Origin of the sequence: Wolbachia endosymbiont (group A) of Limnophora tigrina (genome assembly GCF_964263225.1) — a bacterium.
In the GTDB taxonomy this organism is placed as follows: domain Bacteria; phylum Pseudomonadota; class Alphaproteobacteria; order Rickettsiales; family Anaplasmataceae; genus Wolbachia.
On record NZ_OZ181654.1, the window covers coordinates 1 to 115,343 of the forward strand.

At 34.4% G+C, this 115,343-nt stretch carries 102 protein-coding genes, 1 tRNA gene, 1 other RNA gene and 11 pseudogenes (1 of these 115 running past the window's edge); 47 read left to right on the forward strand and 68 right to left on the reverse strand.

Translation table 11 applies throughout. The annotated features are described in order from the left end of the window. From ACE38P_RS00005 to ACE38P_RS00090, 18 genes and pseudogenes are all read right to left on the reverse strand, one after another. A partial coding sequence (locus ACE38P_RS00005) for a hypothetical protein (protein ID WP_374699274.1) occupies nt 1-446 on the reverse strand: 446 nt, incomplete at its 3' end. Between the two features lie 20 nt (nt 447-466). Next, nucleotides 467-1,672: a phage tail protein gene (locus ACE38P_RS00010; RefSeq protein ID WP_374699813.1), complete on the reverse strand. Its 1,206-nt coding sequence runs from the start codon at nt 1,670-1,672 to the stop codon at nt 467-469. Between the two features lie 6 nt (nt 1,673-1,678). Then, nucleotides 1,679-2,476, reverse strand: coding sequence for a baseplate J/gp47 family protein (locus ACE38P_RS00015; RefSeq protein WP_374699275.1), 798 nt, complete (start codon nt 2,474-2,476; stop codon nt 1,679-1,681). A gap of 9 nt (nt 2,477-2,485) precedes the next feature. After that, the gene (locus ACE38P_RS00020) at nt 2,486-2,821 is read right to left on the reverse strand and encodes a GPW/gp25 family protein (RefSeq protein ID WP_264687695.1); all 336 of its coding nucleotides are present in this window, start codon (nt 2,819-2,821) and stop codon (nt 2,486-2,488) included. A 5-nt stretch (nt 2,822-2,826) separates the two neighbouring features. After that, nucleotides 2,827-3,081 (reverse strand): PAAR domain-containing protein, encoded by a 255-nt coding sequence (locus tag ACE38P_RS00025; RefSeq protein WP_374699276.1) that lies wholly within the window; start codon nt 3,079-3,081, stop codon nt 2,827-2,829. Between the two features lie 8 nt (nt 3,082-3,089). After that, entirely contained in the window at nt 3,090-3,545 is a 456-nt protein-coding gene (locus ACE38P_RS00030; RefSeq protein ID WP_065094332.1) for a phage baseplate assembly protein V, read from the reverse strand. Further along, complete coding sequence (locus ACE38P_RS00035) at nt 3,532-4,005, reverse strand: hypothetical protein (protein WP_374699277.1); 474 nt, start codon at nt 4,003-4,005, stop codon at nt 3,532-3,534. Before ACE38P_RS00035 ends, ACE38P_RS00030 begins: the two co-directional genes overlap by 14 nt. Continuing rightward, entirely contained in the window at nt 3,986-4,474 is a 489-nt protein-coding gene (locus tag ACE38P_RS00040; protein WP_264377374.1) for a phage tail protein, read from the reverse strand. Before ACE38P_RS00040 ends, ACE38P_RS00035 begins: the two co-directional genes overlap by 20 nt. Continuing rightward, on the reverse strand, nt 4,467-4,787 hold the full coding sequence (locus ACE38P_RS00045) for a hypothetical protein (protein WP_374699278.1): 321 nt from the start codon (nt 4,785-4,787) through the stop codon (nt 4,467-4,469). Before ACE38P_RS00045 ends, ACE38P_RS00040 begins: the two co-directional genes overlap by 8 nt. Before the next feature lie 83 nt (nt 4,788-4,870). Then, a complete protein-coding gene (locus ACE38P_RS00050) occupies nt 4,871-5,875 on the reverse strand; it encodes a major capsid protein (RefSeq protein ID WP_374699279.1) in 1,005 nt (334 codons plus the stop codon). A 43-nt stretch (nt 5,876-5,918) separates the two neighbouring features. After that, the gene (locus ACE38P_RS00055) at nt 5,919-6,290 is read right to left on the reverse strand and encodes a head decoration protein (protein ID WP_164224825.1); all 372 of its coding nucleotides are present in this window, start codon (nt 6,288-6,290) and stop codon (nt 5,919-5,921) included. After that, complete coding sequence (locus tag ACE38P_RS00060; RefSeq protein ID WP_374699814.1) at nt 6,283-7,368, reverse strand: S49 family peptidase; 1,086 nt, start codon at nt 7,366-7,368, stop codon at nt 6,283-6,285. Before ACE38P_RS00060 ends, ACE38P_RS00055 begins: the two co-directional genes overlap by 8 nt. Continuing rightward, nucleotides 7,368-8,773, reverse strand: a pseudogene (locus ACE38P_RS00065) (phage portal protein). The gene ACE38P_RS00060 and the pseudogene ACE38P_RS00065 overlap by 1 nt, the downstream one beginning before the upstream one ends. Beyond that, nucleotides 8,774-8,998: a gpW family head-tail joining protein gene (locus ACE38P_RS00070; RefSeq protein ID WP_174516715.1), complete on the reverse strand. Its 225-nt coding sequence runs from the start codon at nt 8,996-8,998 to the stop codon at nt 8,774-8,776. It lies immediately after the preceding pseudogene. Continuing rightward, a complete protein-coding gene (locus ACE38P_RS00075) occupies nt 8,988-10,829 on the reverse strand; it encodes a phage terminase large subunit family protein (RefSeq protein WP_374699280.1) in 1,842 nt (613 codons plus the stop codon). The genes ACE38P_RS00070 and ACE38P_RS00075 overlap by 11 nt, the downstream gene beginning before the upstream one ends. Further along, a complete protein-coding gene (locus tag ACE38P_RS00080; protein ID WP_374699281.1) occupies nt 10,826-12,295 on the reverse strand; it encodes an ankyrin repeat domain-containing protein in 1,470 nt (489 codons plus the stop codon). Before ACE38P_RS00080 ends, ACE38P_RS00075 begins: the two co-directional genes overlap by 4 nt. A gap of 18 nt (nt 12,296-12,313) precedes the next feature. After that, the gene (locus ACE38P_RS00085; RefSeq protein ID WP_374699815.1) at nt 12,314-12,787 is read right to left on the reverse strand and encodes a hypothetical protein; all 474 of its coding nucleotides are present in this window, start codon (nt 12,785-12,787) and stop codon (nt 12,314-12,316) included. A 129-nt stretch (nt 12,788-12,916) separates the two neighbouring features. Further along, nucleotides 12,917-13,387: a Holliday junction resolvase gene (locus tag ACE38P_RS00090; protein WP_264376793.1), complete on the reverse strand. Its 471-nt coding sequence runs from the start codon at nt 13,385-13,387 to the stop codon at nt 12,917-12,919. Nucleotides 13,388-14,275: 888 nt separating this feature from the next. On the opposite strand from ACE38P_RS00090, the gene ACE38P_RS00095 reads away from it, so the two are divergent. From ACE38P_RS00095 to ACE38P_RS00125, 7 genes are read left to right on the forward strand one after another with little or no spacing between them, the layout of a single operon-like run. Continuing rightward, entirely contained in the window at nt 14,276-14,767 is a 492-nt protein-coding gene (locus ACE38P_RS00095; RefSeq protein WP_374699282.1) for an RNA polymerase sigma factor, read from the forward strand. A gap of 49 nt (nt 14,768-14,816) precedes the next feature. After that, nucleotides 14,817-15,614 (forward strand): ATP-binding protein, encoded by a 798-nt coding sequence (locus tag ACE38P_RS00100; RefSeq protein WP_374699283.1) that lies wholly within the window; start codon nt 14,817-14,819, stop codon nt 15,612-15,614. A 23-nt stretch (nt 15,615-15,637) separates the two neighbouring features. Continuing rightward, entirely contained in the window at nt 15,638-16,126 is a 489-nt protein-coding gene (locus tag ACE38P_RS00105) for a hypothetical protein (RefSeq protein ID WP_374699284.1), read from the forward strand. After that, nucleotides 16,123-17,349, forward strand: a complete 1,227-nt coding sequence (locus tag ACE38P_RS00110) for an AAA family ATPase (RefSeq protein WP_374699285.1) — start codon at nt 16,123-16,125, stop codon at nt 17,347-17,349. The genes ACE38P_RS00105 and ACE38P_RS00110 overlap by 4 nt, the downstream gene beginning before the upstream one ends. A gap of 22 nt (nt 17,350-17,371) precedes the next feature. Beyond that, a complete protein-coding gene (locus ACE38P_RS00115; RefSeq protein ID WP_374699835.1) occupies nt 17,372-17,533 on the forward strand; it encodes a hypothetical protein in 162 nt (53 codons plus the stop codon). Between the two features lie 32 nt (nt 17,534-17,565). Further along, the gene (gene tnpC / locus ACE38P_RS00120) at nt 17,566-18,948 is read left to right on the forward strand and encodes an IS66 family transposase (protein ID WP_374699286.1); all 1,383 of its coding nucleotides are present in this window, start codon (nt 17,566-17,568) and stop codon (nt 18,946-18,948) included. Then, a complete protein-coding gene (locus tag ACE38P_RS00125) occupies nt 18,894-20,879 on the forward strand; it encodes an AAA family ATPase (RefSeq protein WP_374699287.1) in 1,986 nt (661 codons plus the stop codon). The genes tnpC and ACE38P_RS00125 overlap by 55 nt, the downstream gene beginning before the upstream one ends. 12 nt (nt 20,880-20,891) lie before the next feature. Here ACE38P_RS00125 and ACE38P_RS00130 read toward each other — a convergent pair whose 3' ends face one another. Continuing rightward, on the reverse strand, nt 20,892-22,001 hold the full coding sequence (locus ACE38P_RS00130) for a hypothetical protein (RefSeq protein ID WP_374699288.1): 1,110 nt from the start codon (nt 21,999-22,001) through the stop codon (nt 20,892-20,894). Next, nucleotides 21,967-23,163, reverse strand: a complete 1,197-nt coding sequence (locus ACE38P_RS00135) for a hypothetical protein (RefSeq protein WP_374699289.1) — start codon at nt 23,161-23,163, stop codon at nt 21,967-21,969. Before ACE38P_RS00135 ends, ACE38P_RS00130 begins: the two co-directional genes overlap by 35 nt. A gap of 342 nt (nt 23,164-23,505) precedes the next feature. On the opposite strand from ACE38P_RS00135, the gene ACE38P_RS00140 reads away from it, so the two are divergent. Further along, nucleotides 23,506-25,218 (forward strand): recombinase family protein, encoded by a 1,713-nt coding sequence (locus ACE38P_RS00140; protein ID WP_374699290.1) that lies wholly within the window; start codon nt 23,506-23,508, stop codon nt 25,216-25,218. Here the strand turns inward: ACE38P_RS00140 and ACE38P_RS00145 are convergent. Both ACE38P_RS00145 and ACE38P_RS00150 read right to left on the reverse strand, forming a co-directional pair. Further along, nucleotides 25,147-27,057 (reverse strand): ankyrin repeat domain-containing protein, encoded by a 1,911-nt coding sequence (locus tag ACE38P_RS00145; RefSeq protein WP_374699291.1) that lies wholly within the window; start codon nt 27,055-27,057, stop codon nt 25,147-25,149. The genes ACE38P_RS00140 and ACE38P_RS00145 overlap by 72 nt on opposite strands. A gap of 78 nt (nt 27,058-27,135) precedes the next feature. Beyond that, on the reverse strand, nt 27,136-28,290 hold the full coding sequence (locus tag ACE38P_RS00150) for a Bcr/CflA family efflux MFS transporter (RefSeq protein ID WP_264375474.1): 1,155 nt from the start codon (nt 28,288-28,290) through the stop codon (nt 27,136-27,138). A gap of 149 nt (nt 28,291-28,439) precedes the next feature. Between ACE38P_RS00150 and ubiE the strand changes: the two genes are divergently transcribed. Further along, on the forward strand, nt 28,440-29,138 hold the full coding sequence (gene ubiE / locus ACE38P_RS00155) for a bifunctional demethylmenaquinone methyltransferase/2-methoxy-6-polyprenyl-1,4-benzoquinol methylase UbiE (RefSeq protein WP_264375475.1): 699 nt from the start codon (nt 28,440-28,442) through the stop codon (nt 29,136-29,138). Nucleotides 29,139-29,320: 182 nt separating this feature from the next. Continuing rightward, a complete protein-coding gene (locus ACE38P_RS00160) occupies nt 29,321-31,021 on the forward strand; it encodes an ABC transporter ATP-binding protein (protein WP_374699292.1) in 1,701 nt (566 codons plus the stop codon). 653 nt (nt 31,022-31,674) lie between these two features. On the opposite strand, the pseudogene ACE38P_RS00165 reads toward ACE38P_RS00160, so the two are convergent. Next, nucleotides 31,675-31,773 (reverse strand): annotated as a pseudogene (locus ACE38P_RS00165) (IS630 family transposase); the annotation flags it as partial. Between the two features lie 61 nt (nt 31,774-31,834). Here ACE38P_RS00165 and ACE38P_RS00170 point away from each other — a divergent pair. Beyond that, complete coding sequence (locus ACE38P_RS00170; RefSeq protein ID WP_374699293.1) at nt 31,835-33,292, forward strand: IS4 family transposase; 1,458 nt, start codon at nt 31,835-31,837, stop codon at nt 33,290-33,292. An 8-nt stretch (nt 33,293-33,300) separates the two neighbouring features. Here ACE38P_RS00170 and ACE38P_RS00175 read toward each other — a convergent pair. Then, a pseudogene (locus ACE38P_RS00175) lies at nt 33,301-34,021 on the reverse strand (IS630 family transposase); the annotation flags it as partial. A gap of 178 nt (nt 34,022-34,199) precedes the next feature. On the opposite strand from ACE38P_RS00175, the gene ACE38P_RS00180 reads away from it, so the two are divergent. From ACE38P_RS00180 to argS, 3 genes are all read left to right on the forward strand, one after another. After that, complete coding sequence (locus ACE38P_RS00180) at nt 34,200-34,583, forward strand: hypothetical protein (RefSeq protein WP_374699294.1); 384 nt, start codon at nt 34,200-34,202, stop codon at nt 34,581-34,583. 259 nt (nt 34,584-34,842) lie between these two features. Beyond that, nucleotides 34,843-35,427: a hypothetical protein gene (locus ACE38P_RS00185; RefSeq protein ID WP_374699295.1), complete on the forward strand. Its 585-nt coding sequence runs from the start codon at nt 34,843-34,845 to the stop codon at nt 35,425-35,427. 179 nt (nt 35,428-35,606) lie between these two features. Then, complete coding sequence (argS, locus tag ACE38P_RS00190; protein WP_374699296.1) at nt 35,607-37,313, forward strand: arginine--tRNA ligase; 1,707 nt, start codon at nt 35,607-35,609, stop codon at nt 37,311-37,313. A 62-nt stretch (nt 37,314-37,375) separates the two neighbouring features. Here argS and ccmA read toward each other — a convergent pair whose 3' ends face one another. After that, nucleotides 37,376-37,999, reverse strand: a complete 624-nt coding sequence (gene ccmA / locus ACE38P_RS00195) for a heme ABC exporter ATP-binding protein CcmA (protein WP_064085635.1) — start codon at nt 37,997-37,999, stop codon at nt 37,376-37,378. A gap of 347 nt (nt 38,000-38,346) precedes the next feature. Further along, nucleotides 38,347-38,778 carry a hypothetical protein gene (locus ACE38P_RS00200; protein WP_064085636.1) on the reverse strand — a complete coding sequence of 144 codons (432 nt, stop codon included), beginning with the start codon at nt 38,776-38,778 and terminating at the stop codon, nt 38,347-38,349. 435 nt (nt 38,779-39,213) lie between these two features. Between ACE38P_RS00200 and ACE38P_RS00205 the strand changes: the two genes are divergently transcribed. Further along, nucleotides 39,214-41,475 (forward strand): hypothetical protein, encoded by a 2,262-nt coding sequence (locus ACE38P_RS00205; RefSeq protein ID WP_374699297.1) that lies wholly within the window; start codon nt 39,214-39,216, stop codon nt 41,473-41,475. A 416-nt stretch (nt 41,476-41,891) separates the two neighbouring features. Here the strand turns inward: ACE38P_RS00205 and ACE38P_RS00210 are convergent. Next, nucleotides 41,892-42,059: pseudogene (locus ACE38P_RS00210) on the reverse strand (IS630 family transposase); the annotation flags it as partial. Nucleotides 42,060-42,065: 6 nt separating this feature from the next. Further along, nucleotides 42,066-43,523, reverse strand: coding sequence for an IS4 family transposase (locus ACE38P_RS00215; RefSeq protein WP_374699293.1), 1,458 nt, complete (start codon nt 43,521-43,523; stop codon nt 42,066-42,068). A 523-nt stretch (nt 43,524-44,046) separates the two neighbouring features. Here ACE38P_RS00215 and ACE38P_RS00220 point away from each other — a divergent pair. The 5 genes from ACE38P_RS00220 to ACE38P_RS00240 all read left to right on the forward strand — a co-directional run bounded on the left by ACE38P_RS00220 (nt 44,047) and on the right by ACE38P_RS00240 (nt 47,013). Then, on the forward strand, nt 44,047-44,340 hold the full coding sequence (locus tag ACE38P_RS00220; RefSeq protein ID WP_063631247.1) for a hypothetical protein: 294 nt from the start codon (nt 44,047-44,049) through the stop codon (nt 44,338-44,340). A 102-nt stretch (nt 44,341-44,442) separates the two neighbouring features. Then, nucleotides 44,443-44,973 (forward strand): head-tail connector protein, encoded by a 531-nt coding sequence (locus ACE38P_RS00225; protein ID WP_007302801.1) that lies wholly within the window; start codon nt 44,443-44,445, stop codon nt 44,971-44,973. Between the two features lie 481 nt (nt 44,974-45,454). After that, nucleotides 45,455-45,856, forward strand: a complete 402-nt coding sequence (locus tag ACE38P_RS00230; protein ID WP_374699298.1) for a DUF3168 domain-containing protein — start codon at nt 45,455-45,457, stop codon at nt 45,854-45,856. Continuing rightward, nucleotides 45,831-46,220 carry a phage tail tube protein gene (locus tag ACE38P_RS00235; protein WP_007302803.1) on the forward strand — a complete coding sequence of 130 codons (390 nt, stop codon included), beginning with the start codon at nt 45,831-45,833 and terminating at the stop codon, nt 46,218-46,220. Before ACE38P_RS00230 ends, ACE38P_RS00235 begins: the two co-directional genes overlap by 26 nt. Nucleotides 46,221-46,278: 58 nt before the next feature. Beyond that, a complete protein-coding gene (locus tag ACE38P_RS00240) occupies nt 46,279-47,013 on the forward strand; it encodes a hypothetical protein (protein WP_214303365.1) in 735 nt (244 codons plus the stop codon). A gap of 52 nt (nt 47,014-47,065) precedes the next feature. On the opposite strand, the gene ACE38P_RS00245 is transcribed toward ACE38P_RS00240, so the two are convergent. The 3 genes from ACE38P_RS00245 to ACE38P_RS00255 form a co-directional block, all read right to left on the reverse strand. Beyond that, nucleotides 47,066-47,440 (reverse strand): holo-[acyl-carrier-protein] synthase, encoded by a 375-nt coding sequence (locus tag ACE38P_RS00245; RefSeq protein ID WP_007302804.1) that lies wholly within the window; start codon nt 47,438-47,440, stop codon nt 47,066-47,068. After that, nucleotides 47,437-48,696 carry a proline--tRNA ligase gene (gene proS, locus ACE38P_RS00250; RefSeq protein WP_374699299.1) on the reverse strand — a complete coding sequence of 420 codons (1,260 nt, stop codon included), beginning with the start codon at nt 48,694-48,696 and terminating at the stop codon, nt 47,437-47,439. The genes ACE38P_RS00245 and proS overlap by 4 nt, the downstream gene beginning before the upstream one ends. A 74-nt stretch (nt 48,697-48,770) precedes the next feature. Next, nucleotides 48,771-50,639, reverse strand: a complete 1,869-nt coding sequence (locus tag ACE38P_RS00255) for a WH2 domain-containing protein (RefSeq protein ID WP_374699300.1) — start codon at nt 50,637-50,639, stop codon at nt 48,771-48,773. A gap of 319 nt (nt 50,640-50,958) precedes the next feature. Here ACE38P_RS00255 and ACE38P_RS00260 point away from each other — a divergent pair, with 319 nt between their 5' ends. Together ACE38P_RS00260 and dxr are read left to right on the forward strand one after the other, a co-directional pair. Next, the gene (locus tag ACE38P_RS00260) at nt 50,959-51,453 is read left to right on the forward strand and encodes a hypothetical protein (RefSeq protein WP_010406678.1); all 495 of its coding nucleotides are present in this window, start codon (nt 50,959-50,961) and stop codon (nt 51,451-51,453) included. 27 nt (nt 51,454-51,480) lie between these two features. Further along, on the forward strand, nt 51,481-52,659 hold the full coding sequence (dxr, locus tag ACE38P_RS00265; protein WP_374699301.1) for a 1-deoxy-D-xylulose-5-phosphate reductoisomerase: 1,179 nt from the start codon (nt 51,481-51,483) through the stop codon (nt 52,657-52,659). A gap of 295 nt (nt 52,660-52,954) precedes the next feature. On the opposite strand, the gene ACE38P_RS00270 is transcribed toward dxr, so the two are convergent. The 9 genes from ACE38P_RS00270 to ACE38P_RS00310 form a co-directional block, all read right to left on the reverse strand. Continuing rightward, a complete protein-coding gene (locus ACE38P_RS00270) occupies nt 52,955-53,812 on the reverse strand; it encodes an ankyrin repeat domain-containing protein (protein ID WP_374699302.1) in 858 nt (285 codons plus the stop codon). Between the two features lie 68 nt (nt 53,813-53,880). Continuing rightward, the gene (gene pstB, locus ACE38P_RS00275; protein WP_010401422.1) at nt 53,881-54,639 is read right to left on the reverse strand and encodes a phosphate ABC transporter ATP-binding protein PstB; all 759 of its coding nucleotides are present in this window, start codon (nt 54,637-54,639) and stop codon (nt 53,881-53,883) included. Further along, nucleotides 54,636-55,430: a 4-hydroxy-tetrahydrodipicolinate reductase gene (gene dapB, locus ACE38P_RS00280; protein ID WP_264374698.1), complete on the reverse strand. Its 795-nt coding sequence runs from the start codon at nt 55,428-55,430 to the stop codon at nt 54,636-54,638. The genes pstB and dapB overlap by 4 nt, the downstream gene beginning before the upstream one ends. A 219-nt stretch (nt 55,431-55,649) precedes the next feature. Then, nucleotides 55,650-55,775, reverse strand: coding sequence for a hypothetical protein (locus ACE38P_RS00285; RefSeq protein WP_264375619.1), 126 nt, complete (start codon nt 55,773-55,775; stop codon nt 55,650-55,652). 64 nt (nt 55,776-55,839) lie between these two features. Next, nucleotides 55,840-56,037: a hypothetical protein gene (locus ACE38P_RS00290; protein ID WP_149168885.1), complete on the reverse strand. Its 198-nt coding sequence runs from the start codon at nt 56,035-56,037 to the stop codon at nt 55,840-55,842. A 141-nt stretch (nt 56,038-56,178) separates the two neighbouring features. Beyond that, a complete protein-coding gene (locus ACE38P_RS00295; protein ID WP_374699303.1) occupies nt 56,179-56,991 on the reverse strand; it encodes a hypothetical protein in 813 nt (270 codons plus the stop codon). 143 nt (nt 56,992-57,134) lie between these two features. Further along, nucleotides 57,135-58,463 (reverse strand): hypothetical protein, encoded by a 1,329-nt coding sequence (locus ACE38P_RS00300; protein ID WP_374699304.1) that lies wholly within the window; start codon nt 58,461-58,463, stop codon nt 57,135-57,137. 131 nt (nt 58,464-58,594) lie between these two features. Beyond that, a complete protein-coding gene (locus tag ACE38P_RS00305) occupies nt 58,595-59,182 on the reverse strand; it encodes a hypothetical protein (protein WP_374699305.1) in 588 nt (195 codons plus the stop codon). A gap of 75 nt (nt 59,183-59,257) precedes the next feature. Further along, a complete protein-coding gene (locus ACE38P_RS00310; protein WP_374699306.1) occupies nt 59,258-60,421 on the reverse strand; it encodes a phage major capsid protein in 1,164 nt (387 codons plus the stop codon). A 176-nt stretch (nt 60,422-60,597) separates the two neighbouring features. Here ACE38P_RS00310 and ACE38P_RS00315 point away from each other — a divergent pair, with 176 nt between their 5' ends. Next, a complete protein-coding gene (locus ACE38P_RS00315; protein WP_374699307.1) occupies nt 60,598-60,789 on the forward strand; it encodes a hypothetical protein in 192 nt (63 codons plus the stop codon). A 523-nt stretch (nt 60,790-61,312) separates the two neighbouring features. On the opposite strand, the gene pyrF is transcribed toward ACE38P_RS00315, so the two are convergent. The 4 genes from pyrF to ACE38P_RS00335 all read right to left on the reverse strand — a co-directional run bounded on the left by pyrF (nt 61,313) and on the right by ACE38P_RS00335 (nt 68,018). Beyond that, a complete protein-coding gene (gene pyrF / locus ACE38P_RS00320; RefSeq protein WP_374699308.1) occupies nt 61,313-61,993 on the reverse strand; it encodes an orotidine-5'-phosphate decarboxylase in 681 nt (226 codons plus the stop codon). A gap of 36 nt (nt 61,994-62,029) precedes the next feature. Then, a complete protein-coding gene (locus tag ACE38P_RS00325) occupies nt 62,030-63,190 on the reverse strand; it encodes a hypothetical protein (RefSeq protein WP_374699816.1) in 1,161 nt (386 codons plus the stop codon). A gap of 137 nt (nt 63,191-63,327) precedes the next feature. Further along, nucleotides 63,328-65,412, reverse strand: a complete 2,085-nt coding sequence (locus tag ACE38P_RS00330) for a hypothetical protein (protein ID WP_374699309.1) — start codon at nt 65,410-65,412, stop codon at nt 63,328-63,330. A gap of 41 nt (nt 65,413-65,453) precedes the next feature. Next, nucleotides 65,454-68,018 (reverse strand): valine--tRNA ligase, encoded by a 2,565-nt coding sequence (locus ACE38P_RS00335; RefSeq protein WP_374699310.1) that lies wholly within the window; start codon nt 68,016-68,018, stop codon nt 65,454-65,456. Nucleotides 68,019-68,222: 204 nt separating this feature from the next. Here ACE38P_RS00335 and tnpA point away from each other — a divergent pair, with 204 nt between their 5' ends. Beyond that, nucleotides 68,223-68,474 (forward strand): IS200/IS605 family transposase, encoded by a 252-nt coding sequence (gene tnpA, locus ACE38P_RS00340; RefSeq protein WP_264375610.1) that lies wholly within the window; start codon nt 68,223-68,225, stop codon nt 68,472-68,474. Between the two features lie 203 nt (nt 68,475-68,677). After that, on the forward strand, nt 68,678-69,331 hold the full coding sequence (locus ACE38P_RS00345) for a hypothetical protein (RefSeq protein WP_264730738.1): 654 nt from the start codon (nt 68,678-68,680) through the stop codon (nt 69,329-69,331). Nucleotides 69,332-69,448: 117 nt separating this feature from the next. Here ACE38P_RS00345 and ACE38P_RS00350 read toward each other — a convergent pair. Further along, nucleotides 69,449-70,664 (reverse strand): annotated as a pseudogene (locus tag ACE38P_RS00350) (cbb3-type cytochrome c oxidase subunit I). On the opposite strand from ACE38P_RS00350, the gene ACE38P_RS00355 reads away from it, so the two are divergent. The 4 genes from ACE38P_RS00355 (at nt 70,612) to ACE38P_RS00370 (ending at nt 74,470) form a co-directional block, all read left to right on the forward strand. Beyond that, nucleotides 70,612-70,752, forward strand: coding sequence for a hypothetical protein (locus ACE38P_RS00355; protein WP_237398596.1), 141 nt, complete (start codon nt 70,612-70,614; stop codon nt 70,750-70,752). The pseudogene ACE38P_RS00350 and the gene ACE38P_RS00355 overlap by 53 nt on opposite strands. Before the next feature lie 313 nt (nt 70,753-71,065). Beyond that, complete coding sequence (locus ACE38P_RS00360; RefSeq protein WP_264687145.1) at nt 71,066-72,175, forward strand: PQQ-binding-like beta-propeller repeat protein; 1,110 nt, start codon at nt 71,066-71,068, stop codon at nt 72,173-72,175. Beyond that, nucleotides 72,168-73,547, forward strand: a complete 1,380-nt coding sequence (gene lpdA, locus ACE38P_RS00365; protein ID WP_010401379.1) for a dihydrolipoyl dehydrogenase — start codon at nt 72,168-72,170, stop codon at nt 73,545-73,547. Before ACE38P_RS00360 ends, lpdA begins: the two co-directional genes overlap by 8 nt. A gap of 2 nt (nt 73,548-73,549) precedes the next feature. Beyond that, nucleotides 73,550-74,470 (forward strand): tyrosine recombinase XerC, encoded by a 921-nt coding sequence (locus ACE38P_RS00370; protein WP_026092663.1) that lies wholly within the window; start codon nt 73,550-73,552, stop codon nt 74,468-74,470. 213 nt (nt 74,471-74,683) lie between these two features. Here the strand turns inward: ACE38P_RS00370 and gatB are convergent, their stop codons facing one another. Continuing rightward, a complete protein-coding gene (gatB, locus tag ACE38P_RS00375) occupies nt 74,684-76,114 on the reverse strand; it encodes an Asp-tRNA(Asn)/Glu-tRNA(Gln) amidotransferase subunit GatB (protein ID WP_280143182.1) in 1,431 nt (476 codons plus the stop codon). Nucleotides 76,115-76,319: 205 nt separating this feature from the next. Further along, the gene (pdhA, locus tag ACE38P_RS00380) at nt 76,320-77,300 is read right to left on the reverse strand and encodes a pyruvate dehydrogenase (acetyl-transferring) E1 component subunit alpha (RefSeq protein ID WP_010401363.1); all 981 of its coding nucleotides are present in this window, start codon (nt 77,298-77,300) and stop codon (nt 76,320-76,322) included. A 65-nt stretch (nt 77,301-77,365) separates the two neighbouring features. On the opposite strand from pdhA, the gene hemJ reads away from it, so the two are divergent. The 7 genes from hemJ to ACE38P_RS00415 all read left to right on the forward strand — a co-directional run bounded on the left by hemJ (nt 77,366) and on the right by ACE38P_RS00415 (nt 86,778). Further along, nucleotides 77,366-77,794 carry a protoporphyrinogen oxidase HemJ gene (gene hemJ, locus ACE38P_RS00385; protein WP_374699311.1) on the forward strand — a complete coding sequence of 143 codons (429 nt, stop codon included), beginning with the start codon at nt 77,366-77,368 and terminating at the stop codon, nt 77,792-77,794. Between the two features lie 154 nt (nt 77,795-77,948). Beyond that, complete coding sequence (locus tag ACE38P_RS00390; protein ID WP_374699312.1) at nt 77,949-79,460, forward strand: HlyD family type I secretion periplasmic adaptor subunit; 1,512 nt, start codon at nt 77,949-77,951, stop codon at nt 79,458-79,460. Between the two features lie 556 nt (nt 79,461-80,016). Beyond that, nucleotides 80,017-80,781: a cytochrome c oxidase subunit II gene (gene coxB, locus ACE38P_RS00395; protein WP_374699313.1), complete on the forward strand. Its 765-nt coding sequence runs from the start codon at nt 80,017-80,019 to the stop codon at nt 80,779-80,781. Nucleotides 80,782-80,796: 15 nt separating this feature from the next. Then, complete coding sequence (gene ctaD / locus ACE38P_RS00400; RefSeq protein ID WP_374699314.1) at nt 80,797-82,347, forward strand: cytochrome c oxidase subunit I; 1,551 nt, start codon at nt 80,797-80,799, stop codon at nt 82,345-82,347. A 1-nt stretch (nt 82,348) separates the two neighbouring features. Then, nucleotides 82,349-83,236 (forward strand): heme o synthase, encoded by an 888-nt coding sequence (locus tag ACE38P_RS00405; RefSeq protein WP_374699315.1) that lies wholly within the window; start codon nt 82,349-82,351, stop codon nt 83,234-83,236. Between the two features lie 175 nt (nt 83,237-83,411). Then, complete coding sequence (gene rnhA / locus ACE38P_RS00410; RefSeq protein WP_010401349.1) at nt 83,412-83,849, forward strand: ribonuclease HI; 438 nt, start codon at nt 83,412-83,414, stop codon at nt 83,847-83,849. After that, nucleotides 83,842-86,778, forward strand: coding sequence for an AsmA-like C-terminal domain-containing protein (locus ACE38P_RS00415; protein WP_353281763.1), 2,937 nt, complete (start codon nt 83,842-83,844; stop codon nt 86,776-86,778). Before rnhA ends, ACE38P_RS00415 begins: the two co-directional genes overlap by 8 nt. Before the next feature lie 30 nt (nt 86,779-86,808). Here the strand turns inward: ACE38P_RS00415 and ACE38P_RS00420 are convergent, their stop codons facing one another. The 6 genes from ACE38P_RS00420 to ACE38P_RS00445 all read right to left on the reverse strand — a co-directional run bounded on the left by ACE38P_RS00420 (nt 86,809) and on the right by ACE38P_RS00445 (nt 91,174). Next, nucleotides 86,809-87,222, reverse strand: coding sequence for a YqaA family protein (locus tag ACE38P_RS00420; RefSeq protein ID WP_012481730.1), 414 nt, complete (start codon nt 87,220-87,222; stop codon nt 86,809-86,811). Further along, nucleotides 87,191-88,585, reverse strand: coding sequence for a cysteine--tRNA ligase (gene cysS / locus ACE38P_RS00425; RefSeq protein WP_064085935.1), 1,395 nt, complete (start codon nt 88,583-88,585; stop codon nt 87,191-87,193). Before cysS ends, ACE38P_RS00420 begins: the two co-directional genes overlap by 32 nt. Next, nucleotides 88,578-89,234, reverse strand: coding sequence for an exopolysaccharide biosynthesis protein (locus ACE38P_RS00430; protein ID WP_007302767.1), 657 nt, complete (start codon nt 89,232-89,234; stop codon nt 88,578-88,580). The genes cysS and ACE38P_RS00430 overlap by 8 nt, the downstream gene beginning before the upstream one ends. A 114-nt stretch (nt 89,235-89,348) precedes the next feature. Then, entirely contained in the window at nt 89,349-90,002 is a 654-nt protein-coding gene (locus ACE38P_RS00435; protein WP_007302768.1) for an exopolysaccharide biosynthesis protein, read from the reverse strand. A gap of 126 nt (nt 90,003-90,128) precedes the next feature. Continuing rightward, nucleotides 90,129-90,296, reverse strand: a complete 168-nt coding sequence (locus ACE38P_RS00440) for a twin-arginine translocase TatA/TatE family subunit (protein ID WP_006013840.1) — start codon at nt 90,294-90,296, stop codon at nt 90,129-90,131. A gap of 140 nt (nt 90,297-90,436) precedes the next feature. After that, entirely contained in the window at nt 90,437-91,174 is a 738-nt protein-coding gene (locus tag ACE38P_RS00445; protein WP_007302769.1) for an ABC transporter ATP-binding protein, read from the reverse strand. A gap of 151 nt (nt 91,175-91,325) precedes the next feature. Between ACE38P_RS00445 and ACE38P_RS00450 the strand changes: the two genes are divergently transcribed. After that, nucleotides 91,326-91,399 (forward strand) — tRNA-Arg (locus tag ACE38P_RS00450). 109 nt (nt 91,400-91,508) lie between these two features. On the opposite strand, the gene ACE38P_RS00455 is transcribed toward ACE38P_RS00450, so the two are convergent. Next, entirely contained in the window at nt 91,509-93,308 is a 1,800-nt protein-coding gene (locus tag ACE38P_RS00455) for an ankyrin repeat domain-containing protein (RefSeq protein ID WP_374699316.1), read from the reverse strand. Between the two features lie 119 nt (nt 93,309-93,427). Between ACE38P_RS00455 and glpX the strand changes: the two genes are divergently transcribed. The 5 genes and pseudogenes from glpX to ACE38P_RS00480 all read left to right on the forward strand — a co-directional run bounded on the left by glpX (nt 93,428) and on the right by ACE38P_RS00480 (nt 98,575). Beyond that, nucleotides 93,428-94,351: a class II fructose-bisphosphatase gene (gene glpX, locus ACE38P_RS00460; protein WP_374699817.1), complete on the forward strand. Its 924-nt coding sequence runs from the start codon at nt 93,428-93,430 to the stop codon at nt 94,349-94,351. Between the two features lie 204 nt (nt 94,352-94,555). Continuing rightward, nucleotides 94,556-95,405, forward strand: a pseudogene (locus ACE38P_RS00465) (IS630 family transposase); the annotation flags it as partial. Between the two features lie 60 nt (nt 95,406-95,465). After that, nucleotides 95,466-96,923 carry an IS4 family transposase gene (locus ACE38P_RS00470; protein ID WP_374699293.1) on the forward strand — a complete coding sequence of 486 codons (1,458 nt, stop codon included), beginning with the start codon at nt 95,466-95,468 and terminating at the stop codon, nt 96,921-96,923. Nucleotides 96,924-96,929: 6 nt separating this feature from the next. After that, nucleotides 96,930-97,097, forward strand: a pseudogene (locus tag ACE38P_RS00475) (IS630 family transposase); the annotation flags it as partial. A 41-nt stretch (nt 97,098-97,138) separates the two neighbouring features. Then, nucleotides 97,139-98,575 carry a hypothetical protein gene (locus ACE38P_RS00480; RefSeq protein ID WP_374699317.1) on the forward strand — a complete coding sequence of 479 codons (1,437 nt, stop codon included), beginning with the start codon at nt 97,139-97,141 and terminating at the stop codon, nt 98,573-98,575. 7 nt (nt 98,576-98,582) lie between these two features. Here ACE38P_RS00480 and ychF read toward each other — a convergent pair whose 3' ends face one another. Next, nucleotides 98,583-99,677 (reverse strand): redox-regulated ATPase YchF, encoded by a 1,095-nt coding sequence (gene ychF / locus ACE38P_RS00485; RefSeq protein WP_374699318.1) that lies wholly within the window; start codon nt 99,675-99,677, stop codon nt 98,583-98,585. Nucleotides 99,678-99,795: 118 nt separating this feature from the next. Here ychF and ACE38P_RS00490 point away from each other — a divergent pair, with 118 nt between their 5' ends. After that, the gene (locus tag ACE38P_RS00490) at nt 99,796-100,977 is read left to right on the forward strand and encodes a hypothetical protein (protein ID WP_264704412.1); all 1,182 of its coding nucleotides are present in this window, start codon (nt 99,796-99,798) and stop codon (nt 100,975-100,977) included. A gap of 395 nt (nt 100,978-101,372) precedes the next feature. Here the strand turns inward: ACE38P_RS00490 and ACE38P_RS00495 are convergent, their stop codons facing one another. Continuing rightward, complete coding sequence (locus tag ACE38P_RS00495) at nt 101,373-102,149, reverse strand: enoyl-ACP reductase (protein ID WP_010406361.1); 777 nt, start codon at nt 102,147-102,149, stop codon at nt 101,373-101,375. A 291-nt stretch (nt 102,150-102,440) separates the two neighbouring features. On the opposite strand from ACE38P_RS00495, the pseudogene ACE38P_RS00500 reads away from it, so the two are divergent. After that, nucleotides 102,441-103,078, forward strand: a pseudogene (locus tag ACE38P_RS00500) (IS6 family transposase). Nucleotides 103,079-103,290: 212 nt separating this feature from the next. Here the strand turns inward: ACE38P_RS00500 and ACE38P_RS00505 are convergent. From ACE38P_RS00505 to ACE38P_RS00560, 11 genes and pseudogenes are all read right to left on the reverse strand, one after another. Next, nucleotides 103,291-103,719 carry a ClpXP protease specificity-enhancing factor SspB gene (locus ACE38P_RS00505; RefSeq protein ID WP_374699319.1) on the reverse strand — a complete coding sequence of 143 codons (429 nt, stop codon included), beginning with the start codon at nt 103,717-103,719 and terminating at the stop codon, nt 103,291-103,293. A 14-nt stretch (nt 103,720-103,733) separates the two neighbouring features. Further along, nucleotides 103,734-104,073: a transfer-messenger RNA gene (gene ssrA, locus ACE38P_RS00510) on the reverse strand. Nucleotides 104,074-104,520: 447 nt separating this feature from the next. Further along, complete coding sequence (gene cgtA / locus ACE38P_RS00515) at nt 104,521-105,534, reverse strand: Obg family GTPase CgtA (RefSeq protein ID WP_374699320.1); 1,014 nt, start codon at nt 105,532-105,534, stop codon at nt 104,521-104,523. Beyond that, on the reverse strand, nt 105,522-106,796 hold the full coding sequence (gene eno / locus ACE38P_RS00520; RefSeq protein WP_374699321.1) for a phosphopyruvate hydratase: 1,275 nt from the start codon (nt 106,794-106,796) through the stop codon (nt 105,522-105,524). Before eno ends, cgtA begins: the two co-directional genes overlap by 13 nt. A gap of 335 nt (nt 106,797-107,131) precedes the next feature. Beyond that, nucleotides 107,132-107,716, reverse strand: a pseudogene (locus tag ACE38P_RS00530) (glutamate ligase domain-containing protein); the annotation flags it as partial. Between the two features lie 201 nt (nt 107,717-107,917). Further along, nucleotides 107,918-108,100 (reverse strand): annotated as a pseudogene (locus ACE38P_RS00535) (zinc ribbon domain-containing protein); the annotation flags it as partial. A 39-nt stretch (nt 108,101-108,139) separates the two neighbouring features. Continuing rightward, the gene (locus ACE38P_RS00540; RefSeq protein WP_039833846.1) at nt 108,140-108,751 is read right to left on the reverse strand and encodes an SURF1 family protein; all 612 of its coding nucleotides are present in this window, start codon (nt 108,749-108,751) and stop codon (nt 108,140-108,142) included. 1 nt (nt 108,752) lies between these two features. After that, nucleotides 108,753-109,229: a bacterioferritin gene (gene bfr / locus ACE38P_RS00545; protein WP_007302660.1), complete on the reverse strand. Its 477-nt coding sequence runs from the start codon at nt 109,227-109,229 to the stop codon at nt 108,753-108,755. Between the two features lie 53 nt (nt 109,230-109,282). Continuing rightward, entirely contained in the window at nt 109,283-109,756 is a 474-nt protein-coding gene (locus tag ACE38P_RS00550; protein WP_064085312.1) for an RDD family protein, read from the reverse strand. Next, nucleotides 109,756-110,397, reverse strand: a complete 642-nt coding sequence (locus ACE38P_RS00555; protein ID WP_010401658.1) for an HAD family hydrolase — start codon at nt 110,395-110,397, stop codon at nt 109,756-109,758. Before ACE38P_RS00555 ends, ACE38P_RS00550 begins: the two co-directional genes overlap by 1 nt. A gap of 167 nt (nt 110,398-110,564) precedes the next feature. Next, nucleotides 110,565-111,206: pseudogene (locus ACE38P_RS00560) on the reverse strand (IS6 family transposase). A 53-nt stretch (nt 111,207-111,259) separates the two neighbouring features. Between ACE38P_RS00560 and ACE38P_RS00565 the strand changes: the two are divergent. Next, nucleotides 111,260-112,216: a Mur ligase domain-containing protein gene (locus ACE38P_RS00565; protein WP_374699323.1), complete on the forward strand. Its 957-nt coding sequence runs from the start codon at nt 111,260-111,262 to the stop codon at nt 112,214-112,216. A gap of 256 nt (nt 112,217-112,472) precedes the next feature. Here ACE38P_RS00565 and ACE38P_RS00570 read toward each other — a convergent pair whose 3' ends face one another. After that, on the reverse strand, nt 112,473-113,633 hold the full coding sequence (locus ACE38P_RS00570) for a multidrug effflux MFS transporter (RefSeq protein ID WP_374699324.1): 1,161 nt from the start codon (nt 113,631-113,633) through the stop codon (nt 112,473-112,475). Between the two features lie 16 nt (nt 113,634-113,649). On the opposite strand from ACE38P_RS00570, the gene ACE38P_RS00575 reads away from it, so the two are divergent. Together ACE38P_RS00575 and ACE38P_RS00580 are read left to right on the forward strand one after the other, a co-directional pair. Continuing rightward, nucleotides 113,650-114,171 (forward strand): GNAT family N-acetyltransferase, encoded by a 522-nt coding sequence (locus ACE38P_RS00575; RefSeq protein ID WP_374699325.1) that lies wholly within the window; start codon nt 113,650-113,652, stop codon nt 114,169-114,171. Between the two features lie 292 nt (nt 114,172-114,463). Next, a protein-coding gene (locus tag ACE38P_RS00580) for an AEC family transporter (RefSeq protein WP_064125222.1) crosses the window boundary here: on the forward strand, nt 114,464-115,343 show its 5' portion. Its footprint extends 50 nt past the window's final position; the window shows 880 of its 930 coding nt (coding positions 1-880); it begins with the start codon at nt 114,464-114,466; its stop codon lies off the right edge, out of view.

Consider the following 115,343-nt stretch of genomic DNA (forward strand, 5'->3'; position numbering starts at 1 on the left):
ACATCAGAAGGCTTAAACCTTCCAGATGGAGTTACAAGTTCTCCATTCTCATCACCAGTGCAAAAGAGCACCTCATCAACAACACGACGTCCAACTTCCTTTAGCAATTGTGTAGAAGTAATAAGTTCCGGTGGTGTTCCTTGAGTATACCCTATAGTGATTACGCTATCTGCTATAATTGCACTATTTTTCACACGTTCAATCGTACCTTCGCTGCTGTCAACTGTGTAATCTATGCTTGACTGATAGATTGTTTGCCCTGTATAAACTTTTACATCTTTAATAGTGTGGTGATCTAAGGTTATTTTTCCGTCAGCTGCAAAAGTTTTTTCAACTTTATAGCTGCTTTCCCAAGTAGAATCTCCAGATCCCCAAGCAAGATGTATAGCTTGTTCCTTAATACTTGCAGCAATAGCTGCTCTACCTGATTGTGTAAGTATTGACATATACGATTATGCGATTGATATTATATATATACAAGATTCATAGAAAAAACGTCCAATTTTCTTGCAATAATAGGCTCAAAATTTTTCCAAGGGCGATTTAAGTGGCGATGTTCATGCCAAGTGACTATACCTGGGTAAAATGTTGTTACGTAATTTTCTAGCTCATGAATAGGGTCTTTCTGTTTTAAATCTGAGTCATTTTGATAATCAACATGATATTCTCTTAAACTAGACTCTATTATTCTTTGATCAGTAAAATTCTTCGCTTCATAGTAATAAGATATACTAAATCGCTCTAAAATTGATGTGCGTTGAAAATTCCAAATCTGCTCAGAGAGTTTATCTTCACTTAAGTAAAATGTACGCTCTATTTCTTCATAAGCAGTTGATGCAAAACAAGCATTTATATCCCCTAAGTTCCAACTACCTGACAATACTATCAACGCTTTAGCAAACTTAATTTCTGGCAACAAACTCTGTGGTAGAGGATATAGTGCTTTTAAGTTATACCACTGATGACTTCTTTCATATATACCGTTGTAATTCTTCGTGTGAGGCTCTGTTTCTGATAATATTGCGACATCTAACCTATATAAATCATTACTGTAGCTTCTATCATAATGTGATCTAAAAGTGCCAAATTTAAATCTTGGATTTCCTATTTTCAGTTCAAATGAGTTTTTTCTTCCAAACGATAACACTGGCCCTTCTTTTGCTATTTTTATACCTGAGTAATCTGAAAGAAGATCTCCAAAAATACTTTCATCTAATATAAACCGCTGAGCATTGTAATAGTCATTGAATATTCGCATTAATCGAGATCTTGCCGGTGCAGAAAGTTTTGCCAAAGCAATTACACTATCGACAAAAAAATCATTAGGAACATCAGTGATGCCAATTTGAAATTCAGCAAAATGCTCTCCTGGTGGTTCTTCTTGAATAGTAATATTATCAATGTTTGCCCACTTAAGTGCCATCTTCAGTGACTCTGGTGTACCGCGCAAACGTTGAAATTTTATTCCGTTTTCCTTAGCTAAGCTATAATCTACTTTATGCTCTGGTAGTTGGGATAAAATTTCTTCTAGGCCATACTCAGCTACTAGCCACGGTAACATTTCTGTCTTAGGATTAAATTTAAATCCCCGTAGAGATTTTGTATCAAGAGAATAATTAATTACATCTGTAAGTATTTGCTCTTGCTTTAATGAATTTGGAGGAAGTATCACCATTGTTTACCTAACTTTCAAACCACGTAAAGTAACGCATTCATTATCTTGCACGATGATGTCTTCTATCGGCTCTGTAAGCTCTATATTCTGCACAACTTCTGCAAAGAGATGGGCAATAATCCATGATCTGGTAACATTCCACCCTAAACCTTTAGTAGACTCAAAATCTTTGACAAATTGTTCTTTTGCAGCTTCAATCACATCTCTTGATGCAGTAGGATAAATATGCACTTTAGCATGAATAGTAATTGGAATAATACTACAGCCAATAACTGTAAGCGTATCTGTTAATACACGAATATCATCACGAACAACGTGACTTCTGACGACCTTTAGCAATTCTTCCGAAGGTACACCATCATTTTCTGTGGAAAGTATTGAAATCTGTACACTTCCTGGTATCGGCGATACCACTTGTGCATCTTTTACTCTTGTGTCAGCAGACAACGCATGATAGCGATAATGCTCTTTACTCCCTGCTGTTGACCAACCAACAATTTTGGCTTTTACCCGCTTCCTTAAGGATTCATCATTCTCTGACTCCTTTCTCAGCACACCATAAAATTCAGCCAAGTGATCAAGGTCATTACCTCTTGCAAAAGCAAGTAAATTTGCCTGTGCTGCATCATTAATCCTTTGCCTAAGCAAAAGTTCACGCCAGGCTGCTACTTCCAAGATCTTCATTGCTGGATCACTTTCAGTTAACGCAGAAAAATTTGCATTCCGACGCACTAATTCTTCTTTCATTCGCGAAAAGATTTCCTCAAATTTTAATGTTTCAACAATATTTGGTGTTTTCATTCTACTGCCTTATACTATAATACCATCAAGGCGGATCAGCTTTCCATTTGGCAGATAGATTCCCTCTAAAATGAGAGTTACTTTACCTTCTTTTATTTCTGTTATTTGTACACGTTTAAGCTTAAATCGACGCTCCCACTTTTCTAATGCTTCTGCAACTGCTGCATAAAGTTCTTGTGCAAAACCAGGTACAATTGGATGATCAATCAGCTCAAATAACCTTGATCCGTAATCTCGGCGCATAACACGAGTGCCAATTGGCGTAGTTAAAATATCAACTATTGATTGTTTTAAATGCTCTATACCACTTATTGTTTTACCAGTTTCAGAACTCATACCACGCATATTATTTACCCTGCAAAAACGTTATCACTCCCTTCTTCTGCTATTGCTACACAGGAAATTAGGTCACCAGTACGAGCAATGGCTTTGCCATTTACAAACACTGCTTTCGACCCTTGTGTCATTACTTTTCCTTCACTAAAATTATCTCCTTGCCTACAGACAGGTCTTCCGTTTATAAATACATCTCTGCTTCCACTTATACAAAAATGCAGCAACGCTCCTTCACAGTGATCTCCTAGGCGTATAACTGATTTATTCATTCCTTTCCCTAATTTAGATTTACTCTTTTTGCTTTTAGTTTTATTTCGCTCTTTGTTATCTCTACACTTGATTCCCCAACATTCAGTGTTATCTTGTCTACTACTTCAATCTCTAAATGATGTTTCTCTTTATCATACGTAAATCTTGTCCCATCTTGAAATTTTACACTATTTACTTCCTTTTTATTCTCTGGAGGAGGGTATTTTTCCTGATATATTGCCGGTAACACCACCCCCAAAGACAATTCTCCCAATGGTGATAATACTATTACCTGTTCATCAATATTTGGTGGTGACCAACTTTCAGCTCTATTTGTTATCCATGGAAGAAAATCTGTTACAAGTTCACCTATTTTAACTTTTACTTTAGCTTTTTCATAATCTATTTTTTCGACAATGCCTATACGGACAATGTTGGCCAATTTCCTCCGCAATTCTGAAATTGCAAAATTACTTTCCAACATTCACATCGATTAAACGAGGTTTTATTTTACTCACTTCCCAAATCGATCGCCCTACATGCAATTCGTGCGCCCAGTCTACCATCCACACTAAATATGCATCGAGCTCTGGCCTAAAATCATCTCCTCCTCCTGATATAAATTCTCCTGGTGAAACATTTTTCACGTTCCAAGTATTTTTATTTACTACTCTGGCAACCTCAGCAGCTAATGATCTGACAATAATAGAGGCATTTTCTATTGTGCTATCGATCACTATTCGTGCCTCAAATTTTGCTCTCAGCGCTAGCTCCTCTGTTCCTGGATCTTTTCCTTGCTCTAGACTTGACAATTCTATAAATACCGCTGGAGCTGCTAACTCTTTCCTTATTGCTGGATAAACCTCACAAGTTTGAATTGCTGGTATCTCTGCCTTTAGCGTATTACAGATTGCCTCATGTAAATTAGTCCAAAATGCCGTCATAAAATAACTTATGTGTAAAATATTTTTCAAATATCCTTTCAACTTCATAATTAACAAGATTTTCTATTATCCTTGAAGCCTCAGGTTCAAGTGGTAGTTTAACCTCCTGTATCGGTAGTGCTGTTCTTCCTACACGTTTAAAAATACCACGATAGCCTCTTGGCATCGTTGCCATAAATGCATCATTAAATGCTGTTCTTATTTTTGCTTGTTTTATATTTATATCATACAGATATGCTCTAATTAAAACCTTCAAAGTGCTTTTCCTTGCCTTGATAATTCTTAGTCTTTTTCTAATTACTTTTAGCCTAATTTGCTTTTCTTCACTGATTTCTCGGACAGCCTGAGATTTTAACCATAATGCCGTTTTGTTTAGCGCTCTTACCGCTGCCAATTCTATTTTGGCTTTGTTAGCATCAATGTTGTGAATAATTCTCTCAATATTTTCATTAACCTCAATGTTAAACATCATTCTCTCCAAGTACTGTACATTTTATATTCCATACTATTCCTGAATTATCTCGCAGTGGTGGAGAATATACTTTATATTTACGACCATCAATAACAAAAATATCTCCCACCATTGGCCTCAGTACATCAAAAACATTTACCTCAAGAAAAAGCATCTCTCCCACAAATTGTCCTTCACCAATCTCGTATAATTTATCTGGCTGTTGCTTTAGTACTTGTACCATATATGACTTATCCTTTGATTCATACAAAGCTACTTTTCCTAAATGAGCAAAACAATCTTTAAATAATCTCTTAATATTCTCTTGCACATTTCTCCGCTATATACTAACATTTATATGCTAAGAAGAGGTAAAGCATTCTTCTGCCTCACACCGCTTTATATTTGCTCTACCTATGTTGCAACGATCTTGACTAGTATTGCTGGACGGTGGCACATTGGCAGAGGGTTTGACTGCGTATGCAAATCAGTCCCTCTATCAAATCTTCTTGGCTCTTGTTTTGCATAGAGTGGCTGTCCAAGAGTATTCACTGTTTCATTAAAATCTGCTGGTGCAAAATATGTTGTAAATGTGCTTGCTGTTCCTACTGGAAAACAGTGCCCCGTATCCCTTTCTATAAATCTTCTCACGGTTCCTTCAGGATCAGTTGCTTGTCCTCTATATTCCTCAAACGTTATTCCACAGAACGTAAATCCTGACCTCATATCATTTCTTAGCGCTGCTCCTTCTTGCCATCTCTCATATGCTTCTTTCACTTTAGCATGAGAAGTAAGTGCATCAAAAAACTCAGGGCTTACTAAAGCATGAATTCCTGTCATATATTCACCACTTAAGTTGTCCTCAATATGCCGCAATACTTCCAAACATTTTCTCTTTACATCTGTTGTTGCTGTTCCCAGGGCAAAATTTACTACTTTTGGCGTGATTTCAAATTCGTTGTACAGATTTAATAATTCTGACCCGTCAGCATCTAAAATTATTCCTTTCAGCGCTCCCATTCGCAAATGCTCTAATGTTATTGCATGTTTGTTCCTCATCAATTGCAAATGATCGGTTATTACATCTGCCAGCGCTTTAAGTTCACTCTCTGATCCAAATGCCCTTATTCCTTGCACTTCTTCTGGCAGTACTACATCATCATGTGGAATATGTGGAATCGTAAATGTTCTTACTTTTCTTTTTCCTCTTTTTCCTACTGTTGCTGGTGCTCCTGGTATTTGTGTTGGTAATAAACTTAATACTCCGTTGTGTTCTTCTATGGTAATATGTCTAAATCTTACTGACCTACTTGGAAATAAATTTAAATTTTCAACCCGTCCATAATTTATCGGCAATATATTCATCGCATTAGTTAGTGCCGTCATACTAAATGCTGTATTTGTAAATGGATTTTGCATTTTTTCTTTTCCCCCTTTGTGTTTTTTATTGTTTAATATAGCTTTAGACTGCTTTACGGATAATGATCCCTCGTGTTTCAAGTTGCTTTATTGCTGCATTTTTCTGCTCTTCAGTGATATTTGCTGGCCATACAACTGCATGATCTGCTAGCATTGCACCGCGAGCAATAATTACTCCTTTAGCATTTTCCTTTGCGTTTACATCACTTGAAATTACTCCTATTGCCGTTTGTGTGCCATCGGTTGCTGTTAGATTTAAGACCCTAATAAAACCATCTTCAGTCTTTTTAGCAACTACTGCACCAAGCTTGAGATTCTGTCCTTTGGCAACAGTTATTTGATCTCGTGAATATAAATTTGATGCTTCATATTTTAGAAGATCACCAAGGTTATTTTGTTCTGTTATACTACTCATTTTGCTTTTCTCCTTTTGTTATATATTTTAAATGCCTACGACTTTTCGCTACCTGCATCATCAACTCTTCTCCTGAATTCTGTGGTATTGTACTTATTATCTCTGTCTTCTTTGTTCTTTCTGCAAGTAATTCCATTAAAACTTCCCTTGCTTGCTCAACACTTACACTCTGCTCAATAAATTCTCCTATTTTCTCTGGCATCTTTGATATATTACATAAACGTATTAATTCAAGAACTTCAGTACGATACTTAGTTAAATTATTAGTTTCTTCTTTTAGGTCAGTTATAGTTTGTTCGTTCATAGTAATACTCCTGTTTTTATTAATATATTTAAACTCTGAAAGAATTGTCATTCCGTCTGCAAGGCCTATTTCTACTGCTTTCTCCCCAAAATATAGCCCTGCCTCTGTTGATCGAATCTTTTCAATTGAAAGACCTCTGTTCCTTGCTATTAGCTGCAAAAACATTTCATATAGTCGATCTACTTCTTTTTGTAAGCTTTCCAGACTTTCAGACGTCATTGGCTCATGTGGGTTTAAATCATTCTTTCGACTACCAGCAAAGATTGTGGTGTACTTAATACCTTGCTTTTCATCAAATCTACTTTGATCTATATGACTTGCTATTACTCCAATACTGCCAACACCAGAAGTTCTGCTCACAAATACCTTTTCAGCGCTAGAAGCTATAGCGTACGCTGCAGAATATGCATCATCATTTGCTATTGCCACAATTCTCTTTTTTGCTCTTGATTCGTAAATAAAATCAGCCAGGTCAAATATACCGTTTACCTCTCCTCCTGGGCTATCTATTTCCAGTATAATTGTCTCTATGCTACTATCTGCTAATGCTTGTGTAATTTGTACTTCTATTTGCTCATATGATGTCATCCCGAGCATTTCATCAAACGCACCTGGTTTTTTAGTCAAGATTCCATGAATTGGTATAATTGCAGTTCTTTCTACGTTACTTTTGATGGAGTGCTTTATGTTTTTAAACGTGGGATGTTTTTGATTGTTCAATAACAATAGCTCAAAACTTCTTGGCTCAAGCATTAATGGTTTTCCTAAGAGCATCATAATCCTTTACAATCAGAGTCAAACATTAAGTTGAGACTATTTGCACGCTTTTGATCTTCTGCTATTTCCTGGTCAATTTCTTCTACATCATAACCCATTTCTGATACTACTTCCGATCGACTCTTAAATCCATTTCTTACTGCCATTTGCTGTGCTTGCTGATCTTTCAGTGGATCCACCCAATCAAATCCCTGTGGTATCCATTTTACTTCTTCTTTCGCTGCTTTTACTACTTTTTCATCTATACTCAGTTCTCCACAAAGCACTGCTAATTCTAGCCATCTATTCCAAATAGGTCTACAAAACTGGAACACTATCACGTTATGCTGTAACATTGCGCACCTTCTGCGAAACTCTATCAACCCTGCCCGAATGGATGAATAATTAACGCTTGTTAAATCTCCTGTTAGCTGCTCATATGTTATTCCTGTGCCTATTGCTATTGCCCTCAGTTGCTGTCTCATGAATGCTTCATAACTTCCTCCAACATCAGACGGCTCTGAAAATTTTATGTCCTCTCCTGGGTCTAAAGCTGCATTGTTCCTGGCTCTAAACCTGATAATGCTACTCCTTGCTCATTCGCTTCACCTTCTCCTAAAATATTTGCCTCAGGATCAAGTCTTGTAATAAACCCTGCAAACATTGCTGCTGTCTTTTTTCTCACTAATTCTGCATCATCGTATTGATCAAGCTCATAAAGTTTCAGAAGTATACTCGAAAGCCATGGCTCCCCTCTAATTTGCCCAGGTCTTAATGGTCTATAGATATGTAAAACATCGTTTGCTGGTACTCTCACTGACTCTCCAAACGAACCTTCTCCTGGATGTTCTCTAAATAAGTAATATGCCTCTCTTTGCCCAAGCTTGTTAAACTCAATCCCGTTTCTTATTACATTACCATTTCCTAAAGTTTGATTTGTTTTATTATCTAAATGTTCAGACTCAAGTACTTGCAGTTGTAATGGCACAGAAAATCTATCTTCCAGCTTTCTCGTTCTTAAACGTACAAAACATTCTCCTCCCTCTATCATACTTCTGCATACTAGAGCTTGTAATCCATAAAAATCACTTACTCCGTTACTATCTGCTTCATCTGTCCATTTTAGCCATAATTCTTGCACTTTCTTTCGAAATTCTGCATTCTTTGCTTTTGATTGCGGTTTTATTCCTGTTCCAATAGAGTTACTTACTATTGTATCAATGATATTTGCTGCATATGGATTTTTTCTCACCATATCACGTGATCTACTACGTAAAGTTTCAAGGCTTTGAGACAGCAAATTGTTTATACTTCCTAACTCTGGTTGAAAGTGAAAAAATCTTCTTCCTGAGCCTGCTGCATCCCACGCTGAGCTTTTTATCTTTGGTTTGTTAAATAATTGCTTGAAGGTTTTTAGCAGCATTTATAAAATTCCTTTACTCGTTGAAAAAACAATTTTCCTCTTTGGCCTCATGCCTGCAACTTTTAACCCCGCTTTTATTCGTTGCCTGAGCTCCAATAAATCCTTTATTTGAACTTCCCCGTACCTCACAACATGGTCACCATATGCAATTGAGACAACTCTTTCTCCGCTTTGCAGTTTTTGAATTGCTTTCTCAACTTGAGTTAAATATTTTTCACTGTACATTTTGATTACCAAGCCACTTACTCTGTCTTACTTTTTTAGGCTTTTTGCTTTCCATTTTTCCACTTAAACTATTCCATTTACTCTCTGGCCATCTGTCTATTCCCAGTGCTATCGATGCAGCTCTTGCGTAAATTCGGCAATCTAGTACTTCATTTCTTTCTCTTACCTTTTGCCACTCTTGTTTGGTGTATCCTTTTACTACCTTGCTGACTAATTGCTCTGCCGTTAGCTGCTTAAAATATTCAGGTGCATACTCAGGAAAATGACAGTATCCTGCTGGCACTTTTTCTTTTTCCCCGTTTTTTAAAACATTAAGTAGCTGAAAAAGCTCTGACTTTAATATCGATACTCCTACTGGCCACAGCTTTATTCCTCTCTTTAGCTTTTGACCACCAACTGTTATATCTACTCTACTTGGGCTGCTAAGTGGTACTAGTGCTTTATTTACACCTTTTACTGCCATTACTCTTCCAGAGCCTTGATGACCTCTTACCCAATTGTATACTTCTTGTGTCGCATACCCAGCATCAACCGCCATCATACTTATCATATATTCAAGACCATTTTCACCAATAAAATGATGATTTAAGAGCTCAGAGAGTTTTCTCCATACTTCTCCACCCCCAGTATCTCCTTCAAATACTTGGTAGTCTATTGACCAACTTTCACGGCTTTTTCCCCAGGCTACAACTTCTACTTCTAAACAATCTTTTTGGACATCAACACCTGCTGTGAGAACTACTTCGCCTTTTGGTACTGTACCAATCTGAAAAAATTCTCTCCTGTTAAATAATTGCTTCCAGTCTGGTACTTCTCCTTTATCTACCCAAGTTTCTCCTAAAGTGGTATTTATCCAAACTTTTAGTAATTGTTCACTCTCTTTTGCATGGAGAAAATCCTCTACTGCTTGTTGCCAACTATACCAGCCTACTGGACTATACAAACTCGATAAATGAAACCCTTTTTTTTCACCTTTTATTGGATTGGTAGGCCTCCACTCTCCTCTAGCTAGCATCTCTGTTTTTTGATGATTTTCTATTTTGCCGTTACACTCTATACACACATAGTGCGCTGTATTTGGATTTTTATCTTTCCACTTTATTTGTGGCCATTTCAGCACCTGATAGTGATCACAATGTGGACAAGGTACAAAAAAGTATCGTTTATCTGAACTCTCAAACTCTCTCTCTATTCTGCTTATTCCGTGAACCGTTGGCGTTGAAACCAAGAATATTTTTCGCCGCGTAAATGTATTAGTTCGAGCAATGCTGAGCAAAACTGGATCTCCTTCTCCTCCTGAATCCCCTGGATACGCATCTACTTCATCAAGAAAAAGATATTTTACCGGCATAGATCTCAGTCCTACACTGCTGTTTGCTCCAGTTATTACTACTATTCCACCTGGAAATTCCTTACTTTGCACAGTATTCCCTGAATCTCTTGACCTTGGGTCTTTTACTTTATTTTTTAAACATGGCGTACTTTCAATCAGTGGCGCAAATCTTCCCTTTGACCAACGCTTTCCCATTTCGACTGTTGGCTGCACAACTAACATTGGACCTGGTGTTTGATCGATAATATAGCCAATCCAATTGTTACCTGCTTCTGTTCCCCCAATCTGCGCTCCTTTCATGAATACTACTTTTTCTGCTGGTGAGGACGGAGAAAGTGAATCCATGATTTCTTTTAAATAAGGAGTTCTTTCCGTTCTCCATTTCCCTGGCTCTGATGCTGCAGTTGCTGCTAAAACTCGATACTCATTCGCCCACTCTGATACTTTAAGCTGGGGATCTGGTCTTAAACCTTCAGAAAAAGCTCTAGCGTATATCATTGTCTGCATCTACTCATAACTGGTTCTATCTCGACATCATTAACAATAGAACTACACTCCTCCATCTCCATAAACATCTTTTTCTGAAATTCCTTTTCTATATATCTTTTGCTCATCTCACTTATCATTATTGCTATAACAAGAGCAAATATCCCTGTTATTGTTGCAAAAATGATTGCACTGCTTATTGTTGTTGCTGTTAAACCTATATATGCTGCCATTGCTACTGCACTTACTGAGGTAAAAACACAGATCACATTGTTGTATTTTCTTACTTTTGCATCTCTATGTTCTATACACCTATAATAAACTGGTACAGACTTGCCTATCTCGTCTGGTAATTTGATGCTCTTTTCTTTAAATAAAGTTTTTAGCAACTCTAAATTATTTGACTTGATTGCTAAGTGCAGAACAGGTGTATAATTTGCTCCTTTTTTCAGCAATAACTTTACTACATGTAAATGCCCTTTTTCCGCAGCAAGGTAAATCGGTGATAAACCTTTATTATTTACAATATCAATATCGATTTCTTCTTTTAAAATTGTATCTACAATCTCAATTTCTCCTCTTTGTGCAGCTAAATGTAGTAGACTACTCTTTTCAGAACCGTATTTATTACTTATCAAAGCCTTCTTTATCTCAGGTTTAGCGTAATCAAATGGTGTCTTGCCGCTATCGTCTTTTACCAGAGGGTCTATATCTTCTCGCGTTAGTAAAACCTCTATTGTTTTAAGTCTTTCAGCGTAATGTAGTGGCGTTTTATTTTCGTAATCTTGTAAATTGACTTGAGCATTAGGCTCCTTTATTAAGCATTTGAGGATATCAAGACATAAGTCTCTTTCATCGTAATTAGTATTACTTACAGCTATATGCACAGGTGATAATTTCATCGAGTTTTGTCCTACACGTGCGCTATTTACATCTGCTCCTAGCTCCAGTAATAACTTTACTATCTCCAATTTTTTGTTGTTAACTGCATAGTGCATTGGTGTCTGATTTCGTGCATCAAAAACCTCGATTTCAGCTTTTCCTTCTCTTATCAAAATCTTTACAACTTCTGCATGTCCTATCCCTGCTGCTAGATGTAATGGCGTATGATGCAAAGCATTTCGTACATTAACGTCAATACCTTTTCCTATCAAATATCTCACTGCATTAACTTCACCTATCATTGCAGCTAAATGAAGTAAGCTATCTTGTTCTGACCCGTACTTGTTATTAATTAGCGCTTGTAATATTTCTGCTTTTTTCCCTTCTTTGGCGTAATCAAGAGATGTTTTACCTTCATTATCTTCCACAAAAGGATTAATATTCTTCTTCGTGAGTAACAAATCCACCATGCTTAATTCATCAAATTCTATAGCGCAATGTAGTGGGGTTTTTCCGTTTAACCCTCTGACATTAACATCTAATCCAGGTTGATTGATTAAACACTTTATTAACTCTAAACTTAAGTTATCAGCCATTTTGTATTCAAAATCTTTTTATATTTTAAATTTAGCGTTAGATAATTCTTCAAGTGAGTTTGTAATCTCTTCAGTTAGCGCCATATGAATCTTTTCAGTCTCACTCAGTGATGCAAGCAGCGCTGAAACTCTATTTGGAATATTAAGCAAATTATTACGGACAACTCTTGCTACATTAAATGCTTCAGTTTTTACCTCTTCAATTGACACAAATTTGCCTACTTCAGCTTTCACTTTAGCTTCCAAAAGTTTACCACGCTCCGTTTCATTTTTTATTCGCGTTTTTAGCAATATCGTTGAAAGTTTTTCTCCATTCTCTTTTCTTCTCAGTGGTTGACTTGGATCACGAACAGCTTTCAGAGCTTCATTTGCTTGCTCTCGGTCAATGAGTCCATCTTCCAGTTCAACAATTCCTTTCTTCGCTAAAGAACAAACATATTGCCTCGAAAACCCTTTTTCTCTTGCCCATTCTGCTTGAGTAATTCTCACCATTTTTCTCCTTTTTTGGCACTGATCAGCTATAACTGCACAAGTAGTCAACATTTAAAATATCTCTGACGCTAAAGAAGGCCTGGGGTTGGGACCACCAAACCCTCCATTCTGGCCGAAAGGACCCACTTTTTATGATATTTTTAATACACTAAAATCTTTACTAAAATTCATAACATAGAACATTAAAGCTAAAGAATCTGCTTCATTATCATCTGTTGGACAAAAACCCTTTTCCTGTACTGCCTCAATGACATCAGCTTTACTTGCATTGCCTTTGCCTGTTATAAAGCGTTTGATAGTTTTCACAGATACACCTTTGTATGGCACATGATGTTCTTCACACCAAGCAGAAAGGTGTGCTAAAAACCCTCCATAGATATGTGCAGCATCAGTTCCTAAGTGTCTTCTCACTTCTTCAAAGTACACAACTTCAATACCTGGAAATTTATACTTAAGTGCATTAAGCCAATTACGAAAATTTAAAAACTGCATTCCACCACCACTAAACCTGCTAACATGAAAACTCTTACTTCCACTTTGTACTATTCCATCATGTAAAATAGTCCAACCAGTTTGTTTACCAAGATCTAGTGTGAGCATTTCCTTTCAATTGCTGAGTACATATATATACAAGATTTGAAAAAATTACGTCCAAAAAATCTTTAATTTTCGAAATTTAACAACTAACATGAAAACTCTTTTACAGCAGTTTGTTTGCCAAATCTTTCAATTGCTGAGTACATATATATACAAGATTTGAAAAATTTTCGTCCAAAAAATCTTCAATTTTTGAAAAATTTTTTATAATTAACTCTTTCTTGAAGATGTTTATTTAAAAACCTTACTTACCCTAAACATGATTTTTCTACTTTCAGAGGTTCTTTTATTATTCTAATCTGATATTTTATATGTTTTTATATATGTGTATATTTTTATATATGTATTATATATATATATTATATATAAGGGTTTCAGGAAGCTAGAATCCTCCATATTGGCGGACTTCAGATATGCCGTTCCTAGGAACGGTTTTAGGAACGCATGGTGAAAACCCGCCATACAGGCTAGTTTTAGATTCCTGATTCCTAATTCCTGATTTAGGAATCCAGTAATTAGGAACGGAACTTAAGGTTATAGAGAGCATACTTTTCAACTATTTTCCTCTTAAAAATTTAAGCTATTCTTTTAATAGCGAAATCCACATTTTTAGCTCTTTAGGTGATATTGAATTTCAAAATATGAAATTCTTATATATTTTTAATATAACTTTAGGAAGCCTGAGCTACCCATTCTTTGAAATCCATTCAAAATAGGTTCTAAAAACCTGAACTGTATTATTTTAAATTGCACCGGTATTATTCTCAAAAAAAAATAACAGAATATCAATAGATTAAAAATCGCATCAGTATTATTTATTTTTGCTCCTGTCCTACATAAGGGCATTAATAACTCCCATCCTTAAAGCATTAATTTGTTTTAGGGAAAATCATGAAATTAAAAAATATAGCTATAATTGTTAAAAACGTAAAATACCAAGCCTATAGACTAAAACTTGCCAAGTGCTTTATTGATGAGAATAACGAAGACCTTGAGCAAGAACTCTTCTGTGAAATTTGGCCATGCCTTGATCAGTATGATGAAGATAAAAGTAGCTTTAACACCTTTGTAGCAAGATTAACTGAAAATAAAGCTATTAACCTGTTAAAGAAACAGCGATGTGCAAAACGTGACATCAATAACTATATTAGCACTGATGTAACAGAGCTACTTGAGAGTGAAATAACAAAACGCATTGATGTAGACTATATGATCTCGGTTTTACCAAAGGAATGGCAAAATATATGTGAGCAACTTAAGTTTTTCAACTTACATGAAGTTGCCAAAATGAACAACGTTTCAAGAACCACTTTAAACAATATTATCAAGAAGATACGTGCCAAACTTTTTCCTATTTACTACGCAGGTAAAAAGAAAAATTGAACAAAATTTTTGCCTTTCTTGTATATATACATCGTAGCATGGATAAATAATGATTCTTAAAATTTTGAATAATAATGAAAGATTGCAAACAATATCAAGTGTAAAGATGGTCATCTTTGGTCCTTATGGTATTGGTAAAACAAGTCTCCTAAAGACTATAGATGAACCAACACTTTGCCTTGATTTTGAAGCAGGGCTTCTTGCCGTTCAAGACTGGCAAGGAGATTCAATAAGTGTTCGCACTTGGAATGAAGCTAGAGATATTGCTTGTCTTATAGGCGGTTCTAATCCTGCATTAAAATCTGATCAAGCATACAGCCAAAGACACTATGAACATGTATCTAGTAAGTACAAAGATCTTTTCTCTGAGTTTTCTAAATACCGATGCATCTTTGTAGATAGCATAACCGTTGCTTCACGTTTATGTCTGTTATGGGCAAAAATGCAACCTGAAGCTTTTTCTGAGAGATCAGGAAAACAGGATATGAGAGCTGCCTATGGATTACTTGCTCAAGAAATGATGGCTTGGCTCAATCAATTTCAACATATCAGAGATAAGGACATCATTATAGTTGGCACTTTAGGTCAATATCTCGATGACTTCAATCGTCCAGTTTGGCTACCTCAATGCGAAGGAACTAAAACTGCTAGTGAAATTCCTGGGATAGTTGACGAAGTAATCAGTATGGTTGGAATCAAGAAAGATGATGGAACGGAGAAGCGCTCTTTTGTTTGCCACACTTTAAACCCTTGGGGATACCCAGCTAAAGACCGTAGTGGACGCCTGAGTATGGTTGAAGAACCGCATTTAGGCAAGCTGCTTACAAAGATTAAAAGCAAGTTTTAAAATTTAAACATGGAGAGTGATATATGTTACAAAACCTATTAACTGATTTTAACACTGTAAAACCGCAAAGTAGATTGATACCAAAAGGTACAATAGTAAAGGTAAAAATGACAATCAAGCCTGGAGGTTATGAGCATTGGTTTACTAAAAGCCCCACTACCGGTAGCATTTATTTAAATACAGAATTTACCGTTATTGAAGGTTTATATGAAAAGCACAAGATTTACCAAATAATTGGTATTAAAAGTAATAAAGCAGAAGATACTTGGGGAGAAATGGGTCGCTCTATGCTTCGCAGTATCTTGGAATCGGCACGCGACATTCATCCACATGACAATTCAGAAAGTGCAATCCTTGCTCGTAAGCTAAATTCAGTTGCAGAGTTAAATGGTTTAGAATTTACAGTAAAAGTAGGCGTTACAACTGATGAATATGGAGAAAAGAACAAAATTGCTTCAATAGTTACTCCGGAATACCGTAAAAATTATGAAATTGACAAGGTACCATTTTGAAGTACGACGAGGAAAAGCTTTGGTCTGCTGTCATTACTAGAGCTATTCAGGATGCAGTAGGAAAAAACCAAAAGCTGAAAGAAGAAGCAATTAATTGGCTGAATTCAAAATCTTTTGAAACTGTTTGTGAGCTAGCTAATCTCAACTTTAAACGTATGAAAAATATGTATGGGAGTTTTATGTCTCAAAAGCAAGAAAAGATAAAAGCATTATTAATTGATAATATCAAAGAGTGTGTTTCTTACCTACTTCCAAGTGGTGAATTTTACCGAGAAAAAACTTATATTGGAAACTTAAATGGAAATACAATTACGGTTAAAATAGTAGGTAAGGAAGCTGGTGATTGGCGTAATTTTACTGAAGGGACTAGCGGTGATATCATTGATCTTTGGGTTTTAATTAAAGGTGATATAGATTCTGCTAGGAAGTGGCTAAATAAGAAATCAAAGAGTGGAGAAAAAAGGGAGGAAAAGAGAGAAGAAAAAATATTTTCTGTAAAGCAGTACTTGAGTGATCAATCACCAATACCAGAAGACATAATAGCTCCACGAATTCTCACTCCAGGTGGTCTTTTAGTCATTGGTGGTACTCCAAAGGTTGGTAAAAGTTATTTTCTTCTCTCTTTGCTTGCACATCTTGCGGCCGGAATGTCGTTTCTTAAGATGAAGTCAGCAAGACCGCTAAAGATAATTTATCTGCAAAATGAGATGGAGTACAATTACATCAGGGAACGCATACAACAAATCATAACTAATCAAAGGCTGCCAAATCTAGCAGAAGAAAACTTGATTGTTACTACAAAAATGAGATTAACTTTAAATGATGAAGGTATAGAGAGAATGAAAGATATCATAGGAGAAAAATTTAAAACAATAGACCTTATCGTCTTGGATTCCCTTGACTATGAAAATATATTTTCCGGCCTGCAAAGTAGAATAGAAAAACTACGTTCTGTAATTAATCCTATGGCTGGAATAATTATTACACGTCATACCAGAAAAGTATCCACAGCTACATTAGCAAAGAATCCATTTCAAGCTTTAATTGGTGCTAATGCTTTAAGAAGCTTCTATACATCTGGTATTGTAATGTTTCAACCAAATAAACGTGCAAATGTTTTGCAAGTAGTATATGAGCTAAGAAACGGTAAATCAATACCAGTAAAATTCATTAGCAGGGTAAATGGGCGTTGGCAGAACTCTAAAGTTATAGCTACGGCTTAATTTATCCGCAAAAACGGACAGTATGGTAGAGCTAAAAACTCAGCTTTTACAAAACATTAGATCTTGTCTTTTTCACCTACTACCAAGAGGGACATTTCGTGGTGATAAGTTTTATGTAGGTGATGTACAGGGTAACAGTGTCCGTTCAGCAGAGCGGCAAAATAAGGTAGACAAAGCAAGATAATAAAGATAATCATAGGGTAAATATGAGGTAATATGGTAAACCTTTTAGAACTCTGCAAAAATTTACAGCAAAAAATAGAAAAGTTAGAAGCAAAAATAGAAAGATTGGAAAGAGAGAATGAAAGTTTAAAAGCAGAGCATGAGGCTTTAAAGATAGAGAACGCTGAATTAAAGGAAAGGCTAGGTTTAAATTCAAAAAACTCATCAATTCCCAATTCAAAAGAATTATACAAAATGAAAAAGGAAAAGCCAAAAAGCGAAAGAAAGATTGGTGGTCAAGTTGGGCATAAGGGTAATTATCGTGCTAAAATGGAAGCAGATGAGGTGATAAAGATAGAGTTGTCACCTACTTGCGAATGCGGAGGGAAGATTGCAATATGCGAAAAACCTTATATTCATCAGAAAGTAGATCTTCCGGAGATTAAGGCTTATGTAATGGAATATCAGTTGGAACATGGCCGTTGTCAGAGATGCGGAAAAAGAAGAAGTAGCAAGTTACCAGAGGGTGTTACGCCAGATACATTTGGCCCAAGGGTTAAGTCAGTAGTTGCAGCACTCAGTGGGTTTTATAAAAATTCAAAGCGCGAAGTAGCTAGCATCATAAATGATATCTTCAATTTGAACATAAGCGTCGGTAGCATATCAAATAGTGAACATAGAGTTGCTTCAAAATGCAAAAAAATGTATGAGCAGATCGAACAAGAGATAAGTAGGAGTAAAGTTCTACATATTGATGAAACGAGCCATTATAACAAAGGTAAACTCGCTTGGTGTTGGATGTTTGCAAGCAATACGGCAAGTTTTGTGAAGTTGACAGAGTCAAGGGGAATGAAAGTTTTAAAAAATAGTGTATGCTGCAATCGTAATAGCTTGGTAGTAACCGACAGATATGCAGCATACAACTACTTTGCTGATGAAAGAAGGCAAATCTGTTGGGCACACTTAGCAAGGGATTTTGAAAGATTAGCGCATAGTTGGAAATTTGAAGTTAAAGTTCTGGGCTGTTACTTGAGAAATGTAGCCACTGAGTTATTTGCACTGAAAAAAGCTTTACTAAAAAATGAGATAGATGTTTCAAGATTTATTAGACGTGCCAAGAAATTGCGAAAACGTACAAGGTATTATTTGAAGGAAATATCTCGCTTACCTGAAGCAATTGGAGCGTCTCGAGTTGCAAAGAATATTTTGAAATCTGAAAGAATGATGTGGAAATTTTTAGATGACCCAGAAAATACTCCGCTGACAAATAATCACGCTGAACGGCAAATACGGCATTATGTCGTTTATCGCAAAAATTCATATTTTACACAATCAGAACGAGGAAACTCATTCCTTGAGCAAATAATTTCGTTATACTTAACATGGAAACAGAGGAGGCTAAACCCTTTTCACAATCTTCTATCTATCGTTTCTTAAACCACTCTGCTGAACGGATACAGGGTAACAAGGGCAAAAGCACTGTAATAGAGTTAACAGGTGAAAGAGCAGGATTATGGAAAGATTTTGCAACAGGAGAAGGTGGTGACATTATTGACCTTTGGGCAACGGTACATGGGAAGAATGCCAGAATGGAATTTCCTGAAGTAATGGCTTCAATAACTGAATGGCTTGGCATCAAAGAAAAAAATAATATTAGAGATCTAGAACAATACCTGACTTGTAGTTGGAACTACTACGATGAAAATAACCAAGTAATCGTAATAGTCTACCGTTATGATCCTCCTTTAGAGAAAAAACAGTTTAAACCATTTGATGTTAAAAAGCAAAGATTCAAAGAGCCAGAGATAAGGCCACTCTACAACATTCCAGGTATTTTAAAGTCCGATAAAGTTGTTCTTGTAGAAGGAGAAAAATGCGCAGAAGCACTTATAGAGAAAGGAATTACAGCTACAACTGCGATGTTTGGAGCAAATGCGCCTATTGATAGAACAGATTGGACTCCGCTTAAAGGTAAACATGTTATCATTTGGCCAGACAATGATGAAGCAGGTAATAAATATGCTAAAAACGCTGAAAAGAAACTTTTAGAACTTGGTGTTGCATCACTTGCTACGCTTAAGATTCCATCGGATAAACCAAGGAGTTGGGATGCTGCTGATTGTGTGTTAGAGGGAATAAATGTTTCGGAATTTATTGAAAAAAACTCAAGAAAAATAATTATTAAACCACCACTTGATATTTTCAGCTGGAGTGTAGAGCGTTTTGTAGGTCCAGTACCAAAGCAAAGATTCTTGGTTGAAGGATTATTTCCTTTGGGTGTAACCTCTATTTTGGCTGCAATGGGAGATACAGGCAAAGGTATGCTTCTTCTTGACCTAGCCCTCAAGGTTGCAGGTAGCATAGATCAGGTATGCGGATTTGGCCAACTTGTTACTGAACACGGATCTGTTGTGGTATTTTCTGCGGAAGATGATACAAATGAAATACATCGTCGCTTAGAACGACTCGATCCAAAATGCGAGAGATTAAAATATAAAGATAGGCTATTTATTGTACCATTACCAAACATAGGAAGATCTTTTACCATACTTAAGAATGTTCGTGGTAAAGTCGTAGAAATATCTCCAGAATTTGAGTCGGTAATGAAGCAGCTGAGGAGAATAAAGGACTTAAAGCTCATTATATTTGATCCCCTTGCTTCTTTCATTCATGCAGATTTAAATGCTGATCCAGCAGTAGGGGATTATCTCATGTGTTTATTATCTGATTTAGCATGTAGCACTGGGGCTTCAATAATTACTGCACATCATATGAGGAAATTAAAGGGAGAAAAACCTATATCAACTGTAGAGCAAGCACGGGATGCTATTCGAGGTACTTCTGCTCTCGTAAATGGAGTTAGGTGTTCTTTTGCTTTTTGGCCTGTTGAGGATATGACTAAACCAATGATTTTTAGGTCAATTGGAAAAATCCCCAGACAAAATACCTTATTTTATGGAGCTGTTGTTAAAGCAAATGGCCTGGCTGATCGTACTGTACGTACTTATCTGAGAAATGAAGAAACAGGGCTATTAGAAGACATCACTGAACAATTAAAAGCTCAAAATACTAGTGATAAGGATCTTAAAATATATCTTATTGATTCAATTGCGCGAGCTGCTATTTCAGGACATCCATTTACTCATACAGGAAGTGCAGGAATACATAAACAACGACATAGACTACCTGAAGTTTTTCATAGTATGGGAAGGGATAGACTAGAGCGTATAGTTCAAGAGCTTTTACAAGCAAAGCAAATAGTTAAAGGAATGGCTAATGGTTCAAAAGAGGATAAATGGCTTGATGTAAAAACAGGACCATTTGCACGTGGAGTGGGAAAATTTACTCATGGAGCTGAAAATCTTTAAAATCAGGAAACTCTATTTTTTTATAGTCAAAGTAAAAGGGTTAACCCGATAACCATGTGATGATCTTTGCCAACCAAGTGTTTGTATTACATCGTTACGTTCAATACTTAATCCTAATTCCTTAGCCAATGTAGCTTTGATCATTTTTTGCATCTTATTTAATGGTCTTCTGATTTGATGTTCTAAATCTGCTTCTAACCCAAGTCCCAAGAGTTTTTCTAACTGATTAATATTGAGAAGTGTATGTTTTTCAGGTGGTAACTCTTTCTCGCAGTCATGTAAAAATTGCCTAAATAATATTCGAAAAATATTAAGACATGATGCAGCTTTTTTATTTATAACTTCAATACTATTAACATATACCATACCTTTAACTACTTGTAACTCCAAAAGCTTTGTTGGTACAATTGGTTCAACACGTTTAAGCGAAATATACGAAGCTGGTAAAACTTGCAAAGAAGTATTTTCTACTACCTCTGGTACTCCCTTTTTAGCTGCTTCTTGAAATATCTCAGTTAAAGTCTTATACTGACAAAACAGTTCTACTATTGGCACTACATATAGGCTCAATAATAGATTCGGTATATCTTTTTTTAGAGTAATGAGAACTGTCGGATGGACTCTAAGTTTATCTATAGTTAGAAATATTGCATCAGTACAAAAATCAAGGATTATTAGATTTACAATACGACCTTGATTACAAATATAATAAACTCCTTTTTCCACTTTTTCCCACATAAGTCTTGAATCATTCAACTTTGTTTCAAACCAGTCTACGATTCTCTCTGTATTTAAGTATATGGATAAGAGATGAAATCTCTGTTTTTTATAAGTATTAGGCAAAATATGACGAGAGCAGTTTTCACAAATAGCGTCATCACATGCTTCATCAAAGTCTGGATCGATGAAAATCTCATTACTACAACTTGGATCAACTACATTTGGCCAATCAAGATAATCTTCTTCACGAGAGCAAACAATATAATACCTTTCTTGCATTTTTATCAATCCAAGATCGAATAAGTATCTTGCTGCTTTAATGTGATTTTGACTTGGATTAACCCAAGAACTATTTGAACTTAAAAGATCAGCAATTTGCTCGTGAAAGAATTTTAAGGCCATAGGATTGTTCCATATGTTTCTTTAGCTCCTCTCTTTCTTTTTTATTGAGCGGATGCTCTGAATAATAAATTTCCCCACTTGATTTGAAAGAAAATGTTACCTTTTTATTTTGGAACATTACTTTAGCTGATTGAATAAACTGTAGTATATTGCCAACAGATGGCTTTAAAATATGTAACTCTGGTGCAATAGGATCATACGGCTTTACACTTAAAGTAAGATATGTATTACTATTTTTAAAATAATCTGACTTAAAATTTAACTCAAATATACAAATGTGAGGGTCAGAACCCTCTATACATGCTTGAAGAAATTTGTGCACTTGTAGTGGAAAGTTCTTATCTTGTATGTTTACAAAAGTACATTCGCAGTCAAAATACCCACTTACAATGCTATTTGCTATTTCCACAGCTTTATTAGTATTTTTAGCACAGAGATTAACCTGTGTACCATCGAGGGAAAAATCTAAAATCATCCACTCAGGTTTATGACCATGAACAACTTTGTTTGAATTAAGCAGTAAATCTATGTCACTTTCTCGCCGTACAAACATATATATTCGATCTTGGTGATGGAAAAAATCCTGCAATTGGTTATCATTCCTAAGTATCTGCTCTACGGCTTCTGGTGACATAAATTCCTTAAATGAAGTGTTTATTTGTCTTGGTGATTTCTGTAGAGCAAATGATACGAAACCTTTCTTTTGCACTTTATCAAAGTGATAAACAGATTTTAAAAGTTTACAATTTATGTGAAATAGTAAAAACAATAAGGATCTTTTATCATACTTAGTATTATTTTTTATCAGGTACGATCTCATTAATTCCTGAGTGAGAGCAAATCTTGCTACTTCACTGACTGTAGCCTCAAGTTTCGTACGATCAAAGTAGCTAATGAGATAATAGTTAAAAAGAGAGTCAGAGTAACTGGTAAGTATCTTGCGTTTTTGCTGAGTGGATCTATGATCATAACCTCCATCCTGAAAAAGCTCCCCATTCAAATAACTTTTAAAGCAATGCTGAAAAATGATGCTCAGTTGTTTACCAGAAAGGGAATCTAACCAAGATTGACGTACATTAGAATCCTGAAAACGATCTAGTAAAAGGTTAACAGGAACTTCTAAGTCGCTTTCCCAGAATTCATAACTTGGATGAACATTCATAATAGATTAAATAAGCTATATTATACATACCATGACAATTCAAGCAAAGATTTTTTGGACATAATTTTTTCAAATATTGTATATTTAATTAGGGAGAATTTGTGTGAACTAGATAGCTTCCTTAAATAAGGTATGCATTGGTTTAGTTTAAAATGGTAAACGTTTTCTTTTAGCTGGTGATAAGAATTCTCCCAACCTATCAGAAAATTCACAGGAAGAAAAACATGCAAAAAGGGGAATTAACTATTAATTGCCGTTATGAACCTCACAGGTTAGCGGGTACATATTTGGCAAATGCTTATGAACAATTATTGAAATGTAGAACTAAGGAGGTAGAAGAAAATGACAATGGTAAGCTTGTATGCAAGAGTTTCATCAAGACAACAGGCACAGGAGAATACGATAGAGAGTCAGATTGTAGAATTGGAGCGTCGCATTAGTAGTGATGAACATGAGTTATTAGATGAGCACAGGTTTGTTGATAATGGCTACAGTGGATCAAACTTAGAACGTCCTGGCTTAGAGAGTTTACGTGATAGAGTAGCAGAAGGTAAGATTGATAAGATATACATTCATTCACCTGATCGGTTATCACGTAAATCTGCATACCAAGCGCTCTTACTCGAAGAGTTTAGAAAAGCAGGGTCAGAGGTTATTTTCTTAAATCATAAATTTGAGGATAATCCAGAATCTAATATGTTTTTAGGGATTCAAGGATTAGTAGCAGAGTATGAACGTGCAAAAATTATGGAACGTAATCGCAGAGGAAAACTTCATGCAGCTAAAACTGGCCGTATAAGCGTAATGAGTAATGCACCTTATGGTTATCGCTACATAGCAAAACATGTAGGTGAAGGAAGTGCTCAGTTTGAAATTAATCAAGAAGAAGCAGATGTAGTGCACAAAATATTTAATTGGGTTGGTCAAGAAAGAGTAAGCATCAATGAAGTTGTACGTAGACTTAGTGAGATACCGGTAATAACACAAACAGGAAAAGAACGTTGGAAAAGAAGTACTATCTGGAAAATGTTAAGAAATCCTGCTTATATAGGACGAGCAGCGTATGGTAAAACTAAAGCATGCTCGAGGCCGCAGGTAAGGAAATCAAAAAAAGGAACTTGTGGTAAACTTAAAAATGGTCATTTTAGTAATGATAAAGAGAACTGGGTTTACGTTCCAGTGCCAAGAATAATCAATGATAATTTATTTGATTTAGTGCAAGTACAGCTAACTGAAAATAGACAAAGGGCAAGAGCCCGAGAAAGAAAAGAAACGTTTTTGTTGCGAAGTTTAACAGTATGTCAGCGTTGCCAATATACTTATTGTGGTGCATATAGTAGAAATAAGCGGTATTCTTACTACCGTTGTTCTGGCTGCAGATTTAATGGCAACAGAGTATGTGACAATAAAGCAATACGTACTGATGTACTTGATACAGTTATATGGGAAGAAGTTAAGAGTATATTAAAAGAGCCAGATAGGATTGCAAATGAATATCAACGTAGATTGTCAGAGAACAAAAAACCTCTACATAATCAAACACGTGAAAAGCAAGAAAGTAAGCTAAGGTTAAGTATAAAAAAATTTATTGATAGCTATGCCAAAGGGTTTATAAGCCAAGAAGAATTTGAGCCAAGAATTACAACAATGAAACAGCATTTGAAAGAAATTGAAGAAGAGAAAGAAAGAACACTCGATCAAAAAAAATTACAACAAGAATTGAGCCTTGTTACAGATAGCTTGAAAACCTTTTCCTCAAGCATCGAATCAAAACTTGATCTAGTAGATTGGCAGACTAAACAAAATATTATTAGAATGTTAATTCATCAAATTGAAATCAACCACAACCACTTATACATAGTATTTCGCATAAAAAGTCTTGCAAATTTTGATCAAAATGGGCATAATAGAATTATGCAATGTTGTACTAGTTGTACAGACACTGGGATGACACCCTTCCTTGTAGAGATCTCTTGCGTTATCCTACTCATCTATTCTCGTTGCATCGTAATCGCAATTACTACTCTCTCCTTCGCATCTAGCATCGGTTTGTGATGTAGATTTGTCAGTGTCAGACCCAAACAACCATGAAAAAAACCCACCAAAAAATGATGCAATTAAAGAAAAGGGCTTCATAATTATATTAAGCAAATTATCAAAAAAAGAGCTGTCAATAGAATGTCCATTATCAGCAGCTTCAATTTTTACATCACTTTCTTTTTTTGCACTGATCTCCTTTTGTTCTTGTAAACTTGGTTGGACATTACCTTCTTGTCCAGCATCTTCCTCTTGACCTACTTCATTATCTTTTGATGCTATACTGTCATCAATTTTTTTGGGGGGTTTTAGTAATAGAGTTTTTATTTCTTCTGTGCTAGCTAAATCTAAAGGAGTCTTTCCATATTTATCTTGTGCATTAACATTTGCTTCTGCGTTTATTAGAGCTTCTACTATCTCTTTTCTATCATAGTTTGCAGCCCAATGTAAAGGAGTCCTCTTATCCTTATCTACTGCGTTAACATTTACTTCTGCGTTTATTAGAGCTTTTACTATCTCTTTTCTACCATATCCTGCAGCCCAATGTAAAGGAGTCCTCTCATCCTTATCTACTGCATTAACATTTGCCTTCATTTCTATTAGAATATCGACCATCTTTTCACGGCTCCACGATACATTAGGTAATGTATTCCAGTTGTTTTTTTCAATTACCAGGTGTAAAGGAGTCTTTCCATCTATATTTTGTAAATTAACATTGATACTTTCTACTTTCAGTAGATCGTCCAATTCAGGTATCTCCATCGCTTTCTTTTTTAAAAAAAAATGCAAAGGAGTCTCTTTATTTTTATCTGTTAGATTAACATTGATGCCTTTTTTGTTCAGTAGAGTGTAGAATTTATCTGTATCTATATCTAGGTCTATTTTTTGAAGAATTAAATGTAAAGGGGTTTCTCCTGCATTATTTTGTGCATTAACGTCTGCTCCTTTATCAAGTAGAAATTCTACTATCCTTTCTGTATCTTTATATCTACTTTTAGCAGCAAAATGCAGAGGAGTCTCTTCAAATTCATTTTTTACATCAACCTTTGCTCCTTTGCTGAGTAGAAATTCTACTACGTCTTTATGTCCATATTTAGCAGCAAAATGTAAAGGGGTGCTTAGATCATCACTTTGTGCATCAACCTTTGCTCCTTTACTGAATAGAAATTCTACTACACCTTTATGTCCATTTTGAGCAGCCAAATGTAGAGGAGTCTCTTCAAATTCATTTTTTGCATCAATTTTTGCTCCTTTGCTGAGTAGAAATTCCACTACGTCTTTATGTCCATTTTGAGCAGATAAGTGTAGAGGGGTCTCTTCAAATTTATTTTCTGCGTTAACCTGTACTTTTTCTTCTCTATTTAACAGATTTTCTACATCATCAATATTACCGCTTTTAGCAGCTTCAAGCAATTTGTCATTGGCATCTTTTATGCTTTGTAATAGATTTTTTATTTCTTCTGTCTTAGCTAAATCTAAAGGAGTCTGTCCTTTATCATTTTTTGTATTAACATTTGCTTCTTTCTTTAATAGGTCTTCTACTGCTTTCAAGTCGCCAAGTCTGGCAGCCAGATGTAGAGAAACCTTACAATGCTCAGCTTTTACTTCTTCGTATTTATTTAACACGTGGCGTTCTCGAGAAGAGTCATAAGCAATAAAATCTGCTCCATTATCTAATAGAACTTTTGCTATATCAGAATGATTATTTTTAACAGCCCAATATAGAGAATTACCTTGAGATCCATCATATGCATTAACATCAGCTTCTTCAATTATTAGGCGCTTTGCTTCATTAAGATCACCTCTTTTAGCAGCATCAAGTAAAGCAGCATCTATATCTCTGATTAAATAATCCATTTAACACTTCTCTATAAAATTGCATTACTATAGTAAGGTAATTAATAATTCATGAAATCTGGGTTGTAGAAATAATGATTATCCTTCGTGTTTTTCAGTATATTTAAGTAAACTATATATAAGAATTGCAATTATAGAACATACAACTGTTAATAGTAAATTTGGTAAAATGCCATAAGAAAAGAATTTTCCTACTATGTATATTCCAATAGCCCCAAACATCATATTGCAAAATGAGAGAACTGCACTACCAAGCCCTATACTTTTGACCGTTTCTAAAGCAGAAGTTACGTTATTGCTGATTACGAGTGCAAGCCCTATATTGCTCGGAATCCAAAGAACTTGAAGAATAAGTACGTTCAATTTGTTCATGAAATAAAAATATACCAATAAACCATCAGATATTATTGGTAATACCAAACCTATGATTAGCATCTTGCTCACTCCTATTTTTGGTACGTACCTTCTGTTAATTAAAGTTCCAATTATGTAAAATATAACTATGATTGATATAAGATAGCCAAAATATTGTACTTTAACGCCCATTGATTCAAATATGAATGGATAGTTAGCAATATATGCCCAAAGCCAAATGAAAGTTAATCCATGAATGGCTGAAAACCCAAGAAAACGATAATTCCTGAATATTGATATATATTGCTTGAAGATATTGATGGCTATGTTGGTTTGATTTTTATTTACAGTGAGCGTTTCTTGCAGCTTCAAGTAAATAAAAATGAGCATAACAATTGCTGCAAATGATATGATAAAAAACAAAAATTTCCAACTATATCCATGTGAAATCATATAACTGCCTATTACTGGAGCTATTCCAGGTGAAAGCGCTACTACCATATTTAACTTTGAGATTACTCTTGAGTATTCACTACCTGAGTACATATCTCTGATTGCTGCATATCCGACAACGCCTGCAACACCAGCTCCAGCTCCTTGTATAAACCGGATTAATATTAAAAGTATAATATTATCAGCTATGCAACATACAATACTTGCCAAAGTAAAAATTGTCATACCAATCAGCATTATTAGGCGCCTACCATAATAGTCTGACAGTGGGCCATAAATTAATCCAGATATTGCAACTCCTACTAAATTTAAACTGATCGTAAGCTGCGCTATATTACCTTTCACCTTAAAATAGTTGGCAATACTTGGCAATGCAACTGAGTATAAGTCTGTTGCCATATCAACAACTGCTACAGATAATATCATAATAAGAGAGATGATATTTTGTGAAAAAGCTGTCGACACTAATGATTTACTGGATTAAATATGTTTAATTGTAGTATATTTTTCTCATTAGTATATTAATTTAACTGCTAAAGTTTAAAATAATTATGTAAGCAATCTCTATATAAAATATGGATAAATCACAACTAGTTAAAGAGGTTTTCGATTCTGTAGCAAATTGCTACGACATCATGAATGATATAATGAGTCTTGGAATGCACAGGCTATGGAAAGAGAAGATGGTAAGTAGTGTGCATTTTAAAAAGAACTCCAAGGTTTTGGATATTGCTGGAGGAACCGGAGATATAGCTATAAGAATAGCAAGAGGTGAACCAAGTGCTCAAGTTACAGTATGTGATATAAATCAAAACATGCTGGACAAAGGGCGTGATAAAGCAATAAATTCAAATCAGCTAAATTTCAATTGGGTATGTGCAAATGCAGAGAGCTTACCATTTGAAGATTCTGAATTTGATTATTATACAGTAGCTTTTGGTATTCGAAACTTTTCTGACCGTAAAAAGGCTTTAAGTGAAGCATATAGGGTATTGAAGCAAAATGGACAATTTGTCTGCTTGGAATTTGCCCCTATGCATTATCAAAATGAGATATTCACCAAATTTTATGACTTATACTCATTTAAAGTAATTCCTAAAATTGGTAGCATAGTTGCTAAAGATAAGGGTTCTTATGAATATTTAGTGAAAAGCATCAGAGAATTTCCAACTCAAACTAATTTTAAAATGGAAATTGAAGAGATAGGCTTTAAGAATGTTGAGTTCTATAATATGAGCTATGGAATAGTAGCATTACATATTGGAACAAAATGAATATTAAACTCTGGTCTATTCAGTAGTTTTTTTTGCTAACTTTCTGTAATTTCGCAGCGTTTTTCCTTCAGTAGAAATCAAGCTAAAGTTTCTTGAACGTATTGCTCTAACGAAGTACACTGTAAACTAATATTGTAACTTTTTCCTGAAGCTAAAATCTATATAATTAACTTAAAAATAAAATGCGATCTAACATTAAGCAGTTATTTTATTATATAAAACCTAATCTACATTATTTTACCGTAGCTTTTATTGCAGTTCTATTTTCAGCTTTAACGATTCTTCTTTTTGGTAGGGGCTTAAGCAACATAATTGATTCTGGCGCAGAGCATAACTTTACTACCAAGCTCGTAGTTTCAATACTGATAGTTTTAGGCATTTCTTTCACTGCATTTATTCGGTTATATTTCATTGGCGTTGGCAGCGAAAAAGTTATCGCAAGAATCAGATACGACTTATATAGCAGTATCACTGACTTGCAACCAAGTTTCTTTGAAAACACAGGCGTACAAGATGTTATCTCAGCACTCATTACTGATACCTCTGCGCTGCAATCAATAATAAATAGCAGCCTACTCACCATATTGCGAAATTTTGTAATATTAATTGGCAGTGTTGCCATGTTATTATATACAAATCTACATTTAACCGCATATGCAGCTGCAATAATACCCATACTGCTCATTATCATGACTTCACTTGGAAAAAAAGTTCGCAATTATGCACGCTTTGCTCAGGATAAATTAAGTGAGCTTGCATCATTTAGTGAGGAAAATTTTAGATCTATAGTAACCATTAAATCATTTGTACTAGAAGAAAATGAAAAAATTCGTTTTCAGAAACATCTAAACTCAGTATCAAAATCATACGTAAAATTAGTACTCTTGCGTGCTATTTTAGTAACTCTAGTTATCACGTGTGTGATAGGTTCGCTAGTTATTTTGCTTTTTTTTGGAATAAAAGAAGTCTTAAGTAATAATATGACCATTGGAGAACTCTCCTCATTTGTGTTTTATTCAGCGCTTGCGGCAGGAGCTATAAATAATTTGAGCGATAACGTCAGTGACCTACAACGAGGTCTTGGAATTGTAGAGCGTTTGTTTGAGTTTACGAACATGAAAAGCTCTATAGTAAATGGCGAAAATCCTATAAGAATTAATAGTATTCAAAAAGAAATTGCGTTTAACGATGTAACATTTTTTTATGCTGATAAGCCAGCATTAAATAACGTATCATTTTCTATAGAGGCAGGCCAATCAGTATCAATTGTTGGACCATCTGGCAGTGGCAAGAGCACCATTTTAAAGCTTCTGCTCCGTTTTCACGATCCAAGTGAAGGCAGTATTACTATCGATGGACAGAATATTAAGACAATTGCGCTAAATGATCTAAGATCGCTGTTTGGCTTAGTACCACAAGATCACATGATATTTTCTTGCTCAATAATGGAAAATATACTATACGGCAAACCGTGTGCTGAATATGAGGAAGTCAGGCAAGCAGCTATCAGCGCTTATGCGATGGAATTTATTGATAATCTGCCTGATAAATTTGATACATTTGTAGGAAAAAGAGGACTAAAGCTTTCCGAAGGACAAAAGCAACGTATTATAATAGCAAGAGCAATACTGAAAAATCCTCAGGTTTTAATACTGGATGAAGCAACCTCTGCTCTTGATTATAAAAGTGAGAACCTAGTGCAAAAAGCACTTAGCAAGTTAATGCAAAACAGAACAACAATTATAATTACGCACAGGCTATCAACCGCACTCAAAACTGACAAGATTATAGTGATTAATTGCGGGAAAGTAGAAGAAGTAGGAACTCATGATTCTCTAATGAGTAAAGATGGGCTGTATGCAAAATTGGCGAAGATAGGGTAGAAATTTAAATCATAATGTTGTTAACATGCTAGATTTAGCAATCAAGTTATGAAATCTTTAATTATTTTAAAGTACAATAATATCATAGTATTTTTCAAAGGATTATTATGGTTTATAATTACAGTAATTTACCAAAATTGCCATTTACGGCTTATAATTTACCAGCAGCTTTACCAGTATCGAACTATGCACAAGCTTGCACACCTCCAATGGCTTATAATTTACCAGCAGCTTTACCAGTACCAGTATCGAACTGTGCACAAGCTTGTACACCTCCATTTGTACCTTGTGCTACTAATTCCTGCCATAATTATTTTAACTCGCATCATAACTATTATGACACATGTCATAATCCTTGTGATGGATTTGGTTTTTTTTATTAGAAGATTGTTTTTAAACAATTCATAAACGCACGTGCTGCCATCTAAGAGCACATGGTCTACCATGTGCTTCACATTTTGCTTAAAAATATAATAAGCAGGTGCTTGATTTTCATTTGCAGCGACATAGCAGTTCTACCAAAATTTATTTCAGCAACACAACTAGTTTGACTACTGACAGCTCCTTCTTGGAATCTTATCATTATTCTGCTCATAGTAAAATTTCTAAGCTCTAATATCTATTATAGCTCTTTTCATAATAGTCCGAAAAGCTTATAGAAAAGCGGAATCAACAGCATGACGAAAAGATGTGAATAGAGGACTAGCTCTGTTTTTTATAGCAAACCAATAATGCTCAATTTTGTTAAAATCTCACTTTTACCCACAAATAAAAAAGTGAGTAAAATGGATACCAAATAAATTTGGGATTAAAATGAGTGAAGTAAGTACAAATGTGCAATATACTGATGGCTTAGGGGATAAATGGCTGGAAAGAGAGTTAAAACACGTTAATTTAGGAGATACAAGACTTAATAAGAGACTTATTAAAACAGGCTATTGTATAGAGGGTAAGGCGTCTGGATCAATTAATCAAAGCTGTAGTGGATGGAAAGAAGCTAAGGGTGCATACAGATTATTTAGCAATGAAAAGCTTAAGGATAAGGAAATTTATTCTTCCCATTACAAAGAAACTATGGAGAGAATGAAAGGAAATCAGTTTGTTTTTTCAGTTCAAGATACAAGTTATTTGGATTTTGACTCTCATATAAAAACTAAGAGGCTAGGTAGTATTTCTAAAGCTTATACGAAGCATAAAATGGGTTTACTGTTGCACAGTGCCTTAATAGTCAGCAAAGACGGATTGCCTTTAGGTCTATCTTCTCAACAATGTTGGGCACGTTCTATTAGGGAAAAAGAAACGTCACAAGAAAAAGCAAACAGGAAATACCGTACCTCCATAGAAGAAAAAGAAAGTTATAAGTGGATAACAGCTCTCAAAGAAAGCATAAACAACCTTCCTGCAAATGTACAACTTGTTACCCTTGGTGATAGAGAGGCAGATATCTTCAAATTTTTATGGATCACTGAGACATTAGGTAGTTTTTATGTAATCCGTAATCGAACTAATAGAAGATTTATCTGTACTGAAATTGGAAAAACAGATTTGCAAACACGCATCACTCAACTGCCAGTAAAGAAGAAAATTTCTCTAGAAGTTAATAAAGGTGGAAACCAAAGATCAAGGAAAGCTAATATTGAAGTTAAGTATATGAAAGGCTATATACCTATCAGATCTTCTTCAATTTATGGATCAAAAGACACAGTGCATAAAATAAGTGATAAAATCCCTGTATATGTGGTAAGTGCAAAAGAAACAAATCCTCCTGAAGGATTGGAAGCTATTGATTGGACTTTGCTGACTAATGTACCAGTTAATAGCACTTTAGATGCTATAGAAAGGATAAATTGGTATAAGCTAAGATGGAAAATTGAGGAGTATTTCAGGGTTTTAAAATCAGGATGTAAAATAGAAAGCTCTCGTTTAACTACAAAGGAAAGGCTACAGAAATTAATTGCTATAAAGAGCATTATTGCATTTAAAATTTTATATTTAACAAAAGTCGCTTTATCAAATCCCATGGAAACCTGTACTAAAATTTTAAGCAACGAAGAGTGGAAGGCCCTTTTCATACGTGAGCATAAAGTAGCTACATTGCCAGAAGAACCTCCAAACATAAAACAAGCTATTATTTGGTTAGGAAAATTAGGTGGATTTATGAATAGAAAAAGTGATAATTTACCAGGGGCTATGACTCTATGGCGGGGCTATGAAAATCTTAAGGAGAGCATAGTTATGCTTCACATCATGACCTCTCAAAATTGTGGGTAAAAGTGAGTGTTAAAATCGGGAGAATAAGGCGGTAGATATAAAATTTCTGCGCCAACTCCTTTAGCAAATCTTATTAGACTTATGAAAAGTAGCATTATCAAGGATAACAGTTTGTCCAGGTTTCAAAATCGGTGTCAGAAACTGCTCAAACCATTTATTAAAGATATCCATATTACAGTGGCCTTCAAATGTTAACGGAACAACTATTTTTCTGCCGTTTAAGGCTGCAATCATACTGATTCGTTGAATTTTTTTACCAGATTTTAGAGCATAAAACCTCTGTCCCTTCTGGCAATATCCATAACTCGGTGTCCAGACTCATCTATATAAACTAAGTTTTGAGGTTCTTTTGTTGCTATAATTTTCAAAAATTCAGCGCGTTTTTCTTCGTTTCTTTCTTTGTATCCGTATGTCTTTTTTTGCGTGTGAGTCCAATTTTTTTAAGAGCTCGATGGATCGTTGGGATACTAACATTGCTCCAAAGCTTAGCCATTTCCGATACCACCATATTTTTTAGCAAATTCAGTAAATTTATTCCAGTCAGTAATTTTGTGATTATAACCTCCATTTCCAAGTTTTTTTGACTGAAAATCTCCTGTTTCTTTTCTTCTTTGCTGCCACTCCCATAACGTAGTTCTTCCAATTTTAAATCTTGCTGCCACCGTTTCCCTGCTTTCTCCTTCTTCTAGTGCTTCCATTGCTTTTTTTATAACTATATGCTGCTGGCATCCTTACCTTCACTACTATAAAACCTTATTTTACCTCGTTTGGACTATTATGAAAAGAGCTATACTTGTATAACGGCTGGAAAGGAAATTTTAAATATATCAATCTTAGTATTAAGATTATAAATTTATTAATTATTTTATCCTATAATAGTCTAATAGTTATTTTTTAAAGGATATTTATGACTCACTATCACACTTCATCTCCAAAAAACGTTTGTTCTCATAATACCAAAACTTCTTTTCCAGGCTGTAAATCAATATGCATTCCTGATAAAGATGAGCATTGTCATACTACTCGTTTATGTCACAGTCAAGACCCGTTTTTCAAGCATCATTGTACTCCATACCACTATGATTATAACTCACATTGTAAACATGGTTATGACCCATGCTACGGTAATAATCACGGTTATGGTCATGGTACAACAGCATCATGGTATCATGCTCACGATTCTGGTAACACAGTAGTGTTAAATGTACCATGTTGTGGTTGCGGAACAAGAACTGGGATAGGAACTGATACAGTTGCAAAATTAGCTCCAGAGCACAACGATTTATTTTGAAGGCGATAAAACTTAGTGAGGGTGTAAAAGGTGTGAAGGACTTGTAGGGATACTATGTGCTGAAATCATAATGCGACGATAGGTATAGCACTGATGTGATATGGTAATAACATAACAATTTATACTATGGATATGGGGTATGTATTATGCCCTTATATCTATAGATTTAGAGCTTTATTAATAACTAATTCGGCGTGTAATTTTTTACCTTGTTCTATTAATAATTTTATATATAACTCTAATTGTATGGGAGATTTTTATGTTAAAGTATAATCTTAATAACCAGTATGATAATAAAACATATACTAGTGTTACTGATAATCTAACGAATGCTGTTCAATATGAAGAAGATAGGGAAAAACTTAACGCAGATGAAGTAGATAAAAAAGATGAGGAAAAAACTACCGTAGATAAAGAAGATGAGGAAAAAACTACCGTAGATAAAAAAGATGAGGAAAAAACTACCGTAGATAAAAAAGATGAGGAAAAAACTACCGTAGATGAAGGAAATAAGGTAAAACCTACCGTAGATGAAGGAAATAAGGTAAAACCTACCGTAGATGAAGGAAATAAGGTAAAACCTACTGTAGATGAAGGAAATAAGGTAAAACCTACCGTAGATGAGTGTAAACTACACCCATGCTGCAAGTATTATTATAATTTGTGTTTCAACGATTGTTATGATTCATGTTGTAGTAATCATGACGTAGCATGGTTTAATACTTGCGACGATGGCAACACAGTAATGCTGAATACAACTTGGGATTGGGAAATAGAACTACCTGGAATTATATGGTATCCGGAGTTTTTTGACTTTGGTTATTCTGAATTAATGTTGATCTAAGTTTATGGTTTCAGAGTATAATGCTATGATATACGAAAAGTTGCTGTCTAAGTTTAATCTATCAAGTGTTACATCAGCCTGTTAAAGCAAAAGAGAAAATGAAGGTAAAATAGTTAAGATAACCCTTCAACTCCTTCCATTTATCAACTATACTGCTATAGATTTTAGCAGTATAATAAATGAACATTTTCAAGCAGGTTTCCTCTCTAATTTCTAGCAAATTAAATAAGTTGAAGCAAAGGGGTGTTATAAGTACGAATGCAACAAACTTTATTGTAGAACCTCCGAGCAATAGAGCGCATGGAGATATTTACACAAATGTTGCTATGGTGCTTGCAAAGCATGAAAAAAAGAATCCAGTTGAGATTGCAGGGATCTTAGCAGAAGAATTTAAATCTTTTGATGAAGTTGCAAAAGTGGAAATAGCAGGTCCTGGGTTCATCAATATGCACTTGAAAATGGAAGTATGGCATGGGATTTTAAAGCAAATAAATGAGCTAAAAACGGAGTTTGGCACTCTCAACATTGGAAACAATCAGGCCATCAATGTTGAGTTTGTATCCGCAAATCCAACTGGGCCACTACATATTGGTCATGCAAGAGGGGCAGTGTTTGGTGATGTTTTAGCAAATTTGCTAAAGAAAGTTGGTTATAAAGTTACTAAGGAGTACTATATCAATGATGCTGGAGCGCAGATAGATACGCTAATTCGGTCAGTATATTTGCGGTATAAGGAAGCTCTGGGAGAGAAAATTAGCATCGAAAAAGGTTTATACCCAGGTGAATATTTAAAGCCAATAGGGAAGGGGCTAGCTAAAAAATATGGCAAGGAGCTTAGAGAAGAGGAGGATAATCAAATAATTAGAGAGTATACTTTAAGTTCCATTTTAGAGATAATAAAGGAAGACATGAACTTACTTGGAGTAAGTCATGATGTCTTTACTTCAGAGTATGAGCTACAAAAAAATGGCAAAATCGAAGAGAGTATAAAGATATTATCTGACAAGGGTCTTGTGTATGAAGGATACTTGGAGAAACCAAAAGGCAAAGAAAGTGAAAGTTGGACTTCCAGAAAAGAAATGTTATTTCGCTCTACAGCATTTGGTGATGATGTTGATCGCGCACTAAAAAAAGAGGATGGTAGCTGGACTTATTTTGCATCGGATATTGCTTACCATTTTGATAAGATATCACGTGGTTTTAACAATATGATCGTAGAGCTCGGCAGTGACCATGGCGGTTATATTAAAAGGCTTAGAGCAGTTGTCTCTGCGCTCAGTGATGATCAAGCAAAGATAGAGGTAAAACTGCATAATATTGTGAATTTCTTCGAAAATGGCAAACCTGTTAAGATGTCGAAAAGATCAGGAAATTTTCTTACAGCTAGGGATGTAGTGGAAGAGGTTGGCAGGGATATAACTCGTTTTATAATGTTAACACGCAAGAATGATATGGTCTTGGACTTTGATTTTGCTAAAGTTAAAGAACAGTCAAAAGACAACCCTATTTTTTATGTGCAATATGCGCACGCCCGTGCTCATTCGTTAATGCGTAATGCTCCAAAAGAGCTCCCAACAGCAGACCCTTCACTTTTAAAGACAGATGGGGAGCTATTCCTCATAAAAACCTTAGCAAAGTGGCCAGATGTGGTAGAAATATCTGCAAGGCTTTGTGAGCCACACAGAATCACTTTCTACTTACTTGAAGTTGCAGAAGCGTTTCACGTTTTATGGGGATATGGCAAAAGTGATTTAAATATGCGTTTTATACTGGAGAATAACTTAAATTTCACCGCTGCAAGAATGTTTCTCGTCCAAGCCTTAGCACACGTCATTGCTTCTGGACTTTCGATTTTTAATATAGAGCCTTTGAAAGAGATGAGTTAATTTTAATGCGTAATATTAAATGTGATAATAAATTATTGATGTAAGTACAATAAGGCCAAAAATTATACAAGAGGTCTGTTAAAATCACGTATGTCGATTGTCTTGAAGTCACACAATTGTTCTGTAGAGCTATGTCCTGTAATAATTACTGTACCGTTCTGCTCAGAGCGTATTGAGATTAGGTTCAATACTAATTCACATGTTGTGCTATCAAGATTACAGAATGGTTCATCTATCAGCCAAATGTTTGCATTAGAAATTAAAAGGCGAGCAAGCGCAACTCTTCTTTTCCAGCCTGCAGAAAGTTCACCATATCTAATGTTAAATACAGGCTGCAACTCTAAACAATAAGCAGCTGCCATAACTGATTCTCTAGTGTTCCGTATTCTTGCCCAGAATTCTATGTTTTCACCAATTGTTAAACTATCTTTACAGGCGTTTTTATGTCCTACGTAAACCATGGAAGATATAAAGGATTTTGGATCATCATATATGTCTTTTCCGCAGTATCTTATATTGCCTGATACTGGCGGTAAGAGTCCAGATAAACTTCTGATTAAGCTGGTTTTGCCGCTACCATTTGGACCAGTGATTAAGATTTTTGATTTTGGCTCAGCTTTAAAATTGAGGTTTTTAAATAATACTTTGTTATTACGAGCACAGGATAGATTTTTACATTCAAGCATCTATTGGACCTTTAAAGAGAACTTGGAGCCTAAACACTTCAGTGTATGAACATTGGATAGCTTGCACAACAAACAGTCAGTGTTTGACATACAACTGTACGAACATTGGGTTTGTAGGTAGCAGATGGTGTCATCCCAGTGCTTGACACTGGGATCCAGGAATTTTAAGTAAGCACGCTGAGCTGGTTGGCATAAAAGTAGTTGCTTTATGTTAAAATTAATATTTTTAACTAGATTACATGAAGAGCTGGATCCCAGTGTCAAGCACTGGGATGACACCCTTATACTTGACTGACTATAACACTTAAGAAGTTTAATGCCAGAAAGCAGGTTATACAACGGATACGTCATCTGCCTTTTCCTTTATATTTACCCTTAGTTGAAGACTGAGCTTTTATAAATAGCTCCCAAAATCCTTTCTTATCACCTTCTCTGTGTATCAATTGTGCAAAATGTTTCATTAAACTATTACCCATCATAACCATCTTTGTCCATTTACCTAACGGTTTTGCTATATCAACTATTTCTAGATCTTCTTTGTAAACTTGCATATTCTTTTGTTTCTCCCTTAGCATTTCCTGTTGTTTCATCAACTCTTTTTGCTTATTTTTTTGATACAATTCATTAAATCTTCTATTTTCTTCCCACTCTTCTTTGAGAACTTTTAGAGGAAATATAATTTTTCTAATATGATTTTTGTATATTTTTCTCAAAAAGAGAAATACTGCAATTATAGTAAGTAATATCGTGCTATATGTAATGATTTGTCCGAACGGCATTTTTATACTCAGCTTATTGGCAAGCGGTATTTACAATTATACCATAACTATAGAAATTTTACAATTTTTTTCTGGATAAAGATAGTAGACTAAAAATTTCTAAAGGACAAAAGCAACGTATTTACGTACAGGCTATCAACTACTACACTCAAAACTGACAAGTGTTAATCATTGGAGAGTAGAGGAATCACGGCTCTCTAATGAATAAAGATGGACTGTGTCAAGCTGGTGAGTAAGGTGGAAATTGAAGAAAATCTAATTGTTGGTTATCATGCTAGATCTACAATATAAGTTATAAAATTTTTAATCATTTTGGCTTATAATAATTTCTGAGTTAACCTTAGATTTCCTGAGCTGTGGTTTCTTTTACCCATGTTGAATTCCTAGCTTTTATACTCTAATTTAATTCCAGTTTTGACTATATAGGAGGTCACAATGTCAAACAATATCTATAGCGATCAAGTTGATAATAGTAATTTATATGCCAACAAACTTTTTTATGATGAAGAGGGTGAGCAAGTCGAAAATCTAGGAGATCAGGTTGCGGGAAAAGAGGATGATAAATTAGAAGAAGATTTACTTCGTGACTGTAGAGATGAAACTAAGAAGGCAAAAGATAAGTTAATACAGTGTAAAAAAGATGCTGTGGAATCACAAAGAGAAATTACAAAATTAGAAGCAGAAGCTAGTGAATTAAAGTCACAGGTTCAAGAAGAAAGAGAGAAGGTAGAACAAACTAAGAATGAAGCTGAGGCAAAAGTTGATAAGTTAAAATTACAGGTTCAAGAAGAAAGAGAGAAGGTAGAACAAACTAAGAATGAAGCAAAAGCAGAAGTTGATAAGTTAAAATTACAGGTTCAAGAAGAAAGAGAGAAGGTAGAACAAACTAAGAATGAAGCAAAAGCAGAAGTTGATAAGTTAAAATTACAGTTTCAAGAAGAAAGAGAGAAGGTAGAACAAACTAAGAATGAAGCAAAAGCAGAAGTTGATAAGTTAAAATTACAGGTTCAAGAAGAAAGAGAGAAGGTAGAACAAACTAAGAATGAAGCAAAGGCAAAAGTTGATAAGTTAAAATTACAGGTTCAAGAAGAAAGAGAGAAGGTAGAACAAACTAAGAATGAAGCAAAGGCAGAAGTTGATAAGTTAAAATTACAGGTTCAAGAAGAAAGAGAGAAGGTAGAACAAACTAAGAATGAAGCTGAGGCAAAAGTTGATGAGTTAAAATTACAGGTTCAAGAAGAGAAAGGGAAGGTAGAACAAACTAAGAATGAAACTGAGGCAAAAGTTGATGAGTTAAAATTACAGGTTCAAAAAGAAAGGGAGAAGGTAGAACAAACTAAGAATGAAGCTAAGGAAGCAAAAGATGAGTTAATACAGTGTAAAAAAGATGCTGAGAAGATGAAAGAAGGCTCTGAACAGGCAATTAATCAGGCAAAGTATGATGATGCTCAAGCAGAAGCTAAACAAGCAAAATTAGAAGCTAAGCAAGCAAAATTGGAAGCTAAGCAAGCAAAATTGGAAGCTGAGCAAGCAAGAATAGAAGCTTTGAGGTGCGAAATTGGACAAGAGAGAGAAGAAGTTATGCGGTGTAAAATTGACAAGGTAAAAGAAGAACTTATGCAGTATAAAATTGACATGGCAAAAGCAGAGACTGAGTGGTATAAAAAAGCAGCTGAAGAATGTAAAAAAGAGAAAGGAAGTGATAAAGAAGAACTTATACAGTGTAAAATTGACACGGCAAAAGCAGAGACTGAGTGGTATAAAAAAGAAGCTGAAGAATGTAAAAAAGAGAAAGGAAGTGGTACAGATAAACCTTGTCCCAATGGAGGAGGTGGAACTAATGTAGTCAAACCTGTTACTAATGGAGGAGGAGATGAAACTAATGTAGTCAAACCTGTTACTAATGGAGGAGGAGATGAAACTAATGTAGTCAAACCTGTTACTAATGGAGGAAGGGATGAAAATAGAGAAATTACGTCTCAAAAAATAACCCCAGATTGTAGCAAGGAAGAAATTTGTGGATCTTATGCTCGTTTTTATGGAGAAAATGGAAAGATAGGTTATCAAGGTTTTAATACATCTGATTTATTAAAGAATTTGTATTCTGAGATGTACGGTAATCCTAAAATTGCACCATATATAGAAAAGGGAGCAGAGGGTGGTTATGGTGCAGTAAATTTTAAATTTGCCTTTACTGATACTCTTAGTTCAATAGGCTACTTTAGTGATATAAAATGTGATAAATGCATTAATAGTCCACAAGAGTTAGCGTGTCAAGAAGAAGGGATTAAGAGTTTCTGCTACTCTAACGACTACTATGCTACTAAAGAATGCAACAAGAATTTTTTTTCTAGAGAATCATGTCCTGATCTCGTTAAAGAGTTCGGTGAAATAAATGTTATGAAAGCAAAACAAGTTGCACCATTGATACTTGTTAATAACTCAGGACAAATGATAGATAAAGAGGGCAATAACACTCAAATACACTATAATTTATTAAAGCCTTATCTAAAGGCTAATGGTAAAATCAAGGACTGTGGAAATGACCAAAAGTGTAAGGATTATATTCCAATCATGAAGAAAGTTGCATGGGATACTGATAAGGAAGTACTGTTAAAAACTGTTTTTGATGATATGCAAAGAGCGAGTCCTTACTATGAAGATAATCCTGTTTCTGATGATACTAATTTTATATAAGACTAAATGTTTTCTGGGCTTTTCAGCTCAGAAAACACTTTTTTAGAAAAATAGAATTGGTGACCTTACTCAAAAAAAAGTAGAGAAGAAGTTTTTGTTGTGAGAATAAATTTAGCAGAGTTTATAATATAATATTTAAGTTATTTATGATAAAAAATAGATTTCTTGCATAACTAAGCGTCATCCCAGCTGGGATTTAGCAAGAAAATCTAGATTCCAGCGTTACGCGCTGGAACTCTTTAAATTCCAGTAGTGCAAGAAATCTAATTTCTACGTGTTTAAATATGGAAGTTCTAGTTTGTTGAACAGAACGTTGAGAAGTATCAATAAGAAGCTCCCTTTTGAGTAAACTTTTCTGCAACGGGGGAGTGTTAAATAAACTGTGTCAAACCGAGAAGTAATACCAACTCCACTTACTAGACGAACAAATAAGGAATATTACAAACTTGTTTAACCGTAGCAGGGGAAAGACTAACAATAAAATTACATAAAACATCTTCAAGTAGACCGATAGTATCATAGATTTTGTTGCGTAAAATGTTCTGTTTTATATATTGCCAAAACCTCTCTACTGGGTTCAGTTCTCACTTTTACCCACAATTTTGAGAGGTCATGATGTGAAGCATAACTATGCTCTCCTTAAGATTTTCATAGCCCCGCCATAGAGTCATAGCCCCTGGTAAATTATCACTTTTTCTATTCATAAATCCACCTAATTTTCCTAACCAAATAATAGCTTGTTTTATGTTTGGAGGTTCTTCTGGCAATGTAGCTACTTTATGCTCACGTATGAAAAGGGCCTTCCACTCTTCGTTGCTTAAAATTTTAGTACAGGTTTCCATGGGATTTGATAAAGCGACTTTTGTTAAATATAAAATTTTAAATGCAATAATGCTCTTTATAGCAATTAATTTCTGTAGCCTTTCCTTTGTAGTTAAACGAGAGCTTTCTATTTTACATCCTGATTTTAAAACCCTGAAATACTCCTCAATTTTCCATCTTAGCTTATACCAATTTATCCTTTCTATAGCATCTAAAGTGCTATTAACTGGTACATTAGTCAGCAAAGTCCAATCAATAGCTTCCAATCCTTCAGGAGGATTTGTTTCTTTTGCACTTACCACATATACAGGGATTTTATCACTTATTTTATGCACTGTGTCTTTTGATCCATAAATTGAAGAAGATCTGATAGGTATATAGCCTTTCATATACTTAACTTCAATATTAGCTTTCCTTGATCTTTGGTTTCCACCTTTATTAACTTCTAGAGAAATTTTCTTCTTTACTGGCAGTTGAGTGATGCGTGTTTGCAAATCTGTTTTTCCAATTTCAGTACAGATAAATCTTCTATTAGTTCGATTACGGATTACATAAAAACTACCTAATGTCTCAGTGATCCATAAAAATTTGAAGATATCTGCCTCTCTATCACCAAGGGTAACAAGTTGTACATTTGCAGGAAGGTTGTTTATGCTTTCTTTGAGAGCTGTTATCCACTTATAACTTTCTTTTTCTTCTATGGAGGTACGGTATTTCCTGTTTGCTTTTTCTTGTGACGTTTCTTTTTCCCTAATAGAACGTGCCCAACATTGTTGAGAAGATAGACCTAAAGGCAATCCGTCTTTGCTGACTATTAAGGCACTGTGCAACAGTAAACCCATTTTATGCTTCGTATAAGCTTTAGAAATACTACCTAGCCTCTTAGTTTTTATATGAGAGTCAAAATCCAAATAACTTGTATCTTGAACTGAAAAAACAAACTGATTTCCTTTCATTCTCTCCATAGTTTCTTTGTAATGGGAAGAATAAATTTCCTTATCCTTAAGCTTTTCATTGCTAAATAATCTGTATGCACCCTTAGCTTCTTTCCATCCACTACAGCTTTGATTAATTGATCCAGACGCCTTACCCTCTATACAATAGCCTGTTTTAATAAGTCTCTTATTAAGTCTTGTATCTCCTAAATTAACGTGTTTTAACTCTCTTTCCAGCCATTTATCCCCTAAGCCATCAGTATATTGCACATTTGTACTTACTTCACTCATTTTAATCCCAAATTTATTTGGTATCCATTTTACTCACTTTTTTATTTGTGGGTAAAAGTGAGGCCATCAGTATATTGCACATTTGTACTTACTTCACTCATTTTAATCCCAAATTTATTTGGTATCCATTTTACTCACTTTTTTATTTGTGGGTAAAAGTGAGTTTTTAGGATGAGAGAGTAACAACTAGCTAACGCTTTTGCCTTTTTTTATTAGTAAATTTCTTAACGTTTATATAGAGGGTGTTATTCCAGCACTTGATGCTGGAATCCAGCCTTTCTGCAATCTCATCGAAAACGTTGTACCACCTTTCTATGCTAGTTTGCTTGTGAGCAACTTAGATCTCAGTGTCTGGGCACTGGGATGACAAAAAAGGGCTACTTGAATGACATACTTGAATTTACGCTATAAAGTGAACCGGTTTGGTGTGCTGCTGTTGTTTGCAGTATTGTAGTGCTAATTTTTTACTTCGGTAGTCTTTTTATTGTCATTATAATTACAAGAATAGTTGAGGCCAATTAATATGAAAACTTTTACGAAAAATTTTAAAGGTAAGGAAAGAAAGCTAGAAGAGTTCAATGAGAAAGTTGAAGACATATCAGCTGTAGCTCAAGATAAGTTTGCACATGAACTTGAAAATATCGCATATGAAAGTGTGCAGAAATTTCGCAGTCTACTTGCTAAAGAAATAAACTCCACTTTCAATAACATTCATTCTCAGAATGTCAATCTACTAAAATCTGGCTTAGTAAACTTGATCAATAAAAAAGGAGAAACAGCGTTAATACGTTCTCTTCTCAATATACTTGTACGATAGAGTTGCTGCTGCAATTTAATATTAAGTGATAACTAAAATAAGTAAGATTTTTTATGGATAAGTCTTACTTATTTTAGCTATATATAGAAAAGGAGGGTTGTTATGTCAACAAGACTAAAGTATCCAATTATAAATATACAACGTAAGTCTAAGCCTAAATCTTTTCCAGTAACTTTAGGAGAGGTTAAATCTTTTTTACGAATTGAAAATGATCAAGATGATAAGTTGATTTCAAGTTTTATTTTTATGGCAACTGATTATGCTCAGTGGCATATGGAAAAGTCTCTAGTAAAGCAAACGTGGCAAGTTTCATATGAAGGTTATATACCTCGTAGAATCTATTTAAGCTATGGTCCTGTGAATAAAATAATATTGGCTACTGATAAGAATAGAAAACTTAGTTATTATTTTAGTGATATAGGAAGCTATATTGAATTTTTCAATTATTTGAACATAATAAGGGCTGATGTTGTATATGAAGCTGGTTATGATAGTGTTCCTGAGCAAATAAAGCTAGGTATTATACAGCATGTTTCTGCTCTCTATAAAAATCGTGAATCAGAAGTAAGTAGCCATTTATCTGAGGTAAAGAAGGTGTATTCTCCATTTCGCGAACCAAAGGTTGTTTTGTAGTTCCTGTTTGTCATTCAATAGCAGATACAACAGATGGTGTCATACCAGTACTTGGATCAAGATTGCGAGTAATGAATTGGGTTTTGTGAGTATGGGTTTTGCATTATAGAATGAAGTGTTTTTGGTTAAGAAAACTGGATTCCAGTGCTTACTGTACAAAAATTGTAACTTAATTCCATAAGGGAAGGTGTCATTCCAGCGCTTACTGTAAAAACATTGTAACTTAATTCCATAAAGGAAGGTGTCATCCCAGTACTGGGATCCAGGAAAATTGATTCTAAATGAGCAAACATTTTCAATAAAATGACCAACAAGAAAAATAGTTAGGTAAAGCTGGATCCCAGTACTGGGATGACACCAAAAGAACTATTGGAATAACACCTTCTTAGTGGAAATTGATCACAATGTTCGTACAGTAAGCACTGACCATTTATTACGTAAATTATCTACAAATTGCAATGTTCTTAGCCGTATCTGTGAGATGGAAAAAATTCAAATTATAAATGAGTTGTATAATAGTATTTATGCAGCATTAAAAGCAAACTCTGATTTAAAGAAATATGTTACTAACATCTATGATTACCTGCCTAAGCAGGTTACTATTCCTTATCTGAGATTGCGCATAGTAAATTATGTTAACCTGCATATGCTATCTAATTTTGCTACAAAAGTAAGATTTTCATGCGACATATATACTTATCATATAAGCAGCATGCTTGCTGCTATAAAGCATGTTAGCTTGGTGGTAAAGAGCATTAGTAGTGAGACCATTTTGGAAAGTAATTGTGCTATAAATCAGCATGATGAAGTTTTACATTCAACAATTAATTTTGATATTTTAATACAAGGAGGTAGCGATGAGCAAATTACAGCTGAAAATTAAAGGTCATGACAATAATTTTGTTGTGCTGAATAATATACGAAACTTAAGGTTTACTTTGCGTAATAACAAAGAGGAGATGAAAGATATTTCCTCTTTTGGCTGGAGAAAAGTGCTTGATTGTGCTGGAAGTAGAAAGATTACAATAAAAATTAATGGCATTTTAAATTCAGTATTGGCTGATGAATTATTGCGTAATTCTGCAATGTTAAACTCTAATAATGATTATGAGATTAGTTTTAATGCTAAGGAGAAGATAAAACTCAGGTGTTCGGTTGAATTGTATGAGAGATATTATGATCCTGCCACTTTTGACAGCTTCACTGTAGTTTTAGCCAGTGCTGAAGTTGTGAACACTTTTCATTAGTGTTAATTTAATTTTTTCATATACAATAATAATAAGTGGGAATAAATTAAAAAAAATTATGAACGATGAGGATCTTTTCGAAGAAGGTGATGATAATGTTGAAGAGAATAGCGATGACAGAAGAGAAAGGAATTTGAAGAATGAAAATCAGCTTGAAGAGCAGTGCAAAGAGTATTTAAAACCTTTCGAGGATATTTTAAGTCAAATTGATGAAGGAGTTGATAATTTAGATAGTTACGAAAGGACTATGCAAGTAAAGCGAAGTATAGATAGGCTCATAGAAACCTTATATAGCCAAGCAGCATCTGAGGATATTGATGTAGAACTTGAAACCACAAAACACACTCGCGATAAATCAGAGTCCAAGAAAAGAGTTCTGGAAAAGAGAAAGAAACAACTGATGGAAGAGATCTTAAGTTTTCAACAACAAAAGGAGCTAATGAATAGTAGGGAAAAACATGAAGTAGCAAGTGATGGGGATGTTCAGAAGGCAAAAGCACGAGTGAAGTCTTCAATTAGGGGGGTGTTGTTTTCAGTTATTGCTCATAGAATGGATCCACGAAGGAGGGCAGGGGAAACTGCTGATGACAATGAAAAGCAAGCTCGTATGTACGGTAGAGAAGCAGTTGGTGGAGTTTTAGGTGGATTATTCAAGGCGTTTTTAACTGCAGTTGCTGCTGTTGTGCGCGAAATTGCTAAACCACTTCAACATATGAATACACAAGAGACGTCTTTTGCAAAACAAGTTGAAGAAAGCAGAAACCAGGATTCACAGAAAGGTCGATCTGTGTAGGTCAAAGTATAATTTCAAAAAAATTTTTGAAATCGTATGTACTAAACAATATCTACTCAACGCAAATTACAACAAACGCAGTAGCATAATCTTGATCATCACTTAGAGAAAGGTGTATCTTGTAGTCTTTCGAGATGAAATCCTTTGTGATAGCAAGATGTGGTTTTCCCCTGATATTACTGTATATTTCTATATCTTTCATTATAATTCCTTGGCTGAATCCAGTGCCTAGCGCTTTAACAAAAGCTTCCTTTGCAGCAAAGCGTTTAGCAAAATATTTTGCCCTTACTTCTTGGCTATTATATTTTTTGCTTATCTCTATCTCCTTCTTAGTATAGACTTTATTGAGAAATTTTTCCCCGTATTTTTGTGATATTCTCAATATTCTGGGTATATATACTATGTCAGTGCCAATACCGTATATCATTTTGCGCTAAAACGATTTATTGCTTCTTCAACTTGTATTTCCTCTACCTCTCCAGTTGCCCTATTTTTTACTTCAACTATATTTTCACTTACTGCTTTCTTTCCAATAATTATTTGCCATGGCAAGCCTATCAGATCCATTCTGGCAAATTTCACTCCTACACTTTCGTCTGTATCATCATAAAGCACTTCATCGCTTTTCAAAGCTTTGTATATTTTATCTGCAGCCTCCGTTACTTTTGTTTGTAAATTGATCAAACCAACTTTAAAAGGAGCTACTGCCTCTGGCCAGATAATTCCTTTATCATCATGGAAAGCTTCTATTATTGCGCCAACAAGCCTTGAAACTCCAATACCATACGAACCCATATGCATGTTAACATTTTTTCCATCTTGAGAAGTAACACTTGCCTTCATAGGTTTCGAATATTTATCACCAAAATAAAAAATATGCCCTATTTCAATACCCTTGCTAACATTTAACTGTTCTTGCGGTATAGGACAACTTTCAGGATCATGCATATCGTCTGCAACTGCATATATGCTCTTCAGGCTTTCAATATCTTCGCTTTCTAGTAATTCAAAAAGTTTATTGTCATAATATAGAGTGCTCTCACCGGTGTTTGCCAATATATGAAATTCATGACTTAAATTTCCTCCAATTGGTCCTGTATCTGCCCTCACTCCAATTGGAGTAAGCCCCATTCGTTTGAAGATTTTTATGTAAGTTTTATACATCAAATTATATGAATTCAGTGCACCTTCGTAATCTACATCAAAACTGTATGCATCCTTCATCAGAAATTCCCTGCCTCTCATAACGCCATAACGAGGTCTTACTTCGTCACGAAACTTCCACTGAATTTGATATAAACAAAGTGGTAAATCTTTGTAACTTTTTACCGTATTTCTAATCAAATCAGTTACCACCTCCTCATGTGTTGGACCAAAAAGCATATCGCTTTCATGCCTATCTTTAATACGTAGCATTTCTTTGCCGTAATCATCGTAACGTCCTGACTCTCGCCAAAGATTTGCTGGCTGCACACAAGGCATCAACACTTCAATTGCACCAATTTCATCTCTGATAATATTTTCAATATTTTTAAGTACCAAAAGACCAAGCGGCAGCCAAGAATAAATTCCAGATGCTGTCTGCTTGATTAAGCCCGCACGTAACAAATATTGATGAGAAATAATTTCAGCACCAGCCGGGGTTTCTTTTAAAGTTGGCAGGTAATATTGAGATAAACGCATTTGATAAATCTGATTGTACTAAGTAATCTTAATACAATCAGACCTGTAGGTAAACTTATTTTAAGAAGAGTGTACTACTTTCTCTTACCTCGATCTACGACACTTTGAACTTGAAATGGTTTTTGCACCTCACTATTCACTGAGTCAACATTATTTGCTTGTGCTGCAGGAGAAGCTTCAGATTTCGTTTGTAAACCAGCAGTCTTAGGCGGTACCAGTGGCTTACCTGCTTTTGGCACAGAATGTAACGGAGATGTAGGTTTAGATTTTTCATTATCATCAGATTCATGACCACTGTCAGGACTCTTGCTTCCTCTTTCATCTTCTGGTTGGGAGTTTGAAGGCGTAGGTTTTTTCCTGGATTTTGTCAGCTTTTTCTCTTTCGGTTTTTTCGATTTATCATTGCTCCAATCATCACTGTCACTGTGGTCAGAAACTTCACTTTCACTACTAGAAAATTCTATTGCTAGTCTCCTCTTCAGGATATTAGCTATCTCATAATCATGACATTGAGCATTCCTCATTGTATGTTGCTTATTCTCTTGTATCGACTTCTCAATTCTTGCAGCGAGCTCTTCTCCTGTCTCTTGCTCAGCATTGCTCTTACTACTTTTAAACTCTTCCTTCAATTCATCTGAAAAATCTTGTGATTTCCCATCATTGTTATTACCTGGTGTCTTAGCATTTTTAAACTCATTGTTAACACGTTTCAACTTAACACCTCCTCCTCTTATCTGCGCAAACAGAGCAGAACGATCATGCTCAGATTCATTAGCCTTTTTCGGTGCACCATTCTTAGGTTTCTCCGTATACTTGGAAGCTGTAGGAGGAGGTGGTAGTGGTGCAGCATTTTGTGGCAATGGAGGAGGTGGTGGTGGCGGTGCACTGGGTGTTCCAGACATTACTGGAAATGATGGTGTAGGAGTATTGCTATGTTCAAGTTCTTTTGCTTTCTGTAAATCACTATATTTTCGCTGTTGTACGTCGTCCTCTTCATCAGTTGCTTTCCTTCGGCTTTTGAGCTTTTTGGCCAAATCAGCCATCAAATCTCCACTTTCTTGTTGCTTGCCACCTCCTGAGGGTATGGATTTATTAGTAGTATTATTCTTTAGAGTAGGTGGTGTCGGTACACTGGATGTTCTAAGCGCTACTGGAGGTGATGATGTATGAGTATTGCTGTGTTCAAGTCCTTTTGCTTTCTGTAAATCTTGTGATTGTTTTCTACCAGGATCAACTCCTTTCTCGCTGTTTATTGCAGAAAGGTGTGAATTGATAAGATATGCAGCTAAGCTCAACATAACCGATGCAGAAACAAAAGCAATAACTGTGAAAAGTACTGGATCACTTAGTGTTACTGAAATCGAAAGATATGTATATATACCAGCTGTAACACTAGATATACATAGCAACAAAGTAGCAATTGAATATTTTAAGGCAGCTGTCTTACTTATTCCAACTAAAGTATTAATCAAAATGGGAGTATCGATTTTTTGTTCTGTTGCAAGTTGAATAGGATTCTCAGATAGCCCTTTTTCTGATTGAGTACTATTGTTAGTTCCTGAAGGTTTGTTACTATTACCATTATCTTGTTGAGGACTCAAAACTCTAGGTGATACAGGCTTGGTAGTTGATATTCTATTTGGTTCACTCTGTCTAATATTGCTTCCTTCATCTGCAGTTTCGCCATTCGCATTAAGTTCTTCTTGTTTTTGCTTAAATAGTCGATTTTCTGCAAAATTTAAAGTTGATTGTTGAACAGGACTCTTAGATTGATCTCTTCTTGGCTTATTGCCACTGCTGCTTTTTTCTGCAGTAACACTAGGAGATTTTCCATCTTTATCGTTATTTTTCGCTGGCTTCCAATTTTTTCTCCAATCTGCAGATGGTGGAGGTGGGGGTAGTGGCGGAGCTGATGATGGTGTGTTATTATTATTAGTAAGCATTTTTCTTCCTCATTATTAATATTATATTAATAATGATTAAATTACTAGTACTTGTCAATAATTTATGAGTAAGTTAGTATTAAGATAATAAAATAAAAAGGAAAGAGAGAGGAGCAGTCTTCTAAGAAGAAATAGAAGCTATCTTAAACCTCAAGTCATCACTTTGTTACCACAGCACATCATCGATGTTTTGGTATAGAGTAATCAGAATCATAAAAATAGCTTAGTGTTAGCTATTTTTATGATAACCTCTCTTAAACAATTGATATTTTACAGTGTTTTTGGTAAAATAATAGCTTAAGGCTTAGAATAAAAGTTTATGAGTGAAGCACAAGGTCCAAATATTGCAGAATGGCAGGCACAGCAGCAACACCAGGAAGCCGCTAGTGAGAAAAGTGGTTTCGGTCTTGGTCATAGTGACTCTGTTGCAACAATTGTGGATGGAATGAAGTGGATGTTCAACTTTCATGAAGGAGCAATTGCTGCTTATAATAATGTATTCGAAGGTTTGGTAAGTGGTAGCAGTCTAGTAACGTTATTTGGGAAATCAGGTAATATGTTTGGCATAAAATTTCTTGAAAGTCTTGCTGAATATTTTTCAGGTGGTGGTGGAGAAGATATGCCATCAGAAGGAATGGGTATGGACTACGGTGATGAGGGGCATCATCCGGATGATTATCCCCACTCTAACAATGAAATAGCTCAAAGTGCCGATGGTTTGCATGATATGCATGATGCAGGTGATCATCATGGCCAATCTTTTTCACCTGGTCCTTCACCATCTGTTGGTGATGATCATGAGCTTGGTTACTAAATAACTAAGAAGATTTTATTGTAATTAGTGAAAAAAGTTTCAGTTTTAGGATCAACAGGAAGCATTGGAAAAAAGACTGTAGATTTGCTCTTAAAGAGAAAGGAAGAATATCAGGTGGAAGCACTAAGTGCCAATTCTAACTTTGCTCTGCTAGCACAACAGGCAAATCTACTTAATGCAAAATATGCTGCCATTTCTGATGAAAGGTTCTACAAAGATTTAAAAGAAGATCTACTTGGTACAAACGTCAAAGTAGAAGTTGGTGCTCCAGGTCTAGCAAATGTTGCTTCTCTACCCGTTGATCTCTCAGTTATTGCAATAGTTGGCATCGCAGGCCTTGAGCCAGTTATAAAGGTTATAGAAAGCGGTACTAAAGTTATTGCTCTAGCAAACAAAGAGAGTATTGTTTGCGGTGGTAAGTTACTACTTAAAAAAGCTAAAGAAAGGAGCGTACAAATAATTCCCATCGACTCTGAACACAACGCAATTTTTCAAGTTTTGCAAAATGATGATAAATGTGTAGAAAAGATTATACTCACTGCCTCTGGTGGACCATTTTTAAATTATAGCCTTGAACAATTAAGAAATATCACAGTAAATCAGGCACTAAGTCACCCTACTTGGAAAATGGGAAAGAAAATCTCAGTTGATAGTGCAACAATGATGAATAAAGCACTAGAAATAATAGAAGCACATCATTTGTTTAATATTAGTCCAAATAGAATTGAAGCAGTAGTGCACCCTGAATCGATAGTACATGGAATTGTCGTTTATCACGATGGATTCAGCTTTGCTGTGCTTGCAGAAACTGATATGGAAATTCCCATTGCATATGCTTTGTCTTGGCCAGAAAGATCAACTTTAAATCATAAATTAGATTTAACAAAGCAAGGAAAATTGACCTTTCAAGAACCAGGTCATAAACGTTTTCCTGCACTAAAGCTAAGCATGGAAGTGTTAAATTCCTCTTCTCCACATACAAATAGTATTGTTTTGAACGCTGCAAATGAGATAGCTGTTAATGAATTCTTGAAATCACGAATCGGCTTTTTAGAAGTAGTAGAGGTAGTAAAATCAACAATAGAAAACTTTGACAAGTACTCTGATATTAACTCACTATCTGACATAATAAGTGTCGATTTTGAAAGCCGTATTATTGCTAACAAAATTATTGAAAATAAAGGTATCCGTTCAGCAGAGTGGTAAAATAAGGTAGACGAGAAAAGACAACTAAATGGGTGTAGCTATCCAGCAAAATTCATTGCAGATAAGACAACATTTTCGATCAAAAAGCTGTATTCCATAATGTCATTCCAGTAGCTGACACTGGAATACAGAAAAGCAGCTAGTTTCAGCTACTCGAATGACAAGACTAGAAAGAAATGGGTGTCATGCCAGTCTGGCATCCAGTCTTTTAGTCATCAAACATTGTAAGGTATTTACCAAATTAGCTTGATTCCAGCATCAAGTGCTGGAATGATACCTTACCTGAACAGATAAATCACTTAGCATGTTCGAAATCAACCTGAGAGAAATTTACATCGTTAAGAACTGTATTTGCTCTATACAGACAACCACACCCTATTGCAAAGAACAGCAATGCAGCTGCAGCAAACGGAACTGGGTTATAAACTGTGAAACATAGACCAACAGCAAGTACTCCAGATAACAAAAAAGCACAAGCATAATTAGTTTGTTTCCTTTTTTGAGCGACTGCTTCTATCTTTAGGAATTCTGGTTCTATTATTTCCTTAACATGTTCTGCAATACAATCTCTTGGACTTTTGTTTTCATAGTTTTGAATATTAGGTTTGATATTTGGATGTGTAAGTAATATTTTTATCATGTCTACATTTCCCAACTTGCAAGCAATGTGTAGAGCTGTATTTTTTTCCTTCTTGCCGGTCTTAATTTCCTCCTCTGCACGAGCATAATTTTGAGGTATAAATCCTTCATTAACAGGTTGTGAATTGTCAAGGTATATGCAGCGAAGATATGGACTCCTATCTACTACTTCTCTCTCCTCAAATTCGTAAACTGGATAACCATCATGTTCCTTTGGTCTTCTCTCCATAACAGCTTGCTTGCTTTTAATATTTACATCAATTTTTTTATCCTGTACAAGCAACTTAGCCATAAGCTCTAAATATTGCTGTTCCTCGTTATTACTAGTAACAAAAGCTGAAATAATGCACATCAAAGATGTCATCCCATCCTCAAAAGCGTTAACATTCGCTCCTTCTTTCAATGCTTGTTGAAAATGATTCCAAGCTTCCTCAGGTGTTATTCTTTCACCACTAGCATTTTGAAATTCAATAGCTTTAAACAACTTTTTTGTTGCTTCACTTGTACTAAACATTTTAACCACCTATTACAACAAACTTGATAAAATTATACATAGAAAAAATTAAAATATCAACTATTAAGCTAATGATCCAGAATATACTCCTTCGTTAAAGGAGACTGAGCATTTTCAAAGATTTCTTGAGTACTTCCGAATTCAACAATCTTGCCATTGCAAAAGAAAACTATGCTGTCAGATAATTTTTTAGCTTGCTTCATCGAATGAGTTACCATAATTATGGTGAACCTCAATTTCAATTCTTGTATAAGATTTTCGATTGCATTGGTTGCCATTGGATCAAGAGCAGAGCATGGTTCATCCATTAATAAAATAGTTGGCTTTACTGCAATTGCACGAGCAATGCATAATCTTTGTTGCTGGCCACCAGATAAATTTAGTGCACTATCTTGCAATCTATCTTTCAACTCTTCCCATAAACCAACCTTAGTTAAACTACTTTCTACTATTTCATCTAATTTTTGCTTATTTTTCACCATGCCATGCAATTTAGGCCCATAAGCAACATTATCATATATTGACTTTGGAAAAGGATTGGGTTTTTGAAATACCATACCAACTTTTGCTCTGAGCAATACAACATCCATATCACGTGAATATATATTACCCAGCCCATCGATTACCAGTTCACCAGTCGCTCTACATCCAGGTACGTAATCATTCATACGATTGAAACAACGCAAAAATGTCGATTTACCGCACCCAGAAGGTCCGATAAAAGTTGTGACTTTCTTTTTGCAAATATTCAAATTTATATCGAATAAAACTTGTTTAGAGCCATACCAAAGATTTAAATTTTTAACGAAAGCGTATTTATCGCTCATACTAAATCCTGCATTGAATAAAGTCCTGGTATTTCCTGTTTATTCTCGCACAACCATATTGCTGCTTGAACCGCCCCTCTAGCAAACGTTGTGCGGTCAATTGCCTTGTGATTTAATTCTACTCGTTCATCGGAATTGACAAACATGACACTGTGATCTCCTATTACTCCACCTCCACGAGATACTGCAAAGCCTATTCCTCCTTTCCCTCTTATATTTGAATTATTATGTGAATATTGATTGAGCTCAAAATCCACTTTTGCAGCGTTAGCAACTGCTTTACCAAACTCTATAGCTGTTCCAGATGGTGAATCCTTTTTTAAATTGTGATGCATTTCCCAAATTTCAACGTCATACTCATTACCTAAAAGCTTGGCAGCTTCTTTTACCAATTTCAGCAACACATTAACTCCAACACTCATATTTGCTGACCATAATATTGGAACTTTAGCAGCATATTCTTTTAAATTTAGACCTTCTATTCCAGTTGTGCCACTAACTAGCGGTTTTTTAAATTTCACGGCCGCCTTAAGGCATTCTAGCATACATTCTTTAGTTGTAAAATCTATTACAACATCGGACGATTCAAATACCTCATTAATGGAACTTGTAACTTTGATTCCTAAATTGCAATTATTGCCTACAATAGGCCCAATATCTAAGCCTATATACTCACTGCCCAAGCGAGCAACAGCACCTGCTATTTCCACTTTGGTATTCGTAATTAATTCATTGAGTATTTTCTTACCCATTCTGCCTAAGCAGCCTATTACTCCAACTTTGATTTTCATAAAGCTTTTTCCACTATGTTAGGCTTTTTTTGAAGCTTTGTCATCTTTATAAGCTTAGCATATTTAGCCTTACACTGATAAAACTATAGCTATACATCGATGAATCTATTGAAAATTGATACGAAAAATTGTAATTAGTCAATTTTCTCCTATGGAAAACGTATAAAGAAAAAAAGAGCACCAAAGGAGGTGCTCTTTTGTGAAGGATTTGTTTACTAATTAATAATAACCGCTTCCTACTTTGCTCGGATTAGAGACACAATGTCTTTCTGTTGCTAGTGCTCGAGTTGTTGAACTTGGTTGTGTAACTTCTGCATCATAAAACTCCTCTGATTCAGTAGTCACTTCCTCAGAGTAAGATCAGATAAATCTTCTCTAAACTTAGAAAGAGATGCAGTAAAAGCATTTATTAACTCTTGTTTTTTTCTTCAATAGTAGTTTTACCTGAAGATTGTCCTTGCTGTGATATGCTTTGTTTCGCAACACTTGTTTCACTTTTTTTACCACCAAACAGCCGCTTACAGCCTGATGAAATTTTTCTTGCAATCCATGAAATTCCTATGTGATCAGCAATCCACTTAAAAAAGTTTTTTATTTTTTTAAACATATTTTACTCCTTAAATTAATAATTTATATTATTATATAAAAAGCATAGTATGTCAACTTTTTCTATAGAGAACGTATAAAGAAAAAAAGAGCACCAAAGGAGGTGCTCTTTTGTGAAGGGTTTGTTTTAACAATAACCGTTTCAATCTACACTTGGATTAGTGACATAATGTCTCTCTATTGATGGTACTCCAATTGTTAGACTTAGTTGTGTAACTTCTGCATCATAAAACTCCTCTGATTCAGTAGTCACTTCCTTATTGTTAACCATTTGTTGTGACGTAGTAGGATTAAGATTATGCTGCTCCAACGCTGTACCTTCAAACGGCTGATTAGATATATTATCTACTTTAATCTCTGTTACATCATCTTTCAATCCTAACATTTCTTTCACATGCTCAATATTGTCTTGAACTAATATTTTATCGTCATCGATATAATTACCATCTCTATTCTTCTTTATTATTGATTTTACAGATATATCAAGACAATTATGGATACAATCACCAACACCAGTAATGCGATATTCTTCTTTATCACATCTTAGATATATAAGAAGATTAAAAAGGGGTTTTACCTCGTTTTGACTACCTTGATAATCCTGAACTTCTATACCCTTTTCTAAATTTAAAAATAAGTAATTATCTTCATCAGGTTTAATATAACCTACTCCTTTAGGCTCATCATTTGATTTTTCTGGAAAATTTTCTGCTGGCTCTACGTTTATATCTGTTTTAGATACAGATTCTTCAGTCTCATTTTGCATAGGGGTGCTAACAGTTGGACTTTTATTTACATTCTCATCTGAAGGTCTCTTTGGTGATATATTTTCTTGAGCAGTATTTGCTTTACTGCTAAATAACCAATTCCAACCTGATGAAATTTTTCTTGCAATCCATGAAATTCCTGTACGATCAGCAATCCACTTAAAAAATTTTTTTATACTTTCCCACATACTTTACTCCTTAAATTAATAATTTAATTATTATATATAAAGTTTAATTTGTCAATTTTCTCCTATGGAGAAAACTTATAAAGAAAAAAAGAGCACCAAAGGAGGTGCTCTTTTGTGAAGGGTTTGTTTTAACAATAACCGTTTCAATCTACACTTGGATTAGTGACATAATGTCTCTTTATTGATGGTACTCCAATTGTTGGACTTGGTTGTGTAACTTCTTCATCATAAAACTCCTCTGATTCAGTAGTCACTTCCTTATTGTTAACCATTTGTTGTGCCGTAGTAGGATTAAGATTATGCTGCTCCAACGCTGTACCTTCAAACGGCTGATTAGATATACTATCTACTTTAACCTTTGTTACACCATTTTCCAATCCTAACATTTTTTTCACATGCTCAATATTGCCTTGAACTAATATTTTATCGTCATCGATATAATTACCATCTTCTTTCTTCTTTAGTACTGATTTTACAATTACATATTCAGAAGTGCCATGGAGATTACAAATACCAGTAATGCGATATTCTCCTTTACCACACCTTAGATATACAAGAAGCTGAACAAAAATTTTGTCCCGGTTTAAACTATATTTATAATCCTGAACTTTTATACCCTTTTCCAAATTTAAAAATAAGTAATTATCTTTATCAAGTTCAATATAACCTACTCCTTTAGGCTCATTAGCAACAACTTCTTGGCTCAATGCCCTTTGCTGATCAGTGGTTGTTGTTTCAGAATCATTGTTAACTGTTCGTTGTATCGTAGTAGCATTAAGATTAGGTGTTGTAGTTTTCAATGGATTTATAGACATTCTAGTTATTTCAGCAAGCTTTTTGTTCTCATCCAAGCCTACTTTATACATCATTTCTAATGGTTTTTTTGAAATAGTTCCATTGTTATGCTGTTTCTTCACTGAAGTTATGGATACAGATTTCTTTCCATCATCTACATCTTGACATGAACTATAAGGGCCAGTAATACAAAACTTGTTACTTTCACACTCTACAAATATACGAAATTCTCCAGGTATAACTTTACCATTTTTGTCTTCATTTTTACATTTTTCTTCAAGACGTTTATAATTATCGTTTGTTATAACAAATAGTAATTTGTTATCGATAAATTCAAAATAACTCCCTGGCTTTGTGCTTTGTTGAATAACATTAGGTTTATTAGGATTTACGTGCCTTCTTGGTTGTTCTGATTTTTCTGGAAAATTTTCTGCTGGCTCGACGTTTGTACCTGTTTTAGATACAGGTTCTTCAGTCTCATTTTGCATAGGGGTGCTAACAGTTGGACTTTTATTTACATTCTCATCTGAAGGTCTCTTTGGTGATATATTTTCTTGAGCAGTATTTGCTTTACTGCTAAATAACCAATTCCAACCTGATGAAATTTTTCTTGCAATCCATGAAATTCCTCTACGATCAGCAATCCACTTAAAAAATTTTTTTATACTTTCCCACATACTTTACTCCTTAAATTAATAGTTTAATTATTATATATAAAGTTTAATTTGTCAAGTTTCTCCTATGGAGAAAACTTATAAAGAAAAAAGAGCACCAAAGGAGGTGCTCTTTTGTGAAGAAAAGATACTCTTTATGAAAATGGCATAATAGGTATTGATGAATTTATAGCTGGCTTATCTAGCACCTTACTAGGTTTACCAGCTTCTGAGCTTAGTACCTTGCTATCACTTGCAGGCACTTTAGATGTAGAACTTACAACTTCAGGTTTCTGAGATATTTTATCTATAGTAACAACTGTACGCTTACTATTTAAACCCAACATCTTTTTCATTCCTTCTAACTCACAAGACAAAGTTTTACCATCATCTACCGAGTCCACTATAAAGGATACCGAACTATCGTTCATGACAACAAGTTTGCTATAAACAATTTCGAATATAGCTTTGCCAGATTTGATATTTACATGATATTTTGATGGACTTTTACAATCAATATTTCTCCAATCCATAATTTCTGGTACATTCTTTTTGTTTGTATGCAGTACTAACTGCTTATTACCATTTTCTTTAATAACACCCCAATGATTGGATTCACCCTTCACTAGTTCAATTACACTATTTTTTTGCGGTTTACTAGACCACAAGTTTTTAATGCTGTTCCAGCCCGATGCAATTTTTCCTGCAATCGACTGAAAAAAGTTTTTTATTTTTTTTAACATATTTTACTCCTTAAGTTAATAATAATTTAATTATTACATAAAAAGTATAATATGTCAATTATTTTTAATAGAATTTTAATATTTATTTGCAATTTTCAACAATTTAATAGCACTGGTGTTTACAACTTCCCCGCCAACACGCTTAGTAACAAAAAATCTAACATAAGGTTTGTTTGTATAAGGGTCTCTAAGTATTCTCATTCCTCTGTTATCTACGATCTTATAAGCTTGTTTGAAATCCGCTACTGCAATCATTGTAGGTGGCATGTCAGCAGATTGATATACTGGTATTCCCATTAAAGTATCTGGAGTTTCAAGCGATAAACTCGGCTGCCAAAGATACTGACCTGTTTCAGATTTTAGTAGCCTCACGTCCTTTAACGTACTCCTGTTCATTAAAAATGATGCATTTTTAGAGTAATGTTCATTTAGAGAGTAGTACAATATCATTATGGCGTCGCTGTCTAGCTTATCAGCTTTAATTTGCTCTATCTTATTATGACCATTTCCATTTTCGTAAGTTAAAATTCCTTTAGGTTGAAAAGTGCCATCACCTTTAATAAAGGCTTCATTCTCCTTCTTACTGAAAGTTTCGGCAACCTTTTCTACAAGCCAATTTTCAACATTGACAAATGCATCATCGAGCAATTTTTGTGATATTTGCGGCTGAGCATAGAGCTCATAAGTTGTGATGGAAATCTTTTGAATTTTAGGTGTACTTGTGTCTTTTGCAAAATCATACTTGGATTTATAGCCACCATCTTCGTCCTCTACGACTTCACCACTCCAACCTGCACCAGCACGGTCACAATCTTCTATAATATAATCCAATGTTTCAGTAGAGATTCTTTGACTAGAACATATTTGCCGCATTGGAGATGAATCAGCTATACGCTTGTTTATCCGTTTTACAATGTGAGGAGTAACTAAATACCCTCCAATATCATTGTCATCTCCACTTAGGGTTTTATGTGATAACCTACTTTCCATTCCTTTGCGGATATAATCAGAAAAATATTTATCACCCATGTTAAAATCTGTGCTAATTTCTGGACGTTGAGCTGAAGTTTCAATAAAATCTAAGCGCTCTTTGCAATTATCAATATTACTATTTATCTTGCATAGCTGCTCAGGTCCTTTGCTTTCGATTTCTTTTAGTTTGCGATCATTTATTAATTTAAATTGCTCCCATGATGAAGCGAGTTCATTAACACGGTGAGCAATATCAGTAAGTGACATAATAGCCTCCTTTAAAAATAAAATTAGAATAGTATTGTAATTTGAAGGTAATCTTTAATCCCAGTACCTTTTCGTTGTTATGCAAACTGCATTCAGAAAAAAGACCGGTGAATGGCAGCTTAGTATAACTCAAACGCTTGTTTACAATATGGATCCCAGTGCTGGGAGGCGCCCTCATGGTAAACAACGTTCATACAACTGTATATGTATACTGCCATTCACCGGTCTTTTTTCTGGATTCCAGCATTGGCTTCATGGTAGATACAAATAAACGTAAGGCGCCTGGTAACGAGAGAAAAATGATACTGATTACTTGTTGGAGTAAAAAAAGCAGTGTAGTATTACACCACGGTAAATATTATACTTAATTGTTAGCACTATACAGCATCCATTTTTTTGTGTCAAGCATTTTTTTTCGCTGCGTATCTGTTCAGAAGAATGTGCAAATAAAGTACGTAGCTGTACAAATTTGCCAAAACAATAAATGGTATCCTTTAATTATCCTCTTTTTATCATTTCAGTCACAGCTGTACGAACATTGTGGCAATTTGCATAGTAAACAGTGTCAAGCACTGCCTTTGTGTTCGAGGCAAAATTAGTTTAACATACTGTTTTTGAAACAAGTAGCTTTGCGTGTCTATGATGTCATCCCAGTGCTTGACACTGGGATCTAGTTTTTGGACATTGTTTTTGACATATGTCCTTAAGGACTATTGTTTACTGCATAATTTGCAAATACTTTTTATATCTGGATCCCAGTGTCAAGCACTAGGATGACACCCATTTAGTTATCTTTTCTCGTCTACCTTGTTTTGCCACCCTGCTGAACGGATACATACCGTTTGTTGCTTTTATTCTATGGTACCTTATCTACCTTGCCGCTCTCCTGCTTCAATCAGTAAGGGATTTCAATATTAATTCTGCACTACTTGCGGGATTGCCGCTTTTTGTAATTGGTCTGCCAATTACGATATAATCAGCTCCTGAATTTATTGCTTCTTTTGGTGTTGCTGTCCTTTTTTGATCATCATGACCTCGATTCATACGGATTCCTGGAGTAATAATTTTAAAGTCTTTACCACATTCTTGGCGCACTTCTTGAGCTTCTAGTGCAGAGCAAACTACTCCATGTAGTCCAATCTTTTTTGCAAGCTTTGCTAGCAAAATTACCTGTGATTTTGCTTCCCTTGCTACTCCGAGTTCACTCAGATCTTCATTGCCCATACTAGTTAGTACTGTTACTCCAATTAGCTTTATTTTCTTTCCTTGCACTATACTTAGTGCTTCTTTAAGCATTTTTGTTCCACCACTGATATGCAATGTTAGCATTTCAACATCTAGAGCTTTTATTGCTTCAACTGTTCTAGCTACAGTGTTTGGAATATCATACAATTTTAGATCTAAAAAAATTGGTACATTGCATTTTGCAACTTCTTTCACTCCAGAAGGACCATGTGCAGCAAAAAATTCTAACCCAAGTTTTACCATGCCAACCTTATCACGCAGACCATTAGCCCAAGATATGGCTTCATTCAAATCTTGTGTATCCAGTGCGCATATTATTGGGTTCATTATCTTGTATAATTTTTTTTATAATAAAGCTAGTTATTATGTTTTGTAAATACCTTCACTCTGATTAAGTTCATAAGATTCTGTTAATAGTGAATTTGGCGATTTGGTTGGGGTTGCAGGTAGTGATTCATATCCAAGATCTCCCATTGAAGCTTCTTCTAATGGTCTATAATCTTCACCTGGCGTGAATTGAACAAGTTGCCCTAATATAAATTTTATTTTCTGAGTCTCCCCTAATATTATTTTTTTGCTATAATCTTTAATTGTTTCATTTTCTCTTATCGATTCTTCTATCTTATCTATCACATATTGAAGTTGTTTTATTTGACTGTCTCGCTCTAAAAGTGAATTTCTTAAATTTTTCACTTCGTTATTACAATCTTGTCTTATTCTGTCTAACTCCAAAGATTGATTTTTAATTAAACCATCTGTTTTATCTAGCTCTTCAAATTTCCTTTTTAATTCTTGAGATAAGTTTTTATTTTTCTGATCAATTTCTTTAAATTTACATTGTAATTCATCTAATTCCACACAAAGTTCTTCTTGTCTTTTATGTAATTCTTCTTTTTTCATATATAGTATATGTTTCTCTTTACGTAATTTGTCTATTTCCTTAGATAACTCCTCTTTTTCTTTAGATAATTTCTCTACTTCCTTATATAATTCTTCATATTTATCATTGTCTATTTTTCTTTTCAATTCGATTATAAGTTTTTTCCTCTCAGTTAGATTAGCTTCTTTTTCCTGTAACTGTTTACACAAATATGAGATTTTATGGAGTAGTTCTTTTTCTTGTGCAGCAAGCTCATCTTTCTCCTTCGTTACTTTTTCTAATTCGTCTGTTATTCCAATTATATGGATCATTTTTGCTTCTAATTTCTCCTCCAAAGATTTTTTTTCTTTAAGAAAAGATTTCCTCTCAGCTTCTATTTTTTGACCAAATTTTCTTTCTTCCTCGTATAAATTGTGCTTTTCTTGAGTCAACTCACGCTCTTTGTGAGCAAATTTCTTCTCCACTTTACTAGCGTCAATAATTATTTTATACAAAATCATAAAAGCCAAAACAGATAATACAGCTAAAGCGAGAATTAAAGAACTAGGTACATTAATAAGCGCTAAAGATGTAAGTAACGTGAGAGTAGCCAGAGAACTAGCTATAAAATAAAATGTATTATATTTATTAAGTAAATTGCTCATCACCCATATACAAAACTTCAGCAGTCTTGTATATATTGATTAAAATTATCTTACCTGTAGAGGAGAACACTTATCACAATTGTACCAGTGATAAACTTTAGTTGATATTCTAACTAAACTCAAAATGCAAGGTGGCATCAGACAGGAGTAGAACATCTACTAGAATATCCAAAATCTTCTGAATATGAAGCTTCATTCAGCTCTTTATTTGGTAGTGCTGATAAATCCCCATTACTCATATTTGAAGAAGCAGGGCTATCATTAATTTGTTCAAATACTTCTTCAAGCATCTTTTGTATTTCTTGATCACTTTCTACACAATGCTTAATCAATTCATCAAATCTTCCGCAAATCTCTAGCATAGTACTCCTTGGCATAGTCACATTGTCTTTTTCTCCTATACTCTCTTGAAACAAACTTACCATCTCTGTTATCAAACCCGTACAATCCTTTACAAAGCTGACATAATTTTGATGAGATAATGAAGATTGATCATCTAAACGTGAAATTCCCCTTTTCATAGTAATTTTCTCAGATAGTAACTTTTCGTACTCTTCAGAACAATTTTGATCTTCTTCTTCTAGATCACTTCGCAATTTTTCAAATTCTTTTCTTCCTTGATCAAGATTTCTTTCTAATTCTTTGATCCTATTGAGATACTCAGCTTCTTTCTCTTCCAATTTCTTACATAGTTCTTCTAGATTAATCTCTTCTTGAGTTTTTTCATTTAACTTTTCTTGTAATCGTCTTTTTTCTTCTTCTGAATTACATAATCTAGATTCTAAACTAAAAACTTCCCCCTTTTCTTCTTCCAACAGCACCTCTAACTCTGCTATTTTTTTCTTTTTCTCTTCTAAGTATATTTCCAATTCTGTTATTTTTTGACTTTCTAATTCGTGTGATTGACTTTCTAATCTCTGGATTTCACCATACTTACCATCCAACTCTTTTTGAGTATCATTCAATTTTTGTTTTAATCTTTTATTTTCATTCACTGCTACAGCCACACTGTACTCTAATTGCCTTATTTGATCCTTTAGTCTTTGTACTTCAACATCTAGACCTTCAGCAAATTCTTCTAAATCTTGCTTTTCTTGCACTAATTCAGCTTTTTCTTTACTTAACTTTTGTATCTCTTTTTGCGCTTTCCTTAACTTCTCCTCTAACTTTTCCTTCTCTACTTTTCTCCTTTCAAATTCACTCTCTACCGAATCACTTAGCTGCTTGAGTTTTTGTGTTACTTCAGCCAAAACTTCATCTTTTTCCCTTACCTTTCCATTTAATTCCTCCACCTCTCTCATTTTTTGCTGTAATTGTTCTAATATAGTTTGATTATTTCCAGTTAATCTTGTATTTTCTTTTTCCAATTTATTAATTCTTTCGTTTAAGCTGTCATCTACAACTTGTGCAATTTTGTCTTGCATTTTAGTACTGCCTATTTGAGCTTCTTTGCTGCCAAGCTCAATTTCTTGAGTTGTTTGAATGTTAATATTTCTATTACTATTTTCTATCACAATCTCAGATGATTTATGATTGCCTTTCTCCTTATTTCTAAATTTTATTTGATACAAGAATAAGTTACCTATTTTTACATCTTTATTTGCTTTCAATTGATCATCAGTAACACGATTACGCTCGATAAGTTCTATACCATTAGCATCAGTATTAATTATAATAGTGCACTTTTTTCCGTCCTCATCACACCAATTCAGAGTCATTTCGTATGCACCATCAGTTACAACATAGTGCCTTATTCCTTCTTCAGAGACAAAACCGTGCATTCCATTTTTTCCATTGCTATGCAGAGTTGAAAATCCTGAAATTCCATTATCTTGACAGAAATTACTATTCAAAAACTCACTGACTTTGAATTTGTTTTTATTAGCTCCCAATTTAACTTCTGCACAACTACCATATATTGACACTGTTTCAACACCACTTTCAATATACCCATTCAATACTTTTTTAGCCTTATCTTGAAGCTCTAGTCTCGCCTCCTTTACATTATTGAAATCTTGGATAACGGCTTTATACACTTCATCTTCATTAAAATTGGCATTGTATTTTATTAAAAAAGATAATATGTGAAAACTAGCTACAGCAGTGTGAATTGATTTATTCTTTTCTTTTATCTTACCGAGCAAAAACAAAAACCTTTGAATGAAGTCATGATAATCATCTTTTTGCTCTTCAATTTTATTATTATATGAATTACCAATCATTATTACCTCACAACTAAATAATTAGTATAGTAATACGAATGCTAAGTTACATCAATCAATAAACTTACAGTAAATTTTCCATTCTCAGTTATAAGCTCTGCTTCTGTACTCTCAACCCATTCTATCACTTCAGCATTGCAAACTGACTGCAAATCATGCTGAGCAGAATAATTTAACTCATCCTCTTTTACACTCGCTTTTATCATCAACTTTTGTATAAGATGCTTAACTGATACGTTATTATCTGCTTTTATTTTTCTCACAAGGTTTAATATCTGCACGAAATTATCTCCCATTTCCTCAGAATACTTATCATAGGTAAGTTCTTCCTTGTTAGGCCAATTACTTTTATTGTGAACGGAGTTATAACTATACAACTGATGATATATTTCCTCTGTAATGTATGGCAAAAATGGTGCAAATAACCGCAAAATAATATTGAGTACATATGCCAAACTCTGTTTCGCACTCATGTTTGCCTCGCTGTCCAATGCATCTCCATATGCACGTTTTTTAACTAACTCTAAGTAATTATCACAAAAATCTTTCCAAAAAAATTCTTCTATTGCGCTCAAAGCTTCGCAGTATTCAAACTGTAATAGGTTGTTCGTCGTTTTTTCTATCACTTTATATAATTTGGACAATATCCACTTATCCATCGTCTCACTGATGGAATTTATGCTCAATGCTTGATGTTTTTCCATAAACATGGAAACAAATTTGCTAGCATTCCAAAGTTTCGTAACAAGTCGTTTGCCAATTTTGAAGATATTTTCAGAGTAGACTGTGTCAACTCCAAGTCTTGAGTTTGCTGCCCAATAGCGTACTACGTCAGCTCCATAGGTTTCAAGCATTACATGAGGAGTGATGATATTACCTTTTGATTTACTCATCTTTTTTTTATCATCAGCCAAACACCAACCACTAATCATGATATTTGTCCACGGCAGTGAATCTGCATGATAATGTGCCTTCAAAATCGTATAAAAAGCCCAAGTTCTTATTATCTCATGGCTTTGGCTGCGCAGATCTGCAGGAAATATCTTATCATACCGATGGCTTGGTAAACCGAGCTCACTGTTTACTGCCAGTGCACTTAATTGAGGAGTGATCGCACTTGTTGCCCAAGTATCCATCACATCTTGATCTGGAGTAACTTCTTCTTTAATATACCCTTTCGGCAAATCTTTGAGTGGATCTACAGGTAAATCCTTTACTTCAGCTAGAATGATTTTGCCTTCTTCTCCCTTACGTTTTGAATACCAAACTGGAAATGGTACACCAAAATAACGCTGTCTTGAGATGCACCAATCCCAACTTAGCCCTTCTATCCACACCTCCATACGTTTACGCATAGATTCTGGATACCAATTACATTTACTCACTTTATCTAATACTTGAGTTTTTTGCTCTAAAGTCTTGACAAACCATTGATAAGTAGGTAATATTTCAAGCGGCGCACCAGATCTTTCAGCACATTTAACAGAATGAGAAATGCTAGTGCTTTCTATTAAAAGTCCTTTTCCACTGAGGATTTCAATGATCCTCTTTCTTGCTTCTTTAACTTTTAGTCCATGGATCCCAGTGTCAGCTACTCGGATGACACCGGCATGTGTCTCCTCTGTCACCTGAGTAGCTTGATACTGGGCATCTTTCTCCCCTGTCATCCCAGTGCGTGACACTGGGATCCATTTTTGATCACACACTGCATGCAGGTTTATCCTTCCATCCTGATCAATTATAATTGTCACCGGCAGATTATGCTTTTGCTGCCAATATATGTCGAGCTCATCACCGAATGTACAGCACATAACAAGCCCAGTGCCTTTATCTATTTTGACCTTATCATCAGCTATGATTGGAACTTTTGCCTCTGTAATTGGCACTACGGCTATTTTTCCAATCAGATGGGCATATCGTGCATCTTCTGGATGACAAAAAACTGCAACACATGCAGGAAGTAACTCAGGTCGCGTAGTTGCAATATGAATCTGCTCATTTTTTTCAGTGGAAAAAACTATCGTGTTCAAAGATGACTCAAAGACTTTATCCTCTATTTCCGCTTGCGCAATTGCGGTTTTATCAACTGGGTCCCAAAGAATAGGTTGCATTTTCCTATATATATACCCTTTGTTATATAGATCAACAAACGACGTTTGAGAAAGTGCCACAGCTTCCTTGCTGATCGTGTGATATTCCAAACTCCAATCATAACTAATGCCGACCGATTTAAATAACTCCTTGAATTCTTGCTTTGACTTCTCAATAACTTCATGGCACATCTCTATAAATTTTTCTCTGCCAACTTCTTTTGCACTAACTTTATAGGTTTGCTCAACTAACCTTTCAGTCGGAAGGCCATTATCATCAAAACCAATTGGATAAAACACATCTTTCCCCAGCATACGTTGGAACCTTGCAATAAAATCCGTATGGCAATAGCTAAATATGTGACCGATGTGCAACTTTCCTGATATAGTTGGTGGAGGAGTGTCTATAGTAAAAGTGTTATTCTCTTCACCATTCCATTTATAAACTTTACTCCCTTCCCATAATATGTTGTATTTATTTTCAATTTCTCTAAAGCTGTACTTTTCTTCTAACATAAATATTTTTCAGTTTTAAGCTTTAAGTTAGCACAATTGAGCAAATACAGCAATTTTAATGTCTGACATTTTAGTGTCCCCCTTCGGGGATTGTCTCGCCTTGAGGCGAAGGACAAGTTACAATAGTCGCGTATGCGACGTTATGGGTATAATGCACACTCTAAGTACGATATGAAAGTACACTTGGTATGATATCGCAAAAGGGTGCTAATAGGCCAAATTGCTGTTAGAGTTAGGGAGCTGCTAAGGCAGGTTACTATGGAAAATGAGATCCAAATTATCTCAGGCAAAGTTGCAGTAGATCATATTCATATGTTTATATCATATAAACCACAGCAAAGTGTTAGTAAAATTGTACAACTTTTGAAAGGAACAAGTTCAAGGTTGCTGATGCAAGATTTTGCAAGTCTAAGTAAGCAATTTTGGGGCAGGCACCTTTGGGCACGTGGATATTGAGCCGTAAGTTCTGACAGACGAGGTTATACAAGAGTACATATCTATCCAGGAAGGCGAGCCACTTCATGACAATGATCAATTTCAAATTGATTAAAATTTAACCCTTCACCTTGTAGGTGATGGTTGTTGAGTTTATAATACAAAATTTCTTGATTTTAGTTTTTTATGTATTACACGATAAATTTTTAGTATTGAGGTTTATTATGCCTGATTTTAAATTTTCTGATTTACAAGATCTTGTTAATGCTCTATATGATCCATACTATCTGCCCTCCAACGAAAAAATAAAACTAGCAGAATTGCTTGAGGACGTGTTGGAACTAGAAGTTAAAAAAAGCCCGAAAGAGGCAATAGCTATATTAAAAAGCAAAATAAAAAATGGACTAAAAAGTGAAATGTCGAATGAACTGAAACAAAAAATAGGTAAGCTTGAGCAACTAAAGGCGGAAAATAAAGACTTACAAACTAAAAAGGATAGAGCTGAACGGTTAAATAGATCCTTAGAATATGCAAGGAAGACAGCTCAGAACGAAAATATAGAATTAAAAGCTGAAAAAAATAAACTAAATACTCAAATCCAGCATTCACAGCAAGAAAAGAAAATATTAGAAGTCAAAAATGAAGCAAATAAACAACTAAAAGAAAAAGCAACATACATCGCTACTGCTAGTACTGGTCTTGCTGTTGGGTTAGTAGTGTATATTACACTTGAACATACAACTAAATTGGACATGTGGTTAATCGTTGTTATAGCAACAGTATCTGCATTCTTAGCTGGTGGTTTAATAATGAAACCTAGCTCTCAAGTAAATGGAACACAAGAACCACAAGGAGTAGCAAATAAGAATTCAGTCTAGCTTGATATAGTTTTTTTCATTTCACTGCCTTTCCAAATTTGAAGCAGGTTGTTTGAGCCATAGTACAAAGTAAATATAGTAATTTTACACTAAAATTTTTAGTTTTGTTTCTGTGGGTTAGTTGGTACGAGCCTTGCCTTTAAGAAGATGTAAAATCACAATTATTACGAATAACATTCCACCAATAACTGATATAGCTCCACCCGTAATAAAACAAGCACGTGCTAACATTGATGAAATACTTGGCAAGATCTGCAACTTTTCTTAATGCACCATATCCACCAAGCCAAACAAGTCCAGTAATGTGGAGAAAATGTCCCAAGCTATATGCATAAATCTGTAATCTTACTATGGAGCTTTTTATTTCTTTACAGCCCAATTTTGGTAACAGCCAGTAGACAAAATTCATAAAAGCTATAGTAATACCAACCACAGAACCGTGATAATGCGCAGGGATAGTGACATTTCCTTCAATAGTTAGCACTCCAAGCACACCTCCATAAATGAACAATACAAACGAGTGGAGAAGATAATTGCCCTTATCATTGAGCAGAGTTTTTATGTTGCAATACACTAATATTGTTAAAAAGCACGGCAGAACTGCTCCAGCAATTCTCATATGCCAGGTAAAAAACTGTATCAATTCAGCACTATCCGCCGAATAAATAAAGTATATAAACGGCGCACCTACGGTCAAAACTGTGTTTATAAATAGTGGTAAAATGGTAATTTTATTTAGACTAATATAGCGAGCATTCAGTATGATCAAATAAACTAAAAACATTGCTTGAGCAAAGGCAAACTGCAGTAAATGTCCGCCTCCCCAAAAGAGATATTCATAAAATAAATTCTTGTCTGAGTGATATAGACCTGGAGGCATATTTTTATGTGCTAAAACAACACAAAGAAATGATGACACAAGTATAATGACCAGGCCAATTTGTCCGATTGAAAGATATGAGTCTTGTTTATTTGATATGTAGGCTAGAGCTGTATTTATCAATATGCTGGTAATGAAAAGACTGAGTCCAAGTAAAAATAATTTGTTTTGTAATACAGGTATATAGTTACTTTTGATAACTTCAGTATTTGGAACAAATGCAGATATAAACATTAGCAGCATGGAAAGGATTGAGAGAATCCATGAGAAGTTAAACCAATGATTGGTGTTTTTTAAGTTTATGATGAAGAGCAGAGATATTATAGAGCACATCCATACCAAAATTGACAAATTTACGTGTATCACCAGTGCATTATCAAAGATATATTGTGCAGAAGGAATGAGAGAAGAAATAAAAGGCAATCGTAGAAAAATAACAATTATTGACAGCAGTCCAGAACAAGCAAGAGCAAGTACTGCCAAGAATATCCATTGCCTGCAAAGTGAAGCGTTATTTTGTATGTTGAGCATTTACTTTTAGGTACTATAGCATAAGACAATGTACATTTTTCAAATTGATATGCATAGTTTAAATGAATGACATTACAACAATATCTTTCATCGTGAAAATGCTGCGTCCATTTCCATTTCATATTATGGTAATATTACTGACAGCGTTAGTCTGGGCTATCGAAATGTGTTTTAATCAATACTTGATAAAAATTATTACAGTAAGAGAATCTTTACATAATGGCATGACATTACGTTAATGCTTTTGATCCACAATTAAGAACATTTTCGTTGTGATTTACGTTTCTAGTATGTATATTAATGAATCTTGTTTTCACTAAATAATGAAAATAATAATTGTCATGATAATGTTATTGTATAGTAACTATACAATGGCAAGCGAACGAATAAGTTTAGTAGATAAAAAATTATCTCAAGGATATGTAGCTCCAATACTTACAGAAAATAGCGTTATTTTACCAGACAAGCACGGTACCTTATATTCCTTTGATATCGATAACCCAAGAGTTATAAATTGGAAATTATACCTCTCAAGTAGGAAAAAAATTGGTAATATGAGTTTATCGAGCTACAAAGAAAATGTTTTCTTTGTAGTGGATAACATTCTACACACAATAGATGCGAAAACAGGGGAGATTCAATGGGAAAAAGAATTAAGAGCTCCGGCAAGAGGGAAAGCAATAGTAATAAACAATAAGTTGGTAGTATTGACTATTGATAACTATCTACATGTATTTGATATAAAAGATGGCAGCCCCATTTGGGCTTATCAAAATGGTATAAATGAGGTTCGAGGTTTATATTCCATCTCACCAGCAGTCTCTAATGATAAAATAATGGCACCATTTTCAAATGGCGAGTTAATAGCTTTTAATGAAGAAGGTAAAAAACTATGGAGCCAAAAATTAGCTACAAATCTTTTAGACACACAGCTTACAGATGTAACTACTACACCTAGAGTACACGATAATATCTTAATAGCTACGAGCAACTCTTATATTTATAGCATTGACGTAAACTCAGGAAATATTTTATGGTCAAGGCCACTACAAGTAAAAAGTATATCAAACATTGAGTCATATTATAGCCCTCTTATTCCTGCAGAGAAACAAAAAGAAGGCGGAAGAATTTTCATGGTGACTAAAGATAATAAGGTAATTGGCATCGACATACAAAGTGGAAAAACAGTTTGGACATCTGATTTTATAGAGAATGTGCAATTGTTTGTTCCAATTATGTATGCCCATACGCTTTGGGTAACAAGTAATAAAGGTTCAATATTTGCTTTTCCTGGATCTGAAAGTACAGGAAGGGTAATTAAAATACCCGGTAATGTGTTTCATGCTCCAGTATTTACCCATGGTAAGATGTATATAACGACTGAAGGAAATGGTGTTTATTCTTTAGAAAATAGGTTTGTTTTTTATGACTGATTATGATTTGATTATTATAGGTGGTGGTCCAGGTGGTTACAAATGCGCTATTGCTGCTGCAAAACTTGGACTCAAAGTTGCTTGTATAGACAAAAATAGCATTTTTGGTGGCACGTGTTTGCGAGTTGGGTGTATACCATCAAAAGCATTACTCCATTCCTCTTATCAGTATGCTAGCGCGAAAAATAATCTATCAAAACTTGGCATAAAAGTTAAGGATGTAAGTCTCGATTTGAGAGAAATGATAGGCTATAAAGACGCTAGAGTTCAGGAACTTGGAAAAGGCATAGAATATCTGTTTAACCTTTACAAAATTACTAAGATCAATGGACTTGGAAAAATTACTTCTTTTGATCAAGGCAACCTTGAAGTTTCAGTTGAAGGTAAGGTGCTGAAGACAAAAAATATAGTAATTGCAACCGGTTCTGACGTTATTTCTTTGCCAGGAATTAATATCGATGAGAAAAGTATTATTTCATCAACTGGTGCATTGTCTTTAACTGAAGTACCAAAAAAACTTGTCGTAATCGGAGCCGGGGCAATAGGGCTTGAAATGTCTTCTGTATGGAGGAGGCTAGGGTCTGAAGTCACTGTAGTAGAATTTTTTGACAGAATCGCTGCAGCAATGGATGGAGAATTAAGTAAGTCTCTACTTTCTAGTCTACAAAAACAAGGAATAAAATTTTTACTTAGCACTAAAGTTGAGGGAATAAAACAAAGTAGTAACTCTTTGAGTGTGAAAGTTTGCTCTGTAAAAGATAATCAAACAAATACTATAGAGGCGGATAAGGTATTGGTGGCAGCAGGACGCAAACCATGCTCTGAGGGTCTTGAAAAAATAGAAAAAGACAGTCGTGGCTTTATTAAAGTCAACAATAGTTATGAAACCAACGTAAAAGGAATATTTGCTATTGGTGATGTGATTGGTGGAGCAATGCTTGCTCACAAAGCTGAGGAAGAAGGGGTGGCAGTTGCAGAGATACTAGCAAGGCAATTGCCTCACGTTGATTATGAAATCATACCGTCAGTCATTTACACCCACCCTGCAGTTTCTTCAATCGGTAAAACTGAAGAAGAACTAAAAAGTGCTGGTCGAAAGTATAAAGTTGGTAAATGTCAATTTGCTGCAAACGGTAGAGCAAAAGTCACTGACGATGCTGAGGGATTCGTGAAAGTTCTGACTTGTAGCAAAGCAGATACAATACTCGGTGTACATATCATAGGAGCATACGCTGATACGCTAATCAATGAAGCAGCGGTTGCAATGGCATATGGTGCAGCAGCAGAGGATATATACAGAATTTGTCACTCTCATCCTGATATAAATGAAGCCTTTAGGGATGCGTGCATCGATGCTTTCTTTAAAAAGTAACTGTGGACCTCGGTTCAATCATTGAAAAATGGTATGATTGGCTAAAGTACAACAGGTCTTACTCACCAAACACTTTGGAGTCATACATGAGGGACCTCAAAGATCTTATAAATTTCCTAAATACTCACATTGGTGAAGAAGTAAATGTTGGCTCTTTAGAAAAATTAAGCATACCTGAACTGAGAAGTTGGTTTACCTCTCGTTATGCAAGAGGTGTAAATGCGAGATCTAACACTCGCGCATTGTCAGTAATCAGAAATTTTTTCAAATATATAAAAAACAATTATGAAATAAATAATGAAGCGGTATTTTCTTTATCAAGGCCAATTCAGAGAAGAACTCTACCTAAAGCACTTTCAATATCTAACATAGAAACTCTATTGAAAGAAATGAAATTGCCTGATCTAGGCGAGCCTTGGGTGGTAAAAAGAGAAATTGCAATTGTCGTTCTGCTATATGGTACGGGCTTAAGAATCACTGAAGCACTGAATCTTAAGGTTAGTGATATTAGCAATGAAAGTTTAATAGTAACAGGTAAGGGAGATAAACAAAGGCAGGTATTTATTCTTCCAGTAGTAAAAAAGTGTATACAAAAATATATAAAAGCTTGTCCCCACTTTGACGAAGCGGGACATCTTTTTGTGGGGGTAAGAGGAAAAAAATTGGGAAGAACTTATGTTGCTAATCGTTTGCAAAAAATAAGAAGATTTTTAAACTTACCAGAAATTTTATCTCCACATGCATTTCGCCATAGTTTTGCTACTCATTTGCTTCAGGAAGATATTGACATAAGATCAATACAACAGCTGCTTGGCCACTCAAGCCTTGAAACTACTCAAGTTTACACTCACCTAAATTATCAAGATGTCTTCAATATGTATAAAAACTTTCAGAAGAGTTTGAATAAAAAATCGAAATCTTAACTTCGTCTTAAATCGATAATATTGCCGAACTGAGTGCTTGCAACATCATTCAGTACTATACTTGCTTTATATAAGCAATAGTGACCAGCAGAGAAGAAAGCAAAAACGTTTTGCAAAAGGTTATGAATGAAAGAGAATAGACAGCAGAATTTAAATTAGAAGCTATGTAAAGAAACAAGTCAAGCAAATAGCAAAAGATCTGGGACCGTACACCTAGGCACTCAATTTTAATTTTTCACTCAAAACCAAGTTTACGACATCAGGGCTGGCTTTTCCTTTGGTGGATTTCATGACTTCACCAACAAAGAACCCATACAATCTTGTTTTACCACCCTTATATTCTTGAACTTTATCTTGGTTGTCATTGATGATTTTATCTATTACCTCTGAGATTTGACATGTGTCAGTTATTTGCTTGAGATTCTGCTCTTCTATAATAAGGGATGCAGGCTTTCCAGTTTCAAACATAATATCAAAAACTTGTTTACCAAGTTTAGCAGAGATCGTTCCATCGACGATAAAGTCGAGGAGTTCGGATAAAGCATCTGCTTTAATTGGAGAGCTAACAATATCAATATTTGTTTTATTTAAACGACCGAAAAGCTCGACGGTTAACCAGGTAACTGCAATCTTTGAATCATGCTTTTTTGCTAATTTTTCAAAATAATCGGCAATTTCTTTATCAGAAGTGATAACGTCTGCATCATATTCATTGATACCTAATTCCTCTATGTATCGAATTTTTTTTTGATCTGGCAACTCGGGTAAAGATGATTTAATAGAATCAATTTTGTCTTGGCTTATTTCAACAGGTAGCAAATCAGGTTCAGGGAAATATCTATAGTCACTTGAATCTTCTTTGCTTCTCATCACTTTTGTTTTTCCTAAAGTGACATCAAACAATAAGGTATCTTGACTTATTTCTCCTCCGCTTTCCAAAATTTTGATCTGCCTTTGTGCTTCATAATCTATAGCTTGTACAATATAACGTATTGAATTTAAGTTTTTTATTTCACAACGAGTGCCAAATGTGCTACTACCCTTTGGGCGAACAGAAACATTTGCATCACAGCGAAGTGACCCCTTTTCCATATCACCATCACATGAACCGATGTAACGCAAAATCTGCCTCAATTTTTTCATGAATTCTGCAGCTTCTGCAGATGAACGAAGATCTGGCTCTGAAACAATTTCCATTAAAGCAACACCTGCACGATTTAAATCTACGTAAGTTTTGCTTTCTTCATGAATACTCTTTCCTGCATCTTGCTCTAAGTGAATTCTTGCGATTCTTATTTCTTTTTCATTATTATTGATAAACACTTTACCATTTTTAACTATCGGCTCAAAGAACTGGGTTATTTGGTAACCTTGTGGTAAATCGGGATAAAAATAATTTTTACGATCAAAGTAAGAGCACTTATTAATTTCTGCAGAAAGTGCAAGACCGGTACATATTGCTTGCTCTATGCAGAAATAATTTAATATTGGCAATGTACCTGGCATTGCTGCATCAACTAGAGAAACTTGAGTATTGTGCTCAGTGCCAAATTCCGTTAGTGAACTAGAAAATAGCTTTGTCTTAGAAGAAACCTGAGCGTGTACCTCAAGTCCAATTACTGTCTCCCAGTTTTCTTTTGTCATGTATTTTATTCAATTAATAACTTTATATTCTGCAAACTAGCACAAAAAGTCAAATAAAACTCATTTAACCTATGATCCAAGAGCGGTGTATATCAATAATATAAGAGTTACTACAGTTTCTATTGACTAGGCTGTTATATAATAAAGTTAAGTGCTGCCAAAAAATATCTATAGTAGGCCAAAACATAATTTTGATGGCAACTGATTAGCTAACAAATTTATAAACATCAGTATATAGTTCATCAATGCCTGGCTCTTTACTATTTTTAGCAAAATCTTCTGACTTTTTTACTAAATCTCGTATTTCCTTATCAATAGCTTTGCATTCTTCATCAGAAGCGATTTTATTGTCTGTTATATACTGCTTTAGGGTGCTTATAGGATCATGATTTTGCTTCATATCTTCAACTTCTTCTTTTGAGCGATAAGTAGCAGGATCTGACATTGAATGTCCACGATATCGATATGTCTTCATTTCAAGCAAGAGAGGTCCTTTTCCCCCACGTACGTGCTCAGCTATTTCACTTGTTAACTCATAGACAGAGAAAAAATCCATTCCATCAACTTGTTTTCCAGGAATACCAAAACTCTCTCCTCTTTTATATAGTTCAGTTACTAAAGTTGATCTTTGTACAGAAGTTCCCATTGCGTATTCGTTATTTTCTATGATATAAACCACAGGTAACTTCCACAAAGATGCCATATTAAATGATTCATATACTTGTCCTTGATTTGCAGCACCGTCACCAAAATATGTGAATACAACGTTATCTTTTTTCTTGTATTTATTAGCAAATGCTATTCCTGTGCCAATTGGGACTTGTGCACCTACTATTCCATGTCCACCAAAGAAATTTTTTTCAACATCAAATATGTGCATGGAGCCACCTTTGCCTTTTGAACACCCTGTTTCTTTGCCGGTTAGTTCTGCCATCACAACATTCGGATCAGAATTACATGCAAGCATTAAGCCATGGTCTCTATAGCTTGTGATAAAAGCATCACCAGATTTTGATGCAGCTTGAGTCCCAACTGCAACTGCTTCTTGCCCTATTGATAAGTGACAGAATCCGCCTATTAATCCCATTCCGTATAATTGTCCTGCTTTTTCCTCAAATCTGCGTATGAGAAGCATTTTTCTGTAGAATCCAATCACCTGTTCTTTAGTGAAATTTTCTGCTTTCATATTGACTTTCTTTTATTAAATTGAGATCATACCAGAAATTTTTAACATTTTATAATACTATCTATATGGACTACTATCACTGGCTTGAAGCTTTTCACGTTATCTCTGTAATTATGTGGGTGGCAGGTATGCTCTATTTGCCAAGGCTTTATGTTTACCATGCATCTGTAAAACCAGGGTCAGAAAATGACAGCTTACTTCAAATAATGGAGAAGAGACTCCTTAGATATATCATAAACCCTGCAATGCTTTTCTCCCTTAGTTTTGGAGTTATGCTAATGATTATTAGGGAACCATATCACGAAGGGTGGTTTCATGTAAAAGCGCTAGCATTATTCTTAATGTTTGCTATTCATGTCCTACTTGCAAAGCATAGGAAAAATTTTGTAGTGGGCTTGAATAAGAAAACTCACGTTTATTTTCGTGTTTTAAACGAAGCAGTAACAGTGTTAATAATAATTATAGTTATTATGGTTATTGTAAAACCTTTTTGATTTTCTAGCCTAATGCTGAACCATTCAATAGAGTATAAGAATTGTTACTAAATAGTTTATTCTGATGTTCCATAGTCTAAGTAGAGTACTTAAGATATAGATTCTTTGTTTTTGTGTGTTATCCTGATTAACAAGAATTCGCAGTAGTATTATAATGAGTAAGTTAAAAAAGCTTAGTGCTGGACTTTCTTTGACAGGCCTGATTGGTAGTGATGATATAGATATGCAAAGGGCAGGAAATAGAAAGAAGAAATATCAATTTTTGGATAAGACGTTCGCATGGATTGATGCGATGATAAATTTTATTTTTAAACGTGAGAGTAATAACGCAAATGAAGTCCTAAAAGTCACATGGGGACCACTATTTTTTGGTTTAGTGGTGATATTCATCTTTTTTGGAATAGGTGGTATTTGGTCGGCTATAGCTCCAATTGACGGAGCAGTGCATGCAAGTGGAGAAGTTATTGTCTCTTCAAATAGAAAAATAGTGCAACACTTGGGTGGGGGAATAATAAGCAAAATTTTAGTAAAAGAAGGTCAAACAGTTAAAAAAGATGAGCCTTTAGTTTTATTAAGTGATGTTAACGAAAAGGCAAATTTGAGTATAATTAAAGAAAAACTCTTATCACTTTTGGCAACTGAAGCAAGACTTATTGCAATTAGGGGAGACTTAGATACGCTAGAATTTTCTGATGAGGTTAAAAGATTATCTAACGATGAACTTGTAAATAAAGCGATAAAGAATCAGGTAAAGTTGTTCAGCTCTCAGAGAAAGAGTATATTAGGAAAAACTGACATACTGCAACAACGTATAAAGCAGTTAAATGATGAATTAGCAGGGCTAAATTTTCAACTAAATGCAGCCCATAAGCAATATGACTTGATAACTGAGGAGTTAGAAACAAAAAGACAATTACTTGATAGTGGCCATATAAGCAAACCACACATTTTAGCTTTAGAAAAACAGTTTGCTGAAATTGAGGGTAGAGTTGGACATTACCGTTCTGCAATATCTCAAGTACAGCAAAAGATTGGAGAAAATGAGTTAGAGATTATAAATGTGAAGAATGATGCTCAAGAAAGAGCAAATGCTGAGCTTAAGGAAGTTAATACATCTATTGCAGACTTAAAAGAGAGGCTGATGGTTGCTGAAGATTCGTTAGCACGTACAATAATTAAATCACCTCAAGATGGTATAGTTACAGATATAAGATACCACACTGAAGGTGGTGTTATACAATCTGGAGTTCCAATCATGAGTATAGTACCATCAGATGATGATCTAATAATAGATGCTAAAGTTCTAACCAGAAACATAGAAGAGATACTATCAGCAAAAAAGAAAGATAGCAATATAGTCTCTATCGACGGACTAGAAGGGCTAAAAGTTAAAGTAAGGCTGAGCGCTTATAGTGCACGTCGCTTAAGTTTAATTAACGGTATAGTAAACCATATTTCCCCTGATGCTCTTGATGATCCAAGGATGGGGCGTTATTATTCAGTGCGAGTGGTGATACCAAAATCAGAACTTGCTCAATTTAAAAACGTATACCTATATCCTGGTATGCCAGCAGAAGTATATATAGTTACTCAATCCCGCACTCTTTTATCGTTCTTGTTTACACCTATAATTGCAACATTCGATAGATCTTTCATAGAGAGATAATTTATTTTGCTTTTCTAAAAAATTTGTTTACAGAGTTTGATATGCAAAAAAATTTACACACAAGTAGTGTATTATTTTATAATTATTTTCTATAATATGTAAATCTTTAATTTAAGATGCAAATGCTAACGTAAACATTAAAGGTTAATTAGTAAACTCAGCTGTATAATAGAATTAAAGGAATTAGTAAGATTTTTACCTCAATGAATTATAAATAGGCAAACTTACCTAAAGTTTAATAGTGTCTGTTACTGCTTTTAGGTGTGAGGCTAGAGGGTTATTAGCAATAACAGACACTATTAAACTTATTATAGAACTTCCTTAAAGTAAATACTTAACTTAAAATATTATAATATTTTAACTTAAAATAGATTCATGTAAATGCTTTTTCCTCAAGTTAGTATCGTATTAGTATATTTATTAAATGCTAAAAAAACATTAATCATCATTTACTTTTGATTCAATATTTAGCAAAACACTTGTGTACATTCTATAATTTCTGTTTGCATAGTAAGTGTATATATATTATTATACAGTTAGTTTTACAGCAAAAAATATGGTGAAGTTATTTGCATTATTGATAATCTTTTACTCAAACATATCAATTGCTTCTGCTCCTACTTCTTGGCAATTTGGATTTCCTGCGCCTGCAACTGAGATAATGGAGGCTGTAGTTAAGTCACATTCGTTTGTGATGAGTGTAATGATTGCAATTATGCTTTTTGTATGGGCCCTGCTTGCTTATGTAGTATTTCGCTTTCGTAAGAGCAAAGTGAAAAATGTCAGTAAAATAACTCATAATATCTTTGTAGAAATTATCTGGTTTGTTATACCAACGATTATTGTTGGGGTATTGGCTTTTAAAAATGCTGAATTAATTAAACTACAGGAGAAAGTGCCAAAAGCTGACATAACACTAAAAGTTATTGGTCATCAATGGTATTGGAGTTACCAGTACCCAGAATATCAAGGTATTTCATTTGACAGCTATATAAAAGGAAAAGAAGACTTTACCGAAAGAGATTTAAAACTATTCTCTGTTGATAATAACGTTATTTTACCTATCAATACTAATATTCGTTTACAAGTGACAGCAGGAGATGTAATACATAGCTGGGGAATACCGGCTTTTGGTATAAAAATTGATGCAATACCAGGTAGACTGAATGAAGCATGGTTTAACGTTACAAAGCCCGGTATTTATTATGGGCAATGTTATGAACTATGTGGTCAAGGTCATGGATTTATGCCAATTGTTGTTGAAGCAGTGAGTAAAGAAGATTTTAATAAGTGGATTGAAGATAAAAAATTAGTAAGTTAAGTTTGGAGTATAGATATGAGTGATGTACCAAAAGGTATAAGACGTTGGCTGTTTTCTACTAATCACAAAGATATAGGGACACTATACATTATTTTTTCCATATTAGCTGGAATTATTGGTGGATTATTATCGGTAATTATTCGTACTCAGCTAATGCACATTAATATACTTAACAATAATTACCAGCTATATAACGTAATGATTACAGGGCATGCGGTAATAATGGTGTTTTTTATGATAATGCCAGCCTTAATGGGAGGATTTGGTAATTGGTTCGTACCTCTCATGATTGGTGCACCAGATATGGCATTTCCTCGTATGAATAATTTAAGTTTTTGGTTGTTAGTTTCATCTTTTATTTTGCTTATCCTCTCGGTATTTGCTGGCGAAGGTCCTGGGACAGGATGGACTTTATACCCACCTTTGTCGCAAATTATGTCCCACCCAAGTGCAGGAGTTGATCTTGCTATACTTGCACTTCATATTGCTGGTATGTCATCAATTGTTGGGGCGATCAACTTTATAGTCACTATATTCAATATGCGTGCAAAAGGTATGTCACTCACTAAAATGCCACTATTTGTTTGGTCTGTTTTACTAACGTCATTTATGTTAATTGTTGCCTTACCGGTACTTGCTGGTGCTATAACTATGCTGCTAACTGATCGCAATATTGGTACTTCCTTTTTTGATCCTGCTGGTGGCGGTGATCCTGTGTTATTTCAACACCTGTTTTGGTTTTTTGGTCATCCAGAAGTTTACATAATTATTTTTCCTGCATTTGGCATCATAAGTCAAGTCATATCAACTTTTTCCCATAGGCCAGTATTTGGCTATATGGGAATGGTTTATGCCATGATAGGAATAGCAACGTTTGGCTTCATGGTTTGGGCTCACCATATGTTTACTGTTGGGCTTAGCGAGGATGCTGCTATATTTTTTAGCACTAGCACAATTTTCATTGGTGTTATAACTGGTGTAAAAGTCTTTAGTTGGATTGCAACTATGTGGGGTGGAGCGATTGAATTGAAGACACCAATGCTGTTTGCATTAGGTTTTATTTTCATGTTTGTTGGAGGTGGTATAACCGGAATAATTCTTTCTCACGGTGGAATAGATAAGCTTTTGCACGATACCTATTATGTCGTTGCTCACTTTCACTATGTCATGTCGCTTGCTGCATTATTTGGAGCTTTCGCCGGTTTTTATTATTGGATAGGCAAAATGTCAGGTAAGCAATATAACGAGTGTTTAGGAAAGATACACTTTTGGCTCACTTTTATTAGCACCAATGTCACTTTCTTACCCCAGCATTTCCTGGGATTAGCAGGTATGCCAAGGCGTATACCTGATTATCCCGACGCGTTTATCCCTTGGAATTATATATCCTCAATTGGCTCATATATGTCCTTTCTTTCAGTTATGTTTTTTGTATTTATAGTTATACATCTCTTTAAGTGGGGCAAAAAAACTGGAGATAATCCTTGGGAAGGTGACACTTTAGAATGGACGGTATCTTCACCACCGCCTTTTCATACTTTTGAAAAACCACCAGTGATAAAATAGAATGTACACAAGTGTTTTGCTAAATGTTGAATCAACAATACTGGATTTTTGGCATTTGCTGAAGCCAAGGATAATGTACCTTGTAGTGTTTACTGCAATTGCTGGAATGGTTGCTGCACCAGGTAGCATTCATCCTTTCCTTGCACTAATATCTCTTATGTGCATTGCTCTTGGTTCAGGATCTGCAGGTGCAATAAATATGTGGTATGACAGAGATATAGACTTGCTTATGGAGAGAACAAAAAACCGCCCTATACCTTCAGGTAGAGTTTCTGCAGAAAGCGCGCTTGAATTTGGCATAACTCTTGGAATATTGTCAGTATTTATCATGGCAATAGCAGTGAACTATGTTTCTGCTGCTTTGCTTGCAATTAGCATATTATTTTATGTTTTTGTGTATACAATTTGGCTCAAAAGGCGTACTCCGCAGAATATTGTTATTGGTGGTGCAGCAGGTGCTTTTCCTCCAATGATTGGCTGGGCGGTTGTAACTGACTCTGTAAGCTGGGAAAGTTCTATTCTATTTTTAATAATTTTTATGTGGACTCCACCACATTTTTGGGCTCTATCCTTAAATAGATCTGAAGATTATACAAAAGCATCGATTCCAATGTTCAATATCGTTTATGGTCCAGAAAAAACGAGGAAATATATATTAATCTATAGCGTGTTACTCGTATTAACTAGCTTACTTCCAGCACTATTTTTGAAAAAGGCTCTATTTTACCTCAGTATGGCAATTATTGAAGGGTGTGTTTTTATTTGGTTTGCTGCATCCGTTATAAGGCTTAAGAGTCATAGCTCGCAGAAAAAAATGTTTTCTTATTCGATTTCTTATCTATTTTCTCTGTTTGCCAGCGTTATTTACTGCTCTATTGATTTGTTTTAACCATGAAAGAACATAAAAACTATCTTTTACTTTCTCTTCTAATAATGCTCGTTGTAGCACTTTTTTTTATTTCCATAATAAAATTTAAAGGTGCGGCTTAAATTGCCTCTATATCTATAAAAATTGTGATTTTATAGAAGCAACGATATACTTTATTAATTCACTACAGTTAAAGATGAAGAAAAAGGAAGTGACAATATACACAGATGGAGCATGCTCTGGTAACCCAGGGACAGGAGGGTGGGCAGCAATCATATTATTTCAAAATCATAGAAAGAACATCTGTGGTAGAGAAGAAAATACTACAAATAATAAAATGGAGTTAACAGCAGTGATCAATGGACTGAAGGTATTAAAATTTCCTTGTAATATCAGTTTGTATACGGATAGCCTCTATATTAAATACGGTATAACAGAATGGATAAATAAGTGGAAAATGAACGGCTGGAAGACAAGTAATAAGAAGTCAGTAAAAAATATAGAATTATGGAAAGAATTAGACGATGTTGCTTTGCAACATGAGATTAACTGGAAGTGGGTGAAAGCGCATAATGGTGATAAATACAATGAAGAAGCCGACAGCTTAGCAAGAAAAGCAATAATCGATGCTTAAAAAAATAGCTCTATCATTTTCTATAATTTTATTATTTATATTCTGCTTCTTTATCCCTTTTAAAGGGGAAGGTCCTTTAGAAATCAATATTAGTTATATTAATTTTTATATAAAGAAAAAAATATTAAAGATATTTACCAATTCGGATGTCAGCATGGAGAGTACCTCGGTTATTTGGCAGAAAGATGGCAAGCTAGTCATTACAGATTTAAAAATAACAAATCCTGACTTTACCATAGAAGTTCCTGAGCTTTTCGTACACTTTAAGTTAAGTTCCAAAAAGTTCTCTCAGGTTTTAGCTGGTAATGTACACATATATATCAAGAAGGAAGAGACCAGAGGAATAACAACATCTGTAATGACAGATAAGATGAGTAGTACAAAAAATCTGCTGAAGACAATAAGAAAAATTTTTTTCTACTTAAATGCAGACTCAAGGATTGAAATTACTAACATTGCTGTCAATAAAAGCACGGAAGGTGAATTCTTCATTGATAAAGTATATGTAGGAAAGGAGGAAAATTTTAATGTTTTGGATATTCGTGTTCATACAAAAGATAAAAAGGGGATTCTAGATGATTTATCTATTATGATAAAAAATCGCAATAATTTGTTAAATTTGTATGGAACATTTTATAACCTAAAGTTGGGGCTATTTAACGAGTTTTCCACACTAGTTAAAAGTTACAATTTGGACAAAGAAATAGGGTTCAAAGGGAACTTCTCAATGAGAATTAATGGAAAGGATGAAGTTATGGATGGAAACATATACGTGTTAAATACAGAGAGTCACTCAGGTAAAAACTTAGCCTTGACTAATGTAAATGTAAATTTGACATATAGTGATGAAATCATTAGCGTAAAAAACTTTCATTTTAAGTTAAATGATACTTACCTTTCTTTGATTGGCAAAATGAACTTTGGCACAAATCATGCTTTGCTTAGAGTTAATATTAGTAAACTTGTTGCAAAAGATTTATGTACTTATGTACCAGATGGTCTAGTGAACAATGAATTTAGAAAGTGGTATTGTAATAATATTGATGGGAATATTATAAATACAATTATAAGTTTTAACGGTAAAATCGATAGTTTAATAAATGATGATCTGTCAGGTATTGTAATTGTTGCTGATATAGAAAATGGCAGCGTTCAATTTGATGAGGATTTTGAACGAGTGGAGAAGTTGAACGGTGAGTTAACTCTCAAGGATAACAATCTCAAAATTATTGTAAATAGAGCTAAGTTTCAGAATTTTACTATCAATAGTGGTCATATTGAAATGAACTCTCTCAATAAAGAAGATTCTGTTCTTACCATTAATGGTCAGGCTGTAAGTGATGCTTATGGGTTATATGAGCCTATAAGATTTAAGCTGGATGATGTGGTAAAACTTGAAAGAGATAAAGTAGGTGGAATAGCAAAGTCTGTATTCAATTTTCGCATTTTTAATCTAAACTCTAGTGATAAAAAAGTAGATTTTTCGGCCAAATTTCATTCTGAAATTGATAATTTGGTGGTGTATAATGGAAGTTTTGGTAAGTATGATATTAAGCTCGATTTTGGGAGTGACTTTATAGATTTAAATGGCAGTGGTATGGTAAATAATACACAGCTTCTATTTGACCTCAAAAGTAGCAATAAAAATGAAAATTTTGCCTGGAGTTTGACTGGAGATTTACCTGCTCAAATACTTAATTTCGGTGATGGTTATATCAATGCAAATATAGAGTCAGTAATGTATCAAGACAAAACAGGGTACGTTAATGGTAATATAGATTTATCAGAGCTCGAGTTGCGTTCAAGCTACTTAGGGTGGAAAAACCATTTTGAAGATCACAATGAAGTTTTATTTTCTACAAGGCTAAAAGGAGTAGGTGAGTTGCTAATAGATAAACTAGACGTTGTAGGAAATGATCTAGACATAAAATTTAGCGGAAGAGTAGAAAATGGAAATCTATATTTAAATTCTAGCAACTTTAAATTACCTGATAATAATTTTAGTATAGAAATTGAATCAGGTAAGGAGAAAAATGCCATAACTATTCACGGTGAGAAAATCAACTTAAGTGATGTGTTAGGTTTACTTGGCAAAGATAGTAATCGATTAAATAACAAAATAGAAGTTACTATGAATGTTGATAATATAATTATGAAAGAAGGAATTATCATAAAAGATGCTAAGCTAAATGTAACTTGTGCTAAAGGTGATTGTAGTGGAAGTCAATTCACAGGACAGTTTTTAGAAGATAACAGTAATATACTAGTAGAACATAGTGAAATAGGGCTTGAAATATATTCGGATAATTCAGGTATGCTTTTGCGTTCTTTAGGTATTGGTAAATCAGTTAAAAATGGCAAATTATCTCTTTATCTATCTTCTAAGAGAGAAAATGGAGAACATTATGGTATGTTATCTATCAGCAATTTCTATATCAAAGATGCTCCACTGCTTACCACTTTATTATCAATGTCTTCACTGCCTGGTATTGTAAATGCTATAAAGAACGAAGGTGTACATTTTTATAAGTGTAATGCACCTTTTTCATATAAAGATGGCACTGTTGAAATTGAAGAATCTTGGCTTGAAGGAGCGGAACTAGGCATTAGCACTAGTGGTACGCTCGATATTAAGGGTTATAAATTCCAGGTTGAAGGACAAGTAATACCGGCATACTCAATTAACAAATCTTTGTTGAAAATCCCTATAATCGGAAAACTTCTGACTGGTGGGAAGAGTAGGGGGATTATTTCAATAGACTACAAAGCAAATGGTGATGATAAAAACAACAACGTATCTGTTAATCCTATCTCTTCGCTAACCCCAAGCTTACTTAAGAGGTTATTAGGAGTATTTGATCGTATTATGACAAAAACTAATAAAAGCATTTTAAAAGGTAGTTTGAAGAAGAAATTTAGCTCAATATGACCAGAAGAAAAGTTGTTTATTGATGTTTAGTTAGATGGTAAACGTTAGATACAACAAACAGAGGAAGTTAGATAAAATAATTAAGGGAACAAGAATATAAAGGTTTAACTTGAAGTAACCGGATAAAATCTGAGTCACACTTCCAAGTGCTGGTACCCACGAAAGCAATGCAACTGCACAAATCAGTAGGTGCCTTACAATTTTTGGTGTTTTGTCTTCATTCTCTAATTTGTGATGTGATCTTCTGATAAAAATTGTTATTCTACCTAAATACCAGTTAGCTATTCCACCAAGACTGGATCCTAATACTCCAAAAAGTAATATAAGTAGTTGATCGTAGTTTGACCTAAAGCATAACATAGTGTAAAGTACAAAACCTTGATGTATGGGTAAGATAAGCGATGATACTAGGCTATCTATAAACAATAGGAGATAATTTTCCATACCAAGTTGTTGTACCATCTTCGTTGTCAGAAATTGTAACCCCCATTTGTTTCAATTGCTCTCTTATTTTGTCTGCAGTATCATAATCTTTATTTTGTTTTGCTACTTTTCTTAAGTCTATCAACCTTTCTATTTCTTGATGACTCACACCACTTGCAAACCACTCTTGATAACTTGACTCAAGAATACCAATGAACCTTGCGCTTTTAACAAATTTCTTAGTTAATTTGAGCCTCTCACATTCATTACTTGTCTTATTGATTTCTGTAGCCATTTCATGCAATATGGCTACAGCTTCAGGAATGTTTAAATCGTTTTTCAAAGCCTCTATAAAATCTTTAGAGACTTCTGCATCACTTTCCTCAATACATGTACTACGTAATAACCGATAAAACTTGTTTAAAGTTTCTTGCGACTCAGAGATAACATTTTCTGTCCAATCAAGTGGTTTTCTGTAGTGAGTTTTAAGCAGCGCATAACGTATTACTTCACCCTTTATTCCACTATCTAACAAATCCCTTACTTTGACTATATTAAATAAGGATTTGCTCATTTTCTCTTCATTTACCGTAAGAAACCCGTTGTGTACCCAATATTTTGCAAACGTTGACTCAGCAAATGCAGATTTACTCTGTGCAATTTCATTCTCATGATGAGGAAATTGCAAGTCTATACCCCCACCGTGAATGTCAAAATCTTTGCCAAGGTAAGCATATGACATTGCTGAACATTCTATATGCCACCCTGGTCTTCCCTCTCCCCATGGACTATTCCAGTGACTTGAAAGTTTATAGTCAGTTTCGTTTGCAGGTTTCCAAAGTACGAAGTCTCCTGGGTGTTTTTTATTTTCACCAACTTCAACTCTACTACCGTAGTTTAATTCATCAATTTTTTTTCCTGATAAAACGCCGTATTCAGGGTAAGATTCTACACTAAAATATACATGTTTATTGGATTCATAAGCATGACCAGCTTGCAGCAAAGACTCAATTAACTTGATAATGTTATCTATGTTTTCCGTTGCTTTTGGTTCATATGTTGGTTCTGCACAATTTATGCTTTCCATGTCTTCATGAAAAGTTTTAGTGTAATATTTGCTAATGCTTTCTATATTACTATTTTTCTCATTTGCTGCATTGATTATCTTGTCATCGATGTCGGTTATATTACGCACATAAGTAACTTTTCCATAACAAAATTTAAGCAGTCGAAATAATACATCGTAAACAACAATAGAACGTGCATTACCTATATGTGCTGTATCATATACTGTTGGCCCACAAACGTACATTTTTATATGATCTTTATCGATTGGTGTAAAGGGCTCTTTTTTTTTTGTTAAAGTGTTGTAAAGCTTAACCATATACAAAGCTTTTTAGAAAAGAAAATGCTCCAAATATAAGCTGTGGTCCTTTAACTATTACGACAAGAGTAAGTAATAACCCACACAATGATACTAATACTCCCATTATAGAGAGAAATCCATCTTTGCTCATGATACCCAGTGAAATGAGAGTTGTACCAATTGCAGGAATGAAGTTAGTTAAAGGAAGTGGGATTGCTATCGATAATGCACAAAGCAGCATTATAAATGCTAAAATATTTTCACCAGGACCACGAAAAATGAAAGACATTCTTGGTTTCATGAACTTTTCTATTTTTTTTAATGTAGGTGAAGTTTTCTCTACCACGAGAGCTAGTGTTGAACGTTGAAAAGATTTCCTTTCTAGCCAATTAGGCATCCAAGGAGAATCAAACCCAAATAGAAGCTGCAGTGAAAATAAGATTAAAGGTATAGAAAGAATGGTTGTATAGCCAGGTGGAACAGGTATAGGTACTGATAGCGGTAAAGAGAAGATGATTATTAAAATACCAAAACCGCGCTCATGTAAAGCTGTTTTAATATCAAATAATGTTACTTTATCATTATCGTTATTATTAGTATCTGCAACCTCTTTTAGAATATCAGAGGCCAATTTTTTATCTTCAGTCAATTTCACACTTTTTTCCACAGTTACCCTTTAATAACAATATAACTTCTAACTAACATAGTTATTGCTATATTTCAATATCGATTATTCATTTCATGCTGTACTTCATTCTTTTATTAAAGTGTTGTAAAGCTTTTAAGTTATAAGGCTTTTAAGAAGAGAAAGTGTTCCGGCTATAAGTTTTGGTCCTTTAACTATTACAATAAGGGTAACCAATAACGCACAGAATGAAACTAACACTCCTAACGTAGATAAAAATCCATCTTTACCCATAATGCCGAGTGAAATAAGAGTTATACCAATTGCAGGAAGGAAGTGAGTAAAAGGTAATGGAAGAGCTATTATTATTGCACAAAGCAACATCATAAAAGCTAGAATCTTTTCACCCGGACCAAGAAAAATAAAAGACATTCTTGGTTTCATGAACTTTTCTATTTTTTTTAATATAGGTGAAGTTTTCTCTACCACGAGAGCTAGTGTTGAACGTTGAAAAGATTTCCTTTCTAGCCAATTAGGCATCCAAGGAGAATCAAACCCAAATAGAAGCTGCAGTGAAAATAAGATTAAAGGTATAGAAAGAATGGTTGTATAGCCAGGTGGAACAGGTATAGGTACTGATAGCGGTAAAGAGAAGATGATTATTAAAATACCAAAACCGCGCTCATGTAAAGCTGTTTTGATGTCGAACAATGTTACTTTATCACTATCGTTGTTATTGGTATCTGCAACCTCTTTTAGAATATCAGAGGCCAATTTTTTATCTTCAGTCAATTTCTCACTTTCTTCCACGATTAACCTTTAATAACATTCTAACTAACATAATTATTACTGTACTTCAATCATACCTCTTCAATTCTTTAGCCTTGTTTAAACAAATGACACGCACTTTAGTGCGTGTCACGAAACATAAGGAAGCTAACGATCTGGTTCATTAGATGATAGTTTCTCTGAATCCTTAAGTTCTTGTTTAAGGTTTTTAATGCCTTTGCCTAAATCACCCATAACTTGTGGTAACCTACCTGCACCAAACAGAACTAAGATTATTATTAAGACTAGAAACAGCTGCCATGGACCTAAACTCATTTGTACCTCCGTTGAAAATATTAACTTTTAGGTATTAAAACTTGACTGAAGCCAAGTGATACATAAATTATATCACTTTTATTGAATTATAAATCAAGAGTTTTTAATTATCTTATAATAGTTTTAGCCTAACATTAAGTTTAGTTTAGCTGTAGAGTAAAAGGAAGCTCACTAAAAAATTTTGCTAACGTATCATCTTTAGGTCTGTGATATATGTAGCTAGGAACTCCTGATTGAATAATTTTACCATTTTTCATCACGTAAATAAAATCTGCAACTTTCAACGCTTCTTGCGGATCATGAGTTACCATGAGTACAGGAATATTTTTGCTTCTAAAAAGTGACAATATATGGTGCCTTATTCGATATTTGAGCAGTATATCTAAATTAGAAAATGGTTCATCGAGCAAAACAACATCAGGATTTTGCGCCATTACTCTTGCTATTGCAACTAATTGTTGCTGTCCTCCTGATAAAGCATGAGGGTACATGTTTTCATATTTTTCTATATTAAATAGCTTTAAGATTTCCAATGCAGTAAGGTATTTTTCTTTCTTAGAAGTACTGCAAATAGCAAAAGTTATATTTTCTATTACTGTTTTATGAGGAAATAATGCAGAATGCTGAAAAATCAATCCGATATTTCTACGCTCTATAGCAATTGACACTTTGTTACTTGCAACTAATTTATCATTTATAACAATGGTTCCAGATTTTGGATTTTCTATTCCTGCGATTAATTTTAGAATTGTTGACTTGCCACAGCCAGAATGACCTAGTAAACAGGCAACACTTCCTTTCTTCACTTGAATGTTGATGTTGCTTAAAGCAAAGCCATCTTGATTACTATAAAAGTAACTAATATTGTTAACTAGCATTAATCTTTCAATTGGAATCGTATTATTAAATATAACAGTATTACATTCAAGAAATACAGAAATATTTTTTATTATTGTGAATTAATTGTACAGGGTGCCTAGAAAAATGCGAGACTTTTTGCTATAATTTTGCATAAATAGCAGAAGACATGGGACTATAGCTCAGTAGGATAGAGCGTTGGATTCCTAATCCGAAGGCCGTGCGTTCGAATCGCACTAGTCCCACTTAATTTTGATAAAGTGGTTTAACAATCAAGAAATTATAATTGGTTTGAAAAGTGATTCTAGGAGCTAGATTGCATGGTTTCTCAAACTTGAATTTACAGGTTCAACCTTATTTTCTCTCATTTCGCTGTAACTTGGAAGTGTAAAATTTTTTACATGTAATCCAGTTACCATTACAACTAAAATAGCTAGGACACTGCAAACTAATGCACCAGCTAAAGATGGAACCGTCACAGCAGCAGCAACAAACAATCCTGCAATAACAAACTCCAACAACATCACTCCTTAATGAGGCGTAAAAACTCTCCTTACTTTTTTTGTATTTAGTTTCTTTTTCATGTGGTGGAGAAAATTGAGCCTCTACAAGGCCGTTAGCTTTCTTATCATTATTTGGTGTGACAGTTGGGCCAGTCCTTGTTGATACAGGTGCTTCATTTTTGTTATTATTACCATTAGTACTAACTGGAGGCGCTGTTGCCGTAGGTTTATTACTAATATTTTTGTTAGGTTCTGTTCTATTTTCTTCTACGCTTGGCGTAGTAACAACCTGGTCAGTCCCTGTTACTACAGGTGTTTCATCCTTGTTTACTGCTGATGCGCGTGTTTCTTGATCGTTCTGTATTAGCACTGTCGCTGCTACAGAATTATTTTCTGCAATAGCAGTGCAGAATGCATCATCCTTTAACTGTTGATATAATCTGTACAATTCACTTTCAGGATCTAGTTTTGATTGCTCTGCATTAACACTTTGCAGTAACGTGCTCAGAATCTCAGCATTGTCATCATCAGTGTAAGAGACAACAAAGCATAATATAGATTTTTCTCCTTCAATTTTGCTAACGTAATACCTTCCTTCTTGACCGATTGCATTGATGATGGTCATTCCATTTTGTAAGAGAAATTTTATAACGTTCAAATTTTGATCTTTAATTGCATATTCTAGTACAGCATTTTTTTCACATTTGCTCTGAAGATTAATTCCCTTCCTTTTTAACCTTTTTTGCAAATCTTCAAAACTAGTAACTGTGCTATCCTGTTTTGTAACCCTATCTATATCAAGACACAGATTCCTAATGTCATCATTATTTAGCGTGAGACCAGTGCTTGTATTACTGACATTGGACTCCGCTCCATCAGGTGTGTTTTGCTTCTTGTTTATTGCTGATCTAAGCAGTGCAATTATTACACAGCTTGAGAGATATTTATTGTGATCAGAATTGCTGAAATCGACTTTAAATTCAGAATCTATTTTAAGTTCTTTTCTAAGTGATAATTTTTTCTCTTCAATTATTCCTAAAAGATTTCTTATGCCATCTTCTGGTACGCCTTTCATATACTTTAAAAGTAACCTAACTTTTGTTAGTTCACCACCTATAGAGGCATGACTCAGAGCCTGAACTTTTTCTTCTCCAGTAAATCTTTTGTTATCCAAGAGTACCTTCATAATGTCAGTGTCCTCATTGCAAGTAGCTGTGTTAAGAACCTCTAGTATTTTCGTATGATCTATGTAATCTAAAAATATCTCAAACTCTTGAACTTTACCTTCATTAACGGCGGTCAACAAAGCATTCGATTTTCTTTCTTGATCAAATTTATCGCTATCCAAAAATATCTTTATAACGTTAGGTTTTTCACCTGACACAGCGTAATCTAATACAGTTTTAGAAGTAGTATCTCCAATATCAATTTTAATATTTGACTTTGCGAGCAATTCAACAATTTTTAGAAATGTATCATAATCATTTAAAATACTGCTTGTCCCTGAGCGGAGAATATCCATAAACAAATCACAAATCTTTGCATCTGTTGGCCCACTTTGTTTTAGCTTCTCACCAAATTCCTGAGCAGCTATATTAGGATTATCAGTTACAAATTTCTTTACATCTTCATAAGTTAAATTACCGATCATATTCAAATCTTACTATTATTGCTATACGCTTATTATATCAACTTTTTCATTATTCCGTCAAGTAATCTTGCAGTATCAAATGGCATGATATATATTGATTTATGATTCTCGAGCAAATGATAGAAGATTTAGCCTATAAGTTAGTGAAAGTAACCGAAGTTGCAGCACTTGCTGCATATAAATTGGCAGGCCTTGGTAATGAAAAAAAGGCCGATCAGGTTGCAGTTGATGCAATGCGTACGGTGCTAAACTCAATTGAAATAAATGGTACAATTGTGATTGGGGAAGGGGAGAGGGACGAAGCACCGATGCTATATATCGGAGAAAAAGTTGGCACAGGAAGTGGCCCTGAGATTGACATTGCTGTTGATCCACTTGAAGGCACTACGATTTGCGCTCATTATAAACAAGGGGCAATGTCTGTTCTTGCTGCAACAAAAAAAGGTAATTTTTTACATGCACCTGATGTTTATATGGAAAAGATAGCAGTGGGAAAAAATCTCCCAGAGGGTGTAGTCTCACTAAAAAATAGGATTGAGAAGAATCTGGACAATTTAGCCAAGGCAAAAGGATGTAAAGCAAGTGATCTTATAGTAACTGTACTTAAACGTGAAAGACATGATGAATTAATAGCAAAAATTAGGAAGCTAGGAGCAAAAGTGAAATTAATAGATGATGGTGATGTTGCAGCCATAGTTTCGCTAATAAATGGCAATCACGATATGTATATCGGCACAGGAGGAGCTCCAGAAGGAGTGCTTGCAGCAGCAGCGCTAAGCTCAATCGGTGGGCAGATAGAAGGAAGATTAATATTTGACACGGATCAATTAAAAGAAAGAGCAAAAAATTTGAATATCACTGACCCAGAAAAAATCTACACCGTGAAAGACATGGCAAGAAGTGAATCAGTGTTCATTGCAACTGGAGTAACAAATGGAGAGTTTGTGGATGGAGTAAAGTTTGGCCAAGATATTTGTCTGACTAATTCATTAATAATATTGCCTGGTAAAGTAATAAAAATACAAACAAAATCAATATCTTAAACATTTGTCATATGCTGATTATAAAATTTTTATAGAAGGAAGATACTTATAATTGTCTTAAAAAAATGAATTTACATATTAATTTTAGCTTTACAACATTTGGCATTAAGTTATAGTTAATACCAACTCCAGTTACAAAACAAACAAATAGACAATATGTGTGATGAAGTTATACTCAAGCAGGTATAATCATTGAGGTTAAGAATGGCACTAAGGTCAAAATTATTAGATGAAAAAGTTGTAAACTTGGCAAAAGAAATGTTAAAAAAGGTGAGAAATAACGCATATGTTTCAAAAAAATTACAGGCTGTAATTGCAGCGAAAAAATATAGTATATCAGAGGTAGCAAGGGTATGGTGTATCTCAAGAACTGCGCTGAAAGAATGGATAAAACATTTAAAATTTGGAAGGGTAGAAAGATTGTTTGTCCCACCTGAACGGCGAAAAAAAAGTATATTAAACCAGAGTCAACGCAAGCAAATCGAGATGTGGGTGGAGAAAAATCCAAACATTACTATCAAGGAAGTAAGGTTAAAAATCCAGAAAGAATTTGCTTTAAATATTAGTAAATCTACAGTACACAGTGAAGTACAAAAGATGAAGTTTTCTTACATCACGCCACGTCCAGTGCACCATAAACAAGACAAAAACAAGCAAGAAGAGTACAAAAAAAAATCTCAATAAAATTGTACAGAAGAACCCAAAAAAGGAGATATTTTTCTTCGATGAATCGCGATTTGGAACACACTCGAAAGTTGGGCACGGATGGTTTAAAAAGGGATCAAGAACACAAATTAAAGTAAAAATTGGTAGGGAAAATTTCTATCTTTACAGCGCAGTAAATTACAGGAGCGGAGAGGACTGTAGCTTACTTTTTCCATATGTAAATACCGACTGTATGAACATATTTTTAGAACAGATGTCGAAAAGCTTGGGAAACAAAGAGGCCTTTCTTATCATGGATTGTGCCAGTTGGCATAAGTCAAAAAGTCTAAAAATTCCAGAAAATATTACTATAATTTATTTACCTCCATACTCACCTGAACTGAACCCTCACTTTTACCCACAAATAAAAAAGTGAGTAAAATGGATACCAAATAAATTTGGGATTAAAATGAGTGAAGTAAGTACAAATGTGCAATATACTGATGGCTTAGGGGATAAATGGCTGGAAAGAGAGTTAAAACACGTTAATTTAGGAGATACAAGACTTAATAAGAGACTTATTAAAACAGGCTATTGTATAGAGGGTAAGGCGTCTGGATCAATTAATCAAAGCTGTAGTGGATGGAAAGAAGCTAAGGGTGCATACAGATTATTTAGCAATGAAAAGCTTAAGGATAAGGAAATTTATTCTTCCCATTACAAAGAAACTATGGAGAGAATGAAAGGAAATCAGTTTGTTTTTTCAGTTCAAGATACAAGTTATTTGGATTTTGACTCTCATATAAAAACTAAGAGGCTAGGTAGTATTTCTAAAGCTTATACGAAGCATAAAATGGGTTTACTGTTGCACAGTGCCTTAATAGTCAGCAAAGACGGATTGCCTTTAGGTCTATCTTCTCAACAATGTTGGGCACGTTCTATTAGGGAAAAAGAAACGTCACAAGAAAAAGCAAACAGGAAATACCGTACCTCCATAGAAGAAAAAGAAAGTTATAAGTGGATAACAGCTCTCAAAGAAAGCATAAACAACCTTCCTGCAAATGTACAACTTGTTACCCTTGGTGATAGAGAGGCAGATATCTTCAAATTTTTATGGATCACTGAGACATTAGGTAGTTTTTATGTAATCCGTAATCGAACTAATAGAAGATTTATCTGTACTGAAATTGGAAAAACAGATTTGCAAACACGCATCACTCAACTGCCAGTAAAGAAGAAAATTTCTCTAGAAGTTAATAAAGGTGGAAACCAAAGATCAAGGAAAGCTAATATTGAAGTTAAGTATATGAAAGGCTATATACCTATCAGATCTTCTTCAATTTATGGATCAAAAGACACAGTGCATAAAATAAGTGATAAAATCCCTGTATATGTGGTAAGTGCAAAAGAAACAAATCCTCCTGAAGGATTGGAAGCTATTGATTGGACTTTGCTGACTAATGTACCAGTTAATAGCACTTTAGATGCTATAGAAAGGATAAATTGGTATAAGCTAAGATGGAAAATTGAGGAGTATTTCAGGGTTTTAAAATCAGGATGTAAAATAGAAAGCTCTCGTTTAACTACAAAGGAAAGGCTACAGAAATTAATTGCTATAAAGAGCATTATTGCATTTAAAATTTTATATTTAACAAAAGTCGCTTTATCAAATCCCATGGAAACCTGTACTAAAATTTTAAGCAACGAAGAGTGGAAGGCCCTTTTCATACGTGAGCATAAAGTAGCTACATTGCCAGAAGAACCTCCAAACATAAAACAAGCTATTATTTGGTTAGGAAAATTAGGTGGATTTATGAATAGAAAAAGTGATAATTTACCAGGGGCTATGACTCTATGGCGGGGCTATGAAAATCTTAAGGAGAGCATAGTTATGCTTCACATCATGACCTCTCAAAATTGTGGGTAAAAGTGAGAACTGAACCCAGTAGAGAGGTTTTGGCAATATATAAAACAGAACATTTTACGCAACAAAATCTATGATACTATCGGTCTACTTGAAGATGTTTTATGTAATTTTATTGTTAGTCTTTCCCCTGCTACGGTTAAACAAGTTTGTAATATTCCTTATTTGTTCGTCTAGTAAGTGGAGTTGGTATAAATAGTAATACTAAGAGGTGCTTAATGTTTAGTTCACTAACTAATTTTTTTACTAATACGTCTAAAAAGAAAAGTTCTCAATCTGAAGAAAATAATCATTCTTTCTCTAACAGCACAGAAAGTTTATTAGTCCGATCTACTAAAAAAAATCCTCAACTTGATGATCAAAGTAGAACTGACGTGTCTCCTCAAACAAATCTTCAATTTAGTGAGGATGATGTAAAAAACGTGCTCCAAGACTTCGAAAAATTGGATTTTAAGAACAGTAATGAGTGTTTTAACGAAATAGCAGAAGATTATGAAAGGAGGAAAAAAAGTGACCTTTTTAACTACGTAATATTGAATAAGCGAAAATACATAACAGATATATTAGATCAGAGGCTTGCCCACAAAGATCAAGAAAATTTTAGGAAGAAATTTAGTGAATATCTTCTTAAAATAAATGAGAAAATGAATTATGGGAAAGAATTTCAAAATAAACTTCAATTTTTTGAAGATAGGGTAGAAGAAGTATTATCAGATTTTAGAAAATTGAATTTTGGCCTTAAGGATAATTTGTGTAAAGATGATAAGGATAACGTAAATTATAATAAAGGCTGGCCTGCAGATCCATTTGACAAAATAGCGAATTATTATCGATGGAATAAGAACATTTTCCTTTTTAATTATGTAGTATTAAGTAAGCAAAAAGAAATAATAAGTATATTGAATGAAAAGTCTATTCCTGAAGACAAGCGAAAGAATTTTAAAAAGAGGTTGGGTAGATATCTTCTTCGAGTTGAAGAAGGGATGAGTAACGGACAGGAATTTCTCAAAACTGATAGTGCAGTTGCCTTTTTTGATGGATGTTATGTGCCATGCGCATATGCAAAACGTTCTCTTAATCATTATGATCATCTTAGTATTAATATTTCTAAGCCTGGGTGTAGCTTAGAAATCAGCCGTCTTTTCACTGACAAAATTGAAGGGATGGAAAGAAATAAAAATGAGGTAAAGATAGTAGAAATATACAGTAACGATAAAAGAATAGCAACGGTTGAGAAGAATGATAATGGAAAAAGAAATTACCGCTTTGCAAAAGATGCAACATGCAACATGAAAATTAGGTGGAGTGCAGAAGATGAGAAAGGTAATTCTGTTGACTGCTTTATTAGTTTAAATGCAAATCCTAGTAATATTGAGATTGGTCAGGTAACTATTAATGGTAAAGATGTTCAAGTAAGGGAAATTTTAGAATTAGCTAAGCAAAATAAGGATATGCTTATAGAAAATCAAGCTTTATATGAATTTTTAGAAGAATGTCTGGAGAACGTATTATGTGAGGAAGAGAAGAATATACAACCACAGGGAAAAGAAGTTGTTACAACACCTAGCTCCATTCTCCATGGCGTGGAACTAGATAAGATCAGCGAAGAGGAAGCCATAAAGAAAGGCTGGACTCCCGGGTACTTTGGTAGTTAGATGTATACTACACATTAAACCTAAAGTGCATTATATCACCATCTTGCACTATATAGTCTCTGCCTTCGAAGCGAATTTTCCCTGCATCTTTGCAAGCTGATTCGCTTCCATATTTTATATAATCTGCAAAGCTTATCGTTTCTGCTTTTATAAAGCCCTTTTCAAAATCAGTGTGAATTACACCTGCTGCTTTGTCAGCTGTTGATCCTATCTTTATTGGCCATGCACGTGCTTCTTTGGGGCCCACAGTAAAAAAAGTTATCATACTTAGCACTTCATACATAATACGTGCTACTCCATCAAGTCCTGATTCTTGTAAGCCAAATTCTGATAAAAAATTCTGTTTTTCCTCTTCACTATCAAGATTTGCAATATCTGCTTCAAGTTTCGCTGAAATACAATAAAATTTGCTTTTATTTTCTTCCGCCATTTTTTCCACCCTTTTAGATAGTTCATTACCAGTTATGATATTCGTATCTTCAACATTGCATACATACATAACAGGCTTTGTTGTTAGCAATTGAAGCAACTTCATCTCATCTTCATCGATATTCTCCAAGCTTCTTGCCGGTTTACCTAATTTTAAAGTAGCTAATACCTCTTGCATTAATTCAAGTTGTCTCTTTAGCTCTTTATCACCTTGCTTTGCTTTCTTTTCCAATTGAGGAAGCCTTTTTTCTATGCTATCAATATCAGCTAGAATTAACTCCATTTCCACTATTTCAGCATCTGATATTGGATCTATTTTACTGTTTACATGGCTGATATCGTCATCCGTAAAGCACCTGAGCAGATGAACAATGGCATCAACTTCTCTGATATGACTCAAAAATTTATTTCCTAGTCCTTCACCCTTGCTCGCACCCTTAACCAAGCCGGCAATATCGACAACTTCCAGTTGATTGTAGATTATTTTCCCCGAGTGAGCAATCGAGGCAATTTGTTTCAAACGCTGATCTCGTATTGGCACTTTGCCAACATTTGGCTCGATTGTGCAAAAAGGATAATTTGCAGCTTCAGCTGCACTTGACTCTGTAAGTGCATTAAATAAAGTTGATTTTCCTATATTTGGTAACCCAACTATACCACAGTTAAAGCTCATATTTGCTATTTAAAGCCTTAATTATTGCATAATTAAAAAATTTTTGCTATACCTAATTAGTTACTTATTAATAAGTTAGTTAATATAATAACATATAGCTTGAATTAAGGTAGAAATTATGGTTGGGCTTAGAAAACGGAAATTACCAAATGGTTTTGACAGTATTGAAAATGCTAAAGGACGCAAGACTTCAGAGAGTAATGTAGAAAAAGAACCTTCTAATAACCAAGTAGTTAAATATGATACTGCAGGTGATGGCAATTGCTTTTTTCATGCAGTGTTTGGTGATAACAGTTCTGGTACATATAAAGCTGAAAGAGCGCAAGATATGAGAATGGAATGGCACAAATTTTTAAGTCGATTTACGTCTTTAGATGATCCAAGTATGCCAGCTCCTTTAAAGGATCAGCTAGAAAAGGTTTTTAATATGTTTTTTAATAAGCCAGGGGATTTAACTGGCAAGTCTGATAAAATAAAGGGTCTGGTTAAGCAAACAAATAGGAAAATTGAAAATGCTGAAGGTAATGTGAAGAGGTTAGTAAGTAGAGCTGTTAGCAAATTTAATATATCGCATAATCAAGCTGTGCTTAATCTAAGTGAATATGCAGAGGCTCTTGATGGCATTGGTGAGAGTGACTATAATGCCGAATATAACAGTGATTTTATTACACGCTCATTTCTTGACAAACCTGAACTCTATCAATCCTATCTAGAAGCAATAGAAAGTAAAAGTTATTTTCCTTTTATTGAAGAAATTCAATTATTAGCTTCTTTAGCTAACATTGAAATTAATGTCCATTGTAAAGTTAGCGGCAGAGAGAAACAACAAAAGTTTGAACCAAATCCTGAAATGATAAACAATGATCAACTAAATCAGATGTTTAATCGTGCGAGTTATAAATTAAATGACGAGTTATGGGGTAGTAAAGAGAGAGAAACAATATATCTTGAAGGAAATCATTACTCTAGGGCTAAAATTGTAACTCAAGAGTTAATAAAACAGCAGCAGGAGCAAGAAGACTTTCTATTAGCAAAACAACTTCAGATAGATGAAATTTTGGAATATTGTGATCTTTCAAAGGATATCTCTGAGAGAGTAGAGATTGAGAGGGAGTTTGATGAGTTATTGGCAAAAAATGCTGATGGAAAAATTGGTGATGTTATAGGGCAGTGCATTAATGATGTACAGCAACGTATAAAATGCCTTGAGGAGCCAGTCTTATCAAGAAGGTGCAGTGTGGAAGAAGCACGTGTAGAAAAAACATTTTATCAACAACAAGTACCACAACCTGTAAGATAAGTCTTCATAGTCTATATACTTCTATAGGGGGGCATTCTATAATAAAAGCCATGCTCATTTTTAACCACTGCTTAATAAGAATAAAGTCTTAGCAAAACAAACACAAGAACAATAGGATTTCTTGCTTGCAAAGCAACTCCAAGATCGCGAGGAAAAAGACTTTTTCCTTGCAAGGCAACTTCAAGAGCAACCCTCACGCACAATCCCTTAACCCAAATGGAGGAAGTAAAAATAGAAGATCAGCAGCAACAAATACTTATAAAATAATAACTCTATGGTTAATGTGCGAGATTTAATTAAAAAATGTTGTCATTCGAGTAGCTGACACTGGGCTCCAATGTCAATTACTCGGATAACAAAAAAACACAGGCTTCACATGCATCTGCAGTACTGTATTAGTCTACTATCTTCATTCCCACAACATTATACCCTGAATCAACATGTAAAATTTCTCCAGTTGTACCACTACTCAGGTCGCTTAATAAGTATAGTGCTGCCTTGCCAACATCTTCTATTGTAACATTGCGTCTAAGTGGAGAATTACTTCTATTCCATTCCGATATGGAGTGAAAGTCACTTATTCCAGAAGATGCCAAAGTTCTGATTGGACCAGCAGAAATTGCATTTACTCTGATGTTCTGTGGTCCGAGATCACATGCTATATATTTTACACTTGCTTCAAGTGCTGCTTTACATAAACCCATCACATTATAATTTGGCATAACTTTTTCAGCACCATAGTAGGATAAAGTAAGTAAACTACCGCCATTTAACATCATTTTTTCCGCTCTTTGCGCTAAAGCAGTAAAAGAATAGCACGATATATGCATTGCATTAATAAAGTTGTTTAGTGAAGTATTGACATATTTACCATTTAGCTCATTTTTATCGGAGAATGCTATTGCATGTACCAAAAAATCAATAGCACCCCACTTCTCCTTTATTTCCTTAAAAGCATTATCTATAGTTTCCTCATTTGAAACATTACAGTGCAATATTAACTCTACATTTAATTCACTTGCTATTGGTAATAATTTCTCTTTTATTGTTTCATTTTGATAAGTGATTGCAAGCTCAGCTCCATGTTCTGAGAGGGTCTGTGCTATACCATATGCTATTGACCTTTTATTTATTATTCCGGTTATTAACCCTTTTTTGCCCTGCAATATCATAGAATTATTTGCCTTTTTTATAATTTGAAATATTAACTAGGCAAAGTCAATTATGTTTTAACTGTAGCTAACGTATAAAAAAGGTTCTGTCGCATCTATAAACCATAGGAAAGAAGATCATTAAAGGTGGGATTATAGGAGTTATGAAGCCATTAACATAGCAAAATTCTCAAAAGTAGAAACATTATTTTAATAATTTGTCTTTTTTGAATCATACGAATATTTTCGGTTCTGTCGCATTTGTAGGGAAGTAGAAAGAAGAATGATATAATTGTCTAAAAAAAAGCAAAGATGTTTCGTATCAATCAAAAATTGTTGCCATATTTCAAAGGATTTAGCTTTTCAGCGGATGTTATCTGTATACATGAAATGTCGATTCTCTTTGAGCTATCGAGATTTGGAAGAAATGATGAGTATAAGGGGAGCAAAATGCTACGTTACAAAGGTGGGTTATCACCACTGATAGATGAGGCAGTAAGGAAAAGAAAGAAGCAGGTTGGTAGTAGTTGGAGAGACTTACATTAAATTAAACGGTAAATGGGTTTATTTATATAGAGCACTATTGGTAATACTTCCTCTTGTGTGTTAGTAGAGACAAGTCTGCAGCACTTGCATTCTTTCGTAAAGCCTTCAGGAGTAACTATCTTCCTGAGAAAATTGTAATTGATAAAAGCGGCAGTAATACTGCTGCTCTTGATGATTTGAATGCAGAAATTTCTGAAGATTATAGTTCTTCAAATAAAATATCTAAATAATATTGTTGATAGATTTATCAAAAAACTAATAAAGCAAATGCTTGGGTTTAAAAGCTTCCATTCCGCAAAGATTACCATCACAGGCATAGAAAATATTCGTATGATTCAAAAAAGACAAATTATTAAAATAATGTTTCTACTTTTGAGAATTTTGCTATGTTAATGGCTTCATAACTCCTATAATCCCACCTTTAATGATCTTCTTTCCTATGGTTTATAGATGCGACAGAACCGTTGGTAAACATGAAAGCGCTTTACAACGTTTTTTATGTGAAAGCCAATGTCAGCTACTCAAATGATACCATTTGTTATAAACTCACTTTTACTCTATGGTCTTGTCGATATCCTGAACAGATACAATATTTTTTATTTATAAAATGAAGTAACTACTTATCGTAAAGTTGATCTATAGATATAATACTACCATTTGATGACTTTTCAGCACATTTCTCACTTTCATATTCTTTATCAGAATCAACGCTAAATACTAAAGTATCTCCTGAAATTTTATCATGAAACTCACTAATAGCAAAAAACGGTACAGTGACTTGTTCTTGTTTTCCACGAAAGCTCAAACTGACGCTAAACTTATCTTCAAGAACTTTTAGACCAAAAAATTGATGCTGTAATATAATAAGCATTTGAGTAGGGTATGATTCTTTCAAGTAGTCTGGCATGACAACACCATTAAAGCGCGTAAAAAACAGTATCTCTAAGTGAGGAGTAAAAACATTATCTAATATAGTATTCAAAGCCTTTTTGATAACTTGAAATTTAGCATAACTAATCGACTTCTGATAATCTGTTTTATCCATATAACCCTTACATGTTTGGGGGAACTTCTGTTACCCGGCGTTCCCTAAACCGTGCTTATAGCAATGAAGTTATAGTGCCTAAATTAAGCAGCTAATGCAACATTGTCTTCAGCAGCAAAGTTATCGTTTGCATCTAAATTGTGAACTCTTAGCGGTGGTATCTAACCGAGCAAAGCTACCATCTTTACTATGCATGTCGATCCTTACTCGCCCCCGTATCAATCAAAAAATATGGTGGAGGCGCCGAGTACTGCCCTCGGGTCCAATACACCTATTACAAGGTAATTTTATTGCCATAGTGTATAAAAAATACACATGCTTATTATACAGTAGTATTGAATAAATGTCAAGTTATTGAACTCCAAATTGATTGGCAACTAAAAAACTAATATAAAAATTACTTCGCCTATTTATCTAATCTTAGTATACTCACAGTAGAGGTATTTTTAGAGCTCAAAATCTATCTTCGTCTGCAGACTTTTCTATCAAATAATCAAACTCAGTAAAAATGTAGCGTATCTTCTTCAGCGCACATGGGTGCACACATATGCTTAATCTCTGTCGTATGTGCGTTACATTTTTTCTGTTCTTTATTAATAAATATGGGGGATTCTATGCCTAATTCTTAACAAAAAACTACTCAAATGCTTTTGTAGCTATTGAATTTCTGAGTTCAAGAAAGCAAGAGACAGTGTGAGAAATGGCACAAGCCGAAAAAAAGATAAGTTGTGGAACAAAAAATGCAGACAACTGTGGAAAATTACCCACTGGAATCCAGACTTTGATTGTCAAATAAAAAATTCACATCTTAAAAGGATCATATACATTAATTTCCTTAATTTTCACTTTTTCATTTAATAATCTTAAGATGGGCTGTAAATCATCGTCGATTGATAAGCACAGTACTTCTCTATCAAGATAATTGGCTAAATGATTCTTCTTCTCAAGAATTTCTGTTTCTTCCAATAAGTCACATTTATTTAACACTACAATTTCCTCTTTTTCAACAAGATCGCTATTGTAAAGCTTCAGTTCATTATGCGTACAATTATAAGCTGAAATAATGTCATCGTGAGTTACATCAATTAAATGCAGTAAAATTTTGCACCTTTCTATGTGCTTTAAAAATTTGTGTCCGAGCCCAACTCCAAGATGAGCATCAGCGATTATTCCAGGAATATCTGCTATTACAATTTCGCTATAATCCACTTTTGCTACACCTAAATGTGGTCTTATAGTAGTAAATTCATAATCGCCTACTTTCGTATCAGAATTCGAGCAGCGGGTTAAAAATTTAGATTTACCTACATTTGGCATACCAATAATGCCAACATCAGATAAAACTTTTAGCTTCAATATTATATTTCTTTCTTCGCCAGGCTGACCATGGGTAAAATGTCTTGGTGCCCTATTGGTAGCAGATTTAAAATTGGTATTCCCAAGCCCACCTTTTCCACCTTGCACTACTTGAAATTCCATGTCAGGTTTATCAAGATCTACTATCACTTCCTCACTTTCTTCATCGATTATTTGTGTACCAACTGGAACTTTAAGTATAATATCTTTTCCTGCTGTGCCAGATCTATCTCTACTCGTACCACTTTTTCCATTACTCGCTTTAATGTGTCTTCGACAACGAAAATTAAGCAAAGTGTTGAGATTTGCATCACTGATGAAAATTATGTCTCCTCCCCTGCCACCATTACCACCGTTTGGACCACCAAATTCAACGAATTTTTCTCGACGAAAACTCGCGCAACCATCGCCACCATCACCTGCTTTTAAATATAATTTAACTTCGTCTATGAAATCCATGCCAACTCACGATAATATTTAGCATTTTCTCCTAATGAACTTTCTATTCTCATCAATTCATTATACTTTGCAAGCCTATCAGAACGCGACAGCGAGCCAGTCTTTATTTGCCCACAATTCGACGCAACTGATATGTGGGATATCGTTGTGTCTTCTGTTTCACCTGAGCGGTGAGAAATAATAGCCCTGTAGCCATTTAATTTTGCCATTTCAATAGCAGCAAAAGTTTCCGTAAGTGTTCCTATCTGGTTTGGCTTGATTAGTACAGCATTTGCCATTTTCTCCTCTATTCCTTTACTTATTAGTTTACAATTTGTAACAAATAAATCATCTCCAACCAATTGAACTTTATTCCCAAGTTTTACAGTAAGTAATTTCCAACCTTCATAGTCGTCTTCATTCATTGCATCTTCTATAGAAATTATTGGATATTTGCCTACAAGGTCAAAATAATACTGAACCAATTCCTCTGAAGTGAGTTCTCTGTTTTCAAATTTATAAACTCCATCTTCATAAAAAGTAGATGCAGCAACATCAAGACCCAGTGCAAAGTGATTTTTCATCGAATAACCGGCAGATTCAACAGCCTGAATTATCAAATTAAGAGCTTCTTCAGTGCTTCCAATGTTTGGTGCAAAACCACCTTCATCTCCTACGTTTGTACTATAACCTTTTTTCTTAAGAATGCTGCGCAAGTTATGAAATACCTCTGCAGATATTCTTATTGCTTCACTGAAAGTTTCAGCACCAACAGGAAGAATCATAAATTCTTGAAAATCGAGTTTATTATCCGCATGTACTCCACCATTAATGACGTTAATTAGCGGAACTGGCATCTGCTCTTCCCCTACTCCCAAATACTTATATAACGGCATTTTAAAGCTGTTTGCTGCTGCTTTTGCAACAGCAAGAGACACACCCAAAGTTGCATTTGCTCCAAGTTTAGATTTATTTTTTGTTCCATCTAGTTCAATTAAAACTTTATCAATTGCACTCTGGTTTGCTGCATCCATGCCAATGATTTTATTTGCTATCACTCCACTCACAGATTGAACAGCTTTCAGCACTCCTTTACCACAATACCTTTTTTCATCTTGATCTCTCAGCTCCAATGCTTCTAGTTTACCGGTCGAAGCCCCAGAAGGGACAGCGGCTCTACCTGTTGCTCCATCACATAGTTCTATTTCTACCTCAATTGTTGGGTAACCCCTGCTATCTAAAATTTCTCTTGCAAATACACTGCTGATCGTCTTTTTCATCATGCTAAACCTCTACTAGATTCACAATTGTGTGCACGTTCGGGAAATGTCACCCCAGCGCTGTAACATTCCAGTGTACGAACATTGCAACCTACAGATAAACAGATAATTTGAGTAGCAGATGTTGTCATTCCAGTGCTTGACACTGGAATCCAGTTTTTATTATACAGCCACTTATTTAAAGTTAAGTTTTCTGGATCCCAGTGTCTGGGCACTGGGATGACACCATTCTTAATGGAAGCTATCCCCATATCACAATGTCTGTACAGTTGTTTGCCTAGACACTGGGATCCAGTTTTACTACACAATTTTATCATATAAATCACCAATGCTTAAGTTTATTTTACTAGCAGCAGCTTTGCAGCTTCTCTTGCTAGTTTAGCTATATTACTACCAGCACCAATAAATAATACTACATCTCCTGAACTTGTCGAATTACTAATAAAATGTGAAATGAGTAAAGCATCATTCATAATCTTCACATCATTAAACCCATTACTGATCAAGGCTTTTTGTATATCATCAATTCCACAGCCAGGAATAGGCTTATCTTCTGGAGGATGGACAGGAGTGAGAATTACATAATCAAACATCATGAAAATTCGTACGAACTCATCAAAAAAATTACGAATACGAGCAAAACGAAGCGGCTCGATAATTCCTATTACCTTTCTTTTAGCAATCGAACGTGCTGCTGCCAGGGTTGCCTGTATTTCATTTGGGTGGTGAGCATAATCCTCAATTAACTTAACACCTTTAATATCGGCAATTAAAGAAAATCTCCTTGCTACTCCTTTAAATTCCAAAAGACCTTTTTTAATCTCTTCATCACTAATTCCAAGTTTCACTGCAACTGATATTGCAGCCAGGGCATTGCTAACTTTATGCATTCCTATTGCATTTGATAGCACTACATTCTTTATAATTCTGGTACAAGGTTGAATATCTTCTTTTTGTCTTTCGAGAGCGAGTTCTTTTAATCGAAACACTATATGTACATTATCATCATCAATTTCAATGCGTTGAACTAATTTTCTAATTATATTAAGTTTAGTCTCCCAATCTGCCTCTGATAAATCACACTTTTCCTTCGTTATGTGCTCTCTTACCATCTTAACTTCTTCCCATACTACCTCTTCTAGTATATCCGCGCGTATTGATTTGCTGTTACATTCACCAAAACGTTTTCTAGAACAACGATAGTAACTTTTTCCTCCCTTAGCATTACTCATTCCATAATAAACGGATTTGCAACACTGACATATCACTAACCCTTGTAATAAGTATTTTCTTCCACTTTGTTGCATTTTTTCTATTTGTAGCTTTTCTTTTTCCACACTGTATCTCTACGACTTATATATATTTTGCCTATAGTAAAATACGCACATAATGAGCCAAATCAAGGAAAGTGCAAACCAAGTAATTGCGTATTCAAGATGCTTTATTGGCTGTATAGTCAATTTGCCACCAAAATTATCTTGCCACAATATACATTTCTCTAGCTTAATACCTAGTTCATTGGAGATCTCTTCTGTACTTAGGGTAAACCATGTATTTGAAGCAATATCATTTTTGATAAACCAATTTTTGCTACCATCACAATACAAAACGCCATCAGCAGCTACTTTTTCAATTTTTGCTTTTTCTTCTTTTTTTTCTCTGACTATTCCTTTATTTATTAACATGTAATGTCCATTGATAAGCAACATAGGAGACAGCACATGATAGCCACGTTGACCTGCGAAAACATATAGTTCTATATCACTTAAAATTCCGTCGATTTTAACGTTTCTGTAGTTAAACTTTGAAAGATTATCACTAGGCAGTAGATGAATAACTGGAAGATCCATATTTTTGATAATATTATTCTTCCAGCTCAATCTAAATAACTGCCATAACCCGAGTGAAAAAAGAAGTAAAAAAGGTATAATGAAAATAAATACTGTTTTTCTTAACACTCTATATTTGTGTTCTCAAGTAATTTTCAATACCCATAAGCTCAATAAGGTCAATCTGTTCTTTGATCCAATGTAAGTGCTCTTCCTCATTTTTCAGTAGTCCTTCTAATAACATTACACTCACGAAATCCTTTTCTTTTTCAGCAACGGAAATTGCCTCTTTGATGCCCTTGATACCTTCTTCTTCTAAGTTAGAATTATCTTCTAAGATTTTCTGCATTGTATCTTTTGTGAACTTTCCTTCATACTTTGAGATTTTATTTGTATCTTGAAAATTTGGCATGCCCTTAAGCAGTAAAATTCTTTCTGCTAGCCTATTTGCATGCTCAAGTTCTTCATTAAGCTCGTTTTTCATCTTTTCTGCAAGTTTATTAATTCCGCTATCTTTAAGAATCGCAAAATGCAAAAGATACTGGCGTACAGAAGTCAGCTCATTTGTAAGTAATTTATTTAAATGTTCTACTATTTCTTTATTCATAACCTTTCTTTAGCTAATATACCAATGTAATCTACATAACAATCAAGGCAACATCAATTCATTTTTCTCACAACAATCGTATCAAATAGCACATCATGAAATGCCTGTTTCCTCTGAGAGAAGCAAGCAACTAAATACCAACTGAAGGTAAGCATCACTATAATCACTTCTAGTGTACTTAAAGCATTTACTGATGTTTGAAAAAGTTTGATAAAGGTGATAATTGAATTATTTAGCATAGGAAGAAAAAACTGAGAGATAGTGCGATCAAATGCTAAGCTCAAACCTATTTTAGAACTATCTAAAGTGATAGTATATATATTCATTAACTGTTGACCAGGAGTTGCTTGAGCTGTTGAAGATATAAAATATGTAAAGTAGCCACAATTTATACACATGTATGACAGGTGTAAAATTAATGGAAAATCCCCTAATGACAACACAATTAGTAAGGTTGGAATTAATAAAATTGCTACATCTATTAAATATGCGCAAAAGCGCCTGTGTACACTAGCGATCTCTGTCATTACCACCTATCTTTCAAATACTTTACTATGAATTCTGTAAGTTTATTAAAATGTTGAAAATATAACAAATCTTCATAACCTCTTATTGATTGTCCGTATACAATAGGTAAGCAATTTGCATTTTGTGCACATAGAATGTCTGTGATGCTGTCACCAACAAAAAACACATTTTCTCTATTTACAGGTAGCGTACTCTCCTCTAGTGCAAATAGCAGTGGAGTTGCAGATGGCTTATCTTCTGCAGTATCACATGATCCAACTATTCTTTCAAAGTAAGAATCTAGTTTAAAGTAGGCAACTTCTTGACGTAAATTAGTATTTTTCTTATTGCTAACTATCGCTAGGTAAATATTGTGGCTTTTCAGTGTCTGCAGCATTTTCTCTACTCCTTCATTCAGAGTAATATTTTGTAACAATGCATTATCTAGGTATTTTTGATATATCTGATTCGCTTTTTTCCACTGATCACCAAACAAATTGACCATGTAGCTCTTTCTTGATTCATGAGAATTTCTATCAACAACTTTACTGCCAGATCCCATCAAATCTAAAGTATGCTTAATGGCATTAGAAATATTATCTTGAGTATCAACTAAGGTATTATCCCAATCGAATACTACCGCTAATCGGCTATTTTTCATTTTTATATTGTGACGTATTTTAAACTAATAAGTAAATAATATTTTGATGATAAAGCTTCTATGTTAATCATTTTTACATAGTAACCTAATACACTGGTTATATTATATGGTTCTGTCGCATCTATAAACCATAGGAAAGAAGATCATTAAAGGTGGGATTATAGGAGTTATGAAGCCATTAACATAGCAAAATTCTCAAAAGTAGAAACATTATTTTAATAATTTGTCTTTTTTGAATCATACGAATATTTTCTATGCCTGTGATGGTAATCTTTGCGGAATGGAAGCTTTTAAACCCAAGCATTGGCTTTATTAGTTTTTTGATAAATCTATCAACAATATTATTTAGATATTTTATTTGAAGAACTGTAATCTTCAGAAATTTCTGCATTCAAATCATCAAGAGCAGCAGTATTACTGCCGCTTTTATCAATTACAATTTTCTCAGGAAGATAGTTACTCCTGAAGGCTTTACGAAAGAATGCAAGTGCTGCAGACTTGTCTCTACTAACACACAAGAGGAAGTATTACCAATAGTGCTCTATATAAATAAACCCATTTACCGTTTAATTTAATGTAAGTCTCTCCAACTACTACCAACCTGCTTCTTTCTTTTCCTTACTGCCTCATCTATCAGTGGTGATAACCCACCTTTGTAACGTAGCATTTTGCTCCCCTTATACTCATCATTTCTTCCAAATCTCGATAGCTCAAAGAGAATCAATCGACATTTCATGTATACAGATAACATCCGCTGAAAAGCTAAATCCTTTGAAATATGGCAACAATTTTTGATTGATACGAAACATCTTTGCTTTTTTTTTTAGACAATTATATCATTCTTCTTTCTACTTCCCTACAAATGCGACAGAACCCTAAAAAAGAAGTAATACATATAATCGGTATAGGTGGAATTGGAATGAGCGCAATTGCTGAAATTCTTCATAATTCCAGTTATAAAATTCAAGGCAGTGATACGCGATCAAACGACAATATAGATAGGTTACAAAAATTAGGTATAGAGGTCTATATTGGTCACGATGCAAGTAGTATTAGACAAGCTCAAATAGTTGTACATTCTTCCGCAATAAAACCTGATAATGTGGAGCTAGTTGCAGCAAGAAATAACAATAAAACAGTTTTGCATAGGTCAGACATGCTGGCTAAAATTATGAAAGGTAAATATGTGATAGCGGTTTCTGGTTCAAGTGGCAAGACAACAACAACAGCTATGATTGCTTCCATTTTTGATCATTCTGGTACTGATGCTACTGTAATTGTGGGAGGAATATTAAACTCCTATCAGAGTAATGCAAAACTTGGCAAGAGTGACATTTTTTTAATCGAGGCTGATGAGTCTGATGGAACTATGTTAAAAATTCCTGCAAATATTGCTGTTGTAACAAGTATTAATGACGACCATATAGACCATTACGGTACATTTAACGAAATCAAAAATGCATTTTCTCGATTTGTAAACAACGCGGATTTTGCGGTTTTACCTGATTCTGCAAGCGTCAATTATGATGAGAATAATTCTATAACGTTTGGGTTTGGGAATGATAAGATTAGAGCCAGCAACGTCAAACAACACAATAATAGCATAGAATTTGATGTATTGATTAGTATAAACGAAAATAACTGGATTCCATTGTCAACTACTCAAATAGTTGATAGGGATGGGATAAAAGCAGCTCTTGATTCGTCACTTCAATGCTTGAAACGGGACTCTCGTTTCAATGTTGAACAAAATACTATAGAACTCAAGAAGACAATCCCTAGAAAATCTCTACATCCCAAAAAAAGTAAATCGTACTAATGCTATTTGAAAGAACTAGCGCAAAAGTAAGCTAAATTTTTTAGGGTATAAAAACAGCAAGAAACAGTATTTTAAAGAAAGTTAGAATTTGATTGGATTGTTGAAAGTTGGCTCTCAAATTTTAGACGCATGAGCAAGCTCATACTTGTTAACTAATATAGACTAGGTGATGTGGAAGAGATACATTTAGAGCAGTCGGCAAAATTGCAATACATATTACCGCAATAACTAGAAATGAGAAGGATCTATATGGTGATTATAGATTTTTCCAGATCTTGAAAACAATAAATAGACAGTAAATTAGAACTACTGCAAAAAAAACAAGAATAGCTACACTGGTTGCTTGACCATCGTAAACGTAGCTTGTTAAGCCGATAAAAATAGCCATGATAGAAGCTCTAATAAATGAAATTGCAGAAGAAGTTGTGCCTTTCATTTCAGGGAAAATATTTAATGATGCATTGAAAATGACTGCTTGACAAATTCCACAGCCAATACAAAAAATAGCCATAGACAGCGTTACTAAGTAGTAAGCACTGGGCATGATTATACTGAATATTAAAAGTGATAGGGATCCAATAGCAATTACGCCTGTACCGGAAATTACACACCAAATTGCTCCAAGTTTCTTTAAGATCTTACTGGAAAACAGGCTAATAAGTGAGAAGGACCCAACTATTGCACCTTGATGTAGTGCATAAATAGTGCTAGATAAACCAAAAGTCTTCATATACAGAAAAGGTCCACAAGTGATGAATGACATATAAGCGGCAGAAAAGAGACTCGGTACCAAAGACAACGTAACAAATCTCGGACTAGATAGTAATTTTCTGTAATCTTTCATCATTTTTTTCAAACTGAAAATATCGCGGTCCTTTTTTGTTTCTGGTAACAGAAAAAGCAGCAAAACCCAAGAGATTAAACAAAGTATTGCAACAGTTGCATAATTACCACGCCACCCTACAATTTCATTAATGAAACTGCCTAACACTGGCGCAATTGCCATGACAACTGTAAGAACAGAATTCATGATTCCAATAAATTTTACTGCTTTGTCGCCTTGATAGCTATCTGCAATTATGGCAAACACAACTACAGACGTGCTGACACCAATACCCTGAACAAAGCGAGAAATTAAAAGCCAAAAAATCGACGGTGCAAAAACACAACCAACAGCGCCGACGAGTAGCAAAGTATTACCTATGATCATAATCCTTCTTCTGCCATAACATTCAGACAATGGACCAAAAAATAACCCTCCTATGCAAAAGCCTAGGAAATTATAAGCAATAGTTAATTGAATTGTTCCTTCTGATACGTTAAAATAGCGCACCATATCAGGAAAACTAGGTACGGAAATGTCAATCTCAATGAACTTGGCAATTAGAGACAGGATTAACAGAAATGGTAGTAACATTTGAGATTTTTCATTAATGAATAAAAATATCACATTTAAAGCGTTGAAAGAAGAACATTTTTTACTGTTATTAAAATGGTTAGAAACACCTCACGTAAAGCTATGGTGGGATGCAGATATAAATTGGACACCAGAGTTAATTGAGAAAAAATATAGTACCTACATTAAGGGGTTCAAACGTTTGAAGTTTGAGACGCAAATTATTGAAAAACCGATGTATGCATTCATTATTAATTGTGACGCAGTTGATATTGGTTATATTCAATACTATAATAGGCAAGATTTTCCACCTGAACAAGGCTACGATACTTCAGAGCTTCCAGAAAGTTGTGCTGCTATAGACTGGTATATCGGAGAGCTGAATTATGTAGGTAAAGGAGTTGGTTCACAAGCTTTGAATATATTTTTAAACAAATTTGTCTTTAAAGTTTATGAGAATGCCTTTGTCGACCCAGGTATAGCAAATGTTTGTGCAATCCGTGTTTACGAAAAAGTTGGCTTTAAAAAAAAATTATGGAAAGTAATAGTGCGATTTTAATGATTAAGGCAAGAATTCCTGAGAACCATTCAAGATGAGTGTTTTTTCAACAATCTACCTAAATTACTACAAGTGGTTTATAAAAATATACAAGGAACTTTATACAAACTTAACATAATTTAATCATAAAAATATCATTATTAAGTCCTATATAAGAACAAATTTTGGCACTCAGTGAATCTTTTTTTAACTAACTATGAACTTGATTAATTGGAAAATAAATTTTACTTACTTTTACAATACCTTAAAATCTAATATCACTTTATCAGCAAAGATATCACAATAGGCTAGTATGTTCTTTACTCTTTTCCTCAAAATATTACCTATTTACATTACAATACTTATTGGTTACTTAGCAGGAAGATATCTTAAAATTGATAGAAATACTATATCTCAAATACTCTTTTATATAGCTAATCCAATAGTGATTTTATACGGAGTATCTCATACAGAAGTTAATTTAAAAGTAATTTCTCTGCCGATTTTGATATGGTTTATAGGTAGTACTATGTCCTTATCAGTGTATTATCTTTCTTCTTTTTTATTTAAGGACAACACGAGAAACATATTAGCGTTTAGCTCGGGCAGCACAAGTATGGGTTATTTTGGTCTACCGATTGCCATGGCTTTATTTGATGAAGATTCAGTGTCTGTGTATGTTGTCTGTTACATAGGAATGGCACTATTTGAAAATAGTTTGGGATTTTATATAGCTGCAAATGGTATCTATACTGCAAAAGAATGCGTATTAAAGTTACTCAAACTTCCCTCATTATATGCAATGATTCTAGGTTTCTTTTTAAGTATATATGATATACAAATACCCACTTTTTTGACAGATGTTATGATAAATATCAGAAGTACATTTATCACATTAGGAATGGTGCTGCTTGGAGTAAGTATTGCACAAATTACAAATTTTAAAGTAGATTGGAAGCTTGCCTTGACCACTATTGTAGCAAAGTACATATTCTGGCCGTCATTTGTTTTGGGAATTGTCTTGCTAGACAAGCATGTTACAGGTATATACGATGAAAGCATCTATAAAGCACTGATGTTACTGGCTATTATTCCGATTTCTGGATCCAGTATAATACTTGCTAATATTTTAAATTACCAACCAGATAAAGCTACTTTATTGCTCCTAATTAGTACTGCAGTGGGACTATTTT

Coding starts and splice junctions, on each gene's coding strand:
- ACE38P_RS00015 (WP_374699275.1), bottom strand. CDS start 2,476: ATGAAAACACCAAATATTGTTGAAACATTAAAATTTGAGGAAATCTTT.
- ACE38P_RS00020 (WP_264687695.1), bottom strand. CDS start 2,821: ATGCGTGGTATGAGTTCTGAAACTGGTAAAACAATAAGTGGTATAGAG.
- ACE38P_RS00025 (WP_374699276.1), bottom strand. CDS start 3,081: ATGAATAAATCAGTTATACGCCTAGGAGATCACTGTGAAGGAGCGTTG.
- ACE38P_RS00030 (WP_065094332.1), bottom strand. CDS start 3,545: ATGTTGGAAAGTAATTTTGCAATTTCAGAATTGCGGAGGAAATTGGCC.
- ACE38P_RS00035 (WP_374699277.1), bottom strand. CDS start 4,005: ATGACGGCATTTTGGACTAATTTACATGAGGCAATCTGTAATACGCTA.
- ACE38P_RS00040 (WP_264377374.1), bottom strand. CDS start 4,474: ATGTTTAACATTGAGGTTAATGAAAATATTGAGAGAATTATTCACAAC.
- ACE38P_RS00050 (WP_374699279.1), bottom strand. CDS start 5,875: ATGCAAAATCCATTTACAAATACAGCATTTAGTATGACGGCACTAACT.
- ACE38P_RS00055 (WP_164224825.1), bottom strand. CDS start 6,290: ATGAGTAGTATAACAGAACAAAATAACCTTGGTGATCTTCTAAAATAT.
- ACE38P_RS00060 (WP_374699814.1), bottom strand. CDS start 7,368: ATGCTCTTAGGAAAACCATTAATGCTTGAGCCAAGAAGTTTTGAGCTA.
- ACE38P_RS00070 (WP_174516715.1), bottom strand. CDS start 8,998: ATGTACAGTGAAAAATATTTAACTCAAGTTGAGAAAGCAATTCAAAAA.
- ACE38P_RS00075 (WP_374699280.1), bottom strand. CDS start 10,829: ATGATATACGCTAGAGCTTTTTCTGAAGGTTTAAGACCAGATCCCCAG.
- ACE38P_RS00080 (WP_374699281.1), bottom strand. CDS start 12,295: ATGGCTGATAACTTAAGTTTAGAGTTAATAAAGTGTTTAATCAATCAA.
- ACE38P_RS00085 (WP_374699815.1), bottom strand. CDS start 12,787: ATGGTGAGAATTACTCAAGCAGAATGGGCAAGAGAAAAAGGGTTTTCG.
- ACE38P_RS00090 (WP_264376793.1), bottom strand. CDS start 13,387: ATGCTCACACTAGATCTTGGTAAACAAACTGGTTGGACTATTTTACAT.
- ACE38P_RS00095 (WP_374699282.1), top strand. CDS start 14,276: ATGAAATTAAAAAATATAGCTATAATTGTTAAAAACGTAAAATACCAA.
- ACE38P_RS00100 (WP_374699283.1), top strand. CDS start 14,817: ATGATTCTTAAAATTTTGAATAATAATGAAAGATTGCAAACAATATCA.
- ACE38P_RS00105 (WP_374699284.1), top strand. CDS start 15,638: ATGTTACAAAACCTATTAACTGATTTTAACACTGTAAAACCGCAAAGT.
- ACE38P_RS00115 (WP_374699835.1), top strand. CDS start 17,372: ATGGTAGAGCTAAAAACTCAGCTTTTACAAAACATTAGATCTTGTCTT.
- tnpC (WP_374699286.1), top strand. CDS start 17,566: ATGGTAAACCTTTTAGAACTCTGCAAAAATTTACAGCAAAAAATAGAA.
- ACE38P_RS00125 (WP_374699287.1), top strand. CDS start 18,894: ATGGAAACAGAGGAGGCTAAACCCTTTTCACAATCTTCTATCTATCGT.
- ACE38P_RS00130 (WP_374699288.1), bottom strand. CDS start 22,001: ATGGCCTTAAAATTCTTTCACGAGCAAATTGCTGATCTTTTAAGTTCA.
- ACE38P_RS00135 (WP_374699289.1), bottom strand. CDS start 23,163: ATGAATGTTCATCCAAGTTATGAATTCTGGGAAAGCGACTTAGAAGTT.
- ACE38P_RS00140 (WP_374699290.1), top strand. CDS start 23,506: ATGACAATGGTAAGCTTGTATGCAAGAGTTTCATCAAGACAACAGGCA.
- ACE38P_RS00145 (WP_374699291.1), bottom strand. CDS start 27,057: ATGGATTATTTAATCAGAGATATAGATGCTGCTTTACTTGATGCTGCT.
- ACE38P_RS00150 (WP_264375474.1), bottom strand. CDS start 28,290: ATGATATTATCTGTAGCAGTTGTTGATATGGCAACAGACTTATACTCA.
- ubiE (WP_264375475.1), top strand. CDS start 28,440: ATGGATAAATCACAACTAGTTAAAGAGGTTTTCGATTCTGTAGCAAAT.
- ACE38P_RS00160 (WP_374699292.1), top strand. CDS start 29,321: ATGCGATCTAACATTAAGCAGTTATTTTATTATATAAAACCTAATCTA.
- ACE38P_RS00170 (WP_374699293.1), top strand. CDS start 31,835: ATGAGTGAAGTAAGTACAAATGTGCAATATACTGATGGCTTAGGGGAT.
- ACE38P_RS00180 (WP_374699294.1), top strand. CDS start 34,200: ATGACTCACTATCACACTTCATCTCCAAAAAACGTTTGTTCTCATAAT.
- ACE38P_RS00185 (WP_374699295.1), top strand. CDS start 34,843: ATGTTAAAGTATAATCTTAATAACCAGTATGATAATAAAACATATACT.
- argS (WP_374699296.1), top strand. CDS start 35,607: ATGAACATTTTCAAGCAGGTTTCCTCTCTAATTTCTAGCAAATTAAAT.
- ccmA (WP_064085635.1), bottom strand. CDS start 37,999: ATGCTTGAATGTAAAAATCTATCCTGTGCTCGTAATAACAAAGTATTA.
- ACE38P_RS00200 (WP_064085636.1), bottom strand. CDS start 38,778: ATGCCGTTCGGACAAATCATTACATATAGCACGATATTACTTACTATA.
- ACE38P_RS00205 (WP_374699297.1), top strand. CDS start 39,214: ATGTCAAACAATATCTATAGCGATCAAGTTGATAATAGTAATTTATAT.
- ACE38P_RS00215 (WP_374699293.1), bottom strand. CDS start 43,523: ATGAGTGAAGTAAGTACAAATGTGCAATATACTGATGGCTTAGGGGAT.
- ACE38P_RS00220 (WP_063631247.1), top strand. CDS start 44,047: ATGAAAACTTTTACGAAAAATTTTAAAGGTAAGGAAAGAAAGCTAGAA.
- ACE38P_RS00225 (WP_007302801.1), top strand. CDS start 44,443: ATGTCAACAAGACTAAAGTATCCAATTATAAATATACAACGTAAGTCT.
- ACE38P_RS00230 (WP_374699298.1), top strand. CDS start 45,455: ATGGAAAAAATTCAAATTATAAATGAGTTGTATAATAGTATTTATGCA.
- ACE38P_RS00235 (WP_007302803.1), top strand. CDS start 45,831: ATGAGCAAATTACAGCTGAAAATTAAAGGTCATGACAATAATTTTGTT.
- ACE38P_RS00240 (WP_214303365.1), top strand. CDS start 46,279: ATGAACGATGAGGATCTTTTCGAAGAAGGTGATGATAATGTTGAAGAG.
- ACE38P_RS00245 (WP_007302804.1), bottom strand. CDS start 47,440: ATGATATACGGTATTGGCACTGACATAGTATATATACCCAGAATATTG.
- proS (WP_374699299.1), bottom strand. CDS start 48,696: ATGCGTTTATCTCAATATTACCTGCCAACTTTAAAAGAAACCCCGGCT.
- ACE38P_RS00255 (WP_374699300.1), bottom strand. CDS start 50,639: ATGCTTACTAATAATAATAACACACCATCATCAGCTCCGCCACTACCC.
- ACE38P_RS00260 (WP_010406678.1), top strand. CDS start 50,959: ATGAGTGAAGCACAAGGTCCAAATATTGCAGAATGGCAGGCACAGCAG.
- ACE38P_RS00270 (WP_374699302.1), bottom strand. CDS start 53,812: ATGTTTAGTACAAGTGAAGCAACAAAAAAGTTGTTTAAAGCTATTGAA.
- pstB (WP_010401422.1), bottom strand. CDS start 54,639: ATGAGCGATAAATACGCTTTCGTTAAAAATTTAAATCTTTGGTATGGC.
- dapB (WP_264374698.1), bottom strand. CDS start 55,430: ATGAAAATCAAAGTTGGAGTAATAGGCTGCTTAGGCAGAATGGGTAAG.
- ACE38P_RS00290 (WP_149168885.1), bottom strand. CDS start 56,037: ATGTTTAAAAAAATAAAAAACTTTTTTAAGTGGATTGCTGATCACATA.
- ACE38P_RS00295 (WP_374699303.1), bottom strand. CDS start 56,991: ATGTGGGAAAGTATAAAAAAATTTTTTAAGTGGATTGCTGATCGTACA.
- ACE38P_RS00300 (WP_374699304.1), bottom strand. CDS start 58,463: ATGTGGGAAAGTATAAAAAAATTTTTTAAGTGGATTGCTGATCGTAGA.
- ACE38P_RS00305 (WP_374699305.1), bottom strand. CDS start 59,182: ATGTTAAAAAAAATAAAAAACTTTTTTCAGTCGATTGCAGGAAAAATT.
- ACE38P_RS00310 (WP_374699306.1), bottom strand. CDS start 60,421: ATGTCACTTACTGATATTGCTCACCGTGTTAATGAACTCGCTTCATCA.
- ACE38P_RS00315 (WP_374699307.1), top strand. CDS start 60,598: ATGGTAAACAACGTTCATACAACTGTATATGTATACTGCCATTCACCG.
- pyrF (WP_374699308.1), bottom strand. CDS start 61,993: ATGAACCCAATAATATGCGCACTGGATACACAAGATTTGAATGAAGCC.
- ACE38P_RS00325 (WP_374699816.1), bottom strand. CDS start 63,190: ATGAGCAATTTACTTAATAAATATAATACATTTTATTTTATAGCTAGT.
- ACE38P_RS00330 (WP_374699309.1), bottom strand. CDS start 65,412: ATGATTGGTAATTCATATAATAATAAAATTGAAGAGCAAAAAGATGAT.
- ACE38P_RS00335 (WP_374699310.1), bottom strand. CDS start 68,018: ATGTTAGAAGAAAAGTACAGCTTTAGAGAAATTGAAAATAAATACAAC.
- ACE38P_RS00345 (WP_264730738.1), top strand. CDS start 68,678: ATGCCTGATTTTAAATTTTCTGATTTACAAGATCTTGTTAATGCTCTA.
- ACE38P_RS00355 (WP_237398596.1), top strand. CDS start 70,612: ATGAGAGAAGAAATAAAAGGCAATCGTAGAAAAATAACAATTATTGAC.
- ACE38P_RS00360 (WP_264687145.1), top strand. CDS start 71,066: ATGAAAATAATAATTGTCATGATAATGTTATTGTATAGTAACTATACA.
- lpdA (WP_010401379.1), top strand. CDS start 72,168: ATGACTGATTATGATTTGATTATTATAGGTGGTGGTCCAGGTGGTTAC.
- gatB (WP_280143182.1), bottom strand. CDS start 76,114: ATGACAAAAGAAAACTGGGAGACAGTAATTGGACTTGAGGTACACGCT.
- pdhA (WP_010401363.1), bottom strand. CDS start 77,300: ATGAAAGCAGAAAATTTCACTAAAGAACAGGTGATTGGATTCTACAGA.
- hemJ (WP_374699311.1), top strand. CDS start 77,366: ATGGACTACTATCACTGGCTTGAAGCTTTTCACGTTATCTCTGTAATT.
- ACE38P_RS00390 (WP_374699312.1), top strand. CDS start 77,949: ATGAGTAAGTTAAAAAAGCTTAGTGCTGGACTTTCTTTGACAGGCCTG.
- coxB (WP_374699313.1), top strand. CDS start 80,017: ATGGTGAAGTTATTTGCATTATTGATAATCTTTTACTCAAACATATCA.
- ctaD (WP_374699314.1), top strand. CDS start 80,797: ATGAGTGATGTACCAAAAGGTATAAGACGTTGGCTGTTTTCTACTAAT.
- ACE38P_RS00405 (WP_374699315.1), top strand. CDS start 82,349: ATGTACACAAGTGTTTTGCTAAATGTTGAATCAACAATACTGGATTTT.
- rnhA (WP_010401349.1), top strand. CDS start 83,412: ATGAAGAAAAAGGAAGTGACAATATACACAGATGGAGCATGCTCTGGT.
- ACE38P_RS00415 (WP_353281763.1), top strand. CDS start 83,842: ATGCTTAAAAAAATAGCTCTATCATTTTCTATAATTTTATTATTTATA.
- ACE38P_RS00420 (WP_012481730.1), bottom strand. CDS start 87,222: ATGGAAAATTATCTCCTATTGTTTATAGATAGCCTAGTATCATCGCTT.
- cysS (WP_064085935.1), bottom strand. CDS start 88,585: ATGGTTAAGCTTTACAACACTTTAACAAAAAAAAAAGAGCCCTTTACA.
- ACE38P_RS00440 (WP_006013840.1), bottom strand. CDS start 90,296: ATGAGTTTAGGTCCATGGCAGCTGTTTCTAGTCTTAATAATAATCTTA.
- ACE38P_RS00445 (WP_007302769.1), bottom strand. CDS start 91,174: ATGCTAGTTAACAATATTAGTTACTTTTATAGTAATCAAGATGGCTTT.
- ACE38P_RS00455 (WP_374699316.1), bottom strand. CDS start 93,308: ATGATCGGTAATTTAACTTATGAAGATGTAAAGAAATTTGTAACTGAT.
- ACE38P_RS00470 (WP_374699293.1), top strand. CDS start 95,466: ATGAGTGAAGTAAGTACAAATGTGCAATATACTGATGGCTTAGGGGAT.
- ACE38P_RS00480 (WP_374699317.1), top strand. CDS start 97,139: ATGTTTAGTTCACTAACTAATTTTTTTACTAATACGTCTAAAAAGAAA.
- ychF (WP_374699318.1), bottom strand. CDS start 99,677: ATGAGCTTTAACTGTGGTATAGTTGGGTTACCAAATATAGGAAAATCA.
- ACE38P_RS00490 (WP_264704412.1), top strand. CDS start 99,796: ATGGTTGGGCTTAGAAAACGGAAATTACCAAATGGTTTTGACAGTATT.
- ACE38P_RS00495 (WP_010406361.1), bottom strand. CDS start 102,149: ATGATATTGCAGGGCAAAAAAGGGTTAATAACCGGAATAATAAATAAA.
- ACE38P_RS00505 (WP_374699319.1), bottom strand. CDS start 103,719: ATGGATAAAACAGATTATCAGAAGTCGATTAGTTATGCTAAATTTCAA.
- cgtA (WP_374699320.1), bottom strand. CDS start 105,534: ATGGATTTCATAGACGAAGTTAAATTATATTTAAAAGCAGGTGATGGT.
- eno (WP_374699321.1), bottom strand. CDS start 106,796: ATGATGAAAAAGACGATCAGCAGTGTATTTGCAAGAGAAATTTTAGAT.
- bfr (WP_007302660.1), bottom strand. CDS start 109,229: ATGAATAAAGAAATAGTAGAACATTTAAATAAATTACTTACAAATGAG.
- ACE38P_RS00550 (WP_064085312.1), bottom strand. CDS start 109,756: ATGACAGAGATCGCTAGTGTACACAGGCGCTTTTGCGCATATTTAATA.
- ACE38P_RS00555 (WP_010401658.1), bottom strand. CDS start 110,397: ATGAAAAATAGCCGATTAGCGGTAGTATTCGATTGGGATAATACCTTA.
- ACE38P_RS00565 (WP_374699323.1), top strand. CDS start 111,260: ATGCGACAGAACCCTAAAAAAGAAGTAATACATATAATCGGTATAGGT.
- ACE38P_RS00570 (WP_374699324.1), bottom strand. CDS start 113,633: ATGTTACTACCATTTCTGTTAATCCTGTCTCTAATTGCCAAGTTCATT.
- ACE38P_RS00575 (WP_374699325.1), top strand. CDS start 113,650: ATGAATAAAAATATCACATTTAAAGCGTTGAAAGAAGAACATTTTTTA.